79 protein-coding genes and 1 pseudogene are annotated in these 102,061 nt (G+C 37.4%); 43 read left to right on the forward strand and 37 right to left on the reverse strand.

Translation table 11 applies throughout. The features are described 5' to 3' along the window. Positions 1 to 503 precede the first annotated feature (503 nt). Both E0Y80_RS16135 and E0Y80_RS16140 read right to left on the reverse strand, forming a co-directional pair. Positions 504 to 956: an RES family NAD+ phosphorylase gene (locus E0Y80_RS16135; RefSeq protein ID WP_156308711.1), complete on the reverse strand. Its 453-nt coding sequence runs from the start codon at positions 954 to 956 to the stop codon at positions 504 to 506. 2 nt (positions 957 to 958) lie between these two features. Further along, positions 959 to 1,399 (reverse strand): antitoxin Xre/MbcA/ParS toxin-binding domain-containing protein, encoded by a 441-nt coding sequence (locus E0Y80_RS16140; protein WP_156308712.1) that lies wholly within the window; start codon positions 1,397 to 1,399, stop codon positions 959 to 961. 791 nt (positions 1,400 to 2,190) lie between these two features. Between E0Y80_RS16140 and E0Y80_RS16145 the strand changes: the two genes are divergently transcribed. The 5 genes and pseudogenes from E0Y80_RS16145 (at position 2,191) to E0Y80_RS16170 (ending at position 6,755) form a co-directional block, all read left to right on the forward strand. Continuing rightward, on the forward strand, positions 2,191 to 2,619 hold the full coding sequence (locus tag E0Y80_RS16145; protein WP_156308713.1) for a hypothetical protein: 429 nt from the start codon (positions 2,191 to 2,193) through the stop codon (positions 2,617 to 2,619). Positions 2,620 to 2,807: 188 nt separating this feature from the next. Further along, positions 2,808 to 3,113 carry a hypothetical protein gene (locus tag E0Y80_RS16150; protein ID WP_156308714.1) on the forward strand — a complete coding sequence of 102 codons (306 nt, stop codon included), beginning with the start codon at positions 2,808 to 2,810 and terminating at the stop codon, positions 3,111 to 3,113. A gap of 3 nt (positions 3,114 to 3,116) precedes the next feature. After that, positions 3,117 to 4,145 carry a hypothetical protein gene (locus tag E0Y80_RS16155; RefSeq protein ID WP_156308715.1) on the forward strand — a complete coding sequence of 343 codons (1,029 nt, stop codon included), beginning with the start codon at positions 3,117 to 3,119 and terminating at the stop codon, positions 4,143 to 4,145. 89 nt (positions 4,146 to 4,234) lie between these two features. Next, positions 4,235 to 5,350: pseudogene (locus E0Y80_RS20795) on the forward strand (DUF4861 family protein). A 121-nt stretch (positions 5,351 to 5,471) separates the two neighbouring features. Beyond that, positions 5,472 to 6,755, forward strand: coding sequence for a Gfo/Idh/MocA family protein (locus E0Y80_RS16170; protein WP_156308718.1), 1,284 nt, complete (start codon positions 5,472 to 5,474; stop codon positions 6,753 to 6,755). A 56-nt stretch (positions 6,756 to 6,811) separates the two neighbouring features. Here the strand turns inward: E0Y80_RS16170 and E0Y80_RS16175 are convergent, their stop codons facing one another. The 3 genes from E0Y80_RS16175 to E0Y80_RS16185 form a co-directional block, all read right to left on the reverse strand. Continuing rightward, positions 6,812 to 9,217, reverse strand: a complete 2,406-nt coding sequence (locus E0Y80_RS16175) for an ABC transporter permease (protein WP_156308719.1) — start codon at positions 9,215 to 9,217, stop codon at positions 6,812 to 6,814. Positions 9,218 to 9,427: 210 nt separating this feature from the next. Beyond that, entirely contained in the window at positions 9,428 to 11,050 is a 1,623-nt protein-coding gene (locus E0Y80_RS16180) for a SusD/RagB family nutrient-binding outer membrane lipoprotein (RefSeq protein WP_156308720.1), read from the reverse strand. An 11-nt stretch (positions 11,051 to 11,061) separates the two neighbouring features. Then, positions 11,062 to 14,076, reverse strand: coding sequence for a SusC/RagA family TonB-linked outer membrane protein (locus tag E0Y80_RS16185; protein ID WP_156308721.1), 3,015 nt, complete (start codon positions 14,074 to 14,076; stop codon positions 11,062 to 11,064). 425 nt (positions 14,077 to 14,501) lie between these two features. On the opposite strand from E0Y80_RS16185, the gene E0Y80_RS16190 reads away from it, so the two are divergent. The 5 genes from E0Y80_RS16190 to E0Y80_RS16210 all read left to right on the forward strand — a co-directional run bounded on the left by E0Y80_RS16190 (position 14,502) and on the right by E0Y80_RS16210 (position 20,270). Further along, a complete protein-coding gene (locus E0Y80_RS16190) occupies positions 14,502 to 14,858 on the forward strand; it encodes a bleomycin resistance protein (protein ID WP_156308722.1) in 357 nt (118 codons plus the stop codon). A gap of 724 nt (positions 14,859 to 15,582) precedes the next feature. Then, positions 15,583 to 16,302 carry an ATP-binding cassette domain-containing protein gene (locus E0Y80_RS16195; protein WP_156308723.1) on the forward strand — a complete coding sequence of 240 codons (720 nt, stop codon included), beginning with the start codon at positions 15,583 to 15,585 and terminating at the stop codon, positions 16,300 to 16,302. A gap of 74 nt (positions 16,303 to 16,376) precedes the next feature. After that, positions 16,377 to 17,711 (forward strand): dihydroorotase, encoded by a 1,335-nt coding sequence (locus tag E0Y80_RS16200; RefSeq protein WP_156308724.1) that lies wholly within the window; start codon positions 16,377 to 16,379, stop codon positions 17,709 to 17,711. Positions 17,712 to 17,713: 2 nt separating this feature from the next. Continuing rightward, positions 17,714 to 18,760 (forward strand): S66 peptidase family protein, encoded by a 1,047-nt coding sequence (locus E0Y80_RS16205; protein WP_156308725.1) that lies wholly within the window; start codon positions 17,714 to 17,716, stop codon positions 18,758 to 18,760. 1 nt (position 18,761) lies between these two features. Beyond that, positions 18,762 to 20,270 (forward strand): M14 family zinc carboxypeptidase, encoded by a 1,509-nt coding sequence (locus E0Y80_RS16210; RefSeq protein WP_156308726.1) that lies wholly within the window; start codon positions 18,762 to 18,764, stop codon positions 20,268 to 20,270. Positions 20,271 to 20,922: 652 nt separating this feature from the next. Here the strand turns inward: E0Y80_RS16210 and E0Y80_RS16215 are convergent. From E0Y80_RS16215 to E0Y80_RS16240, 6 genes are all read right to left on the reverse strand, one after another. Then, positions 20,923 to 22,344 carry a SusD/RagB family nutrient-binding outer membrane lipoprotein gene (locus E0Y80_RS16215; RefSeq protein WP_156308727.1) on the reverse strand — a complete coding sequence of 474 codons (1,422 nt, stop codon included), beginning with the start codon at positions 22,342 to 22,344 and terminating at the stop codon, positions 20,923 to 20,925. An 11-nt stretch (positions 22,345 to 22,355) separates the two neighbouring features. Continuing rightward, positions 22,356 to 25,511 (reverse strand): SusC/RagA family TonB-linked outer membrane protein, encoded by a 3,156-nt coding sequence (locus E0Y80_RS16220; RefSeq protein WP_156308728.1) that lies wholly within the window; start codon positions 25,509 to 25,511, stop codon positions 22,356 to 22,358. A gap of 244 nt (positions 25,512 to 25,755) precedes the next feature. Further along, positions 25,756 to 27,207, reverse strand: coding sequence for a RagB/SusD family nutrient uptake outer membrane protein (locus E0Y80_RS16225; RefSeq protein ID WP_156308729.1), 1,452 nt, complete (start codon positions 27,205 to 27,207; stop codon positions 25,756 to 25,758). A gap of 19 nt (positions 27,208 to 27,226) precedes the next feature. Then, entirely contained in the window at positions 27,227 to 30,400 is a 3,174-nt protein-coding gene (locus E0Y80_RS16230) for a SusC/RagA family TonB-linked outer membrane protein (RefSeq protein WP_156308730.1), read from the reverse strand. Positions 30,401 to 30,436: 36 nt separating this feature from the next. Next, positions 30,437 to 31,489 carry a dipeptide epimerase gene (locus tag E0Y80_RS16235; protein ID WP_156308731.1) on the reverse strand — a complete coding sequence of 351 codons (1,053 nt, stop codon included), beginning with the start codon at positions 31,487 to 31,489 and terminating at the stop codon, positions 30,437 to 30,439. A gap of 4 nt (positions 31,490 to 31,493) precedes the next feature. Continuing rightward, complete coding sequence (locus tag E0Y80_RS16240) at positions 31,494 to 32,708, reverse strand: C40 family peptidase (RefSeq protein WP_156308732.1); 1,215 nt, start codon at positions 32,706 to 32,708, stop codon at positions 31,494 to 31,496. 171 nt (positions 32,709 to 32,879) lie between these two features. Here E0Y80_RS16240 and E0Y80_RS16245 point away from each other — a divergent pair, with 171 nt between their 5' ends. Beyond that, a complete protein-coding gene (locus E0Y80_RS16245; RefSeq protein ID WP_156308733.1) occupies positions 32,880 to 33,914 on the forward strand; it encodes a glycosylasparaginase in 1,035 nt (344 codons plus the stop codon). A gap of 126 nt (positions 33,915 to 34,040) precedes the next feature. Here E0Y80_RS16245 and E0Y80_RS16250 read toward each other — a convergent pair whose 3' ends face one another. Further along, complete coding sequence (locus E0Y80_RS16250) at positions 34,041 to 36,812, reverse strand: DNA gyrase/topoisomerase IV subunit A (RefSeq protein ID WP_156308734.1); 2,772 nt, start codon at positions 36,810 to 36,812, stop codon at positions 34,041 to 34,043. Positions 36,813 to 36,936: 124 nt separating this feature from the next. On the opposite strand from E0Y80_RS16250, the gene E0Y80_RS16255 reads away from it, so the two are divergent. Next, entirely contained in the window at positions 36,937 to 37,740 is an 804-nt protein-coding gene (locus E0Y80_RS16255) for an alpha/beta hydrolase (RefSeq protein ID WP_156308735.1), read from the forward strand. A gap of 60 nt (positions 37,741 to 37,800) precedes the next feature. Then, a complete protein-coding gene (gene dinB, locus E0Y80_RS16260) occupies positions 37,801 to 38,991 on the forward strand; it encodes a DNA polymerase IV (RefSeq protein ID WP_156308736.1) in 1,191 nt (396 codons plus the stop codon). Here the strand turns inward: dinB and E0Y80_RS16265 are convergent. Genes E0Y80_RS16265 through E0Y80_RS16275 form a run of 3 tightly spaced genes read right to left on the reverse strand, consistent with a single transcriptional unit; the run spans position 38,988 to position 42,365 of the window. Then, complete coding sequence (locus E0Y80_RS16265) at positions 38,988 to 40,190, reverse strand: glycosyltransferase family 4 protein (RefSeq protein ID WP_156308737.1); 1,203 nt, start codon at positions 40,188 to 40,190, stop codon at positions 38,988 to 38,990. The genes dinB and E0Y80_RS16265 overlap by 4 nt on opposite strands. Then, complete coding sequence (locus tag E0Y80_RS16270) at positions 40,171 to 41,205, reverse strand: lysylphosphatidylglycerol synthase transmembrane domain-containing protein (RefSeq protein WP_156308738.1); 1,035 nt, start codon at positions 41,203 to 41,205, stop codon at positions 40,171 to 40,173. Before E0Y80_RS16270 ends, E0Y80_RS16265 begins: the two co-directional genes overlap by 20 nt. Next, positions 41,190 to 42,365 (reverse strand): glycosyltransferase family 4 protein, encoded by a 1,176-nt coding sequence (locus E0Y80_RS16275; protein ID WP_156308739.1) that lies wholly within the window; start codon positions 42,363 to 42,365, stop codon positions 41,190 to 41,192. The genes E0Y80_RS16270 and E0Y80_RS16275 overlap by 16 nt, the downstream gene beginning before the upstream one ends. 207 nt (positions 42,366 to 42,572) lie before the next feature. Here E0Y80_RS16275 and E0Y80_RS16280 point away from each other — a divergent pair, with 207 nt between their 5' ends. The 3 genes from E0Y80_RS16280 to E0Y80_RS16290 all read left to right on the forward strand — a co-directional run bounded on the left by E0Y80_RS16280 (position 42,573) and on the right by E0Y80_RS16290 (position 47,611). After that, complete coding sequence (locus tag E0Y80_RS16280; RefSeq protein ID WP_156308740.1) at positions 42,573 to 43,547, forward strand: endonuclease/exonuclease/phosphatase family protein; 975 nt, start codon at positions 42,573 to 42,575, stop codon at positions 43,545 to 43,547. A 69-nt stretch (positions 43,548 to 43,616) separates the two neighbouring features. Beyond that, complete coding sequence (locus tag E0Y80_RS16285; RefSeq protein WP_156308741.1) at positions 43,617 to 44,546, forward strand: endonuclease/exonuclease/phosphatase family protein; 930 nt, start codon at positions 43,617 to 43,619, stop codon at positions 44,544 to 44,546. A 131-nt stretch (positions 44,547 to 44,677) separates the two neighbouring features. After that, positions 44,678 to 47,611 carry a DNA polymerase III subunit alpha gene (locus E0Y80_RS16290; protein ID WP_156308742.1) on the forward strand — a complete coding sequence of 978 codons (2,934 nt, stop codon included), beginning with the start codon at positions 44,678 to 44,680 and terminating at the stop codon, positions 47,609 to 47,611. Between the two features lie 47 nt (positions 47,612 to 47,658). Here the strand turns inward: E0Y80_RS16290 and E0Y80_RS16295 are convergent, their stop codons facing one another. Genes E0Y80_RS16295 through E0Y80_RS16305 form a run of 3 tightly spaced genes read right to left on the reverse strand, consistent with a single transcriptional unit; the run spans position 47,659 to position 50,912 of the window. Beyond that, entirely contained in the window at positions 47,659 to 48,957 is a 1,299-nt protein-coding gene (locus E0Y80_RS16295; RefSeq protein WP_156308743.1) for an AI-2E family transporter, read from the reverse strand. 7 nt (positions 48,958 to 48,964) lie between these two features. Beyond that, a complete protein-coding gene (locus E0Y80_RS16300; RefSeq protein ID WP_156308744.1) occupies positions 48,965 to 50,158 on the reverse strand; it encodes an MFS transporter in 1,194 nt (397 codons plus the stop codon). Continuing rightward, complete coding sequence (locus tag E0Y80_RS16305) at positions 50,148 to 50,912, reverse strand: TrmH family RNA methyltransferase (RefSeq protein ID WP_156308745.1); 765 nt, start codon at positions 50,910 to 50,912, stop codon at positions 50,148 to 50,150. Before E0Y80_RS16305 ends, E0Y80_RS16300 begins: the two co-directional genes overlap by 11 nt. Before the next feature lie 52 nt (positions 50,913 to 50,964). On the opposite strand from E0Y80_RS16305, the gene tamL reads away from it, so the two are divergent. Further along, positions 50,965 to 53,271, forward strand: coding sequence for a translocation and assembly module lipoprotein TamL (gene tamL, locus E0Y80_RS16310; RefSeq protein WP_231596079.1), 2,307 nt, complete (start codon positions 50,965 to 50,967; stop codon positions 53,269 to 53,271). Here tamL and E0Y80_RS16315 read toward each other — a convergent pair. Continuing rightward, positions 53,268 to 53,810: a hypothetical protein gene (locus E0Y80_RS16315; RefSeq protein ID WP_156308747.1), complete on the reverse strand. Its 543-nt coding sequence runs from the start codon at positions 53,808 to 53,810 to the stop codon at positions 53,268 to 53,270. The genes tamL and E0Y80_RS16315 overlap by 4 nt on opposite strands. A 114-nt stretch (positions 53,811 to 53,924) precedes the next feature. On the opposite strand from E0Y80_RS16315, the gene serS reads away from it, so the two are divergent. Next, positions 53,925 to 55,196, forward strand: coding sequence for a serine--tRNA ligase (gene serS / locus E0Y80_RS16320; protein ID WP_156308748.1), 1,272 nt, complete (start codon positions 53,925 to 53,927; stop codon positions 55,194 to 55,196). A gap of 77 nt (positions 55,197 to 55,273) precedes the next feature. Here serS and E0Y80_RS16325 read toward each other — a convergent pair whose 3' ends face one another. From E0Y80_RS16325 to E0Y80_RS16335, 3 genes are all read right to left on the reverse strand, one after another. Then, entirely contained in the window at positions 55,274 to 56,002 is a 729-nt protein-coding gene (locus E0Y80_RS16325; protein ID WP_156308749.1) for a class I SAM-dependent methyltransferase, read from the reverse strand. Beyond that, positions 55,995 to 57,173, reverse strand: coding sequence for a nicotinate phosphoribosyltransferase (gene pncB / locus E0Y80_RS16330; RefSeq protein ID WP_156308750.1), 1,179 nt, complete (start codon positions 57,171 to 57,173; stop codon positions 55,995 to 55,997). Before pncB ends, E0Y80_RS16325 begins: the two co-directional genes overlap by 8 nt. A 139-nt stretch (positions 57,174 to 57,312) precedes the next feature. Beyond that, positions 57,313 to 58,848, reverse strand: a complete 1,536-nt coding sequence (locus E0Y80_RS16335; RefSeq protein WP_156308751.1) for a DUF6600 domain-containing protein — start codon at positions 58,846 to 58,848, stop codon at positions 57,313 to 57,315. Positions 58,849 to 59,066: 218 nt separating this feature from the next. Here E0Y80_RS16335 and E0Y80_RS16340 point away from each other — a divergent pair, with 218 nt between their 5' ends. The 6 genes from E0Y80_RS16340 to E0Y80_RS16365 all read left to right on the forward strand — a co-directional run bounded on the left by E0Y80_RS16340 (position 59,067) and on the right by E0Y80_RS16365 (position 63,102). Continuing rightward, positions 59,067 to 59,825, forward strand: a complete 759-nt coding sequence (locus E0Y80_RS16340) for an MlaE family ABC transporter permease (RefSeq protein WP_156308752.1) — start codon at positions 59,067 to 59,069, stop codon at positions 59,823 to 59,825. A gap of 5 nt (positions 59,826 to 59,830) precedes the next feature. Continuing rightward, positions 59,831 to 60,607, forward strand: coding sequence for an ABC transporter ATP-binding protein (locus tag E0Y80_RS16345; protein ID WP_156308753.1), 777 nt, complete (start codon positions 59,831 to 59,833; stop codon positions 60,605 to 60,607). Positions 60,608 to 60,615: 8 nt separating this feature from the next. After that, positions 60,616 to 61,608, forward strand: a complete 993-nt coding sequence (locus tag E0Y80_RS16350) for an MlaD family protein (protein WP_156308754.1) — start codon at positions 60,616 to 60,618, stop codon at positions 61,606 to 61,608. A gap of 61 nt (positions 61,609 to 61,669) precedes the next feature. Beyond that, a complete protein-coding gene (locus tag E0Y80_RS16355) occupies positions 61,670 to 62,371 on the forward strand; it encodes an RluA family pseudouridine synthase (protein WP_156308755.1) in 702 nt (233 codons plus the stop codon). 32 nt (positions 62,372 to 62,403) lie between these two features. Beyond that, positions 62,404 to 62,691, forward strand: coding sequence for a hypothetical protein (locus E0Y80_RS16360; protein WP_156308756.1), 288 nt, complete (start codon positions 62,404 to 62,406; stop codon positions 62,689 to 62,691). A 3-nt stretch (positions 62,692 to 62,694) separates the two neighbouring features. Further along, positions 62,695 to 63,102: a DUF983 domain-containing protein gene (locus tag E0Y80_RS16365; RefSeq protein WP_156308757.1), complete on the forward strand. Its 408-nt coding sequence runs from the start codon at positions 62,695 to 62,697 to the stop codon at positions 63,100 to 63,102. On the opposite strand, the gene E0Y80_RS16370 is transcribed toward E0Y80_RS16365, so the two are convergent. Then, the gene (locus E0Y80_RS16370; RefSeq protein ID WP_156308758.1) at positions 63,099 to 63,392 is read right to left on the reverse strand and encodes a DUF4286 family protein; all 294 of its coding nucleotides are present in this window, start codon (positions 63,390 to 63,392) and stop codon (positions 63,099 to 63,101) included. The genes E0Y80_RS16365 and E0Y80_RS16370 overlap by 4 nt on opposite strands. 96 nt (positions 63,393 to 63,488) lie before the next feature. Here E0Y80_RS16370 and E0Y80_RS16375 point away from each other — a divergent pair, with 96 nt between their 5' ends. The 12 genes from E0Y80_RS16375 (at position 63,489) to E0Y80_RS16430 (ending at position 77,952) form a co-directional block, all read left to right on the forward strand. Further along, positions 63,489 to 65,375 (forward strand): S9 family peptidase, encoded by a 1,887-nt coding sequence (locus E0Y80_RS16375; RefSeq protein ID WP_156308759.1) that lies wholly within the window; start codon positions 63,489 to 63,491, stop codon positions 65,373 to 65,375. 5 nt (positions 65,376 to 65,380) lie between these two features. Then, a complete protein-coding gene (locus E0Y80_RS16380; protein WP_156308760.1) occupies positions 65,381 to 67,045 on the forward strand; it encodes a sensor histidine kinase in 1,665 nt (554 codons plus the stop codon). A 13-nt stretch (positions 67,046 to 67,058) separates the two neighbouring features. After that, a complete protein-coding gene (locus E0Y80_RS16385; RefSeq protein ID WP_156308761.1) occupies positions 67,059 to 67,766 on the forward strand; it encodes a response regulator transcription factor in 708 nt (235 codons plus the stop codon). A 142-nt stretch (positions 67,767 to 67,908) separates the two neighbouring features. Next, complete coding sequence (gene greA / locus E0Y80_RS16390) at positions 67,909 to 68,382, forward strand: transcription elongation factor GreA (RefSeq protein WP_156308762.1); 474 nt, start codon at positions 67,909 to 67,911, stop codon at positions 68,380 to 68,382. Between the two features lie 366 nt (positions 68,383 to 68,748). Then, a complete protein-coding gene (locus E0Y80_RS16395; RefSeq protein ID WP_156308763.1) occupies positions 68,749 to 71,862 on the forward strand; it encodes a SusC/RagA family TonB-linked outer membrane protein in 3,114 nt (1,037 codons plus the stop codon). Between the two features lie 12 nt (positions 71,863 to 71,874). Next, positions 71,875 to 73,437: a RagB/SusD family nutrient uptake outer membrane protein gene (locus tag E0Y80_RS16400; protein ID WP_156308764.1), complete on the forward strand. Its 1,563-nt coding sequence runs from the start codon at positions 71,875 to 71,877 to the stop codon at positions 73,435 to 73,437. Between the two features lie 203 nt (positions 73,438 to 73,640). Next, entirely contained in the window at positions 73,641 to 74,054 is a 414-nt protein-coding gene (locus E0Y80_RS16405; RefSeq protein WP_156308765.1) for an HIT family protein, read from the forward strand. Between the two features lie 32 nt (positions 74,055 to 74,086). Beyond that, complete coding sequence (locus E0Y80_RS16410) at positions 74,087 to 74,743, forward strand: DedA family protein (RefSeq protein ID WP_156308766.1); 657 nt, start codon at positions 74,087 to 74,089, stop codon at positions 74,741 to 74,743. Between the two features lie 7 nt (positions 74,744 to 74,750). Continuing rightward, positions 74,751 to 75,293, forward strand: a complete 543-nt coding sequence (locus E0Y80_RS16415; RefSeq protein ID WP_156308767.1) for an inorganic diphosphatase — start codon at positions 74,751 to 74,753, stop codon at positions 75,291 to 75,293. Between the two features lie 40 nt (positions 75,294 to 75,333). Continuing rightward, positions 75,334 to 75,918: an inorganic diphosphatase gene (locus E0Y80_RS16420; RefSeq protein WP_156308790.1), complete on the forward strand. Its 585-nt coding sequence runs from the start codon at positions 75,334 to 75,336 to the stop codon at positions 75,916 to 75,918. Then, entirely contained in the window at positions 75,908 to 77,221 is a 1,314-nt protein-coding gene (locus E0Y80_RS16425) for a hemolysin family protein (RefSeq protein WP_156308768.1), read from the forward strand. The genes E0Y80_RS16420 and E0Y80_RS16425 overlap by 11 nt, the downstream gene beginning before the upstream one ends. An 11-nt stretch (positions 77,222 to 77,232) precedes the next feature. Then, on the forward strand, positions 77,233 to 77,952 hold the full coding sequence (locus E0Y80_RS16430) for a 16S rRNA (uracil(1498)-N(3))-methyltransferase (RefSeq protein ID WP_156308769.1): 720 nt from the start codon (positions 77,233 to 77,235) through the stop codon (positions 77,950 to 77,952). Here the strand turns inward: E0Y80_RS16430 and E0Y80_RS16435 are convergent. The 3 genes from E0Y80_RS16435 to E0Y80_RS16445 are packed head-to-tail and all read right to left on the reverse strand — an operon-like array spanning position 77,949 to position 80,498. After that, positions 77,949 to 78,431, reverse strand: coding sequence for a hypothetical protein (locus tag E0Y80_RS16435; RefSeq protein WP_156308770.1), 483 nt, complete (start codon positions 78,429 to 78,431; stop codon positions 77,949 to 77,951). The two genes, E0Y80_RS16430 and E0Y80_RS16435, sit on opposite strands and share 4 nt — an antisense overlap. A 2-nt stretch (positions 78,432 to 78,433) precedes the next feature. Continuing rightward, a complete protein-coding gene (locus E0Y80_RS16440) occupies positions 78,434 to 79,849 on the reverse strand; it encodes an ABC transporter permease (RefSeq protein ID WP_156308771.1) in 1,416 nt (471 codons plus the stop codon). A gap of 1 nt (position 79,850) precedes the next feature. Continuing rightward, complete coding sequence (locus tag E0Y80_RS16445; RefSeq protein ID WP_156308772.1) at positions 79,851 to 80,498, reverse strand: ABC transporter ATP-binding protein; 648 nt, start codon at positions 80,496 to 80,498, stop codon at positions 79,851 to 79,853. A gap of 176 nt (positions 80,499 to 80,674) precedes the next feature. Here E0Y80_RS16445 and E0Y80_RS16450 point away from each other — a divergent pair, with 176 nt between their 5' ends. Then, complete coding sequence (locus tag E0Y80_RS16450; RefSeq protein WP_156308773.1) at positions 80,675 to 83,404, forward strand: TonB-dependent receptor; 2,730 nt, start codon at positions 80,675 to 80,677, stop codon at positions 83,402 to 83,404. Between the two features lie 70 nt (positions 83,405 to 83,474). Then, entirely contained in the window at positions 83,475 to 84,635 is a 1,161-nt protein-coding gene (locus E0Y80_RS16455) for a hypothetical protein (RefSeq protein WP_156308774.1), read from the forward strand. A gap of 369 nt (positions 84,636 to 85,004) precedes the next feature. On the opposite strand, the gene E0Y80_RS16460 is transcribed toward E0Y80_RS16455, so the two are convergent. The 4 genes from E0Y80_RS16460 to E0Y80_RS16475 all read right to left on the reverse strand — a co-directional run bounded on the left by E0Y80_RS16460 (position 85,005) and on the right by E0Y80_RS16475 (position 88,900). After that, positions 85,005 to 86,381 carry a nucleoside permease gene (locus E0Y80_RS16460; RefSeq protein WP_156308775.1) on the reverse strand — a complete coding sequence of 459 codons (1,377 nt, stop codon included), beginning with the start codon at positions 86,379 to 86,381 and terminating at the stop codon, positions 85,005 to 85,007. A gap of 34 nt (positions 86,382 to 86,415) precedes the next feature. Further along, positions 86,416 to 87,066: a bifunctional nuclease family protein gene (locus E0Y80_RS16465; protein WP_156308776.1), complete on the reverse strand. Its 651-nt coding sequence runs from the start codon at positions 87,064 to 87,066 to the stop codon at positions 86,416 to 86,418. A gap of 104 nt (positions 87,067 to 87,170) precedes the next feature. Next, on the reverse strand, positions 87,171 to 88,145 hold the full coding sequence (locus E0Y80_RS16470; RefSeq protein WP_156308777.1) for an electron transfer flavoprotein subunit alpha/FixB family protein: 975 nt from the start codon (positions 88,143 to 88,145) through the stop codon (positions 87,171 to 87,173). A 23-nt stretch (positions 88,146 to 88,168) separates the two neighbouring features. Next, positions 88,169 to 88,900, reverse strand: a complete 732-nt coding sequence (locus E0Y80_RS16475) for an electron transfer flavoprotein subunit beta/FixA family protein (protein ID WP_156308778.1) — start codon at positions 88,898 to 88,900, stop codon at positions 88,169 to 88,171. Between the two features lie 290 nt (positions 88,901 to 89,190). Here E0Y80_RS16475 and E0Y80_RS16480 point away from each other — a divergent pair, with 290 nt between their 5' ends. The 3 genes from E0Y80_RS16480 to E0Y80_RS16490 all read left to right on the forward strand — a co-directional run bounded on the left by E0Y80_RS16480 (position 89,191) and on the right by E0Y80_RS16490 (position 90,721). Further along, positions 89,191 to 89,523, forward strand: a complete 333-nt coding sequence (locus E0Y80_RS16480) for a tetratricopeptide repeat protein (protein WP_156308779.1) — start codon at positions 89,191 to 89,193, stop codon at positions 89,521 to 89,523. A 68-nt stretch (positions 89,524 to 89,591) separates the two neighbouring features. Continuing rightward, the gene (locus tag E0Y80_RS16485; protein ID WP_156308780.1) at positions 89,592 to 90,008 is read left to right on the forward strand and encodes a copper resistance protein NlpE; all 417 of its coding nucleotides are present in this window, start codon (positions 89,592 to 89,594) and stop codon (positions 90,006 to 90,008) included. A 134-nt stretch (positions 90,009 to 90,142) separates the two neighbouring features. Continuing rightward, positions 90,143 to 90,721 carry a hypothetical protein gene (locus tag E0Y80_RS16490; protein WP_156308781.1) on the forward strand — a complete coding sequence of 193 codons (579 nt, stop codon included), beginning with the start codon at positions 90,143 to 90,145 and terminating at the stop codon, positions 90,719 to 90,721. Between the two features lie 115 nt (positions 90,722 to 90,836). Here E0Y80_RS16490 and E0Y80_RS16495 read toward each other — a convergent pair whose 3' ends face one another. Genes E0Y80_RS16495 through E0Y80_RS16515 form a run of 5 tightly spaced genes read right to left on the reverse strand, consistent with a single transcriptional unit; the run spans position 90,837 to position 95,586 of the window. After that, positions 90,837 to 91,970, reverse strand: coding sequence for a cysteine desulfurase family protein (locus E0Y80_RS16495; RefSeq protein WP_156308782.1), 1,134 nt, complete (start codon positions 91,968 to 91,970; stop codon positions 90,837 to 90,839). 41 nt (positions 91,971 to 92,011) lie between these two features. Next, entirely contained in the window at positions 92,012 to 93,619 is a 1,608-nt protein-coding gene (gene lnt / locus E0Y80_RS16500; RefSeq protein WP_317163561.1) for an apolipoprotein N-acyltransferase, read from the reverse strand. A gap of 2 nt (positions 93,620 to 93,621) precedes the next feature. Beyond that, entirely contained in the window at positions 93,622 to 94,422 is an 801-nt protein-coding gene (locus E0Y80_RS16505) for a PH domain-containing protein (RefSeq protein ID WP_156308783.1), read from the reverse strand. A gap of 34 nt (positions 94,423 to 94,456) precedes the next feature. Continuing rightward, entirely contained in the window at positions 94,457 to 95,122 is a 666-nt protein-coding gene (gene rsmI / locus E0Y80_RS16510) for a 16S rRNA (cytidine(1402)-2'-O)-methyltransferase (RefSeq protein WP_156308784.1), read from the reverse strand. A 20-nt stretch (positions 95,123 to 95,142) separates the two neighbouring features. Then, entirely contained in the window at positions 95,143 to 95,586 is a 444-nt protein-coding gene (locus E0Y80_RS16515; RefSeq protein WP_156308785.1) for an acyl-CoA thioesterase, read from the reverse strand. 279 nt (positions 95,587 to 95,865) lie between these two features. Between E0Y80_RS16515 and E0Y80_RS16520 the strand changes: the two genes are divergently transcribed. Together E0Y80_RS16520 and E0Y80_RS16525 are read left to right on the forward strand one after the other, a co-directional pair. Next, entirely contained in the window at positions 95,866 to 98,652 is a 2,787-nt protein-coding gene (locus tag E0Y80_RS16520) for a TonB-dependent receptor (RefSeq protein WP_156308786.1), read from the forward strand. Between the two features lie 11 nt (positions 98,653 to 98,663). After that, positions 98,664 to 99,719 carry a phytase gene (locus E0Y80_RS16525; protein WP_156308787.1) on the forward strand — a complete coding sequence of 352 codons (1,056 nt, stop codon included), beginning with the start codon at positions 98,664 to 98,666 and terminating at the stop codon, positions 99,717 to 99,719. Between the two features lie 51 nt (positions 99,720 to 99,770). On the opposite strand, the gene E0Y80_RS16530 is transcribed toward E0Y80_RS16525, so the two are convergent. Together E0Y80_RS16530 and E0Y80_RS16535 are read right to left on the reverse strand one after the other, a co-directional pair. Then, entirely contained in the window at positions 99,771 to 101,468 is a 1,698-nt protein-coding gene (locus tag E0Y80_RS16530; protein ID WP_156308788.1) for a fimbrillin family protein, read from the reverse strand. Between the two features lie 48 nt (positions 101,469 to 101,516). After that, positions 101,517 to 101,738 (reverse strand): hypothetical protein, encoded by a 222-nt coding sequence (locus tag E0Y80_RS16535; RefSeq protein WP_156308789.1) that lies wholly within the window; start codon positions 101,736 to 101,738, stop codon positions 101,517 to 101,519. Between the last annotated feature and the right edge of the window lie 323 nt (positions 101,739 to 102,061).

Consider the following 102,061-nt stretch of genomic DNA (forward strand, 5'->3'; position numbering starts at 1 on the left):
GGCTTTTTTTGTGTCCGGGTGTGGCAGATTCGAACCGTGGTTCGATCCGAAGGAGCATCAGGGTTCGTGTTTGAGATCAACCTGAATTTAGAAACCTGATTGAATGAAAAAAGCAATCCTTCTTCAAGGAGATACTTTGAGCTAGAATAAATGGTCGTTTTCGGGCAAATTTCAGATATTTCTTCAAATTATAGCATAGCGCTGCCATCAAAATATTCAGCATCGTTCAGAATATCCAAATTGTGTGGAATCAACTGAACGTACGAATACTGAAATGGATAAAATGGGAGAAAGACCTGTGTAAAATGGCATCAGTGAAATATCTGAAAATCAAATACAGAGAAAATCCCAATTTATTTACGCATTGGAGATTGGTATATCCATGAATATTGATATGTTTATGTGATTTATTAATATGAAGAGCCGTATGAAGGTAGACTTTCACGTATGGTTCCGTGAGAACGTAGGGGTGAAAATCCATTGCGTGACTCGATTGGCAGAAACTATAAAAGGCGTTTATCCCAAGTAAAATCTTCAGATTTACTTATCTTAACTTTTTTATCAAATTCAGGATGAGAAGTATTAATTAAATAATTACTCTCCCAGTGTACAAGAGATGAAGGGACTTTTAAAATTAAAGATTTTTTCTTGTTATACCATTCAGAACCTATTTTTTGTAAAATAGGATAACTCTCAATTGATTTCCAATTAGGTGGTAAATCTTCAATATTTATTTCTGAAATATCATCACTATCAACTTTTAATCCAATAAATAATAATTTATAACCTAAAGTTATATCAATTGCATTTCTATGTGCAACTAATTCTAATGTTGATAAGGAAATTGAACCTCCTGTATATATCACAAATTCGTCATCTTTATTCCACCTATTTGCAACACCTGATGCCTTTAAGCTACTTGAATATTTTGACTTTCTAATGTTATAAACTACCATAATTAAACATTTTCCCCATATTCTATGGCAGTTAATCTGTTGTCAATAAACTTAATTCCGGAAATTGTTTCTAGGAAATCTACTGGAGCTTTATTATCTAATAAATAATTTTTCTTAGACAACCATAATTCAAAGTTGTCAACAGTATCAAAAACTTCAGTACCATGCTTATACAATGATAAGATTAAAATTATATGTTCTTTTATATTATCTTTTAAAATTAAATCTTGTTTATTCTTATAATTTCTGAAAGTTCTTGGAGTGATATTAAGCCATTTTGATAAAACATCATCGTTTAAACCAATAATTTTATCTAAAATTGAAATATATTCAAAATCTAATTTTGATTTTTTTATATAAAAATATATTTCGGAAAAATCACCAACAGACGGAATTTCATCAATAATACCTTTTTGCTTTTTATTTAAAGTAACTGTCGCCATAACAAAATAATTTATTGTAATAAATTTAAGGAAATAATTCCAAATAGTAAAGGAAATAATTCCAAACGTATAACTTCTGATAATAAACGACTTGGCAAAATAGCTCCGCTTTCGTTTCTTCGATACAGCTCCGTAACTTCGTAAAGACGCCAGATAGTTGGAAAACAATCCGATTTGAACAAACGTTCTAAATTGAAACTACAGAAACGAATAGAACAATGTTGAAATATTATTTTTATTTTTTGCCAACGCACAAATGGCACATTTGGTTTCAAAAGGTGAATTTTAAAAACCTAAATAAACATCATCTTATGAAACCAATTTTCTCAAATCCTCCAGAAAATGGTTCGATCCACTGTCATCCCGACAATAACAGTATCAAAGCCATTCAAAAACCCTCTAAATATAGCTGTTAAGAGTTTTTTTTGATAAAAAAATTAGTTTGAATTTAAAGTGTTTATGGTCTTTCATTATATAAATTACTTTTATAAAGTACTCGGATTAGCAATACTCTACGCTCTTTGCTAACCATGGCTGATCGAGTTCTGTTGATTACGGTAAACTGCCATTCCGCTGGCTGACAACAAGCTATTTTGTCAAGTCGCCGAGCAATTAATTGACATTTTTCCCAGCCTTTAATAAAACACGAATTCAGCTTTTTCGCCAAAAAAAAATCAACAAAAATTACCTTCGTATAACACATATAATCCTTTCCTATTAAACCCTTTTGGAAGCATTTTTGATATAATCTACAATCATACTTATTTATAAACCCTAAAATCGATAAAGCCATGAAAACAGTAGCACAAAAAATGGGAGTCAAGGAAAAATCATTAGCCTATTTTGTAAACGCCCCTAAGGAAGCTATCGAAGGCATGCAACTTCCTGATATTAAAATATCAAAAGTGTTAGAGGGTGAATTTGACTATATCCATATTTTTGTAAAAACGCAGGCGGAACAGACAGAACTGTTTCCTAAACTGAAAGAGCATTTGAAATTAGATGGAATGTTTTGGGTATCATGGCCGAAAGGTGGACAGTTGGATAGCAACCTTACCTTACCAAAAGTTATCAAGATAGGTTATGAATTCGGATTAGGGGAAAGCACTTGTTTGAGCGTCAATAAGGTATGGTCTGCCCTAAAATTTACGCACCCCAAAAAAGGAAAAACCTACAATAATAGTCACGCAAAACTGAAATCACGAACAACGAACCGCTAACTAACCCATTCCCCCTTTTCGCTCATCGTTTTAGGTAATTCTCTAATCCTTACCATTAATATTCCAATCTATTCATTATTTTTAATATAAACTATTAAAAACCAGTGCTATTTCCTTAAAAATTATTAGCCCGCTTTCCCAATTATACCCGCAATTCACCTAATAATTCACCAATAAACTCCTGAATTATGCCAACGAATAAAAAAAATATAAAAGATAAATTTCTTTTATTAAAAACCATTGAGGCAACTTCTTTGCAACTTGCTTTTATTAGGAGCGTTCTTCCCGAATCAACCTTCTATATTGAAATAGAAAACCTTTTCGTGATCAGCAGCAATAAATCCCTGAAGGACACTTTACATAAACAGCTTGCTAATTATCCAATGAATTACATTCTAATACATGTAAACCTCAAAACCGGGGCAGATGTCTTGGTCAATGGAGTCAATGATAATGACAAATTAAAATTAGAAGATATTGTTTTAGATAAATAACATATGAAAACTATCCTGTTAAGTTTATGCTTCTGCTTGTCTTATTTGTTGACTCAGGCTCAAAAATCACCGATATTTCAAGCTGTCTATCCAATTGGTGAAAATCCATCAATTGGGTATAAATCTAATATGTATCCGAAAAAAGAAAAGATACTTTTCGAGGCAAACCCGATTTTAAGGATGCCTATATACAATACCATCAGAAGGGGCCTTATGAATGCTGAGCAGGGAACAGTTGGCTCTACGCTGTACATTAATTTTAAGCCTCAATTTAGAATGTATAATGATGTGTCCAAACCTGTCAGAATGCCTTCATATAGGATTAGTATATTGGGATATCAACAATTAATTAGATTGCCGGAATTTAATAACTCAAAAGAACAGTTCTTAGCTTTTGCAGTGGAGTCCGGACACTATTCCAATGGCCCATCCCGTTCAGCTTTTTCATCAGAATTTGAAGATGGATCTACTGAATCCAAAGCGCTCTATCAAACCATAACAGATCAAAGCAATCTATCGGATATGTTGAATCGAAAGGATGGGAACTTTTCGACCAATTATACGGAGGTATACCTCAAATATAAACTGATATTAGACCTAAATGAAGATACCTATATTCCAAATTCGGATGCCTATCTGCAATTGGGATACAACCGATATCATAATCGATTACTGTTTTTGGCAAACCTTGGTGGTTACACAGAGGAAGATATCAAGATCTTTGGAAAGAATAGATTTTATATCGATTTGGGATATATGAAGAGGATACAAGAAATTACATTCTTCAATCAAAAACTGAAAATTGACCGTTTTCAAGTCGATCTTAAAACCGAAATCATAAATAAACCTCATCCATACGTGAATCCTTTTAGAATGGATTTAACAGGAACATTGTATTTCCAGAACGATGTCGGTATTTTTCTATCCGGAATTTATGGTCATGATAATTATAATTATCGCTTTGTCGACAAGGGTAAACAAATCTTTGTCGGAATCACTTTTGATATATTCCCGCCTATGGAAATAAAATAATAACCTTCACGGATAGGAATATTTTCACAAGTTGGGCAAATGTCTTTACTTTGTTTGGAACCTCAGAATATTTCAGAAAGCTTCAACCAATGAAAAGAATTTTGTTATCAATCATATCCACATTTGCCTTGCTGAATGTTTTGCATGCGCAGCAGATTGTGATAAATAATCCTAGCCCCTATATACGTAATGAAGTAATATCCATTCCATATCAACAATTTACTGCTCACTTTAATGTAGATTCTATTTTTTCAGTGAAGGACAAGTTGGGAAAGTTATTGCCAGTTCAACTTGAAAAATTGGGTAGTCCTGATCCAGTAAATGTTTTGATCCAAATTCAGATCAATCCCTCTGAAACTATTTTCCTTCATGTAAATAAAGAAAAATCGCCCAAGTTTCCTTCTAAAACCTATGCACGATATGTTCCAGAACGTCTCGATGATTTTGCTTGGGAAAATGATGTGCTGGCCTTTCGAATTTATGGAAAAGCATTGGAGGGACGGAAGGATGATGGACAAGGAATTGACTATTGGTCAAAACGTACTCCAAATTTAATTATCGATAAATGGTACAAAATCAATGATTATCATAAGGATCATGGTGAGGGAATGGATTATTATGCCGTAGGACAAACCTTGGGTGCAGGTGATATGGGTATTTTCCTCAACAATCAATTGCATTACACAAAACACTATTGAACCTTCAAAATTTTGGATAACGGACCATTAAGGACAACTTTTATTTTGAACTATGAAAATGAAATCATAGATGGGCAAAATATTTCTTTTAGCAAAACAATTAGTTTGGATGCCGGAAGCAATTTCAATAAAATTATTATCAACATGCATAATCAAGAGAAAGGAAAAACTCCCATTGCCATTGGAATTGCGAAAAGAAAGGAGGATAAGCCTTTTTTAAAATTTAATATAGCAAAAGGATCCTTAACCTATTGGGAACCGGAAGATAAAACAAACGGTCAATCTGGTATCGCAGTCATTATTCCAAAACAAAAAATTGAGTTTATAAATGATAGACCTGAACAGGCACTTTTAAGTTCAGAAATAAAAAATGGTAAAGAATTTCAATATTACAATGGGGCAGTATGGAATAGGGCAGGGATAATTGTGAATGGGGAAGCTTGGGAAAAGGCGGTTTCAGAATTTAGCAATCATCTTAAAAAGCCATTAAAGGTTCAATTAAAATAGGAAATATCTCTTTAAATGTTCTAGAAGCATTTCCAACAAATGTCATTTTGTCCATTAATATTATGGATTGTTGCATTAAAAATGGTAAATTATGATGCAAAACCTAAAATATCAATTATAAATGAAAAGAAAAGATTTTCTCAAGAGTGCAGGAGTACTTGCTGCCTCTTCCTTATTATTTCAGAATACCGCCTTTGCTTTCCAGTCTGATGTCTTAAAAGTTGGTCTTATCGGGGCAAACGGTATGGGTTGGTCTAATTTAAATGCTATTCTAAAGATAAATAATGTTACCTGTACGGCGATTTGTGATGTGGATGAAAATGTATTGAATAAAAGGGCGTCTGAATTACAGCAGAAAGATATCAATGTTAAAAAGTATATTGAATATAAAGATTTATTGAAAGATCCGAATGTGGATGCTGTGATTATTGGAACTCCCGACCATTGGCATTGTATGATTATGGTGGATGCGGTAAAAGCAGGAAAACATGTTTACGTTGAAAAACCATTAGGGAATTCAATTAAGGAGTGTGAGGTGATGCTTGCTGCCGATAAAAAATACAATAAAATTGTGCAGGTAGGTCAATGGCAACGTAGTCAGAAACACTTCAGAGATGCGATGGATTTTGTACATAGCGGAAAACTCGGTAAAATTCGTTCGGTAAAAGCTTGGGCTTACCAAGGATGGATGAAGAGTATCCCTGTAAAACCGGATTCCGCTGCTCCTGCGGGAGTGCATTATGATAAATGGTTGGGACCAGCAACCAAAAGACCTTTTAATCTAAATCGTTTCCATTTCGACTTTAGATGGTTCTGGGATTATGCAGGCGGATTAATGACAGATTGGGGAGTTCACATGTTGGATTTCGCACTGATCGGAATGAAAGTCTCGGATCCTGTTTCAATTATGGCAACAGGCGGTAAATTCGCTTATCCGGATGATGCCGCTGAAACTCCAGACTCCTTGACAACCGTATTCGCATTCGACGATTTCTATCTTCAATGGGAACAAGCTACAGGTATTGACTTAGGACCTTATGGAAAAGATCATGGCGTTTCTTTTATCGGTAACAACGGAACTTTAGTCGTGAACAGGGGTGGATGGGAAGTGATTCCTGAAAAAGGTAGAATGGATGCCGTTGCTCTTCAACCCTCGCAAGATGATGGTCTGTTCAAACATATGGAAAACTTCGTTACGGCAATTCGCACAAAAGATAGAAGCATTTTAAATGCTCCAGTAGAAGCTGGCGCGCATATCGCCATCCTTTCTCAAATGGGAAATATCGCCTACAGAACAGGAAAGAAAATTTACTGGGATAAAAACAAAGCCAAGTTTACCGATGAGGAAGCTAATACATACCTAGCCGCCAAATACAACAACGGCTATCAGATTCCGAAAGTCTAAACAAAATAGGAATAAATAAAAAATCCCCATCAAAATTTTTGATGGGGATTTTTTATTTATTCCTCTCTTAATTTCTCTATTGGATTGAACCTAGTTGAATAATACAAAATCAGGTAAAGAAGGATGCTTAAAAACCCAATTAATAAAAGGACCGGAATAGTTATGGTCAGAAATGAAATATCTATTCTATATTCATAGTTGTCGAGCCATTTTTTCATTAAAAAATAACTTATCGGAATTGCCGAGAAAATGGATAGGGCGAATATTAAATAATATTCTTTTGAGAAAAGAACCAATAAATTGGACAAGGATGCTCCTAATATCTTTCTCATTCCAATTTCCTTTCCTCGAGCTTTTATGGCTAAAGTAACCAAGCCTGAAATTCCCAAGCATACAATTAACAAAGAGATGAATGAAGCAGTGCTGGCAGCTTTTTGAAGCTGTAGTTCTGTCTCATACATTTTTCGAATACTTTCATCCATAAATTGATATTCAAAAGGCGAATCTGGCATTAATTCCTTCCAACGCTTCTCCAAATTTGATATTGATTCTGATATGGATGCACTATTCAATCGAATACTTAGATATCTGTAAATATTCTGCTGTGAAACATTTTTCCATATAATGGGAGTACTTGAGGCATGCATGGAATTTGCAATGAAATTGTTAGTAACTCCAGTCACTAAAACCTTTTCATTTTCAGAATCTAGATAAATGTATTTCCCAATAATATCTTCTGCCGAATTAACCCCTAAACTTTGCATTGCTTGTTTATTGATGACTACTTCTACTGTTCTATTTGTATCTACAATATTATTTGTAAAGAATTTTCCAGCTATCATTGGTATCTCATAAGTCGCTCCAAAATTAGAATCTGAAATAATCATCTGAGAAGCTATTGGGTTAATTTGGTTATTTGTTAAAGATATGCTGGTTTTTCCCACAATATTATTTGGAGTGTCATAGGAGAGTGTCGTATTTCTTATATCATTCGTTTCTGAAAGCTCTTTTTGTATGGTCTGTATTTTCCTTACTCCTTCTGCTGACCAATCTCTAGGAACTTGAACCGTTAACAAATAATCTTTGTTGTAACCTAAATCACCATGAATAAACAAATTGATTTGTTTAGAAATAATGATGGTGCTAATTAGAATAATTAGTGAAATTGTAAATTGAACAAATATTAAGATCCTTCTGATCTGTTGTTTTTTATCAATATGATCCAGTTGAAGCTTTACTGAATTAAGGACTTTGTTTTTGGATAATTTGATGGCAGGATACAGGCCTGAACCTAATCCTATTATTAAAGTTAGAACGAGTAAACCAACATAAAAATAAATTGGCAATTCATTCAATGCAGGTAAATTTCGCATGAATAAATCCTCAAATAATGGCTTAACCAAAACATAAGCTGGAATACAAAAGATAATAATCACAAAAACTAATACGATATATTCCACAATGAGCTGCTTTGCTATTTGGAAAGAATTTGCCCCCATTATTTTTCGTATCCCGATTTCTTTTAGTCGATCCATGTTTTGGCCAATACCAAAATTTATAAAATTGATTATGGCCATCAATAAGACAAATCCGGATATCAAGATCAAGATTTGAATCATTTTCCTCACCGAGGCATGATTATCATCTAAATAATATGTTTTTAGTGGATTTAATTGCGGACTATAATTTTCAGAAAATTCAGGGTCCATATTCCTGCTTACAAGATCTTTGATCGGTTTGATTAATTCACTTGAATGAACGCCTTTCTGTAATTCTATAAATCCTACGATATAAATGTTCTCCCAGCTGTCAAGATCCCGGCCAAAATATTTTTCGGATGAAATAGGTAAGAATATTTCATTATGCATGCTGGATGTCAATTTCAAAACGGAATTTTGACTTTCCTTCTTCATGACACCAGTAACTTGAAAATCATGTTTCTCACCTTTGAAATTCCTGATTTTTAAATTTTCTCCAACAACATTTACCCGACCAAAATATTTCTTGGCAGCATTTTCTGTCAGGACAACTGTAAATGGATCTGACAATGCATCCTTTGAATCCCCTTCAATCAATTCGAACCCAAACATATTCAAGAGGGTAGGATCCCCTAATGCCACTCCTTCTTCAAAACTTTCAGTGCCATTGGAAATAATGCAAGTTAAACCATCCATCCTATAATAATTGGCAACCAATTGTGGATATTCCTCATGTAGGGCTTTTGGCAATGCACCTATCGTTGTTAATGGAATTCCTGCCCCTTCTTTTTTGTAAGAACTCTGTAGAATGAATTGTTGATCCTTGTTTTTGATTTGATCATTTACTTGATAGGCATCATAAATAAATGCTCCAACTATCATAATAAAGGTCACAGCGCAAATTAATCCAATGAGATTTACTAAGTTTTGGATTTTCCTTTTGGAAAGATTTCTCCAAGCTATTTTAAAGTTATGGCCATTCATTTTATATTTTCTGATTAAATCAAATAATCTATTCTAAAAGCCGTTTCTACAAAAATTCAACCTTTTCTATAATTGGTTGATTTTAAATAGTATAGATGTTAGAGCTGTTTTTGATTGTTCAAAATTGAACAAATACTGTTCGAAAATGAACATGTATAAAAAATCGGGATTGTTTTTTGCAATCCCGATTTAAAATTGTTGATGATTCTTTTACAACTTTTTATTTACAACATCCCACCATAATCGTGTACCGCCATTATCTGGTCCGCCCAACATTTTCACGGCTTCAGTAACAGCTCCGCTATTACTATTGTACTCTCGCTCAGGATATGGCATTCTACGGATCCCTGGATCTGTCGGAATAGTATTGTTGCTATAATTCACAACCACCGGGAAAATAATCGGATATCCCGATCGACGATATTCTGACCAAGCTTCATCACCATCAGGAAACATAGAAATCCACTTTTGTGTAATGATACGTTCTAGTTTCCTATCCTTACTATCGGCTTCATTCCAAGCAATGGTAATGGTACTTAAAAACTTAGATCCTGTCTTAACATCATTCTGACCAGGCTTCACCGATTTTGGATCGATGTATTCCATTGGTTTTGCAGTAGAATTGTTCTTGTAAGCTGTAGCTTGCGCACTGACACCATGCATCTCAAAGGAACGGTCGATACCGGTCTCATAATTCGTTTTTGCATTGCCCGCGTTGCTCCATCCTCGCAATGCTGCCTCCGCTTTTAAAAACCAGCTCTCTGAAGAGACCATTAACTGCATTCTATTTTGTAAGGGTAATAACTTTGAATAATTATCATATCTGCTTTTTGCATCAATATCTATTCCTGTACGGATGCCCTTAAACTGGCCCTTAACTGCCGGGTCGGTCGCTTTTTCAAATAATTTAGCTAAACGTGGATCATTATACCCACCTAATATCGATTCAATATTGGCATGCATCCTCGTATCACTCCATGTTGTGGTGATAATATTCAACGGATGGTCTGTGCTTAATTTGATAAAACAGTTATCTGCTGTTGACTCCAATAGTCCTCCACTCGCTGGATTTAATGCCTTTTCACCTTCTGTCTTTGCAAGGGACGGATTTTTATAGACAATACGTAAGGCAAGCCTTAGACGTAAGGTGTTGGCAATCTTTAACCATCTTTCATAATTATTACTTGAATAAGCCATGTCTGATTTCAACATCGCCGACGAAATTTCCTTTCCTTGATAGGTTTTTAGAATAGTTGTCGCCGTGTCCAGATCCTTGAAGAAATTCTTGTATGCATCCTCCTGTGTATCATATTGGATCTGGTCATTCTCATCTGGAGCATTGTAATGGCTATAAATGATCGGCCCCACTTTGTCCGATGTCCGGTGCATTGCGGATACTTTTAGGATTTTCGCAAAGGCAAAAATGTCCTTCATTTTCTCATCTGATCTGGTCAATAACTCAACCCGATAGATTGGATTCATCGCTCGTATATAGCGATCTACCCATAAAGATGAATACCATCCAGGAACCAAACTGTAAGTTAGGTTGTTTGCATTTCCGACAAAGGGTGCTTCTGCTCCAAAATAACCTCCATAGGCATCACTTGTTAGATTGTTGGAAACTTGATATTCTCCAACGTTTTCAGATAAAATCGCTCGTTGTGCCTGCGCCATAAATGCTGCAACTAAAGCAAAATCGCCCATGGCTTCCTCATCGGTAACTCCGGCAGGATTGGTATTTAATTCAGTAAAATCTTTTGTACAACTGATACTCAGGAATAATGTGCTTAACAATATCCCGGTTAACTTATAATATGTTCTCAATTTTTTCATGTTCTTGGCTATTAAAAGGATACTTTAAGGTTTAGTCCATAACTGCGGGTGGCTGGCATGGCAAAGCTATCATAACCCTGCGCTCCAACTCCAGTAGTCGTATTTAATTCAGGATCATAGGGTGCATCATTGCGGAAAAAGAAAAGATTGCGACCTGTTAATGATATCGATGCGCTCTTAACACCTTTCCACTGGATTGGTAAGCCATAAGTCAACGATATTTCACGCATCCGGATATTTGTAGCATTATAAACTTGTCCTTCAATAATACCATCTCTATTTCCTACAGCACTATAATAAGCCTGTGCTGGAATTTTCCCTTCCCATGGTGTGCCGTCCATTTTAACTGCTGGAATGTCCAAGCCTCCAGCATCTCTCGCTGCTGCGCTTTCCTCACTTACTCCAAATGAATTTAGATAGCCATCTGTCACACTGATAACTTGTCCTCCAAATCTAGCGTCAATTGTGAAGCTTAATCCGAATTTCCCGTAATTAATGGTATTGTTCCATCCAACAATTGATTTTGGATTATTATTCCCGATATATCCCTCCGGACCAATCTGTGGCCTACCGGTGTCATCAACAACCATAACCCCATTTTCATCCCTCAAGAATGTTCTCGCCCAAAAATCTCCAAACGAACCATTTAATCGTAAAACGTTGAAGTTTCCTCCAATGGAATAGCGCTCTCCTAATTTTGGAGCCAATTCTAAGATCTTGTTTCTATTTGCTGTAAAGTTTACCGAAGTATTCCAGCTAAAGTTATCCTTCTTGATTGCATCTATCCCCAATGCGGCTTCAATACCTTTATTCTCAACATTACCAGCATTTAGGAACACTGTGGTAAATACTTGCCCAACTGGTGCCTGATATGAAAAATACTGATCCTTGGTATTGGTTTTATATAGGGCTAAGTCAAAGTTGATGCGATCATTCCAAAACCTTGCTTCATAACCTACCTCATAACTACGGCTAATCTCTGGACGCAATGGCAATCCTTGGTATGGTCCTGAAACATTCGCATTTAAAATACCGGTAGCTAAGCTATTTGTCGGGATTGTACTGTATATACCAACGTCATTCCCAACTTCTGCCATAGTTAACCTTAGTTTACTATAACTAATAAATGATGGCATTTTAATCATGTCAGAAAGGACGGCTGAAAGACCAGCTGACCAATAGAAATAACCTTTTTTCTCCTCCGGTGTATTGGCTAGGGTAGAGGCCCAGTCATTTCTGGCAGTCAGATCCAAAAAGATTTTGTCCTTATAGCCTAAGTTTGCTGAAGCAAATAAAGATTGTAATTGTCTTCTGCTGATCGATTCATTTAATGCATTGATAGGAGCATCTCTGTAAATATTGCTCATCAAGAACTTATTTGCAACGGCAAGTTTAAGCTGATCCAAACTCCAGCCATTTGATCGGGTGTCATTAATTGATGTACCAGCTGTAAAATTCAAATCCCATGTATCGGCAAAGGTTTTATTACCAATAAATAGTAAATCTCCATATAGCGCTGTACTTTCTGATTCATCTCGCGTATAGCGACCATTATCCTCTAAGACTCCTTCAATAACCTCTCCCGAAAGTACACCTTGCGTTCCTGCATATACATGACGTTCCCACTTATCCCAACGCTTGTTCAAGGTACCTCTGGCACTTACTGAAAGCCAATCATTGATCGTATATTTTAATTGACCTTGTGCGATAATATTATCCCTTAGTTGGAATGTTGGGTTGCGGTTCAATACCCAATAAGGATTCTGCGAATGGTGGGTACCTGTTAATCCTGCATCGGCATTCACATTCCACCAATCTTGAAGATAGAGGTTCCGGCTTGGTGAAAGATACTCATAGGTTTTGAATTTGTCGAAATCCAGACCCCTAGGGAACATATATAGACCAGCAATTGGACTAAAATAAAGACCTGATGTTGGACGGTTATGAATATCCTGTCTTGAATACATCATACTTCCATCAAAGGATAATTTATTGTCAAAAAAATTGGTTGAATTCCTAAATGTCGCAGAATGCTGCTTGAATGAATTGGTTGGTAAGATTCCCTTATTGCTTGTATTACCGTAAGAAAAGTAATTCTGCATTTTTTCTGTACCCCCACTTAGGGATACGGTATTAATTAGGGTAGTTCCTGTATTATAGAATCCATCAACAGGATCTTTAAAAGTTCCTTTTTCGCCCCAACTTTCTTCGCTGCCTTCAGTGGTCTGTCCGTAGCGGTATTGCAATTTGGGAAGATAGAAGGCCTGATCTGCGGTGATGCTTGAAGAAACATCGATTTTTAAGTTTCCTTCTGCTCCTTTTTTAGTTGTGATCATGATAGCCCCGTTTGCTCCTTGGCTACCATATAATGCAGAAGCAGATGCACCTTTTAATACATTGATGCTCAAGATATCGTCCGCATTTAACGTACTCAAGATATCTCCACGGTCTGGACCTCCTCCAAATGCTCCTTCAGAGCCACTCCCGCCTGTATTTGTAATCGGAAGACCATCGATAACATATAAAGGTTGATTGTTTCGATTGGATTTAAAGCCGCGTAGGATAATATTGACCGATCCTCCAATTCCGGATGAACTTCGATTAATCTGCATCCCTGAAACCTTTCCTGTCAGGTTATTCATCGGATTCGCATCTTTTACCTTAGTTAATTCTTCTCCCTTTACCGTTTGGGTGGAGTAAGAAAGACTTTTTGCTTTTCGTTGCACACCTAAGGCCGTAACGACTACATCATCGATTTTATTCGCTTGGGCAGTCAATGCAATGCTGATCACTGAATCAGTTGCAGAGAGAGGTCGTGAAACCTGATTATAACCGATAATACTGACCGTTAAACTTGATGTTCCTGCTGGAACTTCAATTGAAAAATTTCCCGTTTCATCAGTCGATGTACCTTTATTGCTCGGTAATAATTTGATAGTTGCTCCGACTACGGGGGCTTTTGTCTGATCGTCAATAACGGTTCCTTTTAATGTTCGTTCTTGACCATAGGATAATTGTATGGCCATAAGCCATAAGATTAGGTGGGTTAGTGTTTTATGCATAATAAAAGTTCAAAAAATAAGATTTTATTGATTGTTGTAACAGCAATGATACAATTGATATCAAAACGAACTTATTTTTGATATATTTTATGCTTAAATGTTAAATTTTTGAATTAGGCCGATTGTGAATAAATGTTTTATTGATATTTATTTGATTTATAAACGTTTATAATTTAAAGATTCGTATATTTTTTCTAAAAAATAAAAGTCAAAATAATGACCTGGAAAAATTATTCCCTAATATTGATACTGCAACAGGTCTTTTTAAATTTTCTATTTTAACTTTAAACCATAAGAATCACTACCGAATGATCTATTCGAAGAACCTCAAAGATTCGACTATTAGAAACATTAGAATTGACTTTTTGTTATAACTAAAACAAAACTCTATGTTAACAGCAGCTTGCCCAAAATTACCGATGCGTGTAAAGACCATTACAAGGGATTTTTATGTCAATCAACTTGGTTTTGAAGAAGTTGGATTTGCCAATTTTGAAAGTTACATGATCTTGAAAAAAGACAATGAAGAATTACATTTCTTTATTTTCCTGGATTTAATTCCAGAAGAGAATTATGGACAGATCTATATAAGAACGGACAATATTGAGCAAGTATATCAGGACATGCTGGATCGGGGCGTGAATATTCATCCAAATGGTAGCTTAGCATTAAAACCTTGGGGGCAAAAAGAATTTGCCATCCTTGATCCCGATAGTAACCTCATTACTTTTGGAAATTCTCTGTAAATCAATCAAGTTTTTTTATCACTTATGGGCTTTAGGGTTTTATCCATCAATAGCCTAAAATTTTAGCGGATTTATTAGTCGGTTCCGAATTAAAAAGAGCTGATGAAGAATTTTATTATCCGGGCTCTCCTTAACTAATTCAATCAAATTATTCACAAAATTGAAATAACTCGGGTTTTGGTCGTGTTTTAGTCGTGTTTTAGTCGTGTCTCATCCGCAGCTCCTTCAGAACTTATCCGGAGCTCATCCGCTCACAAGCGGACGAGCTGTGGATAATGTCCAACCAAGCTGCGGACCATTCACGAGCAAAACACGACTAAAACCAAACTGAAACCCGCATGAATTCACCTAAGCCAATTTCACTTGACGAGAAAAGGAATGAGTTGATTTAATACGTTGATTTCTAATGATTTTATTTTGGTCTTGACTTATTTCTTAGTAGATTTATTTATGCCCATAGCTTTTAAACATCTTTGGCAATTTTATAAGCCTATATTTTTCATCAACCTTGTGCTATCCATTGCTCTGGGAGTAAAATATATAGAAGCATATCCAATCGTGTTTATGACAGTGGGATATCTATGTTCTGCCGGAATTGTTCGATTTTTTGAAGGTAATACCAAGTATCTTTTTTTCAACTTAGGCCTAACTCGAAAGGATTTGTTGCTTTACACTTTCCTGACGAATTTCCTTATTTCATTAGTCTTTATTTTAGCATTTTATTATGGATTTAATCGATAGGGAATTATTTGTGGATTCAGTCCAATTCAGCTATACATCTGATCGGCAGTTGTTGACTGGGGGATATTTGGTTTTAAAAGTAGGAGATATTATAGGATTATTGGGGAGAAATGGTACCGGTAAAACTACGCTGATGAAAATTATTTTTGGTGCCCAAAGGGCTCAAAATGCTTATATCCGAGTTAATGGTAAAAAGGTGCGAACTGCTTTCTCGACCAAAGAAGTCTGTTATTTGCCGCAGGATCCATTTCTGCCGACTTCCTTTACCGTTAAAAAATCAATTGCTTTTATGTTAACAGATCCATTGAGCATTGAACGAATCGAAAGCGATGAGATTATTAAACCAATCCTTGATAATAAAATTGCAGTTATCTCCGGTGGTGAATTGAGATACCTGGAAATTTTATTGCTCATTGAACAACCTGCAACGTTTATTTTGTTGGATGAACCCTTTTCAGGTATATCACCCATATTAAAAGAAAAAGTGCAATCTGCGATCTTAAATAAGTCAAAAGAAAAAGGCTTCTTGATTTCAGACCATGATTATATGAATGTGTTGGATATATCTAGTCAAATTATGTTGCTCGAAAACGGAGGTTGCAGAAAAATAAACAAGAAAGAAGAACTGGAACAATTCTATGTTCCGATTGGGACATTTGATAAGCAAAGTGACGATAGGGACCCGGTCAATTCGAATGCCTAAATTGATTGCTGAAATACATATAGGTAAGTTAAATTAGTATATTTGTTTACCCGTAACCATAAAGTATAAATTACATGTCTACAATATTGATAAAGAATGCACAGGTTGTTAATGAAGGAACAATTCAAGTGCAGGATCTTTTTATTAAAAATGGCCGAATTGAGAAAATAGCAGAACATATTGATACCTCCGCAGATCAAGTCATCGATGCAGTAGGACTACATTTATTTCCAGGATTAATTGACGATCAGGTACATTTTCGGGAGCCTGGACTGACTCATAAGGCAAATATCTTTACGGAGAGTAGAGCTGCTGTGGCAGGTGGAACAACTTCATTTATGGAAATGCCGAATACGGTTCCTAATACATTAACACAAAAGCTTTTACAAGATAAATATGATATTGCGCAGGATAGTTCTTTAGCAAACTATTCATTCTTTATGGGAGCAGCGAACGATAATCTGGATGAAGTATTGAAAACCAATCCAAGGGATGTTTGCGGTATTAAAGTTTTTATGGGTTCTTCTACCGGAAATATGCTGGTTGATAATGAAAAAGCATTGGAAGCTATATTTAGCCAAGCTCCTACATTGATTGCAACACACTGTGAAGATGAGGCAACGATACAGGCCAATCTTGCTGAATATAAAGCGAAATACGCTGAGAATATCACAATTGAGATGCATCCATTAATCCGTTCCGCAGAAGCCTGTTATCTATCATCCTCAAAGGCGGTGGAATTGGCAAAGAAAAACAATACCCGATTGCATATTTTGCATATTTCAACTGCAAAAGAAACCGGATTGTTTGAAAATGATATTCCATTGGAAAAGAAAAGAATTACGGCTGAAGCTTGCATTCACCATCTTTGGTTTTCAGATGCGGATTATAAAACGAAGGGAAATTTTATTAAATGGAATCCAGCCGTAAAAACAGCAGACGATCGTGATGCTATCTTAAAAGCTGTTTTGGATGGTCATATTGATGTTATTGCGACAGATCATGCTCCGCATACGATTGAGGAAAAATCACAAGCATATTTGCAGGCTCCATCTGGAGGACCTTTAGTTCAACATGCATTGCAAGCATTATTGGATATGGTCAAAGCAGGTAAGCTGACTTTGGAACAGCTAGTTCAAAAGACCGCACATAACACAGCGATATTATTCCAAATCGAACAGAGAGGATATATTCGTGAGGGATATTGGGCTGATCTGGTATTGGTTGATTTAAATAAACCATATACAGTGACAAAGGAGAATATTCTATCCAAATGTGGATGGTCACCATTTGAAAATCATACATTTACTTCTACAATCGAACACACAATTGTTTCGGGATTATTGGCTTATACCAATGGACAGATTCAAGAAGTGGGTTCAGGACATCGATTACTTTTTAACCGTTAATAATGGATAAACGTTCATTTATAAAATCATTGGGAATTGGCCTTGCTGCCGTTCCACTATTCGGAAAATCAGAAGCAATGGCAGTTGCCAATTCGATTAAACCATTGCTAAAAGGCAATGTGTTGAAAGCAGGGGATACTATTGGTATTATAGCACCGGCTAGTGCTGTAACAGGGGAAGATTCCATTACCTTGACTAAGGAAGTTTTGGAATATTTTGGTTTTAAAGTAAAAGAAGGGAAATATATCCGAGAGCGCTATGGTAATCTAGCAGGAACGGATGATCAGCGTTTAGAGGATCTGCATGCGATGTTTGCAGATAAATCCATTGCTGGGATTCTGTGTATTCGGGGTGGAGCAGGAGCCTCCAGACTTTTGCAACGTATCGACTATAATATGATTGCCAAAAATCCGAAAGCTCTCTTAGGCTATAGTGATATTACCGCATTGATTATGGCTTTCCAGGCGAAGATTGGTATGGTAACCTTTCATGGACCTGTTGGTACCAGCACCTGGAGCAACTTTGTGGCCAAGACTTTTACAGATCAATTCATAGAGAATAAGTTAGTTACTTACAGTAACCCGTTAAAAAAGGGCGATGATATCGTTCAATATAAAGATCGGTTTACGACTATTAATCCGGGTGTTGCTGAAGGAAAGCTTTTAGGTGGAAATCTAACTTTAATTTCAGGTTTATGTGGATCGGAATTTCTGCCGGATTTTAAGGATAGTATTTTATTCTTGGAAGAGATTAATGAATCACCTGAGAAAGTTGACCGTATGTTCTGCCAACTGATGAATGCAGGTATATTGAAACAAATTAAAGGGTTTGTGTTTGGAAAGTGTACAGATTGTTCGCCATCGGGCGGTTACGGTTCATTGAATCTGGATCAGATCCTTAGAGATTATATAAAACCATTGAATATTCCATCTTATTCTGGAGCAGTTATTGGTCATATCAACGATCAGTTTCTCTTGCCGGTTGGGGTAAGAGCTAAAATTGATGCCAACAAGGGTACAATAGAAATTTTAGAGAAAGCGTTAGTATAATATGAAGTTATTTGTCGTTTCCTTAGGTCTTTTGGCCGCCACTACATGCAGCAATCCATTTTCAGGATCTTCTAATTCCTCGAATTCAGGCTATCAACTGGATACAGCTCAAATGAATAAAATTCATTCGACGTATAAGGAATCAGCTTTGTTTTCCAGAAGATTTAAGCATAAAGATGTTGATTCATTGATACAATTACATCATAAAAGCAATGTTTTTAAGATTTCTCAGATTGGGAAATCTGTTGAAGGGCGTTCAATCAATGAATTGGAATATGGAGATGGCGATAAAAAGGTGATGCTATGGTCGCAGATGCATGGTGATGAACCTACGGCAACGATGGCTCTTTTCGACCTTTTCAATTTCCTGGAAGGGAAAGGCGATGGCTTTGACAGTGTCAGGACTTTATTGAAGGACAATCTGAATATCCATTTTATTCCTATGCTAAATCCTGATGGTGCTGAGCGATTTTTAAGGAGAAATGCACAAAGTATTGATCTCAATAGGGATGCAAGGGCAAATCAAACGGTTGAAGGCGCTCTATTGAAATCCAGAGCAAAAGAAATTCAACCGAGATATGGGTTTAACCTACATGACCAAAACATCTATTACAATGTTCCTGGCACAAAAAACCCAGTTACCATTTCTTTATTGGCTCCAGCCTTTAATACTGAGCGGGAAATCAATGAGGTAAGAGAAGGGGCGATGCAGATCATTGTTGGTATGAATAAGGTTTTGCAGCAGTATATTCCTGATGCGGTTGCAAAGTATGATGATACTTATACTCCTCGTGGGTTTGGTGACAACTTTCAATCTTGGGGAGCGAGTACCGTTTTGATTGAATCAGGCGGTTTAAAAGGAGATCCCGAAAAACAACAGATTAGGAAGTTGAATTTTATCATCATTTTAAACGCTTTAATGGAAATAGCTCAGGGAACCTATGAGAATTATGATGCCAAAGGTTATGAAGATATTCCATTCAATGCTAGCAATATGCACGATATCGTTATTCGAGGTTTAGAAATTGGCTCGGATTCCATACCATTAAAGACAGACATTGCGGTGCGAAGAGGGGAAAGTACAGAAGGTAGGGATTTCTATGTTCGTGGAAGGATTGAAGATATTGGTGATCTTCCGGAATCTTTTGGGTATGATGAAGTGAATGGAGAGGACTTAAAATTTATTCAGGGGAAGATTGCTGAAAAGCCTGTTCCTACCCTTGAATCCATTACGCCCGAACTTGCTTATGATCTTTTGAAAAAAGGATATATGGGCGTTCAGGTTCAGACATTAAAACCAGAACAGGCCAATCAATTGCATAATTTTCCTATTCAAATATTTGCTGGCCAAGCATTTGCCACAACTCCTTTTATAGATCTAGGCGGAACAGCGAATTTCTATGTTGCTGATAAAGACGGGAAATTAAAATATGCTATTCTCAATGGTTATTTAATAGACCTGTCCAAGCCTTTAAGTGAGGTTGGGTTGTTGAAGAATAGGGTGCAATAGACAGTAGACATTAAGAGTAGTTAGTATTTTGTAGTTAGTAGTTAGACTAAAGACATGAGAGATAGAGAGGAGGTAGCGGGTTTTAGTTGGGGGTGAACGGTCTGTTGTTTTTTATTTCTATTGATTTTGCTTACCTATGAGATTTGGAAATATGCCGCACCTGTGGTGTTGAATGGTCTATAGTCTTTTTTTTATTGTGTTTGAACAAAAATCCCATAGGGATGACATATCTATAGCCAGACCCGTAGGGTCTGGAATAATGGTTAATTCCAAAACAACTCCGTAGGAGTGACATGTTTCTTATGTGGTTTAGGAAATATGTCACACCTACGTCGTTGAATTCTGTTATGTAATATTAATTTCTATAGATATTGCATCCCTGCAGGATTCATTGGATATTCCATCCCTCCGGGATTTGACAAATATATTATCCCGCTAGGATTTGAAAATATGCTTCTAAACAATTTCTATTTCAAGCCATAGGAGCTTAAAAAAAGTGGTTTAGGGGAATGTTATCTCCTAAACCACTTTTAACTATATTTGATGAAAATGACAAAAGTATAAAACCGGTCAACTCTATTTAGATATGGACAACTATCTCGTCTCTAATGTCTTGTGTCTTATGTCTAATGTCTTATGTCTATCCTCATCCCTATGGTTTATCCCACCACAATTCGGTGCTCAATGGCACTTCTGCTGGAACGTTGGATCCATTTTCGGTGATTTCCTCTGAAGGATATGCTACTCTACGGATGAATTTACCACCTAATACGGCACCTAATGGAAGTTTGAAATCTTTGTATTTATAATCAAATCGACGTACATCATTCCATGCTTCTGCATTGGTGTAGGTTACTACATATTTCTCGCGGAAAATATCCAATAAGGTTAAGTTCGCCTGTCCAACGGAGATTGCTGTGATATACTTAGCCGCATCAGCTGCAGGTACAGTAAGTTTGTCCATGCTTGCTTTGACCCCAGCTAAGAACGCGGTATAGGCCAATGCCTTATTGTTATCTCTAAATGCAGCTTCGGCTTCGATAAATTTAACTTCGGCATATGTTAAAATCGTCAAAGGTGAGGCATCGCTTGTAACTGGAGAATTGAAGCTGATATAACATTCGTCACGAACCGTATTGGCAGCACCCACATTTCCTTGACCGCTGACTGTACCGACATAAACTCCATGAACCGTTTTTTCAGTAATTTTTGATACGCGAGGGTCAACAATGCCGTAAGTTTCACCGTTTAATTGATTGATGAAATTGCTGCCCAACCAACCATCTAAGTTGTTCTGAAGATTGCTACGTGATATAGATGCCCAAGGGTTAACACCGTCGAATGTAACCATCCCTACATCTTCGGCATTCGATTCTAATGATGCTTGCGCAGCAGCTATAACTTGCTTGGCATTGTAAGATGATTTTTTGCTTATTTTATTTAAAACACGAGCTTTAAGGCCGTTTGTAAATTTGATCCATTTGTCAATTTTTCCGCCATTTAAAAGATCGTCTTTTTCGCTCAATGTTTGAGAACCGTCGGTCCTTTTGAAATTTTCTAGGGCTTTATTCAATAAATCAACCTGAGCTTTATACACATCTTCTTCACTATCATAAGGCACATTTAAAGTTGCCTCTTTACCAAAAGCTTTACTATATGGAACGGAACCCCAAGTATCAGCTACTAGTGCCAATTCGTATGCGGTTAATGCTTGCGCGACAGCAAGGTGATGATAAGCAGCAGCTTCTTCGGATTTAACCATATAATCATACAAATCTGCTAGGGCATAGAATAAATTATTCCATGTAGTCGAGTTATTTGTAATCTGATAGGTATCCGTATCCGATCCGGGAGAAGGACTGGCAAAATATTGCGAATACTGATTATTGAAATAAGCAATTCTATAGTTGTTAAATGCCGCTTTATGTGTTGATGTAGTTAAAAGCGCATTTAAAGGTGGAGTTTGAACCAAGTTCGGATTATCGGTCAAATCAAAGTAGTCTTTACAGCTGTTCATTGAGAACAGGGTTAAAGCTAGCAGGGATATTTTTCCTATTTTGATGAATTTTTTCATGATCTTAAGAATTAAAAGCCAACATTTAAGCTGAATAAGAAACTGCGCACAGCAGGGTAGGTCATACCTGCGAATCCTTCGATATTGGAACCGCTAGCGGTTGTGGAGTTTTCAGGATCATAACCTGAATATTTTGTCCACAGTGCCAGATTGTTACCAATAACAGATATTCTAGCATTTTTTACAAACTTATTTTCCAACCATGCTTGTGGCAAGCTGTATCCCAGAGATACCGATCTTAACCTTAACCATGAGGCATCCTCAACAAAGAATTGTGAATTTCCTCGGTAATAGTTTCTGTAATATCCATTACCATAATCTACATTGTTCTTTGGATCTTTACCTTGACCTAACCACACTTCTTTGGTGTTTTTCGATCCGTCCGCAAGAACTCCATCGAAAGTCATATAGTCATTACGGTTGGTTGTGTAGTCCGCTTCTCCAAATGCCGCCATAAAGTTTCCTAATTGGTTATAGCGATATTGACCTACACGCGCATCGAACAAGATGTTTAGAGATAGTCCTTTGTAATTGAAGGTATTGTTCCAACCGGCAATCCAATTAGGTTGAACATTTCCTAATTTCTTAGGAACATTGGTTGATTCCAATACTGGAAAACCATTGCTGCCGATTAACAAAGGACGACTTTCATCATATTCACGTGTAACATCCAATCCTTGAGCAATTTCATCCGGAGTATAATATCTTTTATAGGTTCTACCATATAAAGTTCCATAAGACTCTCCTGGTCGAATACGCATGGACACCGTCGAGTTTAGATATCCATATTCAGAGGAAACTACAATTTCGTCATCTAAATCTTCACGAATCTCAAGCACTTTGTTTCTATTGAAAGAGAAGTTTACATCGGAATTCCATGAGAAATCATCTTTTTTCACAGGAACTGTATTTAAGGTAACTTCAAGACCCCTATTGCGCATACTTCCTGCATTGATGGAAGCTGTAACGAAACCAGTTGTCGATGAGACAGGTACTTGGATAATTTGATCTTTACTCACAGAGTTATAGAAGTTCAGGTCTAAGCCAATACGACTTTGAAGGAATTTCAATTCTAAACCAGCTTCATAGGTATTGGTGAATTCAGGTTTTAATTGAGGATCTCCCAATAAAGATGGCCTTGTGAATCCAATATATCCGGTCGGTAAATTGGTGTAAGGAGCAAAACCAGCACTCGTTGAATATGGAGCTGCATCCTTACCGATCTGTGCATAAGAAAGTCTTAACTTACCAAAGGTAATTGCTTCAGGCATTTGAAATTGGTCTGAAAACACATAACTCAATGTGGCCGATGGATAGAAAAAGGATCTGTTGTTTTTACTTAAGGTCGAAGTAATATCATTTCTTCCCGTTACGGTCAAGAATAGATAATCTTTATAGGCTAAGTTCAACTCCCCAAAATATCCTACCAATCTATATTTCTCATTGTAGGTCGCTGCTTTTAAGATATTGGCATTTCCGAGATCAAACCAATTGTAAACTGTCAAATCACCACCTTCCGTAGAAGTTCTTTTGATATTTCGATCGTAAATATCCTGTCCGACTCTTAAAGTTGCATTGAAATCTTCGGTGAAATCATGTTTAAAAGTGGCAATAAACGTACTGGTTAAAGCTCTGAAATTATTGTTGTACACATTGTAGAAACCACGTCCGTCGGCACCTTCGACACCATTATCGTACACGATTCTTTCATCGGCTAATCCTTGGTATCCAATTGCCGTAGCCTCGCGATTATCACGGTATGCATCCACCCCGATTCGATACATGAAATCCACCCATTTTGCAGGAGAATAGGTCAGGTCAAAACCTCCAATAACACGCAATACATCATCTTTAAAACGATTCGTATGTGCAACATAAATCGGATTGTCGGTTTCACCATAGGAGTTCATAGTGCCATTTTCTAACACATAATCTCTGATGTTGTGTCTTGGCGACCAATAGATTAATTGTTCAGCATAACGATTTGCATTACCACGATATCCACCTGAATTCGTTACGGCTATTGACGATCCCCCTTTTAATTTTTCACTTAAAGTGAAATTTGTATTTAACCTTCCCTGGTAATTTTTAAAGTCCGTTGCAGGTAATACCCCATTATGTTTTAATTGAGAAACAGAGGTGAGGAAGCTAAATTTTTCAGAGCCACCCGAAAAGCTTAAGGAGTTTCTGAATTGATTGCCAGAATCGAAAGCTTCTTCAAAAGGTTTGTATAATGAACTAGGGTGTGTAGGGTCAAGTTTTATAGCTTCAGCGACAGTTGGTCCAAAAGCAGGCCAGAAATCATCCTTATTATAGACACCTTGCCAACCTTGTGAATAGGTGTCCTGCATTTTAGGGAACTTATTTACATTTTCAACGCCGACCGTTCCTTGATAGTCAATTTTCAAAGTTCCCGCTTTACCGCTTTTCGTTGTAATCACGACTACTCCATTAGCTCCACGAAGGCCATATAATGCCGTAGCGGCACCACCTTTAAGGATGTTAATGGTTTCGATATCATCCGGGTTGATGTCCACGGCACGGTTACTCATCCCGCGTACTTCTGCAGTACCACCTTGTGTCGAAGTGGAGTTATCCATCATAATTCCATCAATGACAAAGAGAGGTTGACTAGGACGGGAAGGGTCAATAGAGTTGATACCACGGATTTGGATATTTGCACCTTGACCAGGGGCACCACCCGTTGAACTGATCGTTGCACCGGCAATCTTTCCTTGAAGTGCATTGACTAAGTTGGGCTGCTTGTTGGCATTTAAAGTTGCACTATTGACACTTTGCGCACCATAGCCCAATGATTTTTCACTTCTTTGGATTCCTAAAGCCGTAACGACAACTTCATCGATTTCGCTATCATCATTCTGAAGCTGTATGGATAAGTTTGTTTTTCCATTGATTAAAACTTCGTGAGGGGCATATCCCACAGCTCGGATTAATAATGTTCCATTGCTAGGGGCATTTAGGGTAAACAATCCACTCTCATTGCTGGACGTACCCTGTTGGGTACCTTTTACGAAGATAGAGGCCCCTATGATAGGTTCTCCTTCCGCATTTGTGATTTTTCCAGCTATAGACAATTGTTGTGCAGAGAGCATCTGTATTGAGCATAATGATGCAACTGCAATAGATAAGCAAGTTGGTAATTTCATCTTTAGCGTTATTGGTTATTTAGATAAACGAATATAACGGATTCATGTTAAAAACAATGAATAATTTGCAAAAAAATGCAATGATGAATAAGGAATTTTTACCTGATTACGTGATTTTTACTAAAATCGATAAATATTTTGCGTTTTTATGAGGATTTGTAGTTTAAAACTTCAGAATTTAACTAGTGAAAATAAAAAACGGGAAAGATTTTCTCTTTCCCGTTTAATGGATTATTAATAATAATTAATAACCAGGGTTTTGTTGATCCTCCAAACCAGGGTTTGCATTGATTTCCACCTGAGGAATCGGCAAAATGGTTTTATAAAAAGTTCTATTGATTGATTTTTCACGATGAGACATGGTAACACCTACATGTTCATCATTGAACGTAATGGTTTTGTTCGTTCGAATCATATCCCAATAGCGGACACCTTCGGCGTAAAGTTCCTTACTTTTCTCATCCAAGATCATTTGCTCCGATATGGAGGTAGATGTTGCTGCAGCCAGATCAGGAGAACGTTTTCTAATTTCATTTAAATAAGTGGCAGCTTTAACCTTATCAGGTGACGCTTTTTTCAATGCTGATTCCGCAGCATTCAAATACACTTCAGAAAGACGGGCAACCTTAATGTTGACGGCTGTGTATGTATCTTTTCCATCCCCCTTTTTATCTACCGATCCAACATATTTGTAACAAGAAGCTTGTCTGTCTAATTCGTCCTTTGTGAAAATTCCCCAACGTACATCGGTTTCATCCTGACCTAATCTATCCAAGAAATAATCCGATGCGGTGAAATTTCCTAAAGCGTTATTATCCTTGTTTCTTAAATAATAGAATCCTAATGAGCTTGATCCTAAATCACCTTGGTCTTTAGCCAAAGTAATTTCATAAATAGATTCTTTTCCAAATTGGCTAGCCCAAGATGGTACCCATTCGGAATTGGAATACAGTGAATACACTTTATCATTAATAATTTCCTCTGATGCAGCAAGGGCTTTATCATAGTCACCCATGGTCATATAGACACGGGAAAGAAAAACGCGGTTTGCGTAATAATTGATATAGCCGTTTGATTTGGTTTTTGCAAGCAATGGAGCGGCAGCATTCAGATCGGCAATGATTTGTGTGTAAACTTCCGAAACCTTATTTCTTAAAGGCTGTGCAGAAGTTGGCAAGAGTTCAGTAACTACAGGAATACCTAATGCATTGGGATCTTGCGTATATGTTTTTCCATAAAGTTTAACCAATTCAAAATGTAATAATGCGCGCAAAGTCAATGCCTGTCCTTCAAAATTATTGAAATCCAATTCAGTGCCTGCAGCTTGTAAGGCATCGATGCTTTTAATGATATTGTTTGCCTGCATGATGGCATTATATCCATCAGTCCAAAAATCAGAATAGTTGTTGTTATTTATGGAATGGTTGAAAACATAGAGAGCGTCCAACCCACGACCTTGGGAGACGATGGTCAAATCCCCACCTTTAGCATCTCCGTATATCATAAGGTTTCTGCCATATAGGCTAGATTTTGCTAATTGACGAGTGAGTCCATTGATCATTACTTTAGCATCTGCCAATGTTTGGATGGTTACGCTAGAGTCTGTTGAGTCAGTTGGTTTTACATCTAAGAAGTCCTTACAAGAAAATAATGATAAACTTGCAAGAGCTATTATATATAGTGATTTCTTTTTCATGATGATCTAAATTGATAGGTTATAAACTAACTTCTAAACCGAATGTATAGGTTTTTCCAAATGGAGTTTCCCAGCCTCTAGTTCCGTATTGGTTCACTTCGGGGTCTGCCCATTTAAATTTGGAAGCGGTCAATAGATTAGTTCCATTGAAGAAGATTCTTGCATTGCTCAAACCGATCTTACTGCTTACCGTTGAAGGAAGTCTGTAGGATACATTCACATTTTTCAAGCGAAGGAAGGATGCATCGTATAGGTGACGTGTAGAGCGCGTAATACCATCTTCAGGGTCATTTCCACTTACTTTTGGATATAATGAATTCGGGTTTTCCGGTGTCCAAGAGTTTTCTATCGCATAGTAAGAACGGATTCTTTCCCAATAGTAACCATCCTCGGCAACATCTCTAGATCCAGAATCGAACAATTTGCCGCCAATTTTATAAGTAAAATTCAATCCCACAGAAAAGCCTTTGTATTCAAAATCGGTATTAAATCCTCCATAAGCTTTCGGAATAGGAGAGCCAACGATAACTTGTTTCGCATCGGAAACCTTGTTTGTTGCTCCGCGGCCTTCGTGTAAGAATTCACCATCAGTACCATCATTTGTATACCAGATTGGTTTTCCGTTACTTGGATCTACACCTGCCCATTCAGCCATATAGTATGAATAGACATCTTCGCCTTCTTTATACAAAAATTGAACCCTTGAATCCCCTCCAGTTGGGTCCCACCAAGTAATGTCCTTGCCGCCATAAAGTTTAGAAACCTTCGATTTTAAGAAAGATGTATTCACGTTTGCAGACCAGCGGAAATTGTCATTTCTGATCATGTCTCCACCCAATGAAATCTCGATTCCTTTGTTATTGATTTCACCCACATTCATTAGGGTTGAGTTAAATCCGGTAACAAGCGAGATATTGACATCTTGTAATAAATCTTTTGAGTCTCTATTGAAGTATTCAACGGTACCAAATAATCTATTTTCAAATAATCCGAATTCAGCACCAACATTGAAGGTGTGACTTTTTTCCCATTTCAGATTTTTATCTGCAATCGTTGTTAAGTTACCACCCGGTTGGTCCATGTAATTATATCCATAAGTCGCCAAGGATCTCCAGCCATAATTATTAGTTGGGAGTGTTCCGTTTGTTCCGTAAGAAGCCTTTAATTTCAAAAGATTAATGTCTTCGATCTGAGCGAAGAAGCTTTCATTTTTAAGGTTCCATGCAGCCGACAGCGACCAGAAGTTACCCCAGCGAGTATCAGGTCCTAACCTGGAGTTTCCATCTCTCCTTAATGATCCAGATAAGAAGTAGGTGTTTCTGAAATTGTATTCTGCTCTAGAAAACACGGACATCATATTGTTGCCCCATAAATAAGCATTTGCATCTTTAATTCCTGCAGTCGCTACGGTGTGCAATGCGCTGGAAGGTAAGTTGGATCCACTTGCATATTGGTAGTTTACCTCATTTTTCTCAGCTTCAAATCCTGCCAATAAATCTAATGTATGATCATCGACGAATGTTTTGTTATAGTTTAAGGTTGTTGAGGAAATAATTTTCTTGTAATTGGTGCTGAATTCAAATACAGATCCATTTGCAGTAGCGCCATTGGTAGGATGATAATGTTGAGGGCTATAGTACAGATGATCCTTTACCTCAGCATTGTCGTAAGAGAAAATAGTTTTACCAGTTAATTCAGGTAAGAACTTGACCGTTAAAGATGGAGCTGCAACGATTCTTAATGTTTTAGAAGTGTTTTCCCATTGTTTATCATAATAAAGCGGGTTGTATCCTAATGAATTGTATCTGAGTTTATAATCTTCTCCTGTTTTATAATCCGTTGGCCAGTAGAAAGGGAACAGCAAGTTATTTGCCAAATACATATAGTTCGTACCTGTATTTCTAGTATCATTATACCCTTCTTGATTATTGTGATTTAGGTTTAAATTCGTTGCAAATTCAACCTTATCAGAAAGCTTTTGAGAAATATTCAATCGCCCGCCAATTCTTTCAAATTCGTTGGTATAAGTACGGCCTTTATCCGTTGTGTAAGATAATGAAGAATAGTATTTTGTTCTATCTGTAGCCCCACTTACTGAAAGGTCATTTGTCTGGTATTTACCTGTACGGAACAAAGCATCATTCCAATCAAAATATTTACCGTCTCTATTTTCGACACCATCAGTTTTACCTTTGATGATTACCTTGTCGTAAAGTCCAGTACCTTCAGATGAGAATTCATATCCATGGATTCCAAATCTTGTATTCATTCTGTTAAGGGCATATTCGTTTGCCTTTTCTTCTGAATATCCATTGGAAGTTCTATAATCATGAAATATTTCGTAGAAATATTGGATCTGTTGTTGCACATCTCCGGGTTTGTAATTATCGGTTGCCCAATTTGGAGTTACGCCTAATGAAGTTCTGAAGTCGATTTTAGGTTTTCCAGCCTTTCCGGATTTTGTTGTTATAATAACGACACCATTAGCTGCCCGTGAACCGTAAAGAGAAGAAGCGGCGGCATCTTTTAGGATGGAGATTGATTCAATATCACTTGGATTAATGGTCGCCATGATATTATTTGTCGTTCCTGCGATAGCACTATTCATTTGGCCAACATTACCTGAAACGACAGGCACCCCATCTACTACATATAAGGGCTCATTTGAAGCATTCATGGATCCAATTCCTCTGACACGAATTGTAGAGGTAGAACCTGCCTGTCCTGAAGTTGTGTTGATTTGCACGCCCGGTATACGACCTGTCAAAGCCTGTTCGAATGAAGTTACAGGAATATCTTTAGCATCCTTTTCATAGTTAACAGTTGCAGCAGAACCTGTGAAGGCACTTTTTTTCGCAGTACCGTAAGCCACTACCATAACCTCATCAATGGCTTGATCATCTTGGGCCAGGTTTACACTGATTGTTTTTCTGCCATTTAAAGCAACTTCTTGACTTTTATAGCCAATATAAGAAATGATTAAAGTAGCATTTTGGTCTGCATTTAAAGAAAATAGACCATTTTCATTGGTGCTGCTGCTGTTGTTTGTTCCTTTTACGGATACCGTTACTCCAGATAATGGAGTTCCGTCCGGTCCGGAAACTTTACCAGCCACAGCGATTTGTTGGGCATTAACGACCTGCATAGATGTACAAGTCATTAAACACAGCGTTGTGAGTAAATGATGTTTCATAATTTGGGTAATTTGTTTCTTTGGTAATTATTTCAACTATTTCTTGATGATTCCGATTCCTGGTCGGTCAGGGAGTATGCATAATCCATCTTTAACCTGCATCCCTTCATAAATATCGTTTCCTATTAATAGGGCACCATCCAGATCAGCCCAATCTACTAATGGGGCTAGTTGTGAAGCGGCTGAAATGGCACAGGATGTTTCTGTCATACATCCTAACATTACTTTCATATCCAATGCACGAGCGACTTCGGCCATTTGTTTAGCTTCACGCATTCCCGTACATTTCATTAATTTGATGTTAATACCAGTGTAGACTCCTTGAAGTGCGGGGACATCAATAAGCCGTTGGCATCCTTCATCAGCAATAGTAGGAATCGGAGAGTGTTCAGTCAGCCAAGCATTTTCATCAATCATTTCTTTTGGCATGGGTTGTTCCAAGAAAACCACATTTCTTTCTTTCAACCAATGAGACATTTCCAAGGCTTCTTCTTTATTTTTCCATCCTTGATTAACATCCGCACATAAAGGAACATCAGTAACGGAACGAATGGTGTCGATAATCATTTTATCTGTATCGAGGCCTAGTTTGACTTTTAAGATTTTAAACTGTTCTGCCTCGGCCACTTTCTTACGAATCATTTCTTCGGTATCAATACCAATGGTATAAGAAGTGGCAGGAATTAAGTTTGGATTTAATCCCCAAATTTTAAAGAAGGGTTGATTCATTAATTTTCCTAGAATATCATGAAGAGCAATGTCAATTGCTGCTTTTGCGGCCGTGTTTTTTAGGTCGACGCTATCCACATATTCTAAGATTTCTGCTGTTTGAAAAGGAGAGTTGAATGCTGATAAGTCAACCTTGTTCAAGAAATTCATGACGGATTCTTGAGATTCTCCAAGATATGGGGGCATACTTGCCTCCCCATAGCCAACAATTCCATCGTATTCGAGCTCGGTCAAAACGACCGGTGTTGTGGTTCTACTAAACGAAGCAACAGTGAATACATGTCGCAATTCGAGGGTATATGGGCGAAAGCGCAAGGTAAACTTGCCCATTTTTTTGCTGAACCAATCGTTGCTATTCATTATATTAATTTTTGTAGTAAGCGTTATCTTGAATTTTTTGAACCTGTTGATCTTGTGTTCCGATGTATCTTTTGGCAGCAACGACTGTTCTGGTTTGGAAGTCATCATAATTGCTAGCCTCTTTCAACATAGAGTTTATTCTTACCGTTCCGGCCGAATGAATAAATTCTCCATTTCCAATGTATAGAGCCACGTGGGTTACTCTTGCGTTGGGATTACTGTTTTTTCCAGAGGCAAAGAACAAAAGGTCTGCAGGTTTTAGGTTTTTCAACGCTTTTGTTGGGTCAAAATGCCCCTCTTTGTCCAAGATATCTACAGATTGTCCTGCTAAGACTTGCTGAGATGCATCCCTTGGGATGATATAGCCATTCATGTAATAAGCGGTTTTTGTAAAGCCGCTACAATCAACACCTTTTACGGATGTACCACCCCATAAATAAGGCAGGCCCATCATGGTTTTTGCGCTATTGATCACATTTTCAGGAGTCAATTCTCTTGTTTTTATCCAATTCTCAAAAGTTATAGCTTGATCCTTAGGTATAAATGCTATTCTTTGGTCAGGATAAGATACTTTGAAATAATTTCCTTCTTCGCCCAAAAGGCCGAGGATATTTCCATAGACTAAATCAGAAACACGAATGCTATTTGGGTCAGCTTTGGAAAGAGATTTTCCAAATTCTGCGGTGTAAATGATTTTTGGTAATGATTTCCAGTTTTTTAAGCTTTCTTGATCCATTGCAGCAATAGAAGAAGCAGGAACATAAGAAATATATCCTTCAGGCGTTCTTGCCCGATACTCTCCATCTACTTTTTGCAATAAGTCCACTTCTGTACCTAACAAAGCCTGCGTTGCCATTTCAGAAGCATTTCCGGGTTTGGTTCTGAAGTTTGCCACGGAAAGATTGACGATTCCATGCATTTTTTGACCAACAGAAGAATCAGGTAGAGCTTTGATCTGAATGTTAGCGGGAATACTGCTGGTTTTTGATTTAATAAATTTACTTGCTTCAGGGATCGAGGATTCGATAATGTAATTATTGCTAATCGGATTGGCATCAATCAGGGCAACAATTTTTGTTCTTTTATCGGGAGCAAATTGTTTTTTGGCATCTTGTACGATCTGATCAACTTTTTTATAGATCGTTGAATCTGTCTGAGCAAAAGAAATACTATTTAGACAGATAAAAGTGCAGAATAGAGCGGCTGTACGTATCATCATTCTAGTCTTTAATAATTGTTATAGAGGTAAATCGGCATAAATATGCGAAAAATAGGGGGTAAAGTAGCATATTTTTACGTTTTTTCCATTTAATTAACTGTAAATAATGCAAAATTTACAATCGTTTAATCCTTGTTCTTTGAGATTTCTATTCCTAATATTGTAATTACTATGCATTCAAGAAGAAAATTTATAAAACAAGGTATTATAGGGGCTGCAAGTATTAGCGCCGTTACCTCAGCGATTTCGTGTCAAGCGGCAACGAAGTCAGATAAAGCGGTTCGTAAACCGATCGTCATCTCCACTTGGGATTTTGGGGTAGCAGCCAATTTGGCCGCATGGGAGATATTGAAGAAGAATGGCCGCGCTTTAGATGCTGTTGAAGCTGGAGTCAAGGTTCCGGAGGCAGATCTGAAGAATGTAACAGTTGGGAAAGGAGGTTATCCAGACCGCGACGGACATGTCACCTTAGACGCCTGTATCATGGATGAATTAGGGAACTGCGGATCTGTTGCCGCCATGGAAGATATTGCACATCCAATTTCCGTAGCAAGATTGGTGATGGAAAAAACTCCCCATGTTATGTTGGTCGGAGATGGAGCGAGACAATTTGCTCTTGAAAATGGATTTAAGGCCGAAAATCTTCTGACCCCAAGTTCTGAAGAAGCATGGAAGGAATGGTTAAAGGAAAAAAACTATAAACCGGTCATGAATATTGAGAACAAATCCTTTGCAACTGAGAAGTTGCCGGGCAATAAATATAATCATGATACCATTGGTATGTTAGCACTAGATGCTGATGGGAATTTATCTGGGGCATGTACAACAAGTGGTATGGCATTTAAGATGCATGGTCGTGTTGGTGACAGTCCGATTATTGGGGCAGGTTTATATGTAGATAATGAAGTCGGCGGAGCGACATCTACTGGAGTAGGAGAGGAAGTAATCCGGAATGTAGGTAGTTTTTTAGTCGTTGAGTTGATGCGTCAGGGCTATTCTCCCGAGGACGCATGTAAGGAGGCTGTGATGAGGATTGTGAAGAAAAAGCCAGAAATTGCAAAGGAGATTCAAGTGGGATTTTTGGCATTGAATAAGCAAGGAGAATTTGGATCGTATGCTTTACAAGATGGGTTTACATTTGCAATTTGTGATTCCTCCAAACAAGACCGGATAGAAAAAGGTAAATTTCATTATAAACCTAAATAGGGTTAAAAAAGCTATAAAATGTAAAAGGAGAAATATTCCCATTTAAATAGGTTTATTTCTCCTTTTTTCTATGAACGTAATTCAATAAATATTTCCAAAGCTTGATCGCTGGAAAGCTACCTTTTATTAATCATCTTCAGATCCATTTTCACCAAATAAACCAAGTTGACCATTATTATCAATTTGAATATCATCTGGATTGGTAATTTCAAAAGGAATATCATCGATTGGTTTTACCTCAGTTTCCTTACTATCTTTGGGTTCTACCTTTTTAACGTCTGCTTTTGTTTCTTCGATTTCCGTTCCAATTACCTTCTCAACTGATTCAGCAATCTGACTTTCAACGGGTCCTTCAGATTCAACCATTGGGTTTTGGGAAAGATCCTTCTCGTCGGTCAAGAGTTTTATTTTTTGTACGGTATGGAAGGAAAGTCTATTACCTTGTGCTTTCATTCCTTTTACATCGACAATTTCAGTTAGTCCTTGTTCAAAATGTTCCTGAGTTTGGGATTTTCCTTTTAGAATATCCAATCCAACTACTGGAGCGTCATTGTTTGTTAGGAGGATTAATTTACTGTCGTCACCAATAAACCTGACTCTTTTACCAACTGGGTTGTCGTCGAAATTAAATCGCTTCACATAATAGGTTCCAGTTTTGGTATCCTGATGGATTGCGGTATAGACCTGCTGAGGAATAAATTTTTCCAAGCGGATCATTTTTTCGTCGAAGTGGTTGTTCAGGTCAAAGTTGGAAAGTTCATAAGAACCGTCATTGAGTGCCATCAAAATTTTGTCATCACCATCAAATTCACCCAAGAATTTACCTCTGTTATCAGCATTTAGGCGTTTTAAGATGTCATCATACCAGATTTTTCTACCAGCAAGTGTTGAAACGCCAGCACTTTTGAAGGAGACTTTTTTAACAGGGTACTTGCTGACAATATTTCCTTGCGATGCACGACCTTTGATTGCGATTTCAGCAAAATCCATATCAAAGTTTAGCTTACGAAGCTTAGAATGTGGTTTCAGCTGAATATTAACTATTTCAGCTTCGCCATTTGGATTAGCGGTGAAGTAAAGGAATTTTGATCCTTTTGTAGCTTTACCGATATCATAATCTTTGTCTCGAGTTACAGCAGTAACGGAGAATCGCTTGATATAACTTGTTCCGGTAGTTCCGTCTTTGTATATCGCATTATAAACGGTTCTTTCGTCGCCTTTTTTGAATACAGCAATATGGATAATGTCCTTGCCTACAAATACTTTGTCTTGTACTTTAACGACAGAATATTTACCATCGCCTCTGAAAACAATGATGTCATCAATGTCGGAACAGTCACCAACCAGTTCATCCTTACGCATATTGGTTCCGATGAATCCTTCCTCCCGGTTAACATATAGTTTAGCATTTGCCAAAGCAACCTGTGTCGCTTCCACTTTATCAAAAACACGTAATTCAGTTTTACGCTCTCTACCTTTGCTATACTTAGTACGAATATATTCAAACCATTTAATGGTGTATTCTGTAAGGTTACGGAGGTTTTTGCGAACCTCTTTAATTTCATCCTCCAAAGCCTTCATCTGTTCATCCGCTTTTTTGACATCAAAACGAGTAATGCTACTCATAGGCTTGTCAATTAATCGCTTGTAATCTTCAGGAGTAATTGGGCGGTAAAACTGATCGAAAAATGGTGCGAATAACTGATTCAATACTTGAACTACGGTGTCGAAATCCCCAGCATTTTCATAATCGGGATGTTTATACATCCCTTCTTGGATGAAGATTTTCAGTAAGGAACTGAAAAAGATCTTTTCTTGAAGTTCATGTAGCCTGATTTCAAGTTCTTGTTTTAATAGGCTTTTAGTCTGTTTAGTGTTTTCAATCAAGATGTCATTGACACTCATGAAATGAGGTTTATTGTTCTTGATGACACAAGTATTGGGAGAAATGGAAGTTTCACATCCGGTGAATGCATAAAGAGCGTCGATTGTTACATCAGGAGATATTCCGGGTGCAAGGTGGACGATAATTTCTACGAATTCTGCGGTGTTATCCTCGATTTTCTTAATTTTTATTTTTCCTTTTTCATTGGCAGAGACAATACTATCGATGAGTGATCCGGTCGTTGTTCCGAAAGGGATTTCTGTGATTGCCAGAGTTTTTTTGTCACGTTCTTCGATTTTTGCGCGAACTCGAATTTTTCCACCGCGTTGTCCTTCGTTGTATCCAGTAACATCGGCCATTCCACCCGTTGGGAAATCCGGATAGATTGCTGGTCTTTCACCTTTTAATACCTGTATAGATCCATCGATCAATTCAATGAAGTTATGGGGCATGATCTTGGTAGCCAAACCAACCGCAATACCTTCAGCCCCCTGCGCCAATAGCAAAGGGAATTTTACAGGCAGGGTAATAGGTTCTTTATTACGACCATCATAACTCAATTGCCATTCGGTTGTATCCGGGTTGAATACGACTTCATTGGCAAACTTGGACAATCTACCTTCGATATAACGAGCAGCTGCTGCTGAGTCTCCGGTGATCGGGTCGCCCCAGTTACCTTGACAGTCGATCAATAGATCTTTTTGCCCGATTTGTACCATGGCATCACCAATAGATGCATCACCATGGGGGTGATACTTCATGGTATTCCCAATGACATTTGCTGCTTTGTTAAATCTGCCGTCATCCATTTCCTTTAGGGAGTGGAGGATTCGTCGTTGCACTGGTTTGAAACCATCATTGATATGAGGTACAGCACGGTCTAATATAACATAGGAAGCATAATCCAAAAACCAGGTTTCATACAATCCCGATAGTGGGACTGTGTTGCTCTGTTGGTCTTGATTTGGGTTTGAGTCGTTATTTTCTTCTATCTCGTTGATTTCGTCACTCATGTACTTTTCCGTAAGTTTTTGATGGGTTTACAGGATTGATTTCTGCAAACCTCGTAAAAATACAAAATTCATTTTATTTGTCTTATTTTTAGGATTATTCTACTTTTTAACAAAATCCAATATCATGAAGAGATTTCTTTCCATATTAATTTTAAGTGTTTCGATAAGTGTGTTATACGCCCAAAACGGAAAGTATGAACTCAAGGAAAATATTTCTTACGCTGGTTCTGGGGCGGATGAATACAGTAAGGAGCGCTGTCAGGTTGATGTATATTATCCGAAAGACAAGAAGGATTTTGTGACTATACTATGGTTTCATGGTGGCGGGTTGACAGGTGGGGGTAAAGAAATTCCATCATATTTAAAAGATAAGGGGGTTGCGGTCATCGGGGTTGGCTATCGTTTGTCTCCGAAAGTGAAAGTTGAGGATATTATCCAAGATGCTGCAAAGGCTGTTCGATGGACTTTTAATCATATTGGAGAATATGGTGGAAATAATAAGAAGATTGTTCTTTCTGGCCATTCTGCAGGTGGATATCTGAATTTGATGTTAGCGTTGAATCCGCGATACCTGAAGGATGAGGGAATCGATGCGGATCAGTTATATGGAGTTGTACCATTTAGTGCGCAATGTATCAGTCATTTTACGGCTCGTTCTGAAAAGGGAATCGATATCAATCAACCCGTAGTAGATGAATTTGCTCCATTATTTTGGGTTCGTAAGAATCAGGTACCTATTACGTTAATTACGGGAGACCGTGAGCTTGAGATGGTCGGTCGTTATGAGGAGAATGCCTATCTGGCTAGAATGTTGAAGATTGTTGGGCATCCACAGGTTAAATTGTTGGAATTGGATGGATATGATCATGGCATGACGTATCCGGCGTTTCCGCTGTTGTTGAAAGAAATTGAACGTTGGAATAAATAAATAAAACTTGTTTTACTAAGAATTTTAGTAATTTTGAATTGATTGATATTCGGAATTACTATGGATTTGTTTGATAATAAGCGGTTTGTTGCTCATTTAGACTTAGATACGTTTTTTGTGAGCGTAGAACGTCTGAAGAACAGTAAATTCATTGGTAAGCCCTTGATTGTAGGTGGTATGAGCGACCGGGCAGTTGTTTCTGCCTGTAGTTATGAGACGCGTAAATTCGGGGTTCATAGTGCGATGCCGATGAAGCTAGCTTTACGGTTATGTCCGCATGCTATCGTTGTTCGTGGCGATATGGACAGCTATAGTTATTATTCTCGTGTAGTGACGGATGTGGTTCGGGATACGGTTCCGGTGATGGAGAAGGCGAGTGTAGATGAGTTTTATGTAGATCTAACGGGCGTTGATCGTTTTTTTGGCTGCAGTCAGTTTATGGTTGAGTTAAAGACGAAGATACAAAAGGAGAGTGGGTTGCCGATTAGTTATGCATTGGCTTCGAATAAATTGGTGAGTAAGGTTGCGACAGATGATGCGAAGCCGGATGGTAAAAAGGAGATTTTGCATGGCTTTGAAAAGGACTACTTAGCACCTTTAAAAATACAGCGGATGCCGGGGATAGGCGAGAAGACGAGTATGCTTTTGTTGCAGATGGGGGTGAAGACGATCAAGATTTTGAGTGAGATTCCGGCGCCGATGATGCACAATCTATTGGGGAAGAATGGTATAGATCTCTCGAGAAAGGCGAATGGAATTGATACTTCTCCGATTGTTCCCTATTCGGAGCAGAAGAGCATTGGTACAGAAGAAACCTTTATACAGGATACAATCGATATGCAATTTTTGAACAGTGAGCTGATTCGTATGACGGAGCGTTTGACCTTTCAATTGCGAAATCAGGAGCGTCTGACGGGCTGTGTGACGGTAAAGCTTCGGTATGCAAACTTTGATACGGTCAGTAAACAGATGGTAATTTCGTATACAGCATCGGACAGCGTCTTGCTGAAGAAAGTCAAGGAGCTATTCGTTAAGCTATATGATAGGCGGATGTTAGTCCGCCTAATTGGGGTTCGTTTCAGTCATTTGGTACAGGGCTCACAGCAGATTAACCTGTTTGAAGATACGGAGGAGGCTGTCCGGTTATACCAAGCGATGGATGCTATGCGCGCTCGATACGGTGATGAAGCCATTAAGAGGGCAGTCTCCGTAAAGAAAATAGAGAAAGATCACCGTACTCCCCATTTTTAATACTCTTTTGAATGTACAAGTTTTAAGGGTGATTTTTTAAAAGTCAATTTCCTGAAGGTTTGGAGATAGGAGCGAGCCATTATTTTCCAGCTGTAATTTTCTAAGCTAAAAGATTGGTAGGAAGCAACGATTTCTGTGTAATCTTCTGGGAATGCGAAGACATCATTTAATTGATTGAGCCAAGCCTCAGAATCACCTGCGGGTAAAAGAATACCATTTTTACGATGCTGAATAGCATCTGTGATTCCTTCGATATCGCCTGCAATAACGAGCGTGCCGGCGAGGGAAGCTTCCAGACAGACCAGGCCAAAACCTTCCATGTCACCCTGCACTTGAATGTTTGGCATCAAAAAGGCCGAGGAATTGGAAAGCAGTGTCTGAAGATGAGAGAAAGGGACCTTTCCCAAATGATGTACACGACTCTTGATTTCAGGATTCTTGAGCAATTTGCGGATTGCTTTTTCATCGGAAGGATAGCCCAGGAAAAGAGTGACAAGTTTGTAAATCCGTTTAGGAAGTATGCTCAGCATAGTTTCCATAAATGTTCCTTTATGTTGATATGGTCCCAACATGATCAATTGAAAATCAGCCGGCATTTTCGGGACGACCTCTTTCAATAACCAAGAGAAGCCTTTTCTTTTGACGGGCCTCCCAAGGGTAACCATATATTTTTTCTTGAGATCCAATTGAGGATAATAAGCTAAGATTTGATTTAATGGAGTATGTCCCGACTCTGCGATAGCATGATCAACTCCGTTATTGATTACTGAGATTTTATCTTCGGAAATTCCCCTTTGGATCGCAGCATTCTTGGTAGCAGCACTGACTGCGATGATATGGTCGTATTCGTTAAATCGTGGAAGGATTTTTTTCTGAAAATAGCGAAGGGGAAATACAACATCTAGTCCATGAATGGTCACAACACGTTTGATATGTTTATATCCGGAATGGAAGAGTGCTAAGGAAGCAATCAAACCATCGTTAAAATGAATAAGTTGTATGGCAGGGTTCTGCTTTAATATTTTTAATATATTGGAATTGAGGTTTATAAAGAATTTTAGTAGGCTTTCTTCCCCCTTTTGATAGACCAAAAGGTGTACGGGTACCTGAGTAGCGATGCCATTGATAAGCTCATAGCTTTGTTTTTCCATTCCGCCGGTGGCAGGTGGATACTTATGACTAACAAATAATATTTCCATTTTGATAAGTAGAATCTTGTTTACTGTCCTTTTTGATAAATAGGTAAAGGATGAATCCCATAGCAATCCAAAAGAGCTGTCTGGCACGACGCAGGATGGAAGCGGAAATCCAAACACTAGCGTTTGAGATGGCGATGATCTGAAGCATGATTTTATTGCCCAATTCTTCAAACCCTAATTGTCCCGGAATGAATGCTCCCGCACTTTTAAAGACGATAACACCCATGTCCAGCAGTAAGCCATGCATCGGAATGACGTCAAATCCTAAAAAAAGAAGAATCAAGTAAAACTCCAAGCTGCCAATAAGCCAATGGATAGTTGCAAGGAAATAGGATAGCCAAAAGGATTTGGGGTTATAGCGATAGGATTTTCGAATATTGAACATTAACTCCTGCATCTTGAATATTAGTTTTGCAATGAAGTTTTTGGATTGAATAGGTTTGCTTGCCCTAAAGATGGATTTACTGAAGATTAACCAATAGAAAAAAATGAGATTGGAGAGAATCAGCAGGCCAATAAATACATAAAAGAATATTCCTAGGTTTTGAATTGCAAGTTGTCCGATTTCTAAACAGTTTAACCAAAGGCAGGCAAGGAGGAAAAGGAGTATCTGTGAAAGCACGGTTGTAATCCTTGAGGTAGCTACCGCACTTAAAGCATTATCAGAAGAAATTCCGTATGGTTTTAGCATTTCAGCTTTCAATAAATCTCCGCCGACAATGCTGGTTGGATTAAATTGACCCACAGTTTCTCCTACCTGGCGAACAGCGAATAATCTTATCAGACTAATTTTTTTTCGATCGTTTCCCAAACAAACATGCCAGGACCAAGTACCAAAGAAATAGGCAAGAAAGGTGATGCTGATCAGGTAAATAAATTTAAATCCGATTTTGTTGAGTTCTTGTTTAGTAGCGGCAAAATCGGTATTCAAAATAAATACCACGACAAAGGCAAGGATAATCAGGGCAAGGATAATCTTTATCGTTTTCCTGTTGATTTTTAATTGCTCGCCCATGCAAATGTATTAATGGGTTCCGTTGCCAGTTCCTGTATATCCTCAAAGTAAGTATCAGCGAGCTTTCCCCAGTCCAATTTATTGACATATGCTAATCCTTCTTTCCTAAATTCCTGTCGGATGGAGTTGTCAGATAATATTTTTTGGATAAAATAAACATATTCCAGGGCATTGTTAGGGAGGCATTTGTATCCAGTACGACCATGTTCAATAAGGCTTGCGCTTCCACCACCGTTTGCAATTACGCAGGGCAATCCGGAAGCTAATGCTTCGATAACTACATTGCCATAGGTTTCGGAGGTGGAGGTAAATACAAATACATCAGCAGAGGCATATAACTTGGAGAGCTCTTCATGGTTCAACTTTCCTAAGAAAATGGCAGAAGGCATCACTTCCTGTGCTTCTTGCTTAGCTGCGCCATCACCAGCGATAATGAGGTTATAGTCTATTTTGGACTTTTTTAATTGATTATAGATGTCGATTAAAGTCTGAACATTTTTTTCCCAGACCAGTCGACTGGCAAAAAGAATATTGGGTTTGTCATTTTTAGTGATTCCTTGAATATATTCTTGGTTTGCTTTTTCAGGGTTGAACAGGCTTAAGTCAATACCCCTTTGCCATAAGGTGAGTCGCTCAGGCTGGATACCAATTTCTTTTAATTCTTCGATAATATTATGTGCAGGTACATACACTTTTTGACAGCTATTATAGAAGCTTAGCATTGCTTTTCGCATCCAATATTCTGCCGGTTTGATTAAGGAGGATAAGTTTCTTAGGTAATAAGCTATGTAGGAAATAAAGTGTGTATGGTAAATACTGATAATAGGAATATTATTTCTTTTGGCATATTTCATAGCGAAGAATCCGAGGAGGGACGGTGTCGCGATATGAATAACATCTGGGGCGAAGTTATCCAGAGCATCCTCTAGTTTCCATTTTGAAAGTTGGGGGACAGCAATGGTATAATCATCATTGATTGGAATTTTGAAGGTAGGGACTTGATAAGATTGGTGTGCGCAGAATTGATCAGGTCCTTTACCATAGATGAAAAGATAGGAAAATTCAGTGTGATCGATGCGGTTAATAATTTGGAACATTGTCCTAGAAGCACCATCGAAATCCTCAATAAGGATTTCTGAAAAAAAAGCAACTTTCTTCATTTACAATTCAAAATTGTCTATCTGATAAAAGTATGACCATAATATTTCTTTAATACTAATTTGGTGTTAAGTAATTATGATTGAAATATTTACGCATCGTAAACGCTTAATAATTTCGAAACATCAAATCAACAAACCTTTAATATTGATTTAAGGATAGGTTTAATTGTTAAGGATAGTTTTGTGTTGGGATTTATGTTGAACGATATGCTAATCAACCTTCCGTATCCACAAAAAAGTAAAGCATGGCATTTCAGGTTTGTAGGATTGTTGTCTATACTATTTTCATTGTTATTTCTTCTGAGTTATAAGCAGAGCAAAGGTTCTCGTGCAGTTCCATTGGCCACATATCCGGAATTGGCGAGGACTAGTTCAGGCGAGCTTTCCTTATTGACATATAATATTGCGGGCTTGCCGCAGTTGATTTCGAGTGCTGAGACACCAAGGGCATCAAGTATCCGTACGATAGGAGAGCGGGTTAATGCTTTTGATATCGTTAATGTACAGGAAGATTTCAATTATAACAGCGATCTTTATGCATCGAATCTTCATGTATATCGTACTGAAGCGATGGGTGGAGTTCCTTTTGGTGATGGATTGAGCACACTTTCAAAATATCCCATTATGGAATCGCAGCGTGTTGCCTGGAATGATTGTAGCGGCAGTGACTGTTTAACCCCCAAGGGTTTTAGTTTTGCGAGGATTCAAATTGCGAAGGATGTTTTTTTGGATGTCTATAATGTACATGCAACGGCGCAAGATAATCAACAAGCTGTTCAAGCACGGAAGAAAAATCTAGCTCAGCTTGCGGCATTTATTAAGGAAAATTCGAGCTGTGAACCATTGCTTATTATGGGAGATTTTAATGCGCATTATGCGTTCACAGCAGACAATATTCGTGAATTTCAAAAGGAAGTTGATTTAATTGATAGTTGGGTTTTGCTTCGCAACCAGGGCAGATTGCCTGAAAAGCAGGAAAATTTTGTTGCTCAACATGCCTTAAAAGTTACCGACGATTGCGAAAGTATTGATAAGATCTATTTTCGTAACAGTGATAATATTATATTCAAACCAAAAGATTATCTAGTTCAGCATGACTTATTTTCCACGGATTCAGGCATTCCCTTGTCGGACCATTGTGCTATTTCATTAAAATTGGAATGGGAATTGACTGATTTATAATGATAATTTAATATGAAGTACCAACTAAGGTAATTTGAAAACGATATTTTGTTTCATATAAATTAATAGATGACCATACTTTTTATACTTGCTGGGGTAATTGTAGTATTATTATTTTTGTTTAAAAACTTAAAAGGAAAGCTGATTTCTGTAGCTATTCCACAGGGAGAACATAAATCTGACCATTATCTCCAAGGGAAAATTTCATTACTAACATACAATATTGCAGGTCTTCCTCAGGGAATTTCAGCGGCTAAACTACCTAGGAAGTTAAGTATTGCGGAAATTGGGGAAAAAGTTGAGCCTTATGATATCATAAATGTTCAAGAAGATTTTAACTACAATAATGCATTTTATTCTAAGAATTTACATCCCTATCGTACGGCAAGCAAAGGGAAGATTCCTGTTGGTGATGGATTAAATACGTTGTCCAAGTTTCCGATTTTAGAATATAGAAGAATACCATGGCGTCATTGCAGCGGGCCGGATTGTTGGACAGTAAAGGGTTTTAGTTTTGCGAAGATTGAGCTTGCAAATCAGGTGAGTATCGATGTATATAATGTTCATGCGAATTCTAGTGATGTTGCTCGGGCAGCCAGAGCTCGACGTGAGAATTTTCGTCAATTGGCAGCCTATATCAATGAACATTCGGTGGATCGTCCAGTTGTTGTGATGGGCGATTTTAATGCACATTATGCATATAAAAGAGATAATTTACATGAATTTCTATTGACCACTGGTTTGTCGGATGGGTGGGTTCAATATCTTAGGAAAGGAGTTTTTCCGGAGGTCATTCCCAAGTTTATTGCGCAACATATGCTAAGTCTGAACAATGATACGGAGAGCTTGGATAAAATTTTCTTTAGGAATAGTAAAAACCTAAAGTTCACTCCTATGGATTATCAGGTTGAGATTGATCGTTTCACCAATGTGGATGGAGAAGCCCTCTCTGATCACCTTGCTGTATCCATGCAATTAGGGTGGACTTGGGAAGACTAGATTATTTGTTTAGATTAACCACCAATATATATAAATAGTAATTAGCTGAGTATGAAATACTCGGCTTTTATTTTGATAAAAAATGCTAATATTTTTAGTAAAATGAATTAAATATTTCCTAATCTTGTAATATGTTTTTGAATTGCAAGACTTGGTTTAGTTTTCATTATGGAACCATTCCAACAAAGGATTTGGTGGAGAAGGGACAGCTACTCGGGCTGAAGGCAATGGCATTGACCAATATCAACAGCACGGCAGATTGTTGGGATTTTGTATTGAAATGTCAAGAGGCGAATATCAAGCCCATTGTTGGTGTTGAAGTACGGAATGAAAATGAATTTTGTTATATTCTTTTAGCAAAGAATAATGCTGGATTGCTGGCGATTCAAAGCTTTCTTTCATTTTATAAGCAGCGCAAATTAGCATTTCCCAACAGGCCATCATTTGAGTCTGCGGATATTTGGGTTATCTATTCATTTGGGAATCACCCTGAATTGGATCAATTGGGAGGTCAGGAGCTTGTAGGTCTGAGGATGGAAGATCTTAATAAGTTGAGTTGGCAAGAGGCATTAAATGCGGACTGTTGGGTCATCTTGCACCCGGTAACCTATCAGGATAAAACTAATTATGACCTACATCGTATTTTAAGGGCGATTGCTAAGAATACGTTGTTATCAAAACTAACAAAGGACGATTTTGCAAAGCCCAATGAAACCTTGTTGGATGAGGAAACATTAGTATATGCTTTTGCAAGATTTCCAACGGTCATCAGTAAGACGATGCAGGTAATTAAAAGCTGCTCGATTGAAATGGAGTTCCACATTGATAAGAATAAAAAGCATTTTACAGCTTCGGAGGAAGGTGACCATGAGCTATTGAGAAAATTGGCTATTGAAGGTTGTAAGATTCGATACGGAGTCAAAAATAAAAAGGCGATGGATCGTGTGGAGAAGGAGCTGTCTATCATCAAGCAATCCAAGTTTAACTCATATTTCTTGATTGTTTGGGATATGCTTCGATATGCGAATGAGCAGGGTTTTTACCATGTTGGTCGCGGTAGTGGAGCCAATTCTGTTGTTGCCTATTGTCTTCGTATCACAGATGTGGATCCCATGAAATTAGATCTATATTTCGAGAGGTTCCTGAATCCCAACCGAACATCGCCGCCAGATTTTGATATTGACTTTAGCTGGAAAGATCGGGATTCGATTTTTGAATACTTATTTATGCGATATGGGCGTCAGCATGTTTCCTTACTTGGGATGTATACGACCTTTCAACGACGAGCAATTGTTAGGGAACTGGGTAAAGTTTTCGGCTTACCGAAGGAAGAGATAGATGAGTTGGTTCATAAGCGGGAATGGTCTGCTGAGGATAAGATTCAGCGCTGGATTCAGAAGTATGGCGCCTTGTTAGTTGATTTTCCAAGCAATGTCAGTGTACATGCAGCAGGGGTCTTAATTAGTGAGCAGCCCTTGAATCAATATGGGGTATTGGAGTTGCCACCTAAGGGTTTCTTAACTCTGCATATGGATATGTTCGAAGCAGATAGAATCGGTTTGTTTAAGTTCGATATCTTGAGCCAACGGGGTTTAGGACATATAAAAGATGCATTGGAATTGGTGTTGCGAAATAAGGGGAAGCATATCGATATACATCAAGTAGAGCGTTTTTTAGAGGATCCTAAATTGGCGGATATGATTCAAAAGGCAGACACGATAGGCTGCTTTTATATTGAAAGTCCTGCGATGCGTCAGTTATTGGGCAAGCTGAAGTGTTCGGATTATATTACGCTGGTAGCCGCCAGTTCAATTATCCGTCCGGGCGTTGCCCAATCAGGCATGATGAAGCAATATATTGAACGCTATCACGATAGGGACAAGGTTGAGTACTTACATCCTAAAATGAAGGAGCTTTTGGAGGAAACTTTTGGTGTTATGGTTTATCAGGAGGATGTTATTAGGGTTGCGCACCATTTTGGGGGGATTTCATTGGAAGAGGCTGATATCCTGCGTCGGGCGATGAGTGGGAAGTATAGGTCGGAGAATAAGTTTGAATTGATGCGAGAGAAGTTTTTTGCCAATTGTCGAGCGCAAGGTTATGAAGAGGCAATTACGGCAGAGGTTTGGAGACAGATGGAGAGTTTCGGCGGCTATTCTTTTGCCAAAGGACACTCCGCATCTTTCGCCGTTGAAAGCTATCAGAGTCTATATTTAAAAACCTATTTTCCATGTGAATTCTATGTTGCGGTGATCAATAACTTTGGCGGTTTTTACAGGACGGAATTTTATTTTCATGAACTTCAGAAGAATGGCGGGGAGATTGAACTTCCATGCTTGAATCACAGCGACTATCTGACGAATATCATGGGTCAGCAGGTGTATGTGGGATTGATTCACCTTCAAGGTTTGGAACAGGATTTTGCCCATCAGATTGTAGAGGAAAGACAAAGGAATGGTTTCTATAAAAGTTTGAACGATGTTTTGCAACGGTTGCATCCAGCTCCTGAGCAGCTCAATATCCTGATTCGGATCGGGGCATTAAGATTTACGGGGATGGATAAGAAAACCTTGTTATGGGAGGCTAATTTTAGAAATAAACGTACCGAAAAGGACGATCCTGTTACTTTATTCGAAACGGAGGAGCTGAAGTTCTCTTTACCTGATTTTGAAAAGAATAGGAAGGAAGATCTTCGAGATGAACTGGATCTATTGGGTTTTGTGGTTGGAGATTTTTATGAGCTTCTGAATAGGGAGCATCTGAAAGGCAGTATTTTGGTCAAGGAATTGACGAACCTGCTTGGACAACAGATAAAAGTTATTGGCAGGCTTGTAACCTTGAAGGAAACACGGACGATAAAGAAGGAGCGGATGTGTTTTGGGACCTTTTTGGATGTTGAGGGCGAATGGTTGGATACGGTTCATTTTCCTCCAGTATTGAGGCAATATCCATTTCAAGGAGGTGGATTCTATGAACTGCACGGACGGGTTATGGAAGAGTTTGGCGTTTATAGTGTTGAGGTTACCGCCATGCGAAAATTGGGCTCTGATTTAGGTGAGAATTAAGATAAAAGAAAACGGGACGTATGTTTTTACGTCCCGTTTTCTTTTATTTAATCTTCTTTATTTTCCTCTTTATTGTCTTTGTTTTTTTGAAATTCGTCCTGAGGGAGGTCTTCATAAGGTAATTCCTCAGACTCATTGATTTCCTTATATTTCATTTCCGCATTGGGAGCCTGCTCCAGGTTATCGACATGAACATCCAGATCAACTTTAATTTTTTTCTTGTTTTTAGGCATTCGAACAATTCCCCATTTCATTAGTAATTCTTGCGTAGAATTTCTTTTTAGGTGAAGTTTTTCTGGTTCACCGATTAAGAATCCGAATGCTTCCATGTTAGGGTTAGCATCGAAGATAACCTTTAATGTAGCGATTAAAGGCAGGGCAATAATTAAGCCGGCAAGTCCAAACAGCATCCCTCCTAATAGGATTCCGATAATTGCCATCAATGGATTGATGCTCACCTTTGATCCTACGATATTAGGCGTGATGATATTTCCTTCAAGGAATTGAACGACTTGGAACCAGGCAACTACTCCTAAAGCATAGAGCGCACTATCCTTGGTGGCAAGGGCAAATAATGCTGGAAGGATTGAACCAATAGCAATTCCAATATAGGGCAGGAGCATCAGCAAAGAAGCAAGGGAGCCAAAGAACCAAGCATAATCAATTCCCAGAGCCATTAAACCGACGGTATTTAATACAGCTACAATTCCCATGACGGTAATTAATCCGACTAAATAACTCTGCACAACTTCGTAAATTTTATTCAGTACTTCATTGACTTTGCTCTGAGGCGAAGACTTAAATGCTTTAAAGAAAAATTCGCGAAAGAAATCGCGATAATACAACAGGAAAAAACTTAATAGGGGTACTAATATGGCACTAGCGAGAATATTTCCAATTGAGCCAAAGGTGGATGTCAGCATTCCGCCTGCATTTTCCATGGCTTTTTCACCCTGTTCTCTTAATTTTTCCATTATTTCTGTTCTTTCAATTCCGAACTGGGTCTCTATCCATTTCTGTCCACCCTCAAATACAGAGAGTACTTTGTCCGTAATTGACGATGCATCTTTACCAATTAAGATACTTTCATAAACAATAAACCATGACAACCCTGAAATAACTGCGATGGCAACAATAACAGCTAGAATTGCTGAGAAAGCTTTTCCTAGGCGCAACCTTTCAAAAAATCGAGCTAAGGGATATAGGGAAATTGAAATCAGAATTGAGAATATTAAAGGCAGTAAAACACTCTGAGTAACATACATGAGTGCTAGGATTAATGCCAGAGCCATCAGACTAGAGGCTAATTCAAATGAGTATGGTCTTTTGGTTTGTTTATTTTCCATATGAAATCTATAACAGGTTTTGTGATTTTTTGTTTTTAGCGTTCCAATATAATACGTAAATAAATGCCAGCAATATTACTATTGCATTTCCATAGAAAATATACGGAATTCTAAGAATTTGGTCATGATAAATGTATCCAGCAAATAATGCGCCACCTCCAATTCCTGCTTCAAGAGCGATGTACATGGTGGCCATGGCTTTTCCACGATATTGAGGAAGTGAAAGGTCAATGGTCCAGGCATTTACTGCTGGGGAAAAGATTCCAGTACCAATTCCGTACAGACATGCGCCGATGACGAGTTGAGCGATATTATCTCCGAATCCAAGATACATAATGGAAATGGCGATAACGATCAATCCCACTTTCATGACGGAAATTCTGCCATAGCGATCGGCAATTTTTCCAGAAACAAACCTTATTCCAATGGATGCTAGGGTATAAGCAGTGAAAAATAATCCTTTGTTAGCAATACCAAGGTGTTCGCTCCAATCGGGAATTAAAGTTAGGATAACTCCATATGCAGTATAGGAAAGAAGAGTTACTATGGCAGCAGGAATTACCCTGATTTCAATTATGTCCCTTCTTGATATTTTCAGCATCTTGGGCGAGAATCGGTTTTTTTCCTTTAATGTTTCTTTCATATTCATCACGATGATAATGGAAAGAAAAGCAAACGCGGAAGAGCTATAGAACATGGTATTGAGGTCATAGGCTTGGGCGATATAACTACCGACTGCTGGGCCTAATGCTCCCCCAATACTGAAGCAAAGACCATGCATCCCCAACGCTTCACCCCATCTTGAAGACGGAATAATATCAGCGATATAGGCTGAAGTGGCTGTCGGTTTAAACCCTGTAGAGAAGCCATGAACTAAACGTAAAAGAAAAAAACCTGCAACAGAACTTAGGATTGGATATAAAAAGCCACAGATCACGCAAACCGTAGAACCAATTGCCATAACGGGCACACGTCCCCATTTATCTGTGAGTCTGCCACTAAAAGGGCGCGATATTCCAGCAGTCAATGTGAATAACGCGATGATTAATCCCTTATGTGCCGCTCCACCAAGGGAAGATAAGTAGTTTGGTAATTCAGGGATAATCATGTTAAAGCTAGCTGAGAATAATAGCGAGCTCAAACAGAGAAGACCAAATTGTATGGTATAAAGTGGTTGTTCTTCGTTTATATTATTCTCCATTTTTTCTCTCCAAATATTGTCGAGTTAGTTCTGAGCAGAAAATGGTGGTAGCAACAGCCACGTTTAAAGATTCCGCATGCCCAATTCGAGGAATTGTAATGGCTTTGGTCACCTTGGGGATCAGGCTTTCACGAATTCCATTTCCTTCGTTTCCCATCATGATAAATCCATGATTTCCAAAATCTGTATCATAGATGGATTCACCATTTAATAAAGCCCCGAAAACTGGGAGGCTGTTTTGAGCGATAAATTCTTCAAGGTCGATATAATGGAGTTTAATTCTAGAAAGAGAGCCCATTGTAGCTTGGACTACTTTAGGATTATAAGCGTCCACAGTTCCGATTGAACAAATAATATTTTCTATTCCGAACCATTCAGCAGTACGAATAATCGTTCCCAAATTGCCAGGATCTTGAACATCGTCTAAGATTAAACTATGCTTTCCTTGGAGCTCTTGTTTATCGAAATGGGTATTTTGAGGAATTTCAACCAATGCCAATGCACCTTGCGGATTCTTCAAGCTACTTATCTTAGCAAATTCAGCTACAGAAACATCTTCAAGTTTTATATTTTGGGGTATTTTGCCCAATTTTGCAGCTGCTTCCGCGGTCGCAAAAATTTTACCTATCTTGTAGCTCGATTGGATAAATTCCAACACAGATTTGATTCCTTCTACTACAAATAAGCTGTGCTGAGTACGGAACTTTTTATGCTGCAATGACGTGATTAAACTGATTTGAGCTTTTGACAACATGGGATGAATGACTAAAAAAAGAAGTTTTTTATTTTTTGCAAGTATAACGTTTTTGTCGCTAATTATTGCGTCCTGTCGTTCGGCGAAATACCTTGACGATCATCAGTACCTGGTGACAGATGTTGATTTAAATGGTGTTACACCGGAATTGAAAGAATCTGCAGGAATGTATGTAGCGAATGAAATTCGTCCAAATTCCCCTTTGTATCTAACGATTTATAATCTTTTCAATACCCGTGATGGCCGATATAAGACGGAAAAGATTAAGAATGTTGGCGAAGCACCTAGGATTTTGGATTCTGCAGTTGTTGAACTGTCAGCCAATCAAATAGAGCGATTTTTGCAGACCAAAGGTTATTTCAATGCGAAAGTTCAGCCTCAAATTGAATTCAATAACAAGAAGGCCAAGATAGACTTTAATGCTAATCTTGGTAATCCATATATTGTTCGTGATATACAAAGGAATGTAGCTGACCCAATAGTTGATTCAATCTATCAGGAGAAAGTGGTTCCAAGAAGTCTCTTAAAGTCAGGCAAAAAATATGATGCTGCCGATCTTTATCTGGAACGGGAAAGAATGTATTCTCAGATGCGTGAATCCGGATATTATGATTATTTGAGGCAGTATATGCGGACTGGAATAGACACCATAGGGCTAAACAATCAGGCTGATTTATTGATTCAAGTTTCCGACCGAGAAGATTCCAGCAAGCATAAGGTTTATTATATCGACAGTGTATATTTTACAGTAGAAGCTGCCGAACCTGAATTAAAAAGATTTTCTGAAGGCAAATATGATTCCTTAACAAAGATTTTTTATACGGATGAAACCGGGAATTTCAAGTTAAGGCCATTGTCAAGATATGCCTTCTTAAGGTCGGGGCAGAAATTCAATAGTCAAAATGAAGAATTAGCCTACGATAGACTTTATGAGATGAATGGCTTTCGTTCGGTAAAGATCAACTATCAAAAAAAGGATTCCAATAAATTAGATGTTGATTATAATCTGGTGCCTAGGTCAGCGATGAGTAACCAAATTGAAGGAGAATTTACCTTCAGTTCAGGGATGAGTGGTTTCAACGTTGGTAACACCTTTTCGCATCGCAATGTTTTTGGAGGTTCAGAGACGATAGAGGTGAAAATGCGCTATGGTGTTTTATTTGATTCTAGGCTACCTGGGAGTTTAACGGATAAGATTTTCAACAATGATTTTCAAGTAGGGGTAAATTTATCGTTTCCAAGACTTCTGACTCCATTTCGGGTACGTAGTGTAGGTCGATATGGATTACCCCGAACAACTTTTTCATCGAGTCTTCAACTGTTTTTCCAAGATCAGACGTATGCAAATCGGTATTGGATCAATAGCCTGAATTATATCTGGTATGAAGCAACGAATAAAATGCATAGCCTTACACCGGTTGTAATTGAATATAGGCATGGACAATTGAATGAGGAATTCAAGCAAAGTTTAGAGGATCAAGGATATGGGCTTTACGTGCGGAGTAATGACCGGAAATACTTTGGTCTTGGCGCTCAATATGCCTATACTTACAATTCTACCAAGTTGACAAGTAAGGAGGATTTTAATTATTTCCGTGGTGCAGTAGATGTGAGTGGAAATCTGTTAGGTCTATTAGGAAATGTCATGAAGTTCAAAGAGAATTCTGATGGGGAAAAACTTATTTTCGGAGTTCCTTTCCTTCAATATATTAAAGGGGAGGTGGATTACCGATGGTACAAACATTTAGGCGGTAACCGTCAGTTTGTGTTTCGCCTGAATTCAGGAGTTGCAGTTCCTTATGGGAATAATTCTTCGTTGAATATGATTTTTGAGAAGAGTTTTTTTGCAGGAGGGATGAATGGTATTCGAGCTTGGCAAGCGAGGACGTTAGGTCCTGGAGGGTATAATCGATCATCGATGAATCCTGACTTTCGTGTAAATCTGAGGAATTTAGACCAATTAGGAGAGATCAAGATAGAGTCCAATGCTGAATTTAGATTTAGGATGCTGGACAACTTTTTTGGGGCCAAGTTAAATGGGGCCACTTTTTTGGATGCTGGAAACGTTTGGAGAATCAGGGAAGATATCATCAATCCTAATGGTGAATTTAGGGGAGATAAGTTTTTATCGCAAATAGCTTTAGGAACTGGATTTGGATTACGCGTAGACTTGGATTATTTTATTATACGTTTAGATGCCGGACTTAAACTAAAAGACCCTCAATTCTCAGGATCTGATCAATGGGTTATCAAGAATTTCTTTGATTCCAAGAAATTTAAAGAAGATTATTATCAAACCAATTGGCCAGATCGATATAGTTTTATTCAATATAATTTTGGAGTTGGAATGCCTTTTTAAAAGAGGTCTTTTACTGCCATAATTGAGCTTTCCAGTAATTGGCGGACATCTAATCCTTTGCTGTGATTCAAATAGAAATAAACTACAGCCAAAACCAATAGAGTGATTAAGAAGCGTTTGAATTTGTAGGCTATATAAAGGATAAGCAGCGGAATAATAATTAAAAGAATCCCACTGATTTTATAAGGAGTAATTCCCTTATCGGTCATTCTTAGGAAAAAAAGTTTTCCGATATCTGATCCTGCAAATTTATGTTTAAAGAATACGAAAGTTGAAGATTCAATGGGGTTGTTTGTCACAGCCACACCATCACTAAATTTTAATTCCTGTTGAAACCCATTGATGGTAAAAGCATAGTTTCCATTTACGGTATTGTCTGTTTTTTCTGCGGTATCAATGGCAATGATAGCCAATTTACCGTTCTGAGAAAGATTTTCCTTAACCGTAAAGTCCTTAATAATTGCGTTTTGAGCAATGGAAAGATTGGGCATCAAGTACAAGATACTAAGGCATATATAGAGAATCCATCTGTTTTTCATGATGCAATGATACAAAATTGCAAGGATTCTAGGAATGGATAAGGATAAATTCAAGTTTATTAATTGCAGAGGTCTTCTTATCTTTGCAACATTATAAATAAAAAGCATAATTATATGTTGCAATTAAATTACATCCGTGAAAATCGGGACCATGTAGTTGAAAGACTAGGAGTTAAGAATTTCAACGAAGTAGAATTGGTCGATCAGATCATTGCTTTAGATGAACAACGTCGCAAAACACAAAATCAATCTGACTCTATTGCAGCTGAGGCAAATTCGTCCGCTAAGCAAATTGGAGACTTGATGCGTCAAGGAAAGAAAGAGGAAGCTGAAGCAATTAAATCGCGATCTGCATCATATAAGGAGCAAATAAAGGAACTTACCGACTCATTAGATAAGATAGAGAAGGAATTGCATGATAAATTGATTCAATTGCCAAACCTACCTTATAAATTGGTTCCAAGTGGAGTTGCAGCAGAAGATAATGAGGTGGTTCTTGAAAATGGATCAGTTCCTCAATTGCCTGCCGGCGCAATGCCTCACTGGGAATTAGCAGCAAAATATGACATCATTGATTTTGAACTAGGTACCAAAATTACAGGTGCTGGTTTTCCTGTTTACAAAGGTAAAGGGGCTCGTTTACAACGTGGCTTGATAAACTTTTTCCTAGATGAAGCAGCAAAGATGGGTTATCGTGAGGTACAGGTTCCTATTGTAGTTAATGAAGATTCAGCATATGCTACTGGTCAGCTACCTGATAAAGAAGGACAGATGTATCATGTTGTTAATGATGATTTTTACTTAATTCCAACAGCGGAAGTTCCTATTACAAATATATATCGTGATACGATTGTTAAAAGTGAGGATTTTCCAATTAAGCATTGTGGATATACGCCATGTTTCCGTAGGGAGGCAGGTTCTTATGGAGCGCATGTCCGTGGATTGAACAGGTTGCATCAATTTGATAAAGTTGAATTGGTACAGATTGTAAATCCTGAGAAATCTTACGAAACCCTAGAGGAAATGAGCAGTTATGTTCAATCGTTATTACAGAAATTGGGATTGCCATATCGTGTATTACGTCTTTGTGGCGGGGATATGAGTTTTACTTCCGCTATGACTTATGATATGGAAACTTATTCTGCAGCACAAGAGCGTTGGTTAGAAGTTTCATCGGTTTCAAATTTTGAAACATATCAAGCGAATCGACTGAAAGTTCGTTTTAAAGGTGAAGATGGCAAAACTCAATTAGCACATACACTAAATGGTTCAGCATTAGCTTTACCTAGAATTGTGGCTACACTATTAGAAAATAATCAGACTGAAAAGGGAATTAAAATACCAGAAGTCTTAGTTCCATATGTCGGTTTCGAATATATCGACTAAAAAACAATAAAAAATCCCGATGAAAACTCGGGATTTTTTATTTTATATAAAGTTTATTTTTTCGTCTGATTTTGGCTTTAAGATTGAGAAATATCGGAAAGATCATCTTTCCTCGGTTCCATCCTGACTAAATATTGGTCATTGTCATCTTCGAATAAAATCTGTACTACCCAATTTTCCTCATGGGCAATTTTGATCAACGTTTTTTGATCTATATAGAGCCAATTAAAGGGCTGACCAAAGTTTCCTTTGTATTCATATTGAAAATTGATTTCTCCAAAATAATGCTCAGGTCTTGGGATGCGGTATTCTTCATAGAGATATGAAATGTCAGAACTATCAAAAATTAACTGACCACGATCCGTCATTAAAGATTTGGAATGCTGAAGTAATTTTCGGAAGCCTTCGATTGTTTCTGCAATTCCGATTCCATTCATTAGAAATAGGAGGGTGTCATATTTTTTATCGGTGAATTGAAAGAAGTCGGCATGAATAATATGTTTAACACCTCTTTTCTCCATGATTTTGCATGCAGTTTCTGATATTTCCATGGCATCCACTTCAAAACCTTTCTCCTGTAGGTAAAGAGCGTGTACCCCAGCACCGGCTCCTACATCGAGTACTTTTCCGTCGCAGAGAGATAAAGCAATATATTCCAGTTCAGGAATATCATCTTCTTCTCTAAAAAATACTTCGATTGGCATCTCTTCGATGTCGCCATAGCTGCTGTGAAGGAGCAAAGGCTCGTTAAGTTTTCCTAATCCATGATAGTCATAAAGAGCTTCTCCGTATACGTCCCTATTCATTGGTTGGAATATTTAAAAATCGTTTTGCCATTTTAATTTCTTCTGGATCACCAGTATGTTTATTCGGTTCATCGGACAATTTGATGACCGGTGTCCATTCACCTTCATCCGGGAACGCCTCGGTCATTTTAATTACGATATTCATTCTGGCTAATCCGACATCGTTTGTAAAATCAGTGCCTATACCGAATGAATGGCCAATTTTGCCCTGAGAGAAATTAACAATCTTAACTACTTTATCGTAGTCTAGTCCATCAGAGAATATGATTGTTTTATTCAAAGGATTAATTCCTTTGCTATTGTAATGATCAATAGTTTTTTGCGCAAACTCAATTGGATCTCCGCTGTCATGCCTAACTCCATCAAATAGTTTGCTCAATTTCTTGTCAAATTGTTTAAAGAATACTTCGGTAGTATAGGTGTCAGAGAGTGCAATTCCAAGATCGCCACGGTATACGTCGGACCAGTTTTCTAATCCCAAAAGGTTGGCCATTTTGTAGCCATATTTTGCAGCATGGAACATAAACCATTCATGGGCATGGGTGCCTATAGGTTTGGTATGATATTTCATTGCAAAATGCACGTTGCTTGTTCCAATAAAAGTTTTTGAAGGATGGTCTTTTAATGCTTTGATGACTAAATCATGAACGGCATAAGAATGCCTTCTTCGGGTACCAAAATCTGCAATGGTAATATTGAGCTTATCATATTTATCCATTTTGTCATTGACAATTTTCATGACTTCAGCATCGTCCACCCGCTGTTGGCCAGTCATTTCATAATAAGTTTCGCAGATTAATGCCATCAATGGGACTTCCCAAAGAATCGTTCGATACCAATAACCTTCCACTTTTACAGTTAATTCCGATCCATCTTGGGTGATTTTCACCTCATCAGGGTCATAATGGTAGCCTTGTAGAAAGTCAAAATAAGTGGGGTCGATATATGGGCACGTCTTTGCGAAAAAATTTTTCTCTGCCACCGTTAATTTTAAGTTAGCCAGTTGATTAACAGCCTCTCTTAATTTTTCAGCAAATCCTTTAGGAAATTTATGCTTTCCGCGGTTAATAAATTGATATCTCGCTTTTGCTTTTGGGAAAAGTTTTACAACTGCATATTGCATTGTAAACTTATAAAAATCATTGTCTAAAATGGAGGTGAGTTTTGCCATTCCTTTTTAAAATTTTGCTAGTGCTTTATTGAAGTTAACAAAAAGCAGGCACAAAAATGCTTTTTTATATACAACAAAGCAAAGGCGGATTGAATATTTTCAACCCGCCTAAACAATTTGTTTCAACTAAATATAAATTTTATCCTCTATTTCCTCTGCCATTTCCGCGTTCTGAGCGTTGGCTAGACTGAGGTCTTGCTTGACCTCTAGATTCATTTCTTGAACTACGTTCAACTGAAGGACGACTTTGACTAGCACCCGAACTGCGAGTTTGGAAAACTCTGTTTTGTTGTTGAGGACGTTGTTGTTCTGCTCTTGGTTGACGTTGTTGTCTTTGCGGAGCAGATGATCTCTCTTGCCTGCGGTTCATTGATTCGTTTCCAGAGGGTCTTGAACTTCTGTTCATAGACTCATTTCTAGTTGGACGAGAACTCCTGTTCATCGATTCGTTTCCAGAAGGCCTAGAACTGCGGTTCATTGACTCATTTCTAGTTGGACGAGAACTTCTGTTCATCGATTCGTTTCCAGAAGGTCTAGAACTGCGGTTCATTGACTCATTTCTAGATGGACGAGAACTTCTGTTCATCGACTCATTTCTAGAAGAACGATCCATTGACACTCGACCTCTAGATTCAGGTTGACGACCTGTATTGCTGTTCCTATTGGAATTCCCACGATCTACTCTTTCAGTACGTGAGTTTCCACGTGTTGCTTCTCGATTACTTCTATTTGAGTTTCCGTTTCCAATATGCATTTCACGTTGACCATTGGCATTACGTGTAATTTTGTAATCGCCATTATTTCTGTCATTGTTGCTGCGACCAGACGATCTACCGTTTTCTAAACGGCTTGTAGATTGTCTGTTGTTATTGGAGCGAGAATTACGATTATTATCTATTCTATCGTTGTTTCTTCCATTGCTTCTGCTGGTAACTGCACGATCATTTCTATTGTTTCTGTCAGGACGATACATAGAAACTGAACTGCGGTTTACACGAGATGCTCCACGTCTATTATCGAAACTTACGTTTCTGACATCAACCCTTCTACCAATATGTCTTTCGATATCACGTCGAGCAGGGCCACCATAGTAACGGTTGTTATTTACAATGTAAGTATTGTTAATGATTGTCGTATTGTTATAAATATTGCGACGACCATAAGACCAATGTCTGTCCATATAGCGATCATAGATTCGAGTTGTAGGAATAAATACCCACAAATCTAAAGGTAAACCTATATTCACAGTCACGCTTATACCAGGTCTCATTGGAGCCCAACCGTAATATCCGCCACCTGAGCGCCAGTCTACCCAAGCTGGTCCCCATTCATAACCAGGAACCCAAGCCCAACCTCTATGCGGTCTGTGTACCCAACGGCCATAATGAAAAGGTGCCCAACCCCAATCGTAGTTTGATACCCATGTATTACCATATTCAGTCATAGTCCAGTATCCGTTTGAACCGTAGGGTCTGAAATCGTCACCTTCGTTAGGATACCATACATCACCATATTCTTCATCACGGTCCCAATCACCATAAGGGTCAAGTTCTTCGTGAAAAACATCGAAATCAACATCATCATAGCCTTGTGCTGAAGCGGGCTTGATGCTAAACATTCCTATCATCATAAATAAGAATGCTGTGAATATTGTGGATGTTTTCAAATTTTTCATATGTCAACAAGTTAAAGTTTACACCATAATTTGTACGTATGACATAACGATTTAAGAAAAGGTTTAATTGTATAATTATTTTGTCAAACTTTTTCCATAGAACTGATGTTTCTGCTAATAATGGATACTGTTTCCGAATGGATATAAGAATTTTTGTACATTTGCCTCGAATTATTTCTAAATTTTAAAAAGGAAATATACGTTAATAAAGACTGTTAATGGCTAAGAAAATTGAGACCTTATTACTAGAGTTTGCGAAGATTCATCGTTTTTTGATGCGTTTTTTTCGTGAAGTGGTAAGTCCCCCATACGAGTTTAAAGAGATCATCAGACAATGTTATGAAATTGGTTGGAAATCCTTTCCATTAATTAGTTTAACTGGATTTATCGTAGGATTTGTATTTACCAAACAATCAAGACCTTCCTTAGAAGAGTTCGGAGCAGCATCTTGGCTACCGGCATTAATATCGATAGCTATTGTTCGTGCCCTGGCACCTTTGGTTACGGCATTAATAGCATCGGGTAAGGTAGGTTCTCAAATCGGGGCAGAACTTAGTTCTATGAACGTTACTGAACAGATCGATGCCATGGAAGTTTCTGGTACAAATCCATTTAAATTCTTGATTGTTAGTAGAATTATTGCTACAACTACAATGATTCCTGTACTTTGTTTTTATGTTGCCGGAATTGGTTTGGCGGGTGGATATTTGAGTATTATTTCAAAGGATCAATTGAGCATTTTGAGCTTTATTACGCAAGTATTTGAGGCGATTGCTCCCAAAGATATTTTTGCAATGGTATTTCGTGCCATTGTATTTGGTTTTACCATTGGATTCGTTAGTACCTATGTTGGATATTATTCTTCTAAAGGTACGGAAGGTGTAGGTAAGGCAGCAAATAGTGCAGTAGTTGCTTCGATGTTTATTGTATTCATTGAAGAGCTATTGATTGTTCAGGTTCTAGCTTTAATGGGATAATTGATATGGAACAAAAGAAGCCGGTAAATATTAATTATGACGACATCGTAATCGATGTTGAAGGAGTGAGTAAGTCATTTGGTGACTTACATGTGCTTCGTAATGTTGACCTGGATTTATATAATGGCGAGAACTTAGTGGTTTTGGGTAGGTCTGGTACAGGTAAATCTGTACTGATTAAATTGATCTCAGGACTACTTAAGCCTGATTCTGGAAATATTACAGTCTTGGGTGAAGTTGTTAACCAATTAAATGAGAAGGAACTTCGTGCCCTGCGTTTAAAGATTGGTTTTTCATTTCAAAACAGTGCATTGTACGATAGTATGACGGTCCGTGAAAATCTTGAGTTTCCATTAGTTCGAAACAAGAGAAACCTGACTAGGGTAGAGATTAACCATGAGGTTGAAGATGTTTTGGATGGTGTAGGGTTGTTGAGAACAATCAACCAGATGCCCTCAGAACTTTCAGGAGGTCAGAGGAAAAGGATTGGTATTGCCCGGACATTGATTCTAAGACCGGACATTATGATGTACGACGAACCGACTGCAGGACTGGATCCTATTACTTGTTTGGATATTAATAGCTTGATCAATGAAGTTCAAGAAAGATATCAGACATCATCTATTATCATTACCCATGATTTAGCCTGTGCAAAAATGGTTGGAGATCGGGTAGCGATGCTATTGGATGGTAAGTTTGAAAGAGTGGGTAAATTCTCGGAAATCTTTGATACAGAAGATACGAGAGTGAAGCCTTTTTATGATTATAATTTTATAGTTTAACGAGATATATGGCAGCATCAGAAAGAAAACGATCGATAATAGTTGGATTGTTTACCTTCATCGGATTAATCATCTTGGTTGCAGGGATTTTAGTAATTGGAACACAGCAGAACAAATTTTCGAAAAACCTAACCGTAACGACTTATTTTAAGGATGTGAAAGGATTAAAGGTTGGAAATAATGTTTGGTTTTCAGGGGTTAAGGTTGGGATTATCAAAGAAATTGGATTTGAGAGCGTTGAGAATGTTCGCGTAATCATGAATGTTGAAGAGAAATCCAGCAAGTTCATTCGCAAAGACGTTATTGCCACTTTAAGTTCAGATGGATTAATTGGTAATGCAATCATTAGTTTGGTTGGAGGTACTGAATCGTTTCCACAAATTAAGGATGGAGATGAGATTAAATCTGGGGTATCTGGAGGTATGGACGCTATGTTAGCGACCCTACAGGTCAACAATGAAAACCTAGTTGAGATTACGAAGAATTTTGCTGCATTATCCAAAAACCTATTGGAAGGTAAGGGTGCGGTTGGAGCGATGATGACGGATGAAACCATTGCTAATAATTTAAAGCAATCTGTTTCCTCTTTAAATGGTACAATGACTCAGGCGAATCAAGCTGTAAATAATTTGGTAACATTAACAAATAAATTAAACAGTAATCAAGGTTTAATTCATGAGTTATCAACGGATACAGCTGTTTTTGCGAGCTTAAGAGAATCTGCAGCACAGTTGCAAGGAGTAACTCAAACGGCTTCTGCATTGATGTCAAATCTTAATCAAACAACTGAAAGGCTGAATGACAAAGACAATGCAATTGGTGTTTTGACAAATGATCCTGAAGCTGCAAATGAAATAAAGCAGATTCTTAAAAATTTAAACTTGAGCACTGAGAAGCTGGATCAAAATATGGAGGCTTTGCAGAGTAACTTTTTATTAAGAGGATTCTTTAAGAAAAAAGCTAAGGAAGAGGCAGAAGCTGCAAAGGATTCTATCAACTAAATTGAATAATCTTTTAAAATAATATGAAGCGTCTGCTAAGGACGCTTTTTTTATAATTGATATGAGTATTACAGACCAAGATGTCCTTTACGAGGACAATCATTTTATAGCAATCAATAAGCGTGGTGGCGATATCGTGCAAGTGGATGTTTCGGGAGACCTCTCCATGGAAGATATGGTAAAGGAATACTTGGCTAAGAAATATAACAAGCCAAACGCTGCATTTCTAGGAGTTATCCACCGCTTGGATAGGCCGGTAAGTGGAATGATATTATTTGCAAAAACTAGCAAAGGATTAGACCGTATGAACCGATTGTTCCATGATCGTAAAGTACAGAAAACATATTTGGCGTTAGTAAGGGAAAAACCTCCTCAATCAAAAGGTACATTAAAGAACTGGTTGCTTCGCGACAGAAAGAAAATGATTACTAAAGCATATGACCGTGAAGTGAAGAATGGAAGTTTTGCGGAGTTGACTTATGAAGTAGTAGGACAATTAGAAGGTTATTATCTTTTGAAAGTAAACCCAGTGACTGGGAGAACGCATCAGATCCGAAGCCAATTAGCTTTTATGGGTTGTCCAATAGTAGGTGACAATAAATATGGTTATCAGCGTGGAAGCCACAGAAGGACTATTTGTCTGCATTCGAGGTCACTAAGTTTTGTCCATCCAATTAAAGAAGAAGATATGATCATTAAAGCTCCTTTGCCAGAAGATGGGTTTTGGGAGAAATTTAATGTGTTGCTAAAAGGAAACATATAAGAAAATTGGTATAATAACGTTAACTTTGCAATATGAGTTTCGTTCATAAGTTCAGATTAAGTTTATTCGCTACGGTGTTGATTTTGACATTGTTAGCGATGCCAAGCATAAGCTCGGCACAATGTGCTATGTGTTCATTAAATGCTGAAAACAGCACCCAAGATGGCAATACACAAGGAAAAGGCTTAAATGATGGTATTTTATTTTTATTAGCCATGCCCTTTATGATTGCTGCTGGTGTTGGTTTCTTATGGTATAAGAAATATAGAAATACTGGACATCAAGAAACAATTTCAATCGCTAAACCTTCTGAAGATTAAAGTATGATTTCGAAATTGCAAGCCGTTTGTCAAAGTAAATGCCCAAAATGTAGAACTGGAAATATGTATACTGGCTCTGCATATGGATTTTCTAAGCAGAAAATGCATGAATACTGTCCACATTGTGGTTTCAAGTTTGAAATCGAGCCAGGATATTTTTATGCAGCGATGTATGTAAGTTATGCTTTTTCAGTAGCAGAGGTGTTAACACTTGCTTTAGCGACCGCATTTATTACTCATAGTGAATCTCCATGGACTTATATTGCCGTTCTTTTTATAGCAATTGTGGTTTTTGCACCATTCAATTATCGGTACTCCCGCTTGGTGTTATTGCACTATCTTTCTCCCAAAGTAACTTTTGATCCCAAATTATATGGTGAGAGAAAGAATAGCGCTGATTTAAAGGGTTAATTATGGGAGATGTATTGCATGATGCTATCAAAAAGAAAAGCCTTTTCCATATGATGCTCTGCAATATAGTCCTGAAGTTTTTGAACAATTTGAACCTTAATTCTCTCAACTTCTTCCTCACTGCTAACTACGACTTGAAGGCAATACGTTTGTCCTTCATGTGGAGAATGCAGCATTTTTAATAAACTAATCTTATCTTCTGAATATTCATTGACGAGATCTTGGGTCCATTCGACGATTTCCTGATGGATTGAATCTTCAATAATAATTGATACATTATATAAATACATATTTAATAAAGCTTTATTCAAGCTGTAAAATTAAGGTTGCAAAAGGAACTTTCCGGTATTTTTTTATAATATTTGGTAAGAGGCTAATAAAATAGAATGAATTTGAAAAACTTGTTCTCTGTTCTAATAGTGTTGTTTGTTTTCACTTCATGTAAGCAAGAACAGGGGGGGCAATCACGTGTTCCGATTGAGGATTTTTTTGTTAAGCCAGAAAGAACCTCATTTAAACTATCTCCTGATGGAAGCAAAGTTGCTTACTTAGGGGTGCACGACCATTGCAAAAATATTTTCATTCTTGACCTCAAAGAGCCTGATTCATCAAAGCAACTTACTTACCAGGTCAATTTGAATGTCCAGAGTTTTTTCTGGCTAAATAGCCAAAAGATAATCTTTTCAAACACCCAGTCTACTTCAGATAGTTTAAGGATGTTTCAGATTGATGTAAAATCTGAACAAAGAAAACCATTGTTTGCCCCTGAAAAAGCGCGCCTGCGTTGGGTATATCCAATAGTTGAGAATAATGGTAGTTTATTGGTGGGAATGAATAAACGTGATTCAAGTTTATTTGATCTTTACAGGGTTTATTTGGATGGAAGGCAACCTCAGTTGGTAGATCAAAATCCCGGAAGTGTTATGAGTTGGATTGGATCTCCAGATGGAGAGGTGAGGATGGCATTGACTAGTGATAGTGTTCAAGAATCAATTTTATATAGAAAAGGCAATGGTCTTCCGTTTAAGGAGGTGACTAAGAATGATTTTGAGACAATTTTTGTGCCTTTGGGTTTTGTAAAAGGTTCTGATAAAAATATTTTTGCGCTATCTAACCAAAATCGGGATAAGATGGCCTTAGTAGAATATGATGTCGAAAACGGAAAAGAGCTTCGTCATATCTACGAGCACAAACGCGGAGATTTAGGGGTAGAGGGCTACTCAAACAATCTTCAAGAAATGCTTTATACGACTTCCTTTGCCGATAATTACAAAAAAAAGATCTTTAATTCAGCTTATGAAGGTGTTTACAAAAGGTTAAAGGGGAAATTTTCTGATTCTGAAATTAGCTTTTTAGATAGTGACACAACATTGAATGGATTTATTGTTCGGGTATATAGTGATGTTCACCCCGGTGAAACCTACTATTATAATCGTCAAAAAGATGATCTTCAGCTTTTAAATGAAGAAAACCCAAAATTAAAGGGGTTGGAATTTAACTCTATGGAGGAGGTTGAATTTTTGTCTAGAGACAATAAAAATATACATGCCTACATAACTTATCCGAGAAATAAGCGTAAAAACATCCCTGTTGTAGTATTGGTTCATGATGGTCCAAATCGACGAGCCGAATGGGGTTTTGATCCAGAAGTTCAATTTTTAGCAAATCGAGGATATGCAGTCTTTCAAGTGAATTATCGCGGGTCAATTGGTTATGGAAAGGAGTTTTGGACTGCAGGATTTAAAGAATGGGGCGGAAAGATTCAATCTGATATTACTGACGGTGTTGCCTGGTTGATTCATCAAGGAATCGCTGATAAAAATAACATCGCTATTATGGGAACTGGATTTGGAGGTTATTCTGCACTTTATGCTGCAGCATTTAATCCATCTTTATATAAATGTGCAATTTCTTCCTCTGGGTATAGCAATCTATTCACTTATTTCAGAGAAATACCACCGCATTTAAAGCATTACGTTCAATTGTTCTATAGAATAATCGGTAATCCAGAAACAGAACCTGATCTGTTCCAAGCGATATCGCCTATTTTCCATGCTGATAAAGTACGGATTCCTGTATTGTTCTTCCAAGGAGGAAAAGACAAATACAGTTCAGTCACAGATGCAAATCAATTTGTAGGAAAATTGAAAAGCAATGAGATCCCTGTTCGATATGTATTCAAGAAAGATGAAGGCAAGCGATTTAGAAATGAGGAGAATATCGTTGAATATTATCAGGAAATTGAGAAGTTTCTTGGCCAATACCTGAAATAAAAGTAATGGTGAAGAAGGCTAGTAAATATAGAAAGAACATAGGCTTATTAATAGCCTTTTTGGCTTTTTTGACAGTTCTATATGTCATATCTGTTTTCTTAGCAAGGACTATGATGTCCAATTTCGTAGAATCTGAATTCTATAATAGAAAAGTCGATGTGTTCGATGCCTCCCTAAAACCTTTCAATAGTTTTTTCAATAATGACATTGCTGAAGTTTCAAATTACCAAGGCTATCTAGATTCTGTTCATGCGGTTAACTATTCCGAGAAGATATTAAGGAAGAATCCGTTCGTAGAGGATGTGGTATTTTATGATGTATTATTTACCAATCAAAATGCTACGGTTCGAGGGGTTCGGTTTCAAAATTTATTGATCTATCCTCGATCTATCTATTCATTTAAATTGAATGATGAGAATAGGTTAGTAAAGGAACGAATTTCAGGAGTTGATAATCGACCTACTTCGGATGATTTTAACAATATGGCCATTAAAATGGTTAATTTCCTTGATGTATTAGACGATTCAACATCTTTGAGTGAAAATGATATTTATAGGATATTCTATAATACCGTTCCAGGAAAAATAACCTATTTAAATATTCCCCGAGTAAATACGTTAAGAGCATATAAGTCATTAATGGAAGATACTGTTTCGATGGCAGCACCGGTAGCCTTCGATCAAGATTTATTTGTCTATAAGGTTAATCCTCAGAAAATTAAAATAGTAAATAATCAACCTCGGTTATATGAGAACATTCGGATTAAAGCGATTGCTGATCCCAATGTTATGGAAGAAAAAGCTTTTTTGTCGACTGACATGCCATTGGCCGGTGCCTTATCTGATTACAAACTACAATTTGATTCTTCGCAACATTTCCTGCAGGGAGAAATTAATAGAAGGTTTTTTCCGGTGGTATTGGGAGTTTCACTATTATACCTGATTCTTTTATTGATTATTTACTTGATTTATAGAAATATAAGTATCAATAGTCGACTGTTCCAATTGCAGTATGATTTCATCAATAATCTTACCCACGAATTCAAAACACCTGTAAGTGTAATCAAAATTGCAGGCAATAATATCAGAAGTGCCGAGAAGATCAGTGATCAAGAAAGAACAATGTATGGTAAAATCCTTGATCAAGAGGCGGATAAGTTAAATAATCTAATGAATAAGTTGCTGTCTTTCACGCAGATAGAAAATAAATCATTAAAATTTAAGGGAGAATACATTGATTTGAACAGTTTTTGCGAGGAAGTATTTGATGGGACAAGGATCAAATATCCTGATCTTGAGCTGACTTACAACTTGGATGTGGACAGTAAAATGTACACAGATCCTGTTTTATTAAATTCAGTGTTCCAGAATTTAATTGATAATGCATATAAATATTCAGAAGTTTCGAGAAAATTTATTGATATTAGTGTGCAACAAAAGAAGAAACACTTCATCATGAAGTTTAGTGATAAAGGGATTGGGATTAATAAAAATGAACTAAAGAATATTTTTAAGAAGTTTTATAGAGTCAAAAATCAATTTAATCAAGGTGGAAGTGTTGGGCTAGGATTAGCATTTTGTAAAGAGATTACCGAATTTATGGGAGGAGATATTAAAGTATATAGTGTGGAAGGAGAAGGGACGACATTTACTTTGAGTTTTCCAAAATAATGTATAGAATACTATGAATAAAGATATAACTATTGCCGTTGTAGAAGATGATGATAACCTAAGGTTTTTGGTTAGTCATCGTCTGCAAACAGAGAATTTTCAAGTTATTCAATGCAGTGATGGTTTAGAGGCCGAAAAGATCATTTTGGATCAAAAACCAGATATCGTATTGCTAGATTGGATGTTACCAGGAAAAGAGGGGATAGATGTATGTGAGTCTGTACGAAAATCTGGATTTGAAAATATTATCATCATGATGACTGCCAAGTCACAAGATATTGATAAAATAGATGCTTACAGCTATGGTGTAACCGATTATATTACTAAGCCATTCAATATGGATGTTTTAGTAGCTATGATTGAGAATAAGGTACGCTTTTTCGTGCCTAAAACACAGAATGAAATCTACCATTTTGGCGATACTGAACATCATCCTAACGTGCACTCCTTAGTACGAGATGGTAAGAAGATCGAATTAACTATTCTTGAGAATAGAATCCTTTTACATTTCTTACAAAACAAAGGCAGAGATATTACCCGTGAAGAATTAATGGAGGTCGTTTGGGGCTATAGTTCCAATGTAAACACCAGAACATTAGACATGCACGTCGTTCGATTAAGGAAGAAAATTGAGACTAATCCGGATAAACCACATTACCTACAAACAGTTCGCGGATTAGGTTATAGATTCATCAATGAAGAAACAGATGATGTAAGTTAGAAATTTGTTTTATTAAATTTAATTATATAACTTCGTCAGAAGAGCAAGACCATGTTGTCCTACTAATGGATAGTGTGGTCTTGTCTTTTTTTTGTTAATTAAAAAATTAGTAAACTATAAAAAGAGGGTAAAGGTTAATATTATGGCAGAAGTAACTTATTACACAGAAGAAGGTTTAACAAAGCTAAAAGAAGAGCTTCAATACCTAAAAACAGAAGGCCGTTCTAACATTGCGAAAGCAATTGCTGAAGCTAGAGATAAAGGAGACCTTTCTGAAAATGCGGAATATGATGCAGCGAAAGAAGCACAAGGACTTCACGAAGCAAAGATTGCCAAACTAGAAGAAGTTTTAGCATCCGCTCGTATCATCGATGAGTCAAACTTGGATACCTCCAAGGTCTTGGCATTATCATATGTAAAGATTAAAAACAAGAAGAATGGTGCAGTGATGTCCTATCAATTGGTTTCTGAGACGGAAGCTGATTTAAAGGCAGGAAAGATCTCTGTAAAATCACCAATCGCCCAGGGTCTTTTAGGTCTTCAGGTCGGTGATATTGCAACGGTAGAAGTTCCAGCTGGCCAACTAGAATTAGAAGTTTTAGAGATTTCTAGATAACGATATTAAGGTTATGTGCGGTATGCCATAACCGCACTTATCTAAAAACATTGAAGCCCTTCCAACATGGAGGGGCTTTTTTATTTTGTAAGTTTTTTGAAAGTGGAGTTCTCAACTTCCTAGATTAAATATTCCTATCTATTTAAATAAACTGGTTTTTCCTTTTTTTGTATTTAATCTACTTGTAAGGTTAATATAGTTGTAATAATTGTCAACAAAGTTGCAGTATAAGAAAAATTATGTGTTTAATTTTCACTTCGTAACCAAGATTAATGAAATAGCATAAGTTAACAGGAACCTTTCTCCTGTTTAATTTAGCCTACTAACCACATAAACTTTTAGACTTAATATTAACCAAACAAAAAAATGAAAAGAAAGAAACGCTGTAGACGATTAGTCGCCTATTCAGCTGGATTTTTGGGGGTTCTCTTAGGGACCACCCAAAACAGCTTTGCCATTACGCCAACAGGTTCACATACCTTTTGGAAAAAACCTGAATCAAAACCATTCGAATTAATTCCAGTATTATTTCAATCAGAAATTCGAGGAGTCGTTAAAAACCAAAATGGGACACCCTTAGAAGGAGTTTCTGTTAAAGTCAAAGGAACTAATATTGGAACAAAGACCAATGCACAAGGACAATTTAGTTTAAATGCTGACCTCAATCAAGTTTTACAATTTAGTTTGGTTGGCCATGAACCTTATGAAACTACGATTTCTAATCTAAACATGCTCGAAGTATCATTAAGTGAAGGATCTAATGAAATAGAAGAATTGGTAGTTGTTGGCTATGGAACGCAGAAGAAGGTAAATCTTACAGGTGCAGTTGCGTCCATAAAAGCAGAGGATTTAGAAAACAGACCAATCACCAATACATCGACAGCTCTTCAGGGCACTTTACCTGGAGTTACCGTCATCCAAAACTCAGGACAACCTGGAAAGGATAACTCAAGTATTCGAATTCGTGGGATAGGTACTTTGAATAATTCAAATCCTATGTATGTAGTTGATGGAATGATTGTATCGACCATCAATGATATTGATCCAAATGATATTGCTTCCATTTCGGTATTAAAAGATGCGGCCTCAGCTGCAATCTATGGTTCGAGAGCAGCAAATGGAGTGGTTTTGGTGACTACAAAGCAAGGGAGAAAAGACGGAACCACGCTTAAATATGATGGATATGAAGGCTGGCAAAGTCCAACGGCTTTACAAGAATATCTGCCTTCATGGGAATATGCAGATCTGTATAATAAAGCATTAAGAAATGAAGGAAAAACCCCTTTATATTCGGATTCTGATATTCAAAAGTTTAGAGATGGTTCTGATCCGGATAATTTCCCTAATACAGACTGGCTTTCTTTGTTTTATAAAGATAAAGGATGGCAGAGGAATCACAGAGTAGAATTAGCTGGCGGAGGTGAAGCCGGTACTTACTTGATGTCAGTTGGATATTTAGGTCAGGATGGAATTATTCCAATAGCAGATTTTGATCGATATTCCACCAGACTAAATTTAAATTCTGGTTTTAAAAGATTCACCGCAAACCTAAATCTATCCTATGTATTCCGAGATATTGTAGAGCCATCAAATCCATATACTAAAGATATGTACCAAATCTTTAGACAAATAAACCGTATTGCTCCTTTTGTGCCTAATAAGTACTCCAATGGATATTATGGCTATATCAATGATGGAAACCCTATCCAGTGGTTAGACAATGGCTCCCAACGTAATGAGAAGTACCACACGACTAGAGCAGTTGCCAATGTTGGTTTTAAAATTATGGAGGGTTTAAAAATATCAGAGGTCGTAGGCTATGAATATTCAGGTGGATCGGATGAAGTTTACATCAAGGATAGTCAGTTTTATAATTGGAAAAATGGTTCGCCAACGCTATACCAAGGGCCAAATAGCCAAACTGATGAGCGTAATTCAAAGCAAATGGTAAGTCTTCAGACTCTCCTCAATTATGACAAAACATTTGGAAAGAACACCTTCAACGTTGTTTTAGGTTACTCACAAGAATATCTAAGATACGATTGGACGAAAGGATATAGAAGGAATTTCTTGAACAATGAATTGTGGGAATTAAACGCAGGATCACCAGATGGACAAGAGGCAACTGGTTCAGCATATGAATATGCTCTTCAATCTTATTTTGGAAGGGTAAACTATGAATTTGATGGTAAATATCTATTAGAATTGAATCTTAGGAGAGATGGAACCTCTAGAATCGCTAAAAATGAAAGGTGGGGTACCTATCCATCATTTTCTGCAGGATGGAGATTGATTAATGAGTCGTTCATGGAAGGTCTAAAAGGTACATTTAGTGATCTGAAATTACGGGCGGGCTGGGGCATCTTAGGTAATCAAGAAATCGATAACTATGCTTATCAAACTGTGCTTGACCCTCGAAACTATTCTCTTGGTGGAAAGGTTGTGTCCGGTGTTGCACCGGTACAGGGAGCCAACCCTTTAATTAAATGGGAATCTTCAGAGTCCTATAATATTGGATTGGATATGGCTATGTTAGAAAATCGATTTTCATTGACTTTAGATTATTACAACCGCGATACTTATGATATTCTTATGCGGTTACCGGTATCTGTCTTGTACGGACGTGAGGCTCCATTCCAAAATGCTGGGAAAGTTAATAATAAAGGTATTGAAGCTCAATTAGGGTATAATCAACAATTTGGCGATTGGAAGATCAATTCTGTTTTTAATGCGGCTTATAACGAGAATCAAGTTGTCGATATCAGAAATGAAGATATAATGGTTTGGCAAAATGGATATTCATTTTTACAAAAAGGAAAACCGATAAATTCTTTTGGAGGTTATGAAGTTTTAGGAATCTACCAAACCGAAGACGAAGTTAAAAATAGCGCCGTTGTAAATAGAGATAGAGTAGGGCCTGGAGACTTAATCTACAAGGATCAGAATGGAGATAATAAAATTGATGGTGCCGATCGGGTTTATTTAGGGAGCTGGACTCCAAAATGGATGTTCGGGGCGAACTTAGGTCTTTCATGGAGGAACTTTGATTTAGGTGTTCAGTTTTCTGGTGCAGCAGGGGTCAAAGGATATCTTCAAACTGAAACCATCGGAGGATTAGCAGGTAATACATCTAAACCAACGACATTATTCAGTGATTCTTGGGATGCTGAAACTAATCCTGACGGTAAATTTCCTAGACCATTATCCTCTTGGTCTCAAAATGATTCATCCACACCTTCATCATTTTGGATTATTGATGCTTCTTATCTAAGGTTTAAAAATATTCAATTAAGCTATACCCTGCCAGATAATTTGACTCAGCAATTAGGGCTTAGCAAGGTCAGAGTTTATTACAGTGGTCAGAATTTATTTACAATCTCTGGCTTTAATAAAGGTTTTGACCCTGAAGCTCCAGTAGCTGCCCGCGCTTATTACCCGCAGGTCAAAGTAAACACCTTTGGATTAAATGTTTCCTTTTAATATTAAACGAAAATGAAAAAGTATTTTTATATTATTATCCCTCTTTTAATGGCTTGCAACAAAGATTTCTTAGACAGAAATCCACTAGACAAGCCTTCTAATGAATCTTTTTGGAATACTGCAGCTGATGCAACTGCAGCATTAAACGGCTGTTATGATGGCTGGAGTAATGTTAATGATGTTATTTATTTTGATTGTGCTTCTGATAATGCCTTTAATCCATATCCATGGGAAGGCTGGCAAGTTCAAGCGACGGGTGCTGCAACACCGACAGATTATGGTTCTGATTTCTTCACATTCACAACGATCAATCGTTGTAATAATTTCCTTGAGAATGTAGACCGTACTCAAATGGATGAAAAATTGAAAAATAGAATGAAAGCTGAGGCAAGATTTATCCGTGCATGGGATTATTTTAGAAAAGTGACTCTCTATGGAGACGTTCCTCTAATCACAAAAGTGCTAGAAGTAAGTGATGCGAATTTTGCCAGAAATAAAAAAGAAGAGGTTATGAATTTTGTAATTTCTGAATTAAATGAAATTTCAAAAATATTACCGCCAAAATACGATGCTGCTGATGTAGGTCGAGCTACAAAAGGCGCAGCATTAGCTGTGAAGGCTAGAATGGAATTGTTCTCAGGAAAATTTGCAGAAAGTTCCAAAACTTCACAAGAAGTGATGACCTTGGGCTATGACCTTATGACCAAATATAACGAGATATTTCTACCACAGAATGAAAATAATGTTGAAGTAATTTTAGATGTTCAATATGAAGAAAGTTCTTATCGAAATGAAGCATTGGGAGTTATGCCTCCTGCATCTAGCGGTGGGTGGTCTTCAATTAATCCAACACAGGCTTTAGTAGATGATTATGAATGTTTGGATGGGAAAACCATTCAGGAATCTGCCTTATATAACCCTAAAGAGCCATATAAGAATAGGGATCCTCGATTGGATGTAACCATTATATACCCAGGCGCACTTTATAATAATTCTTATTTAAATTCTATTGATCCTGCTGATCCCAATGGTGATTATTATGCACCTTACGGCAGATCAAAAACTGGTTATTATCCGAAAAAATATATTGAGTCACCATCACTTTATCAGGATATTTGGGCTACTGGCATGAATGCAATTGTCATTCGATATGCTGAAATTTTGTTGATGTATGCAGAATCAAAAATCGAATTGAATCAGATTGATGAATCAGTATATTCAGCAATCAATAAGGTCCGTAAGCGCGCTGGAATGCCTGATGTCAATAAGTCTATTTACAACAACCAATCTAAGTTGAGAGAGTTGATCCGTCGCGAACGCAGAGTTGAACTTGCCATGGAAGGAATTAGGTGGTTTGATGTCGTTCGATGGAAAATTGGTGACCAAGTTATGAAAGGTAAGGTTATGGGGGCACTATTAGGAAAGGTAGATGCGAAGAATGGAGCATTGACTTTGGGCACTGAAAGAATATTTGTAGAAAACAGAAATTTTGATCCAGGGAAAAATTATTTATGGCCTATTCCTCAGAAAGCGATAGATGCAACTCCTGCAATTGTTCAAAATCCAAATTATTAATACCAAAGGGAGGGACCGATGCAATTCGGTCCCTCATCTTTTGACTAACAGCAGCAAGTTCCATAACGATAATGTTTATTTTATATTAAATAATCGTCAATTGTCACTTTGAGGTTAAATCTTGCCCTAGTTTCACCTGCAACTACCATCCATATGTGCGCAAAATTATTATCTTTGTTTCTCACGAAAATGAACTATAGTTTATGTCGACCATATTCTCCAAAATCGTAGCAGGAGAAATTCCTGCTTATAAAGTTGCTGAGAGCAATGATTTCTTAGCTTTTTTAGACGTTAATCCACTGGCTGAAGGGCATGTTTTAGTAATTCCAAAAAAAGAGACTGATTATATTTTTGACATCAATGATGATGAATATATGGGTATGTGGGTTTTTGCTAAAATAGTTGCGCAAGGTATCAAACAAGCATTCCCTTGTAAGAAAGTTGGAGTTGCGGTGGTAGGATTGGAAGTCGCACATGCACATATTCACTTAATTCCATTGAACCATGTCCATGACATGAACTTTGAAAAACCAAAGTTGAAGCTTCCAGAGGAAACAATGAATACCATAGCTGACACTATTCGTGATGCTATTTCAACGATTACAAACCCAGCTTAATCTAATCTATTAAGAGGGAAATATAAATTACTATGCAAGAATACTTGTTGTCTTTTCAACAATTGCTAGATGCTGAATATCTTTTAAGCCACGGTGGATTCTACATCGTTTGTCTTATTGTTTTTGCAGAAACCGGACTATTCTTTGGTTTCTTTTTACCTGGTGACTATTTGTTGTTCTTAGCAGGCCTTTTCTGTGCCCTGCATAAAATTGATGTGGATATTGTTACATTGTATTTCGGAATATTATTCGCCGGAATACTCGGTAATTTCGCCGGCTATTGGTTCGGTCATCGAACGGGTCCAATGCTGTTTAAGCGGAAGGATTCCTTCCTTTTTAAACGGAAATATGTCATCATGGCTGAAGAGTTTTTCCAAAAATATGGCGGAACTGCATTAATAATTGGTCGATTTGTACCCATAATTCGTACATTTGCTCCCATCTTCGCTGGTGTAGTACAGCTGAACTTCAGGAAGTTCGTGCTTTACAACATTCTAGGAGCAATATTGTGGGTGTCTTTATTGACATTAACTGGGTACTATTTGGGCGTTAAATTCCCTTGGATTATTGATTACGTTGAATATATCATCGTTGCATTAATCGTCATAGCATTCCTACCTATAGCAATTGCTCTACTTAAGAAGTGGTTGAAAAATAGAAAAACGAAAAACGAAATAAACAAACAGTAATTATTTAATGAGTACACAACATCCTTGGCATCAAGTGTCTCCTGGTGAGGACTTGCCTAACTCCGTAAATGCCATTATCGAAATTCCTAAAGGTTCTAAAGCGAAATATGAAATCGACAAAGACAGTGGTTTAATTAAATTAGATCGCGTTTTGTTCTCTTCAGTGATGTATCCAGCAAACTACGGATTCATCCCTCAGACATATTGTGACGATAAAGATCCATTGGATATTTTAGTTTTATGCTCAGTTGATGTTTACCCTATGTGTATGATCGAAGCGAAAGTGGTCGGTGTTATGCATATGATTGACAATGGTGAACAAGACGACAAAATCATTGCCGTTGCTAAGAACGATATGTCAGTAAACTACATCAATGACCTATCTGAACTTCCTCCACACACAATGAAGGAAATTGTTCGATTCTTCCAAGATTATAAAGCCCTTGAAGGTAAGAATGTAACCATAGAAAATCTTTATGGTCGTGCTTACGCGCAAAACATCATCATGGAAAGTGTTGAACTTTACAATACAGAAATTAGAAACAAGTAACCATTCCATGGACCCCAAGATTTTGTTGACGCTGTTTTTAATGTTAACTGGCCTAATTGGGTTAGGACAAGAACAGCATCCTTGGCATCAAATTTCTCCTGGTCAGGATGTCCCAAATACGGTAACTGCCGTAATTGAAATCCCAAAAGGAAGTCGAGGAAAATATGAAATCGATAAGGTATCAGGAATGATTAAGTTGGATAGGGTATTACATTCTTCAATGGTGTATCCTGCTAACTATGGTTTTATACCACAGAGTTATTGTGGCGACAGAGATCCACTGGACATACTTGTGCTATGTTCAGTGGATCTTGTTCCTGCATCCCTAGTGGATGCCAAAGTCATAGGTGTAATGAGTATGACCGATTCTGGAGATCAAGATGATAAAATTATTGCTGTAGCAAAAAATGATATGGCAGTCAATTATATCAACGATATTTCAGAACTCCCTCCACATACCATGAAAGAAATCGTACAATTTTTTCAAGAATATAAAAACCTTGAAGGCAAAAAAGTTATTATTAATAAATTTAGTGGAAGAGCTATTGCTCAAAATGTTATATTAGAGAGTTTAGAAATGTACAAGAAAGAATTCGCTAATAAAAACCTAAATCATGGCAATTGATATTTTTTGGACTATCTTTTTAGTGCTTGCAAATGGTTTTTTCGTTGCAGCTGAATTCGCTATTGTAAAAGTTCGAGCGTCTCAAATAGAATTACAAGCAAAGTCAGGTAGCAAAGTCGCTAAAATTGCGAAAAGCATAACAGACCATCTAGATGGCTACCTCGCTGCAACACAATTGGGTATTACGTTGGCATCCCTAGCCCTAGGTTGGGTCGGTGAAGCTGTAATGACCCAAATCGTACATCAAATCTTCGGGTTTTTCAATATTGAACTTACCGGTAAACTGGCTACCAATCTAGGACACGTCCTAGCATTTAGTATCATTACCTTTTTACATATCGTGTTTGGTGAATTAGCACCAAAATCTATTGCTATCCAAAAACCGGTCGCTACAACTATGCGTGTGGCTCTGCCGCTCCAATTTTTCTATTACATCTTTAGACCGATCATTTGGTTATTGAATGGTTTCGCTAACTTCCTTTTAAGATTAATAGGTGTCCAAGTCAGCGCACATGAAGCCAGCCATTCCTCAGAAGAACTACAGTATTTATTGGAAAAAGGAAAGGAAAGTGGCGCCTTAAATAATGCAGAACACGAATTAATTAAAAATGTCTTCGATTTCAATGAAAGAATCGTAAAGAATATTATGGTTCCCAGAACCAAAATTGTGGCCGTAGACAAAGACGATACTGCAGAAGAGTTTATCAATACGGTGACAGAAGAAGGTTACTCCCGTATTCCGATCTATGATGACAATATTGACCAAATTATCGGTGTTGTCCATACGAAAGATATTTTGCCTCTAATTGTAAAGGGTAAAGATGTGGTGTTGAAAAACATCATGCGCAAACCTTACTTCATTCCTGAAACCAAAAAAATCAATGATTTAATGACTGAATTTCAATTAAAGAGAATTCAGATTGCATTTGTACTCGATGAATTTGGTGGAACTGCAGGTATGGTTACATTGGAAGATATTGTTGAAGAACTTGTAGGAGAAATCCAGGATGAATACGATGAGGAAACTCCGGTTGTAGAACAGATCTCAGAATCTGAGTTTATGGTCGATGCAGGTGCTAGTGTGCACGATGCGAATGGTTATCTACCTTTGGAACTTCCTGAGAGTTCTGATTATGATACGATTGCCGGACTGGTTTCTCATTTATTTGAAAAAATACCTGATGTGGGTGATAGTACAGAAGAATTGGGTTACCGATTTACCATCATCAAAAAGACACAACAGAATATCGAGTTTGTAAAATTAGACCTGATCGAAACTCCAAACGATGAGGACGATGAATAATTGATAGCAAGGTGCATTTATTCTATACAGCAGATTTAAGACCCGAACATGCTCACTTTCAACTTTCGGAGGAAGAAAGTAAGCACGCCATTCGTGTATTACGTCTGAACCAAGGGGAAAAGGTACAGTTGATTGATGGAGTTGGCGGTTTTTATGAAGCTGAAATTGCTGATCCTCATCCTAAAAGAACGATATTAAAAATTCTAACCTACATTCCTGAATTTCAAAAGCCAAATTCCTATTTGCACATTGCAGTTGGACCGACTAAAAATATAGATCGTCTAGAATGGTTTTTAGAAAAAGCGACCGAAATTGGTATTCAGGAAATCACTCCAATAATCAGCGAACATTCCGAGCGTAAGGACGTAAAAACAGAACGTCTGAATAAAGTGATCGTCTCGGCGATGAAACAGTCTCTAAAGGCTTATTTACCCCTTCTAAATGAAGCTGTGTCTTTTGATTCCTTCCTGAAAAGTATAGAAGAAGATACTTCTTATCAAAAAGCGATTGCCCACTGCGAAGAAGATCAGGGAAAGAAATATTTAAATCAAGAATTTCAACCTAACCAAAAATATCTCATATTGATTGGTCCTGAAGGTGATTTCTCTCCATCAGAAATAGAAAAAGCCATTTCTGCAGGGTTTATTCCAGTTTCCCTTGGGGAAGCTAGACTCCGCACAGAAACGGCCGCTCTGTATGCTTGTACTGAAATTGCCCTTTTAAATCGTTAATTAACCAATTCGGCATCCACGATCTGAATCTCCGCATTTCCTTTTAACGGCTCTGGGTTGAATTTCATCTTACCTTTTATTTTAATTGGCTCATCTGTAAATTTTACAGTACCTTTTTTCATAAAGATCTCCACCATCGGAGGAATTCCATTGGTACCACAGAATTGACATTGTGTAATTGGCAAAACCGAAAGCATATATGTACTATGGTTTCTACCACTCACCAATGGAACCATGTAGCCCGGTAAATCAACAACGGTATTCTCTAATTTTTTTAATGCTGGAGGATAAGTCGGTGTATAGACCTTCTTGTTTCCAACAGTAGAAACCTTATACATCATCTTATCAATTGCTTCCCATGTACTGTTCATCATGGGTGTATGATCCGGTACTTGAGCTTCATTATAGTTTCCAATCTGGGCTTTTGAGTAGCCCACTGTCATCATTAAAATAAATACTGTAAATAAAATCTTCTTCATCTTTATTTGTTACCTAAAATGGTAGATATTGTTGTATTATATGCCTTTATTGCTGGGATAATGGATGCTATGACTCCAATTAAACTAGCAGTAAGCAAAATTAACCATTCTTTACTATATAATTGAAATGCATGTATAAAGTCTGCACTTTGACTGGTCTGGGTACTGATAAAGTATAAGCCCAGATGTCCAATCAATAACCCCAATATTCCACCAATAAAAGTGATTACCAATCCTTCGACAATCAGCAAAGTGAATAGTTTAATCTTACTTGCACCCAATGTCCGCATAATTGCAAGGTCATACTTCCTATCTTTTAATGCATTATATAAGCTGATAAAAACACTTAAACCTGCGATGATCATAATAACATAGGCCAATATTTCTAAGTAGTCTATTCCAACCCCCATCAATGAAAATAATCTAGCTGTTTCCAATGCAGGTGAAGCTGCTTGCATACTCGTTGATTGGTTGACCAATTTTGGAACAACTCCAATTGCTGCCGGTGAACTAAATTTCACCAATAAGGCAGTAATCTCTAGACCTTTATCTTGAACGATATCATCAGCTATACTCTTCACAAAGACATCATTGCGAGGTCTTTCTGTAACCAAGGAGTCCGCTGAAACTGTACCTTCAGAATGGGAATGTTCTTCAGCATGAGTATGTTCGTGGTCATGTTCATCATGCTGATGAGCTTCAGTAGCTGAAGTATCGTGGTCATGATTATGATCTGCATGATCATGATCAGCATGCTCATCATGACCTTCTCCTTCATGTTCGTGATCATGGTCCTCATGTCCGATTCCGTGGATATCCCAAACACTTTCCAGATTCGAAAGCAATAGATTGTCAACAATTGATCCTGATGGCTTTAAAATACCTACCACCGTGAATGGATGGTCTTCATGGACATGGGCATTTTCTGCTAAACCATGCGCTCCATGCACTTTATCCCCAATTTTCAGTTTATTTTTCCTTGCAGTTTCACTTCCAAGAACAACTTCATAACTCTTATCCCACAGTTTACCCTCATCTAAGTGTAGATCATAGAGTCCAATAAAGCTGGTATCTGTCCCGACAATCCGATGCCCTTTGAAATTGTCACCCAATGAAATTGGAACTGCCTTCTCTATAAAAGGGTTTTGCATCAATTTCTCTGCTTCAGCTAATTTTATATTACCCGTTGGGTTGTCAACATGGTATAGTGAACTTAGAATTAATTGCAGTGGACTCCCTTTTGCTCCAACCACCAAATCGACTTGCTTGCTGTTGCTATCTAGTTGTTTTTCGAAAGTGTCACTCGTAATATAGATACTCACTAAGATAGCAACTCCAAATGCGGTCAAAATAATGCTCAATAGGGTAGAGCCCCATTGTTGCGTAATATTTTTCCAAACTAATTGTAGTATATTCATCTTAAAGAGCCGCTAAAATATAATTGTTCGTAAATTCATCCTTTAATCTTTTATCATGCGTAGAGATCAATAATGTGCTGCCTTGCTCATTTGCCAATTCCTTGATTAACTCGATGACGAGGAAAGTATTTTTATCATCCAATGCAGCAGTCGGTTCATCAGCAATTAATAATGCTGGCTTATTGATCAATGCCCTCGCAATAGCAACCCGTTGAACTTGTCCGCGACTCAATTCATTTGGTCTCCTGTTTTCATAGCCGCCCAATTGAAGTTTTTCTAACAAAGTCTTAATCGCGCTTTCATCCACTGGAAATCCTGCTAGGCTCTGTGCAAGTTTGATGTTTTCAGCAACGCTTAAATTCTTTAGCAAGTGTGCTTCTTGAAAAATAAAACCTAAATTCTGAGCCCTGAATTTATCAAGTTCACTTCCCGATAATTTATAGAGATCCTGTTCATTAATAATGACCTCTCCAGTGGTTGGAGCTGAAAATCCAGCAATTAAATTTAATAAAGTTGATTTTCCAGATCCAGAATCTCCTAGCACCAAAGTGTGCTGCTGTTTGCGTAGCAATAAATCTTGAAAGGAAAGTTTTGGACCTTTTGGATATTGATAGGATAGAGTGGAGGTCTTTAATACAAAATCGCTCATAATATTTCTTTGCTGCAAATTAACATTATTTGTTGGCTTTAGCCAATCCCAAGGGTAACAATTTGACTAATAGATGTCTTAACAATTAATTAACTAGAGAGTCATATTAACATAATGAAGTGTTAATATTCACGTAACAATCCGATTATACTTTTGCAACATAATATTAACATTGTATGAATTGTATTAAGAAAGTATTTTCAATCGTGGTTCTATGTTTCGGCATCCTAATGACATATGCTCAACAGGCACCATTTGGAGTAAAAGGAACGGTAGTTGATGTAGAATCTTACCAACCTTTGGCAGGTGTTACAGTAACAATTGCAAACTCTCAGTTGGGTACAACAACAAATGATAAGGGAGAATTCTACATTCCTTTGCCAAGCGATAAATCTTCAGAATATCTTATCCGTGCCGCTTTAATGGGGTACGATGCACAAGAATTAAACTTCACTTTACAAACGAACGATACGGAATTTGTTTCCTTCGCCTTAAAAAATGCTGATGCAGTGATCGAAGAAGTTGTAGTTACAAGACGTCGCGAAAAATTCGGAGAACTAGCATTATTGGAAGAAAGAAAGAAATCTAACTTGATGGTGGAATCCATTGGTGCTCAGGAACTTTCAAGAAAAGGTGTCAGTGATGCACAGGCAGCTTTAACTAAAATGGCTGGCGTAGCAAAGCAAGATGGGGTGAAGAATATTCTTGTACGCGGTTTGGGCGACCGTTACAATTCAACATCTCTAAATGGATTGCCATTACCTTCGGAAGATCCTCTCTATAAAAATATCTCTTTAGATTTCTTCGGTTCTGATATCATTCAGAGTATCAATGTCAACAAAACGTTCAACCCATTTATCTCAGGTGACGTTGCTGGTGCAAATGTTGATATCTTCACAAAAGAAGCAACAGCAAATAGTTTAGAAGTTGCCGTTTCAGGTGGTGTCAACACACAGACAGTAGGAAAGGATAATTTTAAAAGAATCGATGGAACAAATTGGTTCGGAACTTTACCTGCTGGTTCTAAAGCAGGGATCTCGGATTTAAACAGTTATGATTTTAAAAATAACTGGAACCCTAACAATCAAAAAAATCTATTCAATTCTAGCTTCAGAGTCTTAGGAAATCGCCGATTTATGGTTTCCAACAACCCTCTGAGTGTATTCTTTGTTGCATCAATGGATAGCAAATACCGTTATGCTGATGGTAAGGTTAGATCAACATCAGATGCAGGAACTATGCTATCTGACCGTGATTTCGTAGAAAATGAATATCACGTCTCCAAAACTGCAATGTTGAATCTAAGATATGGATGGGCAAATAGCAATGTAAGCTTTAACTCACTTTATATCCAAGATCAAGTTCAACGTTTGACTGAATTGGAAGGTATGAATTTCCCTGAACAAACAGGAGATCTTGAGTTTTCTAGAAGACAGCAGGTAAATGACAACCATATTTTTGTGAATCAATTGTTGTCAAAATTAACCTTGAATGATAATTGGACTGCGGATTTAGGAGTTGGATTTAACTATGTAATCGGTAATGAGCCAGATCGCAGAACAAACAGCTTCTTAATCAGAAATAATGTTCTTCAATACCCAATGAATAGTCCAAATGAAAATCAAAGATACTATTCAGATATTACTGAAAAAGGATTAGTTGCCAAAGCAATTTTGACTTATAAATTCCAAAATGAAAATAATCTAGATCGTAGAATTGATTTTGGATATAATGGAAATATCTTGCAAAGAGACTTTAATGCCTATTTCTTCAATCACAGGATTCTAAATATTAATTCTACAGTTACCAAGGATAATGTTGATGAAATCTTTAATAACAATACATTAGGACAAGATTTTCGTTTAGAAACATTAAGAGGTGGTTCTAATCCTTTCTTGCCTAATTATTATGTTGGGAAGAAAAGAATTCATAGTGCAATTGCAAACGGTACTTACCAATTTAATGATGCTTTTACAGCAGTGTTAGGTTTAAGAGTAGATAATGTCCTTCAATCCATTGCATATGATGGAAACCTTCCTGATCCTACGGGTAAAAACTATGCAGAGATCAAGAAAAACTATTTCTTACCTAGCTTGAACTTAAAGTACGCTTTGAACGAAAAAATGTTATTAAGAGCGTCCGGAAGTCAAACCTATACCTTGCCTCAATTTATTGAAATCGCCCCAATGCGCTATGCGGATGTCAATGCCTATATCGAAGGGAATCCATTCCTAATACCTGCAAAATCAATTAATGCAGATGTTAAGTGGGAATTATATCCAACCCAAAGTGAATTATTCTCTGTTGGTTTATTCTATAAGCTAATCGATAATCCAATTGCCCGTGTTAATTCGAACTCTGCAGGTAATACACTTACCTATGTCAATGTAGGTTCTGAAGCAACTGTATTCGGTGCTGAGGTAGAAGTTAAGAAAGATTTATTACGTTCTGCATCGGCATATGGTGAAAATGTTTTATCTGCTGGATTGAATGTATCCTACCTGTTTTCGGATCAAAAATTACAATCACAGATTGCTCAATTCAAGAATACTAATGACAAAATGGAAGGTGCTTCACCATTGTTAGTAAATGCAGATCTGACCTACAAATTAGCATTCAATAACTTCGATTTAATGCCAACAGTAATATTCAATTACTTCTCTGATAGAATTTACTCATTGGGAACAGCCGGTTACAATAATATTATTGAAAAAGGTATTCCACGCTTAGATTTTGTTACGCAAGCAAACATCAATAAGAAGTGGGGAGTGAATTTAAAAGCAGAGAATATCTTAAACCCATCGAGAGAATTGTTCATGAATTTTGATAATGGAGCTCCTAAAGTCATTATGGAACAATTTAAACGTGGAGTTGATTTAAGTTTAGGTGTATCTTATAAGTTTTAACAATAAATTAATAAATAACTAACATAAAGGTTAATTGGTAACGGTTTCTTTGTGTAGAAATTAAAAGATTATGAAGACAAAATTATTTTCAATTTTAGCAGCAAGTGCACTAGCATTCGCATCATGTACAGACAATGACACTCCAGCTCCAACACCTCCTAAGGATGCTGAATTATCTGGAGATATTACAAAAGACATGACTTTAGATGCTAACGTAACATACACTATGTCTAAAGCAGTTTTTGTAAAGAGCGGTGCTACATTAACTATTCCTGCTGGAACTGTAATTAAAGCAGCTGATAGCGGTACTTCCATTTTCTTATTGGTAGAAAAAGGTGGTAAAATTATGGCTGACGGTACAGCAGCAAAACCAATTGTATTCACTTCGGCTTCTGCTACTCCTAAATCAGGTGACTGGGGCGGTGTTTTAATCAATGGTAGTGCTCCTCTTTCTCATGAGGCAGGTAAAACTAGCGATTGGGGTACTGAAATCAGCTCAAACATCAGATATGGTGGTGAAACTGCAAACGATAACTCAGGTGTCCTAAACTACGTGAAAATCGAATATACAGGTGCTCGTATCGACGGTGCTAAAGAACATAATGGTCTTACTTTGAACGGGGTGGGTAATGGAACAAAAATTAGCAATATTTATTTGAACCATGGTGCTGATGATGCTATCGAATTCTTCGGAGGTTCTGTAAATGCTTCTAATATCTTGGTTGTGAATGCTGATGACGATATGTTTGATTTTACTCAAGGTTACAATGGAACTTTAACCAATGTTTATGGAATCAGAGAAGCAAATTATCAAACGGTAACTTCTGATCCTCGTGGTATCGAAGCTGATGGTAACTTAGATGGTAAAAACGAAAACTATGTAAACCAATCTAACTTTACAATCAATGGAATTACCATCATTAATAATGCTGCAGACATCAATGGTTCGAAAGTAACACAAATGATGACAGAGGTAATGAAAATCAGAAGAAAAGCGAAAGCAACTATTACCAACGCATACATTAAGTTCGGTGGTGCCGCTGTACCTACTGCATTTATTGATATGGATGATGCTGGTGATGCTTCATCTTCTATTACCTATACAGTTGATCCTGCAAACGGCTTAGATAAAATTGCAAACAAAAACAAAGTTGGTGCAACCTTAAAGGCTGAAGCTGGAAACAAAGGTGCGGATGTATCTGCATTTACTTGGACTGGTTACAAATTCTAAGAATAGTATTAAATAGTTTATCAAATATCAAGGACTGCCAACTCTGGCGGTCCTTTTTTCATGTCCACAAATAATTCAGATCCTTCAATTAACTAGGTAATAATATTTATTCCTGAGCTTGTAACTTCATTCTAAATGAAAAAATCCTGAGGCGGGGAGCCTCAGGATTTTCTAACTAACCAATTATTAACCTAAATTATGAAATTTTTACTCTTTTTAATTTTACTCTGTTTGTATTATAATAACGCAAAGTATATGCCGATTGTATATCGGACTATTCATATTAACATCTTTTAACAATTAAAGGGAAAAATTGGAAAGAAGGTCTGACCAAGAGCTATAGTTGATCTTATAACTTTGGTCCGACCATTAATGTTTTATTTCGGTATGAGAGGCAACCTCATGCTTATGTCTAAATAAAATGGCAAATAAAATTGCAATAACCAAGGTATATAGTGCAAATGCAATCCAGATCTGATGCCAATCCTTTAATTGGATGGCCTGGTCAAAGATGCCATTGTTGACCGTTACTCCTCTGCCAGCAATGAATGCCTGTAGGCTTGCATTATCAGGTGTTGAATCCAAAAATTGAGCTAATGTATTACTGTCACTAAAGGATAAGGTATAAAACCTATCAATAATCCATCCTGAAACCCAGGAACCAAAGACCGCCCCAAAACCATTGGTCATCATCATAAAGAGACCTTGCGCGGATGACCTTATCTTATTATTCGTGTTGGATTCAACAAACAAGGAACCTGAGATATTGAAAAAATCAAAGGCCATACCATATACGATACAGGATAGGATAATCATCCATAAGCCCGAAGATGGGTTCCCATACGCAAATAACCCGAATCGCAATACCCAAGCTACCATAGCGATTAACATCACCTGTTTAATTCCGAATCGTTTTAAAAAGAAAGGTATTGCTAGAATAAATAACGTTTCCGAAATCTGCGAGATCGACATGATGATCGTAGAATATTTTACCACGAAGGAGTCTACATATTTTGGAAAGAATTTAAATTCATCCAAAAATACATCTCCATAGGCATTTGTTAATTGTAGTGCAGCACCCAAAAACATGGAGAACACAAAAAACATTGCCATTTTAAAGTTTCCGAACAGTTTGAAAGCTTCCAATCCTAAAAGCTGAGCTAAACTTGAATTTTCTTTTATATGCCTTTGTGGAGGGCATTTGGGCAAATAAATCATGGAATACAATCCCAGAAGAATTGAACCTCCGGCAGCAATATAAAATTGTCCTTCGGTTGCTTTGTTCCCGCTTAGATTGGTCATCCACATCGCCGCAATAAAACCTACAGTACCCCAAACCCGAATAGGAGGAAAGGATTTGATCAGATCATAATTCCCTTGATTCAGTGCCGTATAAGCTATCGAATTGGATAAGGCCAAGGTCGGCATGTAGCAGCACATGCTTAATAGCATAACCGTAAAGAATGAACCTGGATCTTGAACTTGAGCCAGATAGATTAAAAAGCCAGCATAAAGTAAGTGTAAGGTTGCATATAGTTTTTCTGCATTGACCCAGCGGTCAGCTAAAATACCCATAAGGGTGGGCATAAATAGTGATGCAATGCCCATGGTTGAGAATATGGCCCCAAATTCGGTGCCGCCCCAATTCTTAGTCCCAAACCAATAGTTTGCAATTGTAATCAACCATGCTCCCCAAACGAAAAATTGGAGGAAGTTCATGATCGTTAACCTCAGTTTAATAGACATGATAATTTTGCTATTATGTTGTAGTGGGTAGAAATTATGATTTTCGTTTTTCTATTTCATCCCTGATTTTGGCGGCTGTCTCGTATTGTTCATTCTCAATAGCCTTTTCAAGGGTGTTTTCAAGCTGTTCTAGCGTTAACGAAGCATAAGGTGATGGTTTGTTTTTCACAGGTTCTTTTTCTAAGGGCTCCTGTTGTTCTTTATCTTCCACTGAAGATTCTGTCTGCTTATAATTGCCCACGTTCTCAATGTTTTCTAAAAATGCAAAATCATTGCCTTCAATAACGATACCTGCTGTATTCATAATGAAGTCATAGGTATAGATTGGGCATTCAAATCGCACAGCTAAGGCCACAGCATCTGAAGTACGGGCATCTATTTCTGAAGTTTGTTCACCATCCGTGCAGATTAACTTCGCAAAGAAGATCCCATCTACCAAATTATAGATCAGTACTTCTTCCAGTTTAATTTTGAATGTTTCTGCAAAGGTTTTGAATAAATCATGCGTTAGTGGCCTACTAGGAGTCATTTTTTCAATTTCTACAGCAATGGATTGTGCTTCGAAACCACCAATGATTACGGGCAATCTGCGGTTGCCGCCAACCTCTCCTAGAACTAATGCATATGCACCCGACTGGGTCTGGCTATATGATAGGCCTACTATATCTAACTTGATTTTCTTCATTGATAACGCGTTAACGTGAATACAAAGATGGGAATATTCGCAGCAAAAAAAAAGTGACCTTGCGTTTTTTTAGGCAAGGCCACTCGTTCATTGTTTAGTTATTCCTAGTTGTTTTTTATGTTTTTGATCGCTTGTGTCAACTTAGGGACGATTTCAAAGGCATCTCCAACAATTCCATAGTCCGCAACCTTAAAGAATGGTGCTTCAGGATCCTTGTTGATAACAACAATTGTTTTTGATGAACTTACCCCAGCTAAATGCTGAATTGCTCCCGAAATACCAATTGCGATATATAAATTCGGACTCACAACAATACCGGTTTGACCCACGTGTTCTGAATGGGGTCTCCATCCTGCGTCTGAAACTGGTTTTGAACATGCTGTCGCTGCTCCTAAAACTTCTGCCAATTCTTCAATCATTCCCCAGTTCTCAGGTCCTTTTAGACCGCGTCCTGCCGAAACAACAATTTCTGCCTCCGGAAGGGAAACCTTATCCGTAGCACGTACGATTTCCTTAACCATCACATTGAAATCCTGGTCTTGAATTGCAGGCGTGAAATCAACAATTTCAGCAGTACCGCCAACTTCCTTAACCTCAAATGCATTCGGATTCACCGCAATAACCTTTACCGATGAATTGATAACCTCCGTAGCAAATGCCTTGTTGGAGAATGCAGTCTTCTTTACTTCCATACTTTCACCATTGAACGTTGGAAGATTGATCGCGCCATCGGCAAATCCTGCATCTAATTTCGCCGCAACCCGTGGACCTAATCCTTTTCCACTGAACGAATTTGACAAAACAACAACTTTAGCATCCTCTTGCTTAGCTGCTGCCGCTATAATTGATGCATATGCCTTGTTGACAAAACTTTTTAACTTATCTTGATTGGCATCCAATACTTTGGAAACGCCATATTTGCCCAATTTTTCCAATTCTGATTTATCCACGTTTCCAATGGATAATGCAGTAACCGTATCACCTAATTGGTCTGCAATTGCTTTCGCATAAGATGCTGCCTCAAATGCCGACTTCTTTAATGATCCGTCTGTGTTTTCTATATAAACTAAAATAGCCATGATAATTTCTTAAGGATAATGAATTAAATAACTTTTGCTTCGCTGTGTAATAGTTGTACCAATTGGTCAACATCATCTACTAATTTCACAGCACTGCGAGGAGCCGGTGATTCGTATCGTGAAATACTTGATAACTCCTTCACTTCAATAGGCTCAATGACCTGCAATGGCTTTGTCCTTGCGCCCATAATTCCACGCATATTTGGAATTTTAGGCTCTGCTACCCCTTCAGCAGTTCCTACGACAACTGGCAAGGAAACTGTTAATACTTCTTTCCCGCCTTCAATTTCCCGGTCTATCGTTGCTTCCGTTCCTTGGATATCTAGTTTCTTCGCTATAGAAACCGAAGGTAAACTCAATAACTCACCTAATAAGGCTGCTACTTGTGCACCGTTATAATCTATAGATTCACGCCCTGTTAAAATCAAATCAAAATTTTCACCTTTAGCATAGTTCGCAATTTGGTTTGCAACAAACCATGCATCCCTAGGTTGTGCATTTACTCGCACAGCATCATCTGCGCCGATTGCCAATGCCTTACGGATCGTTGGTTCGGTGCTTGAGTCACCTACATTAATTACCGTTACGGTACCTTTGCCTCCCTCTGATAGTTCAACCGCTTTGGATAATGCAATCTCATCATAAGGATTAATGATATATTGAATACCATTACTATTAAAAACTGTATTATCGTTGCTGAATGTTATTTTCGAAGTGGTGTCTGGGACATTACTTATACATACTAATATTCTCATAATTCTAACGTTTTACACAAACCTACATTAATTAAGGAGCATTTCAAAGTCTAAAACGCTGCTTATTGGGCCTCTCAAGAATATTTTAAAATTATTAAAAATTTAAAAATATCACGTTGTTTCTAAATAATATTAAATTACTGGTACTCAAAAACCTTTATTATTTTTAAAATGTCAAAAAAATATCGTTTTTTCAAAAAGTCATGGATTTGTCATTTTCTATGCTAGCATAGTATTTTAATGTTCAAATGTGGTTAAAGATGAATGCCGCTAAATCATTACTTTTGTTTATGGAAACTCGATTAGAACAATTATTAAATTTCTTAAAGGATAGCCCCAAAGATCCATTCTTAAAATATGCCTTAACAATGGAATATTTAAAGCTTGGTCAAACAGTAGAAGCAAAGAAAGGTTTTGATGATTTGATCCAAAATGATCCCGATTATATCGGAACATACTATCATTTTGGTAAATTCTTAGAATCTGAAGGGCAAAAGGAGCAAGCTATCGTAATTTATGAACAAGGAATTCAAATAGCTCAGCAAAAGAGAAATTTCCATGCCTTAGGTGAACTTAAAAATGCGTTGTTGATGGCGAATGGTTTACTTGATGAAGATGATTAGTGTTAAAATTTCATAAAATCCAAATTGTGGTATCTTTTTTGTTTTTTGAATAGCATATCATTAAAAGTATGCGCGCCTTAACACTATTTATAATCGGATTCATCGTGCTGGCATTTGGATTTAGTTGTATTAATAACAAATCTAATGTCAATCAGCTTGTTGGTACCGAGGATAATGCAGTGAGAGGGACAGCCATTGTGGGTACCTATGAAGGAAAGCTTCCCTGTGCCGACTGTACTACAATTGCAACAGTGCTTAGCTTAGATAACAATAAAAATTATTCTATGCGCTACGAATATGTAGGAAAAAGTGCTGAAGTATTCGAAAATACGGGTAAATGGAAAGTAGATAAAGATATTTTAAGTTTAGAGAATATCGATTATAGCTTTAAGATTTCTAAAGATCAACTCAATCAGCTTGATCTTTCCGGCAAGGAGATTAAAGGTGATCTCGCCGAAAAATATGTACTTCTAAAAATTAAATAAAACCTGCTAATCTGCAGGTTTTTTTATGCACCTATTCTTTAAGTTAAGATTTATGGAAAAAAAGAATACCTAACATTGGGTATTTTTTGAGGATAATCCGTTGATTATCTTTGAGTACCACTAATTATTAACAAATGAAAACCAAACTATCATTTATGATTCTGCCAGTTCTTCTAATGCTGGTCGGAAGTTCAGGTGGTCTCTTTAAGAAATTGATTGTAGGAGACGAAAATTCAGTCAAGGATTATAAGTTATTGGGAAAATGGTCAGCTTATGAATACTATGACAATAATATAAATCCTCTTGGACAAAATACCGATGTTGATTACTCTCAAATCAATCAAATCGATAAATTAATTAACTATTCTTCTCAAGAACTCCCCTGTCCAACTGAAATCAGCAAAATTGAACAGCGTATGGAGTATTTTAAAATTAACTTTATGGAAGATGGTAAAGCTGAAATATCTGAAAAACAGTATAAAAAATTAAACTCTTACGATTCGAAATGCATAAACACCGTATATGACGAGAGTTCTAAGGAGGCCATTAAAGCAACTTGGAAACTTGATCCTGAAGATTCACTCTTGATCTTCAATGATTCAAAAAAGGGGAGTCCAACCCAATTTAAAATAGCGCATTTTGTCAATGGTGAATTACATCTATCTTTTAAGGAAAACAATGATTACATTTTTGTGAAATTGCATAAAGATTAATCGCTAACTGGAGCATTTATGTGCTCCAGTTTTTGTTAAATCAAGATTTTAATTGCCCAGAAAATAAAATGGGGCATCTTTATTTTAGATACCCCTTTCTGATTATAATTTTCTATTATTTATGATTGCAGATCTCTTTCAAGGTTGCAACAACAAAATCAATTTCTTCTTTTGTATTGTATTTACTGAAGGAAAAACGAACTGAAGGTCTGCTTGCATCCGCACAGATTCCACTTAATACATGAGAACCTATTTCAGAACCAGAACTACATGCGCTTCCGCCTGATGCGGATACTCCTTTGATATCCAAATTGAACAATAGCATATCACCCATATTGCTGCATGGCAATGAAACATTTAATACCGTATATAACGATTTGTCTGCATCCACCTCACCATTATATCTTACATCAGGAATTGCTGCTTGCAATTGTTCCTTCATATAATCTTTCAAGGATTGAATGTAGTTTTGGTGCTCCTCCATTTCTGCATAGGCAATTTCCAACGCTTTTGCTAATCCCACAATCCCATATACATTTTCAGTTCCACCACGCATATTTCGCTCCTGAGCACCACCATAGATTAATGGTTTTATCTTATTGCGACCATTGATGTATAAGAAACCAACTCCTTTAGGTCCATGGAACTTATGGGCTGCTCCTGTAATAAAATCAATCTTCAAGTCCGCTAAATCATGTGCATAATGTCCCATTGTTTGAACTGTATCTGAATGAAAAACAGCTCCAAATTGTTCACAAAGAGCACTGACCTTTTTTAAATCCGTTAGGTTACCAATCTCATTATTTGCATGCATCAATGAAACAAATGTCTTAGGATTCTTCGACAATAATTCCTCTAATTGAGTCAAATCAACATTGCCTTTTTCATCTACGCGAAGCAAATCCAAATGAACTTTCCCTGCTTTTTCCATCTCTTCAAGAGTATGTAAAACGGCATGATGCTCAATAGGTGAACTGATTGCATGGCTGATATTATAAGCCTCAATGGCACGAACAATTGCCATATTATCTGCTTCTGTACCACCTGAAGTAAAGAATATCTCCGATGGTGAAGCATTTAATAATTTTGCTACAGTTCTTCTTGCTTTCTCTACGATGGTCTTCATCTCACGTCCATGGGCATGGATAGAGGATGGATTACCAAAATTCTCGTTCAACATTTGTACCATCACATCGATAACTTCCTTATCAAGTGCTGTGGTAGCGGCATTATCAAAATAAACTTGCATGGCGGCAAATATAAATATTCAAGAGGAAAATATTGCTAAAATTATTTTTTTCTAACGATCATCAAGCCTATTGAAAGTAAGCTTGTTACGAAAGATAAATAGACTATTAAATCACTGTATTTTGTATAGAAAGTCAACTCTTCATTTAGATTGATTTCTTGTGACAGCGCCGTTGGAACCCACCATGAACTCCGCTGAACTATATCTCCGCGTTGATTGATGAATGCTGAAATTCCTGTATTTGCCGATCGCACAACCCATCTTCTATTCTCGATTGCACGTAGTTTGGCATATTCTAGATGTTGATCCTTACCTGATGTATTACCCCACCAGCCATCGTTGGTGATCACCGCAATAAATTGTGCGCCTTTTTTAATATAGTCAGCAACATAGTTTCCCCAAATCGATTCGTAACAAATAACAGGAGCTACGCCGATACCGCTTGCCGAATAAAAAACAGAGGGTTCCGCCTGACTACCATAGCCTCCCGTAGTGCCTCCAAAATGTTTAAATAATGGAGTAAGTAATGCTAATGCTTTTCCAAATGGCATTTTTTCAGCTCCCGGAACCAATTTCGATTTGTGATAAAATTGAAGTTTACTGCTGCCGTCTATTAATACTCCTGCATTAAAACTATCATAAAAAACATTTCCAATTGGTCTTGCCGTTGAAGTCTTTTGATCTGAATAGATCACGTAGCTCTCTATTCCTGACAGAACATTTCCATTATGGTAGGGTTCTAAGAAATTGATAACCTTTTTATACTGATCGTATTCCCTGAACTCTTCTTCATTTATTCCGTTGTCTCCTGAAATTGCCGTTTCTGGCCAGATGAAAAATTCTGTATTTAGTTTTGCTACCTTTTGAGATAAGTCGGTCAAAATATTAAGCTGCTCATCGGGAGTAATGCTTCCCCATTTAGCGAATGGATCAATATTTGGTTGAACCGTTACGACCTCCGAAGGATTGACATGTTCTTCGTAGCTTGAATATACCAGGACGGACCCAATGGCCGGTATAAGGATCCAACCAGCAAAGGAACCTAGCAATATTTTTTGACTATATACTTCAACTTTCTCCTTCCTTTGCCAATACCACAGAAATGCCAGGATATTCGCAATCCAAATCCATAATGTCCCACCATATACCCCTGTAACGTTATACCATTGTATCAATTGGTGAAAATTTGCAAATCCATTTCCTAATGTCATCCAAGGGAAAGAAAGCTCCCAGGACTGATGTAGGTATTCATAGGCAATCCAAAAGGATATTAAGCCCATAAAGCTTAATAGAATGCTATTCCGTTTCCTCATTTGATAGTAGAGACGGAATACCAAGCCCATTAACAAAGGTGCCAATGTAAATGGAATTAAAGCAATCATAAAGGACGTGAAGGCATCCAGATAAGCATGCATAGCGTTATATACCCAATAAATGGAAGCTGTGTTCCAAATTACGCCGGTGATAAATCCTAAGCCGAAAATTTTGCGCCCCTTATTTTTATAGTTACCTCGGATTACATTTTCAATAGCTATCAACAAGGGAACGAATCCAATAAATAAAAGGAGGCTCGTATAAGGAATTGGCGGCCATGCCAACCAAAGTATAATTGCACTTAAGGCAGCTAATAAATAATTATTCTTCATCATTTTTACAATTGGCTCAATATTTCGGCCTTCTTTGTTTCATACTCCGATTGAGTAATTAGCTGCTTGTCGTATAAATTTTTAAGTTTTTTAAGCTTTAATGTAATTTCATCGTCCTCTTCCGTTTTACTTACCTCTGGCAAACTTGTTGTCGGCGGAGTTGTAGGTGTTGTTGGACGTGGAGTATCAAATCCTTGAAACTCTGGTTTCGGATTTTGTGGCTGTTGATTTTGCTGAGCAAATGTTGAGTTCAAACTCGGTCTCTCCTCAAATCTAGGCCTTTCTTCAAATTTTGGCTTCTCCTCAATAATAGGAGGAACCTCTTTCTCAATTTCCTTAGCCGCAGGAGCATTAAATACAGGCTTGTTTTCGATGACAACCTTATTCTCCTTAGCTTCTGTTTTTTGATTCTGTAAGTTTGATAAAGCATCTTTTATCAATTGATACAGTTTTCTTGCCTGTGTTTTTGGAATATAATCTATCGTTAAATTTTCCCCAGTAAAAGGAATGACGGTAACTTTGGAGCCAAAAATCTCTTCTTTAAAGGCAATATCTTTTATATCCTTCCAAGGGAAAATTTCAAAATTAGTGGCCAATCCTAATTTTGTGAACTCACAAAGGAAAATTCTTTTATTACTTACCGTAATGCTGTCCGGTAAAAGGTTAACAGCAGGTTTTTTCTGTAAGGCGATATAGTTTATGGATTCTCCAGGAGTCAACATATCTAAAATCTTCCCATGGATTTTTTCCACTACTTTAGTGTCCTGTCCATCCTGAACATATTTGTCGATTTGATAATTTTCCATTGATCTGGGTATTTACTTCTTCAATATTATTTATTTACTCATGTCCTGCAACGCAGCATACAAATTCACCTTTAATAGGATTTGCTTCAAAATGAGCTTTAATTTCTGATAAGGTGCCTCTTACTGTTTCTTCATACAATTTACTGATCTCCCTTGAAATTGAAGCTTGTCGTTCTTCGCCAAATGTGAGAATAAATTCATCAATTGTCTTCAAAATTCGGTGCGGAGATTCGTAAAAAATCATGGTGCGTTTCTCTTCTGCCAATGATTTAAGTCGAGTTTGCCTTCCTTTTTTAACCGGTAAAAACCCTTCAAAACAGAACCGGTCATTTGGTAAACCTGAATTGACCAAGGCCGGAACAAATGCAGTCGCACCTGGCAAACATTGTACATCCAATCCCTCTTTAATGGTCTCTCGAACCAATAAAAATCCAGGATCTGAAATTGCCGGTGTGCCCGCATCTGAAATTAAGGCAATCTGATTCCCTTCCTTCATCAGCCTGATAATTTCCTGAACTGCTTTATGTTCATTATGCTGATGATGGGCAAATACTTTCTTATCGATTCCGAAATGCTTCAATAAGGGAGCACTTGTCCTGGTATCTTCGGCTAAAATGATATCAACCTGTTTGAGGACATTGATTGCCCGAAAGGTCATGTCTTCCAAATTGCCGATGGGGGTGGGAACGATATATAACATATGCCAAAGATAGGGATAAACTAAGAATCTATTTCAGTATAATCATCCGACTTAGGGATTTTGCGTAGAATGTCCTGCCATTCATCCGGAATCTTCGTCAATTTACGCTCTATAATATTCATCCAGGCACCATCTACTACCACCACGGCTGCCTTTATTCCATTTTCCTTGTATATTTCATGACGGAATGAAAACCTTGAATTCTGAACATTATACTTAGTAATCACAACACTCACCTTGATTCGTTCGTCTAAACCAATTTCCCTCAAATAATTTAATTCTTCACGAAATAATATTGGACCAATTTTACGCTTATTGAACTCTTCTAAGGATAGACCCAATTGATTTAACATGTTACTGCGGGCCTGCGCGCAAAAATCTGCATAAGCCGAATGTCTTAAATGAACGTTTGCGTCTATTTGAGACCAAAGTACCTGACCTTCATAAAAAATGTTACTTTCCATTCCTTCTCTACTAATTATATCGTTAAAAATAAAAAAAAATACAATGCATTGCCTATGCCAATATTAGCCATTCTACTGTTAATAAATTGTTGCTTTTTTTAGTTAATGACGCTTTTTATTCTCCAAAAAGCAAGATTAATAATAGTTATAAATTAAATTTTTAATGAATAATTATTATATTTCAATAAATATTCTATCAAGTTAACGAATTGATAATACAGAGTTAATAGTCGAGTTACTTACTATAAATATTTTTGCGAAAATATAAATATTAACTCCATGAGATTAACTTTACTATTATTAACCAATTTGATTTGCTTGATTTCCTATGGTCAGACTACCGTCTTAAAAGGGAAAATTATGGACAGCAAAGACAATTTTTCGTTGCCGGGGGCAACGCTCAGAATTGAAGAAGGTAACAAGTTTACCGTTTCTGATGCGAATGGGAACTTTGAATTCTTAAATCTTCCCGCAGGTACTTATACGCTAAACGTAGATTATTTAGGGTACCAACATTATTCTCAAACCATCAAAACTACTACCGAGGCCATCGAAATTTTCCTGGATCCTGCAAGTAAAGCTTTGGATGAAATTCAAATTATTGGAGATATTGCTAAAGGGCAGGCGAAAGCACTGAACCAACAAAAAAACAACAGCAATATCTCGAATATCATTTCATCTGACCAAGTCGGCCGTTTCCCTGATCAAAATATCGGTGATGCCCTCAAAAGGGTTCCTGGTATCACCATGCAGAATGACCAAGGTGAAGCTAGAAACATTATCGTCCGTGGTCTTTCCCCTGAACTGAATTCCGTAACATTAAACGGTGATCGTATCCCTTCCGCTGAAGGTGATAACCGTAATGTGCAGATGGATTTAATTCCCTCGGATATGATTTCATCCATCGAAGTTAATAAAACTTTAACCCCAGATATGGATGCGGATGCAATCGGTGGTAGTGTCAATTTAATTACCAGGGCTGCGCCTAATAAACAGCGTATTTCTGCTACATTGAGTGGTGGTTATTCGCCGGTTAGGAAAAAAGGGATCTACAACGGATCATTAATTTATGGTAACCGTTTTATGGATAATAGAATGGGTCTGGTACTAAGCGGAACCATGCAAACTAATGATTTCGGCTCCAATAATATTGAAGCGGAATGGGATAAAGATGAAAACAATGTCTTTTTGAAAGAAATGCAGATCCGTAAATATGATGTTGCACGGATCCGTAGAAGTATTTCTGCTGCTTGGGATTATGATTTCAATGCGCGCAATAGAATCGCGTTAAATGCCATGTATAATTGGCGTGATGACCGCGAAAATCGTTTTGCAACTACTTTCTCCGATCTTGAATATGACGAAAAAGCGAAAACCTATGTTGGCGAGATTGAGCATGAAACCAAAGGTGGTATAGACAATAACCGCAATAAAAACCGCCGTCTGGAACGTCAGTCTGTATTGAATTTCTCTATGCAGGGTGAACATATTCTAACTCCTATTTTGGATATGGATTGGGCTGCTTCCTATTCAAGAGCTTCAGAATGGCGTCCCAATGAAAGATATATCTCTTATGTTCAAGAAGGTGCTCCGGTAAGCGTGGACATAAAAGATCCTTATTTGCCGTTTGTAAGCAACCCAGGTAATGACTTGTCTAAATTTGAACTTAAAGATATTACTGAAAACGAAAACAATACTTCTGAAGATGAAGTGGGCGCGAAATTAAACTTCCGCCTTCCTTTGACTGTAATAAGTGGCCAAAAAGGTAGAATCCGCTTTGGTGGACGAATGAGATTGAAAACGAAAGAAAGAGATAATAATTTCTTCGTATATGAACCTTCTTCAGGATTTGATAATATGGCAAAATTGCCATTGAAAACGTGGGATGCTAAGGATTGGGATCAAGGTCAAAAATATGCACCAGGTACATTTGTCGATGCAAAATATTTAGGACAACTTAATCTATCCGATAAATCTAAGTTTAAAGAAGATTCTAAGCCAAAGGAATTCCTTTCTGAAAATTACCGTGCTAAAGAGCAGATCTTTGCGGGATACCTTCGATGGGACCAAAATATCACAGAAAAGACAGCATTGATTCTTGGAGCCCGCGTTGAACATACTCGAATTGACTATGTGGGTAATAATGTCGTAGATGAAAAAAAATTAGAAGGCGAAATCAATAATAAGAATAATTATACCAATATCCTTCCTGGTATCACATTAAAGCATAACTTCTCTGACAACTTTGTTCTGCGTGCAGCCGTAACAACAAGTTTAGCGAGACCAAATTATTATGCCCTTGCCCCTTATGTAAATTCAAAAATTGAGGATAGAGAACTTTTTGCGGGTAATCCAAACCTAAAAGCTACCTATTCAACAAACTATGATGTGATGCTAGAACATTACTTCAAAAATGTAGGGATTATCTCCGGGGGTGCTTTCTATAAGAATTTGAAAAACTTTATCTATATGTACAATGATAGAATGTTCAAGAATTCACAATTCTCACAACTATTTCCTGCATTAAATAATCCAATTAAAGATGGTGATACATGGAAATTTTCTCAATACAGAAATGGAGATAAAGTAGACGTTTATGGATTTGAAGTAGCTTTCCAAAGGCAGTTAGATTTTCTACCGGGAAAATTCTTGCAAGGCTTGGCAATCTATACGAACTATACATTTACCAAGTCAAAAGCAAAAGGGATAGCAAGTGAAGATGGAGTGATGCGTGAAGGTCTGGGTCTTCCAAGAACTGCTCCACATATGTTGAATGGATCTTTGTCATGGGAAAACAACAAGTTCTCTGCTCGCGTTTCAGCAAACTATACTGCAGCTTACTTAGATGAAATCGGTGATGATTCTTTTACAGATGCATACTATGATAAGCAGTTCTTCCTAGATGCAAATGCAGCTTATAAGATTACAAAATCCTTGCGAATTTTCGCTGAAGCAAACAATTTAACCAACCAACCTTTGCGTTACTACCAAGGTGAGGTTCAAAGATTGCGTCAATTAGAATATTATAAACCACGTTATACACTAGGTCTTAAATTTGACCTTTAAAAATCAAATCAATGAAAAAACAATTTATCATATTTAGTTTAGCTGCTGTAGTTCTTTACTCATGTAAAGACAAACTGGCTCCGGTAGCAGAGAATGCACTAAAACCTACAGTTACAACAGAGGTGGTGCCAAATGACACGGACGATCCTGCAATTTGGGTTAATCCAGCTGATAGTTCTCAGGTTATTGTAATCGGGACGGACAAACATGAAAAAACCGGTGGTCTTTATGCCTATGATATGGATGGAAAGATCATCAATAAGGTAGTGCCATTAGATCGTCCTAATAATGTAGATATTGCTTATGGATTTAATCTTGCAGGTAAAAAAGTGGATATCGCAGTCGTTACCGAACGCGGAACTGACAAAATTAGGGTATTCAGCCTGCCTGATCTGAAGCCTTTGGATAATGGTGGTATTCCTGTTTTTGATGGTGAAGTTGAAAAATCCCCAATGGGTGTTGCTCTTTATACGCAATCCGATTCAACCGGAAACAAAATTTATGCTGTAGTCGGTAGAAAAACTGGACCAACCGGAAAATACTTGTATCAATATGAGCTACAGGATAAGGATGGTGTAATCATTGGTAATAAGGTTCGCGAATTCGGAAGTTTCCAAGGTGGCAAAGAAATCGAAGCAATCGTGGTTGACAATGAGTTAGGATATATCTATTATTCGGATGAAGGTTTTGGAATCCATAAATACTATGCTGATCCGGCAAAAGGAAATGAAGAGCTGGCAATCTTCGGCCAAAATGATTTTAAAGATGATCATGAAGGCATTGCAATTTATAAAACTTCTGATAGCACGGGTTATATCGTTGCGTCAAATCAACAGAACAATTCCTTCAATATATATCCAAGGGAAGGTGATGCTGGAAATGCAAATCAATATACAAGAATTGCTGAAGTTCCTGTATCGGCAGTAGAATGTGATGGCGTTGAGGCGATCTCTATGCCAATTGGCACCAAATTCCCAAAAGGAATGGTCGTGGCAATGAGCAATGGAATGGTTTTCCATTATTATGATTGGCAACAATTTCTCGATATTATAGAAGCAAAAAAATAAGGTTTATTAATTCTATGAAGGGGCCACGAAATATTTCGTGGCTCTTTTGTTTTATTTTCTAACACATCGGACATTGGCTCCACGTCCATCCAGGAATTCATTAACCGCTAGAAATACGTTGTCATCTAATCCATGAGGTTTAAATTTGGTCACTAGAAATTCGGAAGTGTCCGAGCTGCGAAAATATCCTTCATCTCCATATTGATTAAATGGGTTGCTTGAATCCCAATGCTTATAAAAGAATGCTTTTAAGGTCCTATTGTGGGCTCGGTATCCTGCTGCAGTAAATTTTAGGTCACGATGGGCATATTGCGCTCCCATTTCCGGCGCTACATTTTTCCAGGCTACATACCAGCCTTTGTTTTCCGGCTGAGGGTTTCTAACTCTGATACTGGCATGCGAAGAGGAGATAAGGTTGGTAAATTCTGTTTCTGTCGGCAATCTCCAGGTTCCCTTTGGGTAGACTGAATCACAGGGATCCCAAATTCTGGCAGATGCCTGAATTTCCCCTACAGGTGGCTTCGTGTCAAAATAATCCCGCTCCAAAAAATTGTTCATGCCTCCAGAAATATTCTTAACAAAGTAGCTGTTGTACCAGAACCTATACTTATTCCCTTTGTCATTTTTAAAGTACGTTAAATTGCATCTCGCCCATTTCGCCCCTGCAAAATCTATGGCAGATTCCTTTACGCGAATCGTAAGGGTATACCGTCTTCCTGCTTCTGCTGTAAATGTTGGAAATTGAATATGGCCACTTGCAAAATCCCGTGTAATCCTATAATCTGTATTTTGCGGTGCATCTGGATTTACAGCATAACTTCGTATCCTGAAATTCTTTAACGTCGCTTGAAGATCAATAGGCTCTCCATTCGCTACAGTCAATAAATCAATATATTTTACCCAACCCGTTGGAATGGTATCTGCAACTTTGTCGGTCCATGTGTTTTTGCTAAATGAAGACGCATCCGAGCTGGACGAAAAACTGCCCCCTAAAACTGAAAATACCCCATTGTGTAACCCACTTATTGTTCCGGTTCCCGGAATATCAAGTGTTGCATAATCAATAGATGAAAATGCGCCTCGGGTATTGAGCTCTATGCGGATGGTTGATACCATCCTTTTGAAGGTTATTCCAACCTTATTATTGCCTTCTGGATCATTCGAGGTCGTCAGTTCACCAGAGGTATATAATAAATCAGAGCCAATGCCCGATTCCGAGGAAAGGATATTTAATTGTGGGTTGTTGGGATCAAAATCTGGAATCGAAGCACTGCTATTGAAGGAATAAGCGAACCATTTATAGGTTCTATTTCTATAAACACGAATGTTTAGTAGGGAATTGACACTTCCTTTTGCTTGCCCATAATAGCTGCCTAGCTGCCCGTCGGCCTTTGTGTCGTATAGAACAAAAAGGTATTGATGGCTTCCATCCATTGGGACAACAGAAATTGTTGATCGCAAAGGAATTTTCTGAACTCTCTCCGATACAATGAGGTCCAGATCATAATCCTGCATTTTTAAATCCTCCTGAATAAGATAATGCATAGCTGAATTTGGCTCCCCAAAACTATTTAATGAACGGGTTGATGATTTGCTAGTAATTTCTCGAGGAATGATTTCATTGATCCCCTGAATGCTGACTGTTAATCCTGTTTTTGTAAAATCTTCATCCGGTTTTTTCTTACAATTACTAAAAAGTATAAAGAACAATCCAGCCATAAAGTAAAATATGCTAATTGCATTTTTCATGACAATTTTTTTAAGAATTATAACGTACAATCAATTTGTATCCTTCCATTAAAATTCAATATCATAAGTGCTTCCCGAATGATCTTTCCAATCTTCAACTTTTGGGCTGTCGCTTGGATTGCCACCACTACTCATATTTGAGGAAGTTATGGCTATATCAAATTCAATATGAATAACCTGAACATCAATTTTTGGTGAAATATATTTTTTCTTCGTTCTTTTAGTATTTTTCTTTTGATAATCTTCTTTATTTAAAAATTGATCCCTCATGACTAATCTCTGATTTTAAAAATATTGAATAAAGGATAAGTATGGGTAGTATCAGTTATTCAAATTAACCTATATATGGAAAGATGATTAATATAATCAAATATATAAAATTTTAATTAATATTAAAATAAAATATATCTTAATAAGAAAATACAATGAGTTGTCGTGAATGCCCATACTTTGAGGAAAGACAAGGCTCTAATGTCTTATGTCTTATGTATCTTTTCTCCCTGTTTCTTCTTAAAAATGGTTACTTCATCTTGCGATGAAGAATGACCGGAATTTAGTGGGGGATAAGGGGGCGATTTTGGGGTATTTTTTTT

The organism is Sphingobacterium endophyticum (assembly GCF_009733535.1).
Taxonomy (GTDB): domain Bacteria; phylum Bacteroidota; class Bacteroidia; order Sphingobacteriales; family Sphingobacteriaceae; genus Sphingobacterium; species Sphingobacterium endophyticum.

Bases quoted from the DNA above. Each gene is read 5' to 3' on its own strand.
- E0Y80_RS16135 (WP_156308711.1), bottom strand. From the start codon at position 956: ATGGTAGTTTATAACATTAGAAAGTCAAAATATTCAAGTAGCTTAAAG.
- E0Y80_RS16140 (WP_156308712.1), bottom strand. From the start codon at position 1,399: ATGGCGACAGTTACTTTAAATAAAAAGCAAAAAGGTATTATTGATGAA.
- E0Y80_RS16145 (WP_156308713.1), top strand. From the start codon at position 2,191: ATGAAAACAGTAGCACAAAAAATGGGAGTCAAGGAAAAATCATTAGCC.
- E0Y80_RS16150 (WP_156308714.1), top strand. From the start codon at position 2,808: ATGCCAACGAATAAAAAAAATATAAAAGATAAATTTCTTTTATTAAAA.
- E0Y80_RS16155 (WP_156308715.1), top strand. From the start codon at position 3,117: ATGAAAACTATCCTGTTAAGTTTATGCTTCTGCTTGTCTTATTTGTTG.
- E0Y80_RS16170 (WP_156308718.1), top strand. From the start codon at position 5,472: ATGAAAAGAAAAGATTTTCTCAAGAGTGCAGGAGTACTTGCTGCCTCT.
- E0Y80_RS16175 (WP_156308719.1), bottom strand. From the start codon at position 9,217: ATGAATGGCCATAACTTTAAAATAGCTTGGAGAAATCTTTCCAAAAGG.
- E0Y80_RS16180 (WP_156308720.1), bottom strand. From the start codon at position 11,050: ATGAAAAAATTGAGAACATATTATAAGTTAACCGGGATATTGTTAAGC.
- E0Y80_RS16185 (WP_156308721.1), bottom strand. From the start codon at position 14,076: ATGGCCATACAATTATCCTATGGTCAAGAACGAACATTAAAAGGAACC.
- E0Y80_RS16190 (WP_156308722.1), top strand. From the start codon at position 14,502: ATGTTAACAGCAGCTTGCCCAAAATTACCGATGCGTGTAAAGACCATT.
- E0Y80_RS16195 (WP_156308723.1), top strand. From the start codon at position 15,583: ATGGATTTAATCGATAGGGAATTATTTGTGGATTCAGTCCAATTCAGC.
- E0Y80_RS16200 (WP_156308724.1), top strand. From the start codon at position 16,377: ATGTCTACAATATTGATAAAGAATGCACAGGTTGTTAATGAAGGAACA.
- E0Y80_RS16205 (WP_156308725.1), top strand. From the start codon at position 17,714: ATGGATAAACGTTCATTTATAAAATCATTGGGAATTGGCCTTGCTGCC.
- E0Y80_RS16210 (WP_156308726.1), top strand. From the start codon at position 18,762: ATGAAGTTATTTGTCGTTTCCTTAGGTCTTTTGGCCGCCACTACATGC.
- E0Y80_RS16215 (WP_156308727.1), bottom strand. From the start codon at position 22,344: ATGAAAAAATTCATCAAAATAGGAAAAATATCCCTGCTAGCTTTAACC.
- E0Y80_RS16220 (WP_156308728.1), bottom strand. From the start codon at position 25,511: ATGAAATTACCAACTTGCTTATCTATTGCAGTTGCATCATTATGCTCA.
- E0Y80_RS16225 (WP_156308729.1), bottom strand. From the start codon at position 27,207: ATGAAAAAGAAATCACTATATATAATAGCTCTTGCAAGTTTATCATTA.
- E0Y80_RS16230 (WP_156308730.1), bottom strand. From the start codon at position 30,400: ATGAAACATCATTTACTCACAACGCTGTGTTTAATGACTTGTACATCT.
- E0Y80_RS16235 (WP_156308731.1), bottom strand. From the start codon at position 31,489: ATGAATAGCAACGATTGGTTCAGCAAAAAAATGGGCAAGTTTACCTTG.
- E0Y80_RS16240 (WP_156308732.1), bottom strand. From the start codon at position 32,708: ATGATGATACGTACAGCCGCTCTATTCTGCACTTTTATCTGTCTAAAT.
- E0Y80_RS16245 (WP_156308733.1), top strand. From the start codon at position 32,880: ATGCATTCAAGAAGAAAATTTATAAAACAAGGTATTATAGGGGCTGCA.
- E0Y80_RS16250 (WP_156308734.1), bottom strand. From the start codon at position 36,812: ATGAGTGACGAAATCAACGAGATAGAAGAAAATAACGACTCAAACCCA.
- E0Y80_RS16255 (WP_156308735.1), top strand. From the start codon at position 36,937: ATGAAGAGATTTCTTTCCATATTAATTTTAAGTGTTTCGATAAGTGTG.
- dinB (WP_156308736.1), top strand. From the start codon at position 37,801: ATGGATTTGTTTGATAATAAGCGGTTTGTTGCTCATTTAGACTTAGAT.
- E0Y80_RS16265 (WP_156308737.1), bottom strand. From the start codon at position 40,190: ATGGAAATATTATTTGTTAGTCATAAGTATCCACCTGCCACCGGCGGA.
- E0Y80_RS16270 (WP_156308738.1), bottom strand. From the start codon at position 41,205: ATGGGCGAGCAATTAAAAATCAACAGGAAAACGATAAAGATTATCCTT.
- E0Y80_RS16275 (WP_156308739.1), bottom strand. From the start codon at position 42,365: ATGAAGAAAGTTGCTTTTTTTTCAGAAATCCTTATTGAGGATTTCGAT.
- E0Y80_RS16280 (WP_156308740.1), top strand. From the start codon at position 42,573: ATGCTAATCAACCTTCCGTATCCACAAAAAAGTAAAGCATGGCATTTC.
- E0Y80_RS16285 (WP_156308741.1), top strand. From the start codon at position 43,617: ATGACCATACTTTTTATACTTGCTGGGGTAATTGTAGTATTATTATTT.
- E0Y80_RS16290 (WP_156308742.1), top strand. From the start codon at position 44,678: ATGTTTTTGAATTGCAAGACTTGGTTTAGTTTTCATTATGGAACCATT.
- E0Y80_RS16295 (WP_156308743.1), bottom strand. From the start codon at position 48,957: ATGGAAAATAAACAAACCAAAAGACCATACTCATTTGAATTAGCCTCT.
- E0Y80_RS16300 (WP_156308744.1), bottom strand. From the start codon at position 50,158: ATGGAGAATAATATAAACGAAGAACAACCACTTTATACCATACAATTT.
- E0Y80_RS16305 (WP_156308745.1), bottom strand. From the start codon at position 50,912: ATGTTGTCAAAAGCTCAAATCAGTTTAATCACGTCATTGCAGCATAAA.
- E0Y80_RS16315 (WP_156308747.1), bottom strand. From the start codon at position 53,810: ATGAAAAACAGATGGATTCTCTATATATGCCTTAGTATCTTGTACTTG.
- serS (WP_156308748.1), top strand. From the start codon at position 53,925: ATGTTGCAATTAAATTACATCCGTGAAAATCGGGACCATGTAGTTGAA.
- E0Y80_RS16325 (WP_156308749.1), bottom strand. From the start codon at position 56,002: ATGAATAGGGACGTATACGGAGAAGCTCTTTATGACTATCATGGATTA.
- pncB (WP_156308750.1), bottom strand. From the start codon at position 57,173: ATGGCAAAACTCACCTCCATTTTAGACAATGATTTTTATAAGTTTACA.
- E0Y80_RS16335 (WP_156308751.1), bottom strand. From the start codon at position 58,848: ATGAAAAATTTGAAAACATCCACAATATTCACAGCATTCTTATTTATG.
- E0Y80_RS16340 (WP_156308752.1), top strand. From the start codon at position 59,067: ATGGCTAAGAAAATTGAGACCTTATTACTAGAGTTTGCGAAGATTCAT.
- E0Y80_RS16345 (WP_156308753.1), top strand. From the start codon at position 59,831: ATGGAACAAAAGAAGCCGGTAAATATTAATTATGACGACATCGTAATC.
- E0Y80_RS16350 (WP_156308754.1), top strand. From the start codon at position 60,616: ATGGCAGCATCAGAAAGAAAACGATCGATAATAGTTGGATTGTTTACC.
- E0Y80_RS16355 (WP_156308755.1), top strand. From the start codon at position 61,670: ATGAGTATTACAGACCAAGATGTCCTTTACGAGGACAATCATTTTATA.
- E0Y80_RS16360 (WP_156308756.1), top strand. From the start codon at position 62,404: ATGAGTTTCGTTCATAAGTTCAGATTAAGTTTATTCGCTACGGTGTTG.
- E0Y80_RS16365 (WP_156308757.1), top strand. From the start codon at position 62,695: ATGATTTCGAAATTGCAAGCCGTTTGTCAAAGTAAATGCCCAAAATGT.
- E0Y80_RS16370 (WP_156308758.1), bottom strand. From the start codon at position 63,392: ATGTATTTATATAATGTATCAATTATTATTGAAGATTCAATCCATCAG.
- E0Y80_RS16375 (WP_156308759.1), top strand. From the start codon at position 63,489: ATGAATTTGAAAAACTTGTTCTCTGTTCTAATAGTGTTGTTTGTTTTC.
- E0Y80_RS16380 (WP_156308760.1), top strand. From the start codon at position 65,381: ATGGTGAAGAAGGCTAGTAAATATAGAAAGAACATAGGCTTATTAATA.
- E0Y80_RS16385 (WP_156308761.1), top strand. From the start codon at position 67,059: ATGAATAAAGATATAACTATTGCCGTTGTAGAAGATGATGATAACCTA.
- greA (WP_156308762.1), top strand. From the start codon at position 67,909: ATGGCAGAAGTAACTTATTACACAGAAGAAGGTTTAACAAAGCTAAAA.
- E0Y80_RS16395 (WP_156308763.1), top strand. From the start codon at position 68,749: ATGAAAAGAAAGAAACGCTGTAGACGATTAGTCGCCTATTCAGCTGGA.
- E0Y80_RS16400 (WP_156308764.1), top strand. From the start codon at position 71,875: ATGAAAAAGTATTTTTATATTATTATCCCTCTTTTAATGGCTTGCAAC.
- E0Y80_RS16405 (WP_156308765.1), top strand. From the start codon at position 73,641: ATGTCGACCATATTCTCCAAAATCGTAGCAGGAGAAATTCCTGCTTAT.
- E0Y80_RS16410 (WP_156308766.1), top strand. From the start codon at position 74,087: ATGCAAGAATACTTGTTGTCTTTTCAACAATTGCTAGATGCTGAATAT.
- E0Y80_RS16415 (WP_156308767.1), top strand. From the start codon at position 74,751: ATGAGTACACAACATCCTTGGCATCAAGTGTCTCCTGGTGAGGACTTG.
- E0Y80_RS16420 (WP_156308790.1), top strand. From the start codon at position 75,334: ATGTTAACTGGCCTAATTGGGTTAGGACAAGAACAGCATCCTTGGCAT.
- E0Y80_RS16425 (WP_156308768.1), top strand. From the start codon at position 75,908: ATGGCAATTGATATTTTTTGGACTATCTTTTTAGTGCTTGCAAATGGT.
- E0Y80_RS16435 (WP_156308770.1), bottom strand. From the start codon at position 78,431: ATGAAGAAGATTTTATTTACAGTATTTATTTTAATGATGACAGTGGGC.
- E0Y80_RS16440 (WP_156308771.1), bottom strand. From the start codon at position 79,849: ATGAATATACTACAATTAGTTTGGAAAAATATTACGCAACAATGGGGC.
- E0Y80_RS16445 (WP_156308772.1), bottom strand. From the start codon at position 80,498: ATGAGCGATTTTGTATTAAAGACCTCCACTCTATCCTATCAATATCCA.
- E0Y80_RS16450 (WP_156308773.1), top strand. From the start codon at position 80,675: ATGAATTGTATTAAGAAAGTATTTTCAATCGTGGTTCTATGTTTCGGC.
- E0Y80_RS16455 (WP_156308774.1), top strand. From the start codon at position 83,475: ATGAAGACAAAATTATTTTCAATTTTAGCAGCAAGTGCACTAGCATTC.
- E0Y80_RS16460 (WP_156308775.1), bottom strand. From the start codon at position 86,381: ATGTCTATTAAACTGAGGTTAACGATCATGAACTTCCTCCAATTTTTC.
- E0Y80_RS16465 (WP_156308776.1), bottom strand. From the start codon at position 87,066: ATGAAGAAAATCAAGTTAGATATAGTAGGCCTATCATATAGCCAGACC.
- E0Y80_RS16470 (WP_156308777.1), bottom strand. From the start codon at position 88,145: ATGGCTATTTTAGTTTATATAGAAAACACAGACGGATCATTAAAGAAG.
- E0Y80_RS16475 (WP_156308778.1), bottom strand. From the start codon at position 88,900: ATGAGAATATTAGTATGTATAAGTAATGTCCCAGACACCACTTCGAAA.
- E0Y80_RS16480 (WP_156308779.1), top strand. From the start codon at position 89,191: ATGGAAACTCGATTAGAACAATTATTAAATTTCTTAAAGGATAGCCCC.
- E0Y80_RS16485 (WP_156308780.1), top strand. From the start codon at position 89,592: ATGCGCGCCTTAACACTATTTATAATCGGATTCATCGTGCTGGCATTT.
- E0Y80_RS16490 (WP_156308781.1), top strand. From the start codon at position 90,143: ATGAAAACCAAACTATCATTTATGATTCTGCCAGTTCTTCTAATGCTG.
- E0Y80_RS16495 (WP_156308782.1), bottom strand. From the start codon at position 91,970: ATGCAAGTTTATTTTGATAATGCCGCTACCACAGCACTTGATAAGGAA.
- lnt (WP_317163561.1), bottom strand. From the start codon at position 93,619: ATGATGAAGAATAATTATTTATTAGCTGCCTTAAGTGCAATTATACTT.
- E0Y80_RS16505 (WP_156308783.1), bottom strand. From the start codon at position 94,422: ATGGAAAATTATCAAATCGACAAATATGTTCAGGATGGACAGGACACT.
- rsmI (WP_156308784.1), bottom strand. From the start codon at position 95,122: ATGTTATATATCGTTCCCACCCCCATCGGCAATTTGGAAGACATGACC.
- E0Y80_RS16515 (WP_156308785.1), bottom strand. From the start codon at position 95,586: ATGGAAAGTAACATTTTTTATGAAGGTCAGGTACTTTGGTCTCAAATA.
- E0Y80_RS16520 (WP_156308786.1), top strand. From the start codon at position 95,866: ATGAGATTAACTTTACTATTATTAACCAATTTGATTTGCTTGATTTCC.
- E0Y80_RS16525 (WP_156308787.1), top strand. From the start codon at position 98,664: ATGAAAAAACAATTTATCATATTTAGTTTAGCTGCTGTAGTTCTTTAC.
- E0Y80_RS16530 (WP_156308788.1), bottom strand. From the start codon at position 101,468: ATGAAAAATGCAATTAGCATATTTTACTTTATGGCTGGATTGTTCTTT.
- E0Y80_RS16535 (WP_156308789.1), bottom strand. From the start codon at position 101,738: ATGAGGGATCAATTTTTAAATAAAGAAGATTATCAAAAGAAAAATACT.